The organism is Kribbella aluminosa (assembly GCF_017876295.1).
Lineage (GTDB): Bacteria > Actinomycetota > Actinomycetes > Propionibacteriales > Kribbellaceae > Kribbella > Kribbella aluminosa.
Map to the genome: position 1 here is coordinate 1,071,304 of NZ_JAGINT010000002.1, position 115,343 is coordinate 1,186,646.

93 protein-coding genes and 2 pseudogenes (2 of these 95 only partly in view) are annotated in these 115,343 nt (G+C 69.3%); 54 read left to right on the forward strand and 41 right to left on the reverse strand.

Annotation, left to right across the window (positions count from 1 at the left end; genetic code table 11):
- Positions 1–144: pseudogene (locus tag JOF29_RS43595) on the reverse strand (glutamine synthetase beta-grasp domain-containing protein); its annotated part reaches 27 nt to the left of the window's first position; the annotation flags it as partial.
- A 151-nt stretch (positions 145–295) separates the two neighbouring features.
- On the opposite strand from JOF29_RS43595, the gene JOF29_RS26600 reads away from it, so the two are divergent.
- From JOF29_RS26600 to JOF29_RS26610, 3 genes are all read left to right on the forward strand, one after another.
- Entirely contained in the window at positions 296–736 is a 441-nt protein-coding gene (locus JOF29_RS26600) for a hypothetical protein (RefSeq protein ID WP_209697168.1), read from the forward strand.
- 89 nt (positions 737–825) lie between these two features.
- Entirely contained in the window at positions 826–2,655 is a 1,830-nt protein-coding gene (asnB, locus tag JOF29_RS26605; RefSeq protein WP_209697169.1) for an asparagine synthase (glutamine-hydrolyzing), read from the forward strand.
- A gap of 11 nt (positions 2,656–2,666) precedes the next feature.
- The gene (locus tag JOF29_RS26610; RefSeq protein ID WP_245359476.1) at positions 2,667–3,125 is read left to right on the forward strand and encodes a MarR family winged helix-turn-helix transcriptional regulator; all 459 of its coding nucleotides are present in this window, start codon (positions 2,667–2,669) and stop codon (positions 3,123–3,125) included.
- Here JOF29_RS26610 and JOF29_RS26615 read toward each other — a convergent pair.
- Complete coding sequence (locus tag JOF29_RS26615; protein ID WP_245359478.1) at positions 3,122–3,619, reverse strand: hypothetical protein; 498 nt, start codon at positions 3,617–3,619, stop codon at positions 3,122–3,124. The two genes, JOF29_RS26610 and JOF29_RS26615, sit on opposite strands and share 4 nt — an antisense overlap.
- 99 nt (positions 3,620–3,718) lie before the next feature.
- On the opposite strand from JOF29_RS26615, the gene JOF29_RS43600 reads away from it, so the two are divergent.
- The 4 genes from JOF29_RS43600 (at position 3,719) to JOF29_RS26630 (ending at position 6,982) form a co-directional block, all read left to right on the forward strand.
- The gene (locus tag JOF29_RS43600; RefSeq protein ID WP_245359480.1) at positions 3,719–3,907 is read left to right on the forward strand and encodes a hypothetical protein; all 189 of its coding nucleotides are present in this window, start codon (positions 3,719–3,721) and stop codon (positions 3,905–3,907) included.
- A complete protein-coding gene (locus tag JOF29_RS43605; protein ID WP_245359482.1) occupies positions 3,886–4,176 on the forward strand; it encodes a hypothetical protein in 291 nt (96 codons plus the stop codon). The genes JOF29_RS43600 and JOF29_RS43605 overlap by 22 nt, the downstream gene beginning before the upstream one ends.
- Positions 4,177–4,593: 417 nt before the next feature.
- On the forward strand, positions 4,594–6,654 hold the full coding sequence (locus JOF29_RS44740; RefSeq protein ID WP_209697170.1) for an HNH endonuclease signature motif containing protein: 2,061 nt from the start codon (positions 4,594–4,596) through the stop codon (positions 6,652–6,654).
- A gap of 19 nt (positions 6,655–6,673) precedes the next feature.
- Entirely contained in the window at positions 6,674–6,982 is a 309-nt protein-coding gene (locus JOF29_RS26630) for a hypothetical protein (RefSeq protein ID WP_209697171.1), read from the forward strand.
- Between the two features lie 831 nt (positions 6,983–7,813).
- Here the strand turns inward: JOF29_RS26630 and JOF29_RS26635 are convergent.
- From JOF29_RS26635 to pseB, 8 genes are all read right to left on the reverse strand, one after another.
- Positions 7,814–9,454: a monocarboxylic acid transporter gene (locus tag JOF29_RS26635; RefSeq protein ID WP_209697172.1), complete on the reverse strand. Its 1,641-nt coding sequence runs from the start codon at positions 9,452–9,454 to the stop codon at positions 7,814–7,816.
- A complete protein-coding gene (locus JOF29_RS26640; RefSeq protein WP_307863702.1) occupies positions 9,451–9,792 on the reverse strand; it encodes a DUF485 domain-containing protein in 342 nt (113 codons plus the stop codon). The genes JOF29_RS26635 and JOF29_RS26640 overlap by 4 nt, the downstream gene beginning before the upstream one ends.
- Positions 9,793–9,879: 87 nt before the next feature.
- A complete protein-coding gene (locus tag JOF29_RS26645; RefSeq protein ID WP_209697173.1) occupies positions 9,880–10,722 on the reverse strand; it encodes a class I SAM-dependent methyltransferase in 843 nt (280 codons plus the stop codon).
- 37 nt (positions 10,723–10,759) lie between these two features.
- Positions 10,760–11,497: a cytidylyltransferase domain-containing protein gene (locus JOF29_RS26650; RefSeq protein ID WP_245359486.1), complete on the reverse strand. Its 738-nt coding sequence runs from the start codon at positions 11,495–11,497 to the stop codon at positions 10,760–10,762.
- Positions 11,485–12,300, reverse strand: a complete 816-nt coding sequence (locus tag JOF29_RS26655) for a hypothetical protein (RefSeq protein ID WP_209697174.1) — start codon at positions 12,298–12,300, stop codon at positions 11,485–11,487. Before JOF29_RS26655 ends, JOF29_RS26650 begins: the two co-directional genes overlap by 13 nt.
- Positions 12,300–13,847: a hypothetical protein gene (locus tag JOF29_RS26660; RefSeq protein WP_307863703.1), complete on the reverse strand. Its 1,548-nt coding sequence runs from the start codon at positions 13,845–13,847 to the stop codon at positions 12,300–12,302. The genes JOF29_RS26655 and JOF29_RS26660 overlap by 1 nt, the downstream gene beginning before the upstream one ends.
- A gap of 255 nt (positions 13,848–14,102) precedes the next feature.
- Positions 14,103–15,236 (reverse strand): DegT/DnrJ/EryC1/StrS family aminotransferase, encoded by a 1,134-nt coding sequence (locus JOF29_RS26665; protein WP_307863704.1) that lies wholly within the window; start codon positions 15,234–15,236, stop codon positions 14,103–14,105.
- Positions 15,233–16,216 (reverse strand): UDP-N-acetylglucosamine 4,6-dehydratase (inverting), encoded by a 984-nt coding sequence (gene pseB / locus JOF29_RS26670; protein ID WP_209697175.1) that lies wholly within the window; start codon positions 16,214–16,216, stop codon positions 15,233–15,235. Before pseB ends, JOF29_RS26665 begins: the two co-directional genes overlap by 4 nt.
- Before the next feature lie 147 nt (positions 16,217–16,363).
- Between pseB and JOF29_RS26675 the strand changes: the two genes are divergently transcribed.
- Positions 16,364–17,386, forward strand: coding sequence for a PseG/SpsG family protein (locus tag JOF29_RS26675; protein WP_307863705.1), 1,023 nt, complete (start codon positions 16,364–16,366; stop codon positions 17,384–17,386).
- On the opposite strand, the gene JOF29_RS26680 is transcribed toward JOF29_RS26675, so the two are convergent.
- On the reverse strand, positions 17,379–19,607 hold the full coding sequence (locus tag JOF29_RS26680) for a hypothetical protein (RefSeq protein ID WP_209697177.1): 2,229 nt from the start codon (positions 19,605–19,607) through the stop codon (positions 17,379–17,381). The genes JOF29_RS26675 and JOF29_RS26680 overlap by 8 nt on opposite strands.
- 70 nt (positions 19,608–19,677) lie before the next feature.
- On the opposite strand from JOF29_RS26680, the gene JOF29_RS26685 reads away from it, so the two are divergent.
- From JOF29_RS26685 to JOF29_RS26705, 5 genes are read left to right on the forward strand one after another with little or no spacing between them, the layout of a single operon-like run.
- The gene (locus tag JOF29_RS26685) at positions 19,678–20,430 is read left to right on the forward strand and encodes a GNAT family N-acetyltransferase (protein ID WP_209697178.1); all 753 of its coding nucleotides are present in this window, start codon (positions 19,678–19,680) and stop codon (positions 20,428–20,430) included.
- 33 nt (positions 20,431–20,463) lie between these two features.
- Complete coding sequence (locus JOF29_RS26690; protein WP_209697179.1) at positions 20,464–22,746, forward strand: glycosyltransferase family 2 protein; 2,283 nt, start codon at positions 20,464–20,466, stop codon at positions 22,744–22,746.
- Positions 22,746–23,570, forward strand: coding sequence for a DNA replication complex GINS family protein (locus JOF29_RS26695; RefSeq protein WP_209697180.1), 825 nt, complete (start codon positions 22,746–22,748; stop codon positions 23,568–23,570). The genes JOF29_RS26690 and JOF29_RS26695 overlap by 1 nt, the downstream gene beginning before the upstream one ends.
- Positions 23,563–25,233 (forward strand): hypothetical protein, encoded by a 1,671-nt coding sequence (locus JOF29_RS26700; RefSeq protein ID WP_209697181.1) that lies wholly within the window; start codon positions 23,563–23,565, stop codon positions 25,231–25,233. The genes JOF29_RS26695 and JOF29_RS26700 overlap by 8 nt, the downstream gene beginning before the upstream one ends.
- Positions 25,230–27,380, forward strand: coding sequence for a glycosyltransferase family 2 protein (locus JOF29_RS26705; protein WP_209697182.1), 2,151 nt, complete (start codon positions 25,230–25,232; stop codon positions 27,378–27,380). The genes JOF29_RS26700 and JOF29_RS26705 overlap by 4 nt, the downstream gene beginning before the upstream one ends.
- Before the next feature lie 111 nt (positions 27,381–27,491).
- On the opposite strand, the gene JOF29_RS26710 is transcribed toward JOF29_RS26705, so the two are convergent.
- Entirely contained in the window at positions 27,492–28,898 is a 1,407-nt protein-coding gene (locus JOF29_RS26710) for a class I SAM-dependent methyltransferase (protein ID WP_307863706.1), read from the reverse strand.
- 162 nt (positions 28,899–29,060) lie between these two features.
- On the opposite strand from JOF29_RS26710, the gene JOF29_RS26715 reads away from it, so the two are divergent.
- Complete coding sequence (locus tag JOF29_RS26715; RefSeq protein WP_209697184.1) at positions 29,061–29,390, forward strand: hypothetical protein; 330 nt, start codon at positions 29,061–29,063, stop codon at positions 29,388–29,390.
- On the opposite strand, the gene pseI is transcribed toward JOF29_RS26715, so the two are convergent.
- Both pseI and JOF29_RS26725 read right to left on the reverse strand, forming a co-directional pair.
- Positions 29,387–30,436 (reverse strand): pseudaminic acid synthase, encoded by a 1,050-nt coding sequence (gene pseI, locus JOF29_RS26720; protein ID WP_209697185.1) that lies wholly within the window; start codon positions 30,434–30,436, stop codon positions 29,387–29,389. The two genes, JOF29_RS26715 and pseI, sit on opposite strands and share 4 nt — an antisense overlap.
- Positions 30,433–30,939, reverse strand: a complete 507-nt coding sequence (locus JOF29_RS26725) for a GNAT family N-acetyltransferase (RefSeq protein ID WP_209697186.1) — start codon at positions 30,937–30,939, stop codon at positions 30,433–30,435. The genes pseI and JOF29_RS26725 overlap by 4 nt, the downstream gene beginning before the upstream one ends.
- A gap of 83 nt (positions 30,940–31,022) precedes the next feature.
- On the opposite strand from JOF29_RS26725, the gene JOF29_RS26730 reads away from it, so the two are divergent.
- Positions 31,023–32,588: a glycoside hydrolase family 10-like protein gene (locus JOF29_RS26730; protein ID WP_209697187.1), complete on the forward strand. Its 1,566-nt coding sequence runs from the start codon at positions 31,023–31,025 to the stop codon at positions 32,586–32,588.
- A 4-nt stretch (positions 32,589–32,592) separates the two neighbouring features.
- Here the strand turns inward: JOF29_RS26730 and JOF29_RS26735 are convergent, their stop codons facing one another.
- Complete coding sequence (locus tag JOF29_RS26735) at positions 32,593–35,049, reverse strand: PT domain-containing protein (protein ID WP_209697188.1); 2,457 nt, start codon at positions 35,047–35,049, stop codon at positions 32,593–32,595.
- A 139-nt stretch (positions 35,050–35,188) separates the two neighbouring features.
- Here JOF29_RS26735 and JOF29_RS26740 point away from each other — a divergent pair, with 139 nt between their 5' ends.
- Genes JOF29_RS26740 through JOF29_RS26750 form a run of 3 tightly spaced genes read left to right on the forward strand, consistent with a single transcriptional unit; the run spans position 35,189 to position 37,426 of the window.
- Positions 35,189–35,440, forward strand: coding sequence for a phosphopantetheine-binding protein (locus tag JOF29_RS26740; RefSeq protein WP_209697189.1), 252 nt, complete (start codon positions 35,189–35,191; stop codon positions 35,438–35,440).
- Positions 35,437–36,675 (forward strand): AMP-binding protein, encoded by a 1,239-nt coding sequence (locus JOF29_RS26745; protein ID WP_307863707.1) that lies wholly within the window; start codon positions 35,437–35,439, stop codon positions 36,673–36,675. The genes JOF29_RS26740 and JOF29_RS26745 overlap by 4 nt, the downstream gene beginning before the upstream one ends.
- The gene (locus JOF29_RS26750) at positions 36,668–37,426 is read left to right on the forward strand and encodes an SDR family NAD(P)-dependent oxidoreductase (protein ID WP_209697190.1); all 759 of its coding nucleotides are present in this window, start codon (positions 36,668–36,670) and stop codon (positions 37,424–37,426) included. The genes JOF29_RS26745 and JOF29_RS26750 overlap by 8 nt, the downstream gene beginning before the upstream one ends.
- 86 nt (positions 37,427–37,512) lie before the next feature.
- Here the strand turns inward: JOF29_RS26750 and JOF29_RS26755 are convergent, their stop codons facing one another.
- Positions 37,513–38,979, reverse strand: coding sequence for an MFS transporter (locus tag JOF29_RS26755; protein WP_209697191.1), 1,467 nt, complete (start codon positions 38,977–38,979; stop codon positions 37,513–37,515).
- Positions 38,980–39,102: 123 nt separating this feature from the next.
- Here JOF29_RS26755 and JOF29_RS26760 point away from each other — a divergent pair, with 123 nt between their 5' ends.
- Positions 39,103–39,705, forward strand: coding sequence for a TetR/AcrR family transcriptional regulator (locus JOF29_RS26760; RefSeq protein ID WP_209697192.1), 603 nt, complete (start codon positions 39,103–39,105; stop codon positions 39,703–39,705).
- Here JOF29_RS26760 and JOF29_RS26765 read toward each other — a convergent pair.
- Positions 39,662–40,183 (reverse strand): dTDP-4-dehydrorhamnose 3,5-epimerase family protein, encoded by a 522-nt coding sequence (locus JOF29_RS26765; RefSeq protein ID WP_209697193.1) that lies wholly within the window; start codon positions 40,181–40,183, stop codon positions 39,662–39,664. The genes JOF29_RS26760 and JOF29_RS26765 overlap by 44 nt on opposite strands.
- A complete protein-coding gene (locus tag JOF29_RS26770; protein WP_307863708.1) occupies positions 40,180–41,385 on the reverse strand; it encodes a DUF2786 domain-containing protein in 1,206 nt (401 codons plus the stop codon). The genes JOF29_RS26765 and JOF29_RS26770 overlap by 4 nt, the downstream gene beginning before the upstream one ends.
- Before the next feature lie 109 nt (positions 41,386–41,494).
- Between JOF29_RS26770 and JOF29_RS26775 the strand changes: the two genes are divergently transcribed.
- Entirely contained in the window at positions 41,495–42,895 is a 1,401-nt protein-coding gene (locus tag JOF29_RS26775) for an FAD-binding oxidoreductase (protein ID WP_209697194.1), read from the forward strand.
- Here the strand turns inward: JOF29_RS26775 and JOF29_RS26780 are convergent.
- The 4 genes from JOF29_RS26780 to JOF29_RS26795 form a co-directional block, all read right to left on the reverse strand.
- Complete coding sequence (locus JOF29_RS26780; RefSeq protein WP_209697195.1) at positions 42,870–43,841, reverse strand: GNAT family N-acetyltransferase; 972 nt, start codon at positions 43,839–43,841, stop codon at positions 42,870–42,872. The genes JOF29_RS26775 and JOF29_RS26780 overlap by 26 nt on opposite strands.
- A 40-nt stretch (positions 43,842–43,881) precedes the next feature.
- Positions 43,882–44,919 carry an alpha/beta hydrolase gene (locus tag JOF29_RS26785; protein WP_209697196.1) on the reverse strand — a complete coding sequence of 346 codons (1,038 nt, stop codon included), beginning with the start codon at positions 44,917–44,919 and terminating at the stop codon, positions 43,882–43,884.
- A gap of 18 nt (positions 44,920–44,937) precedes the next feature.
- The gene (argS, locus tag JOF29_RS26790; protein WP_209697197.1) at positions 44,938–46,644 is read right to left on the reverse strand and encodes an arginine--tRNA ligase; all 1,707 of its coding nucleotides are present in this window, start codon (positions 46,642–46,644) and stop codon (positions 44,938–44,940) included.
- A gap of 115 nt (positions 46,645–46,759) precedes the next feature.
- Complete coding sequence (locus JOF29_RS26795; protein WP_209697198.1) at positions 46,760–48,811, reverse strand: bifunctional glycosyltransferase/CDP-glycerol:glycerophosphate glycerophosphotransferase; 2,052 nt, start codon at positions 48,809–48,811, stop codon at positions 46,760–46,762.
- A gap of 24 nt (positions 48,812–48,835) precedes the next feature.
- Between JOF29_RS26795 and JOF29_RS26800 the strand changes: the two genes are divergently transcribed.
- The gene (locus JOF29_RS26800; protein ID WP_209697199.1) at positions 48,836–49,615 is read left to right on the forward strand and encodes a Fic family protein; all 780 of its coding nucleotides are present in this window, start codon (positions 48,836–48,838) and stop codon (positions 49,613–49,615) included.
- A gap of 269 nt (positions 49,616–49,884) precedes the next feature.
- Here JOF29_RS26800 and JOF29_RS26805 read toward each other — a convergent pair whose 3' ends face one another.
- On the reverse strand, positions 49,885–50,670 hold the full coding sequence (locus JOF29_RS26805) for an HAD family hydrolase (RefSeq protein WP_209697200.1): 786 nt from the start codon (positions 50,668–50,670) through the stop codon (positions 49,885–49,887).
- 416 nt (positions 50,671–51,086) lie between these two features.
- Between JOF29_RS26805 and JOF29_RS26810 the strand changes: the two genes are divergently transcribed.
- Complete coding sequence (locus JOF29_RS26810) at positions 51,087–52,760, forward strand: chitinase (RefSeq protein WP_209697201.1); 1,674 nt, start codon at positions 51,087–51,089, stop codon at positions 52,758–52,760.
- A gap of 2 nt (positions 52,761–52,762) precedes the next feature.
- Positions 52,763–53,659 (forward strand): helix-turn-helix transcriptional regulator, encoded by an 897-nt coding sequence (locus JOF29_RS26815; protein ID WP_209697202.1) that lies wholly within the window; start codon positions 52,763–52,765, stop codon positions 53,657–53,659.
- Here the strand turns inward: JOF29_RS26815 and JOF29_RS26820 are convergent.
- Together JOF29_RS26820 and JOF29_RS26825 are read right to left on the reverse strand one after the other, a co-directional pair.
- Positions 53,656–54,105 (reverse strand): aminoacyl-tRNA deacylase, encoded by a 450-nt coding sequence (locus tag JOF29_RS26820; protein ID WP_209697203.1) that lies wholly within the window; start codon positions 54,103–54,105, stop codon positions 53,656–53,658. The two genes, JOF29_RS26815 and JOF29_RS26820, sit on opposite strands and share 4 nt — an antisense overlap.
- 4 nt (positions 54,106–54,109) lie before the next feature.
- Positions 54,110–55,318 (reverse strand): MFS transporter, encoded by a 1,209-nt coding sequence (locus JOF29_RS26825; protein WP_245359488.1) that lies wholly within the window; start codon positions 55,316–55,318, stop codon positions 54,110–54,112.
- A gap of 71 nt (positions 55,319–55,389) precedes the next feature.
- Between JOF29_RS26825 and JOF29_RS26830 the strand changes: the two genes are divergently transcribed.
- Complete coding sequence (locus JOF29_RS26830) at positions 55,390–56,277, forward strand: LysR family transcriptional regulator (RefSeq protein WP_209697204.1); 888 nt, start codon at positions 55,390–55,392, stop codon at positions 56,275–56,277.
- Between the two features lie 88 nt (positions 56,278–56,365).
- Positions 56,366–57,121 carry an SGNH/GDSL hydrolase family protein gene (locus JOF29_RS26835; protein WP_307863709.1) on the forward strand — a complete coding sequence of 252 codons (756 nt, stop codon included), beginning with the start codon at positions 56,366–56,368 and terminating at the stop codon, positions 57,119–57,121.
- A 107-nt stretch (positions 57,122–57,228) separates the two neighbouring features.
- Here the strand turns inward: JOF29_RS26835 and JOF29_RS26840 are convergent, their stop codons facing one another.
- Positions 57,229–58,770 carry a cellulose binding domain-containing protein gene (locus tag JOF29_RS26840; RefSeq protein WP_209697205.1) on the reverse strand — a complete coding sequence of 514 codons (1,542 nt, stop codon included), beginning with the start codon at positions 58,768–58,770 and terminating at the stop codon, positions 57,229–57,231.
- Positions 58,771–58,798: 28 nt separating this feature from the next.
- Positions 58,799–60,514, reverse strand: coding sequence for a glycosyl hydrolase family 18 protein (locus JOF29_RS26845; RefSeq protein ID WP_209697206.1), 1,716 nt, complete (start codon positions 60,512–60,514; stop codon positions 58,799–58,801).
- A gap of 201 nt (positions 60,515–60,715) precedes the next feature.
- On the opposite strand from JOF29_RS26845, the gene ssd reads away from it, so the two are divergent.
- The 8 genes from ssd to JOF29_RS26880 all read left to right on the forward strand — a co-directional run bounded on the left by ssd (position 60,716) and on the right by JOF29_RS26880 (position 67,653).
- Entirely contained in the window at positions 60,716–61,792 is a 1,077-nt protein-coding gene (gene ssd, locus JOF29_RS26850; RefSeq protein WP_209697207.1) for a septum site-determining protein Ssd, read from the forward strand.
- A complete protein-coding gene (locus JOF29_RS26855; protein ID WP_209697208.1) occupies positions 61,789–62,952 on the forward strand; it encodes a TadA family conjugal transfer-associated ATPase in 1,164 nt (387 codons plus the stop codon). Before ssd ends, JOF29_RS26855 begins: the two co-directional genes overlap by 4 nt.
- A gap of 164 nt (positions 62,953–63,116) precedes the next feature.
- Positions 63,117–63,917: a type II secretion system F family protein gene (locus JOF29_RS26860; RefSeq protein ID WP_209697209.1), complete on the forward strand. Its 801-nt coding sequence runs from the start codon at positions 63,117–63,119 to the stop codon at positions 63,915–63,917.
- A gap of 190 nt (positions 63,918–64,107) precedes the next feature.
- Positions 64,108–64,824, forward strand: a complete 717-nt coding sequence (locus tag JOF29_RS43630) for a type II secretion system F family protein (protein ID WP_245359490.1) — start codon at positions 64,108–64,110, stop codon at positions 64,822–64,824.
- A gap of 106 nt (positions 64,825–64,930) precedes the next feature.
- A complete protein-coding gene (locus JOF29_RS26870; protein ID WP_209697210.1) occupies positions 64,931–65,389 on the forward strand; it encodes a DUF4244 domain-containing protein in 459 nt (152 codons plus the stop codon).
- Between the two features lie 117 nt (positions 65,390–65,506).
- Positions 65,507–66,067, forward strand: a complete 561-nt coding sequence (locus JOF29_RS44745; protein ID WP_281067436.1) for a TadE family type IV pilus minor pilin — start codon at positions 65,507–65,509, stop codon at positions 66,065–66,067.
- The gene (locus JOF29_RS46100; protein WP_372446363.1) at positions 66,064–66,426 is read left to right on the forward strand and encodes a pilus assembly protein TadG-related protein; all 363 of its coding nucleotides are present in this window, start codon (positions 66,064–66,066) and stop codon (positions 66,424–66,426) included. Before JOF29_RS44745 ends, JOF29_RS46100 begins: the two co-directional genes overlap by 4 nt.
- 606 nt (positions 66,427–67,032) lie before the next feature.
- Positions 67,033–67,653: a response regulator transcription factor gene (locus JOF29_RS26880; protein WP_209697212.1), complete on the forward strand. Its 621-nt coding sequence runs from the start codon at positions 67,033–67,035 to the stop codon at positions 67,651–67,653.
- 262 nt (positions 67,654–67,915) lie between these two features.
- On the opposite strand, the gene JOF29_RS26885 is transcribed toward JOF29_RS26880, so the two are convergent.
- The 9 genes from JOF29_RS26885 to sftH form a co-directional block, all read right to left on the reverse strand.
- The gene (locus tag JOF29_RS26885) at positions 67,916–68,344 is read right to left on the reverse strand and encodes an NYN domain-containing protein (RefSeq protein WP_209697213.1); all 429 of its coding nucleotides are present in this window, start codon (positions 68,342–68,344) and stop codon (positions 67,916–67,918) included.
- Between the two features lie 380 nt (positions 68,345–68,724).
- Positions 68,725–69,972, reverse strand: coding sequence for a CehA/McbA family metallohydrolase (locus tag JOF29_RS26890; RefSeq protein WP_209697214.1), 1,248 nt, complete (start codon positions 69,970–69,972; stop codon positions 68,725–68,727).
- A gap of 26 nt (positions 69,973–69,998) precedes the next feature.
- Complete coding sequence (locus tag JOF29_RS26895; RefSeq protein WP_209697215.1) at positions 69,999–71,105, reverse strand: ABC transporter ATP-binding protein; 1,107 nt, start codon at positions 71,103–71,105, stop codon at positions 69,999–70,001.
- A 22-nt stretch (positions 71,106–71,127) separates the two neighbouring features.
- Positions 71,128–71,946 carry a carbohydrate ABC transporter permease gene (locus JOF29_RS26900; RefSeq protein WP_209697216.1) on the reverse strand — a complete coding sequence of 273 codons (819 nt, stop codon included), beginning with the start codon at positions 71,944–71,946 and terminating at the stop codon, positions 71,128–71,130.
- Positions 71,943–72,869, reverse strand: coding sequence for a carbohydrate ABC transporter permease (locus tag JOF29_RS26905; protein WP_209697217.1), 927 nt, complete (start codon positions 72,867–72,869; stop codon positions 71,943–71,945). Before JOF29_RS26905 ends, JOF29_RS26900 begins: the two co-directional genes overlap by 4 nt.
- The gene (locus JOF29_RS26910) at positions 72,869–74,302 is read right to left on the reverse strand and encodes an extracellular solute-binding protein (protein WP_209697218.1); all 1,434 of its coding nucleotides are present in this window, start codon (positions 74,300–74,302) and stop codon (positions 72,869–72,871) included. Before JOF29_RS26910 ends, JOF29_RS26905 begins: the two co-directional genes overlap by 1 nt.
- A 505-nt stretch (positions 74,303–74,807) precedes the next feature.
- Positions 74,808–75,575, reverse strand: coding sequence for a ricin-type beta-trefoil lectin domain protein (locus tag JOF29_RS26915; RefSeq protein ID WP_209697219.1), 768 nt, complete (start codon positions 75,573–75,575; stop codon positions 74,808–74,810).
- A gap of 303 nt (positions 75,576–75,878) precedes the next feature.
- Complete coding sequence (locus tag JOF29_RS26920) at positions 75,879–76,238, reverse strand: hypothetical protein (protein ID WP_209697220.1); 360 nt, start codon at positions 76,236–76,238, stop codon at positions 75,879–75,881.
- A 36-nt stretch (positions 76,239–76,274) separates the two neighbouring features.
- Positions 76,275–78,584: a DEAD/DEAH box helicase gene (sftH, locus tag JOF29_RS26925; RefSeq protein WP_209697221.1), complete on the reverse strand. Its 2,310-nt coding sequence runs from the start codon at positions 78,582–78,584 to the stop codon at positions 76,275–76,277.
- 162 nt (positions 78,585–78,746) lie between these two features.
- Here sftH and JOF29_RS26930 point away from each other — a divergent pair, with 162 nt between their 5' ends.
- From JOF29_RS26930 to JOF29_RS26985, 12 genes and pseudogenes are all read left to right on the forward strand, one after another.
- Positions 78,747–79,106, forward strand: coding sequence for an STAS domain-containing protein (locus tag JOF29_RS26930; RefSeq protein WP_245359492.1), 360 nt, complete (start codon positions 78,747–78,749; stop codon positions 79,104–79,106).
- A 237-nt stretch (positions 79,107–79,343) separates the two neighbouring features.
- The gene (locus tag JOF29_RS26935; RefSeq protein WP_209697222.1) at positions 79,344–81,650 is read left to right on the forward strand and encodes a sodium-translocating pyrophosphatase; all 2,307 of its coding nucleotides are present in this window, start codon (positions 79,344–79,346) and stop codon (positions 81,648–81,650) included.
- A gap of 117 nt (positions 81,651–81,767) precedes the next feature.
- Complete coding sequence (locus tag JOF29_RS26940; protein ID WP_209697223.1) at positions 81,768–82,964, forward strand: DUF4142 domain-containing protein; 1,197 nt, start codon at positions 81,768–81,770, stop codon at positions 82,962–82,964.
- A gap of 249 nt (positions 82,965–83,213) precedes the next feature.
- Entirely contained in the window at positions 83,214–84,206 is a 993-nt protein-coding gene (locus JOF29_RS26945) for an ABC transporter ATP-binding protein (protein ID WP_209697224.1), read from the forward strand.
- Position 84,207: 1 nt separating this feature from the next.
- Complete coding sequence (locus JOF29_RS26950; RefSeq protein ID WP_209697225.1) at positions 84,208–84,972, forward strand: hypothetical protein; 765 nt, start codon at positions 84,208–84,210, stop codon at positions 84,970–84,972.
- A gap of 228 nt (positions 84,973–85,200) precedes the next feature.
- Positions 85,201–85,992: a DUF2785 domain-containing protein gene (locus tag JOF29_RS26955; RefSeq protein WP_209697226.1), complete on the forward strand. Its 792-nt coding sequence runs from the start codon at positions 85,201–85,203 to the stop codon at positions 85,990–85,992.
- A 304-nt stretch (positions 85,993–86,296) separates the two neighbouring features.
- On the forward strand, positions 86,297–87,601 hold the full coding sequence (locus tag JOF29_RS26960) for a cytochrome P450 (protein WP_209697227.1): 1,305 nt from the start codon (positions 86,297–86,299) through the stop codon (positions 87,599–87,601).
- A gap of 31 nt (positions 87,602–87,632) precedes the next feature.
- Positions 87,633–88,082 (forward strand): annotated as a pseudogene (locus JOF29_RS26965) (NUDIX domain-containing protein); the annotation flags it as partial.
- A gap of 84 nt (positions 88,083–88,166) precedes the next feature.
- Positions 88,167–88,670, forward strand: a complete 504-nt coding sequence (locus JOF29_RS26970) for a SigE family RNA polymerase sigma factor (RefSeq protein WP_209697229.1) — start codon at positions 88,167–88,169, stop codon at positions 88,668–88,670.
- A gap of 315 nt (positions 88,671–88,985) precedes the next feature.
- The gene (locus JOF29_RS26975) at positions 88,986–89,816 is read left to right on the forward strand and encodes a hypothetical protein (protein ID WP_209697230.1); all 831 of its coding nucleotides are present in this window, start codon (positions 88,986–88,988) and stop codon (positions 89,814–89,816) included.
- Between the two features lie 182 nt (positions 89,817–89,998).
- Entirely contained in the window at positions 89,999–91,555 is a 1,557-nt protein-coding gene (locus JOF29_RS26980) for a GGDEF domain-containing protein (protein ID WP_209697231.1), read from the forward strand.
- A 14-nt stretch (positions 91,556–91,569) separates the two neighbouring features.
- On the forward strand, positions 91,570–93,132 hold the full coding sequence (locus JOF29_RS26985) for a GGDEF domain-containing protein (RefSeq protein WP_307863713.1): 1,563 nt from the start codon (positions 91,570–91,572) through the stop codon (positions 93,130–93,132).
- On the opposite strand, the gene JOF29_RS26990 is transcribed toward JOF29_RS26985, so the two are convergent.
- Entirely contained in the window at positions 93,126–94,568 is a 1,443-nt protein-coding gene (locus JOF29_RS26990) for a DUF7059 domain-containing protein (RefSeq protein WP_209697232.1), read from the reverse strand. The two genes, JOF29_RS26985 and JOF29_RS26990, sit on opposite strands and share 7 nt — an antisense overlap.
- Positions 94,569–94,790: 222 nt before the next feature.
- Complete coding sequence (locus JOF29_RS26995) at positions 94,791–98,432, reverse strand: NPCBM/NEW2 domain-containing protein (protein ID WP_209697233.1); 3,642 nt, start codon at positions 98,430–98,432, stop codon at positions 94,791–94,793.
- A gap of 156 nt (positions 98,433–98,588) precedes the next feature.
- Between JOF29_RS26995 and JOF29_RS27000 the strand changes: the two genes are divergently transcribed.
- Positions 98,589–99,935: an alpha/beta hydrolase family protein gene (locus JOF29_RS27000; protein WP_209697234.1), complete on the forward strand. Its 1,347-nt coding sequence runs from the start codon at positions 98,589–98,591 to the stop codon at positions 99,933–99,935.
- Between the two features lie 319 nt (positions 99,936–100,254).
- The gene (gene topA / locus JOF29_RS27005) at positions 100,255–102,966 is read left to right on the forward strand and encodes a type I DNA topoisomerase (protein ID WP_209697235.1); all 2,712 of its coding nucleotides are present in this window, start codon (positions 100,255–100,257) and stop codon (positions 102,964–102,966) included.
- A 2-nt stretch (positions 102,967–102,968) separates the two neighbouring features.
- Here the strand turns inward: topA and JOF29_RS27010 are convergent, their stop codons facing one another.
- Positions 102,969–103,217, reverse strand: a complete 249-nt coding sequence (locus JOF29_RS27010; protein WP_209697236.1) for a hypothetical protein — start codon at positions 103,215–103,217, stop codon at positions 102,969–102,971.
- A gap of 26 nt (positions 103,218–103,243) precedes the next feature.
- Between JOF29_RS27010 and JOF29_RS27015 the strand changes: the two genes are divergently transcribed.
- The gene (locus JOF29_RS27015) at positions 103,244–103,675 is read left to right on the forward strand and encodes a Fur family transcriptional regulator (RefSeq protein ID WP_209697237.1); all 432 of its coding nucleotides are present in this window, start codon (positions 103,244–103,246) and stop codon (positions 103,673–103,675) included.
- Between the two features lie 60 nt (positions 103,676–103,735).
- Complete coding sequence (locus JOF29_RS27020; RefSeq protein ID WP_307863716.1) at positions 103,736–106,510, forward strand: glycoside hydrolase family 2 TIM barrel-domain containing protein; 2,775 nt, start codon at positions 103,736–103,738, stop codon at positions 106,508–106,510.
- A gap of 109 nt (positions 106,511–106,619) precedes the next feature.
- Here the strand turns inward: JOF29_RS27020 and JOF29_RS27025 are convergent, their stop codons facing one another.
- Positions 106,620–108,017 (reverse strand): aminotransferase-like domain-containing protein, encoded by a 1,398-nt coding sequence (locus JOF29_RS27025; RefSeq protein ID WP_209697238.1) that lies wholly within the window; start codon positions 108,015–108,017, stop codon positions 106,620–106,622.
- A 78-nt stretch (positions 108,018–108,095) separates the two neighbouring features.
- Here JOF29_RS27025 and JOF29_RS27030 point away from each other — a divergent pair, with 78 nt between their 5' ends.
- From JOF29_RS27030 to JOF29_RS45550, 5 genes are all read left to right on the forward strand, one after another.
- On the forward strand, positions 108,096–109,217 hold the full coding sequence (locus JOF29_RS27030) for a pyridoxal phosphate-dependent aminotransferase (RefSeq protein WP_209697239.1): 1,122 nt from the start codon (positions 108,096–108,098) through the stop codon (positions 109,215–109,217).
- 284 nt (positions 109,218–109,501) lie between these two features.
- Positions 109,502–111,487 carry a dTMP kinase gene (gene tmk / locus JOF29_RS27035; RefSeq protein ID WP_209697240.1) on the forward strand — a complete coding sequence of 662 codons (1,986 nt, stop codon included), beginning with the start codon at positions 109,502–109,504 and terminating at the stop codon, positions 111,485–111,487.
- Positions 111,484–112,692 carry a DNA polymerase III subunit delta' gene (locus tag JOF29_RS27040; protein ID WP_209697241.1) on the forward strand — a complete coding sequence of 403 codons (1,209 nt, stop codon included), beginning with the start codon at positions 111,484–111,486 and terminating at the stop codon, positions 112,690–112,692. The genes tmk and JOF29_RS27040 overlap by 4 nt, the downstream gene beginning before the upstream one ends.
- A gap of 108 nt (positions 112,693–112,800) precedes the next feature.
- Positions 112,801–113,466 carry a DUF4190 domain-containing protein gene (locus tag JOF29_RS27045; RefSeq protein ID WP_209697242.1) on the forward strand — a complete coding sequence of 222 codons (666 nt, stop codon included), beginning with the start codon at positions 112,801–112,803 and terminating at the stop codon, positions 113,464–113,466.
- A gap of 25 nt (positions 113,467–113,491) precedes the next feature.
- Entirely contained in the window at positions 113,492–114,550 is a 1,059-nt protein-coding gene (locus JOF29_RS45550; RefSeq protein WP_209697243.1) for a DUF4190 domain-containing protein, read from the forward strand.
- Positions 114,551–115,029: 479 nt separating this feature from the next.
- Here the strand turns inward: JOF29_RS45550 and JOF29_RS27055 are convergent, their stop codons facing one another.
- Positions 115,030–115,343: the 3' portion of a type II toxin-antitoxin system VapC family toxin gene (locus JOF29_RS27055; protein ID WP_209697244.1), read on the reverse strand. Its footprint extends 103 nt past the window's final position; the window shows 314 of its 417 coding nt (coding positions 104–417); its start codon lies off the right edge, out of view; its stop codon occupies positions 115,030–115,032.

A 115,343-nucleotide genomic window follows, 5' to 3' on the forward strand; every position in this document is an offset into this window, starting at 1 on the left:
GTCACCCGGTGCCTGGTTGGTGCTCGAGCCGTCGAATCCCCAGTCCGGCAGCGCGGCGCCGTCAGCGAGGACCCTCGTCTTCGAACGCAGCCGTGCGCTGGGCTCGGTCCCGTCGATCCAGATGTACTCGGCCTTGTAGCTCACGTCGGTCCTTTCGTCACAGCCGACGTGCTGGGCGATCCGGCCGGCCTGAGGCGACAGTGCCAGCCAGCATTTTCGGTCCTGTCGCTTCGGTGTGAAGGGCGTGTTAGCCGGAAGGTGCCGCAGACAACCCCGATGGCTCTAGTGTCGAGGGATGACTGTGCTTCTGGCGATGATTCATGCCGGCCTTGCCGCGGCCTGGGTGGGCGGGATGGCCTACTCGTTGTTCGTGGTGCAGCCGAAGCTGAAGAAGTACTTCGCGGCGGATCCGGAAAGCCGTGAGGCGCTGACGACGGTGATTGCCGCGGGCAACCGTTGGAAGGTGCTCGGACTGATCGCGGCGATCGCCGTCACCGGGCTGGGGATGCTGGCGATCGGTCACGGGCACTGGTGGATCCACGCGATCAAGGGCGTCCTGCTGCTGATCGCGACCGGCATCTTCTGGTACGTCTCCTGGCGTCACTGGCCGCAGCGCGTGTTCGCGACCGCGGCCGAGCTCCCGGTCCTGCAGCGCCGGCTCGTCCTGCTGGCGACCACGATGCTCGGCCTGGCCGGCGCCGCCTTCGCGCTCGGCGTACTCGCCGTACATCTCTGAGATCTTGCTCACGGAAACGAACGGTTGTGTTACTCACCGCGAGAAATACATTGGAGTGGAATGTATTTCTCGCAGAGGGGAGCGACCGGATGTGTGGCATCACCGGATGGGTTGCGTACCGGCAGGACCTCGAGGCGGAGCGGGCGGTCGTCGAAGCGATGACCGAGACGATGTCGTGCCGCGGACCGGACGCGCGCGGCACCTGGTACGCCAGACATGTCGCGCTCGGCCACCGCAGGCTCGCGGTCATCGACCTGCCGGGTGGCGAGCAGCCGATGACGACGGAGGTCGCGGGCGTCACGCTCGGGATGGTCTACAGCGGTGAGGTCTACAACTACACCGAGCTCCGCGACGAGCTCCGCCGCCGCGGTCACCCGTTCACGACCGACTCGGACACCGAGGTGGTACTGCGCGCGTACGCCGAATGGGGCACCGCGTTCGCGGAACGGCTGAACGGCATGTACGCGCTGGCGATCTGGGACCCGCGGAACGAGACCCTGGTGATGGTCCGCGACCGGATGGGCATCAAGCCGTTCTTCTACTACCCGACCGCGGACGGCATGCTGTTCGGCTCCGAACCGAAGGCGATCCTCGCGAACCCAGCCGTACCGGCCGTGGTCGAGGTCGACGGACTGCGCGAGCTGCTCACCGTGTCGAAGACGCCCGGTGCCTCGCTGTGGGCCGGAATGCACGAGGTCGAGCCCGGGACCGTGGTGACGGTCGACCGGAACGGCATCCACGCATCCGTCTACTGGCGGCTCGAGACCAGGCCGCACCTCGACGACCAGGAGACGTCGGTCGCTCAGGTCCGCGAGCTGCTCGACGACATCACCCGCCGCCAGCTCGTGGCCGACGTACCGAAGTGTGTGCTGCTGTCCGGCGGCCTCGACTCCAGTGCGATCACCGCGCTCGCGGCCGGCCAGCTGGCCGAGGAGGGGCGGAAGGTCCGCAGTTTCGCGGTCGACTTCGTCGGGCAGGAGGAGAACTTCCAGCCGGACGAGCTCCGCGGTACGCCGGACACGCCGTACGTGCACGACGTCGCGGACCTGGTGCACTCGCAGCACTCGGACATCGTGCTGGACAACACCGCGCTGACCGATCCGGAGATCCGGCGGAAGGTGGTCCGCGCCAACGACGCTCCGCTCGGCGGTGACATCTTCGGATCGCTGTACCTGCTGTTCTCCGCGATCCGTGAGCAGTCGACGGTCGCGTTGTCGGGCGAGTCGGCCGACGAGGTGTTCGGCGGGTACCTGTGGTTCCACGACCCCGAGGTCCGGAACAAGCCGGTCTTCCCGTGGATCGCGTACCTGGCGTCGCGACGCCGCGGGAACCAGCCGCAGGTGCTGCGGAAGGACGTGCTGAAGCAGCTCGACCTGGGCGGGCACCTGCGCGACCGGTACGCCGAAGCGGTCCGTGAGGTCGACCGGCTGGACGGCGAGTCCGACGACGAGTGGGCGATGCGCAAGGTCTGCTACCTGCATCTGACCCGGATGGTGCGGATCCTGCTGGACCGCAAGGACCGGATGAGCATGGCGGTCGGGCTGGAGGTCCGGGTCCCGTTCTGCGACCACCGGCTCGTTGAATACGTATACAACACGCCGTGGTCGCTGAAGACGTTCGACGGCCACGAGAAGAGCCTGCTGCGGGCGGCCACCCAGGACGTGTTGCCGCAGTCGGTGGTGGACCGGCGCAAGTCGCCGTACCCGCAGACGCAGGATCCGGCGTACGTCGAGACGCTGGCCGGCCAGGTCCGCGAACTCGTGGCCGAACGGCATCCGGTGTTCGAGCTGGTGGACCGGGACAGCGCGCAGCAGCTGGCCACGGCGGCCGGCGGCTCGGCGCGCCGGCAGCTGGAACAGACGCTGTCGCTGGCGACCTGGATGGATCTCTACCGCCCGGACATCAAGCTGCTGCGATAGGAGAAGTTTGGATGACTGTGCCAGGATGGCGCTTCCCGACGGAGGTGATCGCGATGGCGCAGGAAGCATTGCAGCTGCTGGTCAGCATGCACCGGATCGTCCGGCATCTGCGCCGGAGCCGGACCACCGCCTTGATGCATCCGACGCAGTTCCTGGCCCTGATGCTGATCGCGGACGAGCAGCCGATCCGGATCGGTGAGATCGCCGCCCGGGTGCCGTGTTCGCAGCCGACCGCGACCACGACGGTCGCGGGCCTGGAGGAGGCCGGCCTGGTCCGGCGTGAAGCGGACCCGGTCGACGGCCGCGCGACCGCGGTCGTGCTCACCGACGCAGGCGCCGAAACGGTGGAGGCGTCCGGACGCCAGGCGGCCGACGAGCTCGCCAAGGTCCTCAGCCGCCTCGACGAGGCCGACCGGACGCTGGTTCTACAGGCCGGCGCCGTGCTGGCCCGAGTGACCGACGACCTCTAACGCAGCCCCGGTACGCCGCTCACGGTGTAGGACGGCGCACCGGGTGCGACGTCGATCTGGCTGTTCACCCACAGCAGGCGGCCGCGGCCGCGGTCGCGGGCGATCGTGGTCGGGGTGGCACCGGCCGCGCCCGGGCTCGAGTCCGCGATCTGCGTCGCAGTCGTGAGGTCGTGGTTCAGCAGCGCGAACCTGGTCACGTACTTCCCGCCGCCCGCGTTGTAGACGGCGTACAGGCAGTGTCGTTCGAGCAGGTACCCGTCGCCGGAGAGGATGCCGCTCGGGACGATGCCGTTCAGGAAGTACGGCGTCGGCTGGATCTTGTCGCGGGTGATCCACGGTTCGAGTTCGCCGAGACCGCTGCGGGTGAGCGGCGCGCGCCAGATCTGGTTGTGCGCGGAGTCGGTCACGTACACGGCATCGCCCGCGATCGTGAAGTCGTTGAGGAACGAGGCGTCCGCCGCCTGTCGTACGTCGAGCAGCGCCAGACGTTTCATCCGGCCAGCGTCGGAGGGTACGACGCGGCTTCGCGACCGGATTCGGTCTGAGCCGAAGAGGTTTGTCGCGCGCACGGTCGCGGCGTTCACAATCGGGGGATGATCAGGGTCCACTTCACCGCGGCGGACCTCGGCCGGATCACGTTCCCGGTCGAGCCGCACCCCCTGTGGGAGGCCGCGCTCGCGGCGCGGGCTCTGGGAGACCGGTCGATCACCCCGGCGGTACGGCGCTGGCGGCGGTCGGCGGCGCCGCGGGCGCGGGGTCGATGCGTCCGCTGTTCAAGGTGATCTCGCCCGGCGGGCCGCTCCCGGACTTCCTGACGCCGGAGGTGCCCGGGCTGGAGTCTTCCGTCGAGGTATTGATGGACACGCCGGCGGACGTCATCCGGGACGAATTGGGGCCGTACCCGCCGCCGGAGCTCGACTGCTATCTGCGCGGGTTGCTGGAGGGACGGGCCGGATCGCGGCGGGCACTGGGATCGCAGTCCGGGAGTTCCACCAGCAGGTACTCGCGCCGACATCTGGGGAGTTGCAGCGACGGTACGGCGCCGACCTGACCGAAGCCGACGAGGACCCCAGCACCACCGACGCCCTCGCTGATCTCCTGGGCCGAACGCGAGCCGCCGTACTCCGCTCCCTGACCCACTCCGCCACCACAACCCAACTGGCACGGCGAGTAGGCATCTCCCTCGCCTCCACCTCCGACCACACCCGAATCCTCCGAGCAGCCGGCCTCATCACCACCCGCTGAACCCGAGGCGCCGCCTTACACGCACTAACCCCGACAGCCCACCCGCTGCTCACCGGGAAGTCCCGCGACAGTCTCAACAAACTCAGCTGACTACTCCGATTGGTTGCCTGAGGCAATATCCACAGGGTCGTCGCGGTCATGCGAATCTGTGGATAACATTTTCCCTTGTTTTCAAGGGGATCCGGCTTTGAAAACTGTCGGAGGCCGTGTCTAGAGTTTGGGCATGGAAGACTTCGGCGAGCGGCCACCCGAGCTGATGAGCGAGCACGAACTCGTCCGCGCCCTCGACGACGCCGACGCCGACCTCGCCCGCCGGCAGACCCGCCGCCTGCGCATCATCGCCGCCCTCGACAACACCGGCCACGCCGAAAAGACCGGCGCCCGCAACACCACCCAATACATCCAGTACCGCTACCGCCTCGACCACTACCGCGCCCACCGCGACGTCCACCTCGCCCGCGCCCTACCCAAATACCCCGCCGTCACCGCCGCACTCCCCGCAGACCTCCCTGGGGACCTCACCGCCGACGTCGTACTACGCCCCGCCCAAGCCGAAGCCATCATCCTCGAACTCGAAAAAACCCCCAACACCGTCCCGGCCCCCGACCTGGAATGCGCCGAACGCGAACTCGCCGCCCTCACCCACCTCCCACCCGCCGAACTCCGCAAAGCCACCGTCGCAGCCCGCAACATCCTCGACACCGACGGCCCCGAACCCGAAGAACACAAAGCCGCCGCCCGCGAAACCCTCACCCTCGCCTCCATCGACCGCGGCGTGAAGTTCAAGGGCTACCTCGCCAACGAAAACGCCGAACTCCTCCGCACCCTCATCACCACCGGAGCACGCCCCCACAAAACCCTCGACGGCACCCCCGACCCCCGCTCCCGCGAAAAACGCCAAGCCGACGCCCTCACCACCACCCTGACCCTCGCCGCCACCGCCCTCGACGCAGGCACCCCATCCCCTACCATCCCCCGCCCCACCCCAAACACCCCCAGGAACACCTCCGCAACAACAGCGCCCACCACCACACCAACCACTACGAACAACAGGCCCTCAACCGCCCCAGCCCACGGCGCGGCCCTCGATGCGGCTCATGGCGTGCCAGCCGACTCGGACCATGAGGCGCCAACCCTCCCGGACCAGGGCGCGGCGTCCTGCCCCGACCGCGAACCACCGTCCCGCCCGCGCCACGAAGCGGCAACTGACCCGGACCGCGAAGCACCAGCCCGCCCCGCTCGTGAAGCGACAGCCAACCCGGACCACGGTGCAACTGCCGCGACCCACCGCGCAACCGCCGGCGCGGACCATGCCGTGGGTGCCCGCAAGCACGGCATCGGTGCCACAGCGACGACTCCTGTAGGCGCCGCCGCGGCAACCCGTTCGGGTGGTGAGGTGGTGCCCGGGTTCGGGGCGAAGGCGAACATCACCGTGACGATCGACCTGGAAGACCTGAAAGCGGCCACCGCGAACGCGATCGGTCAGACCGTCTACAGCAACGGCCTGTCCGCAGCCACCATCCGCCGCCTGGCCTGCGACGCGAACGTCATCCCCATCGTGCTCGGCTCACAGTCCGAACCCCTCGACGTCGGCCGCCGCGAACGCCTCGTCACCAAAGCCATCCGCCGCGCCCTGAACACCCGCGACCGCGGCTGCGTCGTCTGCGCAGCCCCACCCGTAATGTGCGACGCACACCACCTCATCTCCTGGATAGACGGCGGCCCGACAGCCCTGACAAACCTCGTCCTGCTCTGCCGCCGGCACCACACCGACCTCCACGCCGGCCACTGGAACATCACCATCACCAGTGACGTCGTCCACGTCGCCCGCCCTGCCTGGGCGGATCCTCCTTCACCATCGTCCGTCCGGCCACCAGCCGAGGACGTGCGCGAGGACCAGAGATTCGGGTTCTCGAAGTCGGGCGACGACCCGGCGTATGCCTCCGAAGTACCCGAACCGGCCGGGGATCCTGCGCGTCCCGATCCACCGTCTGTTTCCCGCCACGAACAGTCAGCCCGAGTCGAACTGTCAGGCGCCGGATCCGCACGACGTGATCATCCAGGCGACAGACGCACAGGCGCCGACGGCCCCGGACCCCGTACTGCGAGCCGCGCCGAACCGTGGGGCAAGACAATCCTGCCCGCAGGTTCCAGGGCAGGTGTACGGTCCAGCCGCTGGAGGTCCGACGACGCCAAGCTCGCGGAGGCCGCCCGGTTCGCGGTATGGGGCGCCGACACCACAACCGAGACCGACGCCGGACCCCCACCCTTCGCAATGATCTGACCCCCAACCGCCGTACTTCGTGCCGTACCCCGTGCTGCGCTTCGTGCCGTGCCCCGTGCTGCGCTTCGTGCCGTACCCCGTGCTGTACTTCCTCCCCTGCTCTGTGCCGTGCTCTGGTGCCGTGCTCCGTGCCGTCGTCCGTGCTGTACGCCGCGCCGTAATCCGTGCTTCGACCTTGTATGCCTGGCGGTCCGGTCGTTCGTGGGGTGCGCGATGTACCGGCGACGGCGCGGGTGAGCGCGATGTCCGGTCGACGATCGTGGTGGCGCACATGATCGCGGCCGACTTCGCGAGCGGCTCCAGGACCGGCGGCCCGGTCGGCGGATAGCTCGTTCATCCTCGCGCGAGCGCCAGGGCAGGGCGCTGGTCCGGGAAGCGCGGGTCGACGTTGGGTCGTTTGTGCGCTGCTGCGGGTGCGGCCGGGATCGGTCGGCTTCGCGCGTGGTGCCCAGGTGATCGGGGACCGAGAGCACGGGGGAGGACACGCGGCGAGGACGAAGGAGCGGGGGAGCGCGGGTGAAGGAGCGGCGGTGCGGGACGGGGCGAGGACGAGGGAGCGGGGGAGCGCGGGTGAAGGAGCGGGGGTGCGGGACGAGGGAGCGGGGGAGCGCGGGTGAAGGAGCGGGGGTGCGGGACGGGACGAGGACGAGGGAGCGGGGGAGCACGGGTGAAGCGGGGGACGGGGCGAGGACGAGGGAGCGGGGGAGCACGGGTGAAGCGGGGGACGGGAGAGGGCGCGGGCCGAGGGACCGGGAGGAGGGCGCGGGAATGGGAGAGGGCGCGGGCAAGGGAGGGGCGAGGGGCCAAGGGAACGGGCCGGGCCGAGGGGACGGAGAGAGGGCGGGGGCAGGGTGAGGGAGTGGGCCCAAGGGAATGGGCTGGGCCGGGAGACGGAGAGGGGGCGGGGGTGAGGGAGTGGGGCGGCAAGGGTGGAGAGCGCGGGCGAGGAGTGCAGGGAACGCGCGAGGGCGGAGGGAACGCGCGAGGGCGGAGGGAACGCGCGAGGGCAGAGGGAACGCGCGAGGGCAGAGGGAATGAGAGAGGGGGAACGCGGGGTGAGGGAGTGGGGCGACGGGGCGCGGGAGAGGGGTGTGCGACGAGGTACTGCGACGGGTACTGCGACGAGGTACTGCGACGAGGTACTGCGACGGGTACTGCGTCAGTGCTTGGCGGGGCCCTCCGCGCCCGCGCCGGTGAACGCCCGGACGGTGAGCTCGGCGTACCGCTTCTCGCTGGACCTGTCCTTGCCCAGGTACGTCCCGAGGACGCCGAACAGGAAGCCCAGCGGAATCGACACGATGCCCGGGTTGGACAGCGGGAACCAGTGGAAGTCCGTGCCGGTGATCATCGACTTCTCACCGTTGCCCGACACCACCGGCGAGAAGATCACCAGGACCACGGCCGAGACCAGACCGCCGTAGATGCTCCACACAGCGCCCGAGGTGTTGAACCGCTTCCAGAACAGGTTGAACAGGAGCGCCGGCAGGTTCGCCGAGGCCGCGACCGCGAACGCCAGCGCGACCAGGAACGCGATGTTCAGCTTCTGCGCCGGGATCGCCAGCGCGATCGCCACCGCACCGATCCCGACCGCCGCGAACCGCGCCACCCGCAGCTCCTGCTTCTCGGTCGGCTTCTCCTTGGAGATGACGTTCGCGTACAGGTCGTGGGCGAACGACGACGCCGACGTCAGCGTGAGCCCGGCGACCACCGCGAGGATCGTCGCGAACGCGACCGCCGCGATCAGCGCCAGCAGGATCGCCCCGCCGAGCGATCCGGCACCACCGCCGACCGACTCGGCCAGCAGCGGCGACGCCACGTTGCCCTTCGAGTCCGCCACCGCCGAACCCTTGCCGGTGTTCAGCAGCGCCGCGGCGCCGAACCCGAGGGCCAGCGTCATCAGGTAGAACACACCGATCAGGCCGATCGCCCACTGCACCGAGCGCCGCGCGGAGCGGGAGTCCGGCACCGTGTAGAAGCGGATCAGGATGTGCGGGAGTCCCGCCGTACCGAGGACCAGCGCGAGGCCGAGCGACAGGAAGTCGATCTGGCCGGTGAAGTCCTTGCCGTACAGCAGGCCAGGCTGCAGGAACGACTCGCCGTGGCCGGACTTGGTCGCCGCCGCGCCGAGCAGGTCGGAGATGTTGAAGTGGAACTTCAGCAGCACCAGGAACGTGATCACGACGGTGCCGGCCATCAGCAGCACGGCCTTCACGATCTGCACCCAGGTGGTGCCCCTCATGCCGCCGATCGTCACGTAGATGATCATCAGCGCGCCGACCAGGATGATGACGGCGGCCTTGATGCCCTCGCTCTTCACGCCGAGCAGCAGCCCGACGAGGGAACCCGCGCCGACCATCTGGGCCAGCAGGTAGAAGATCGACACCACGATCGTCGACGTCGCGGCCGCGGTCCGGACCGGCTTCTGCTTCATCCGGAACGCGAGCTGGTCGGCCATCGTGAAGCGGCCCGAGTTCCGCAGCAGCTCGGCGACCAGGAGCAGCGCGACCAGCCAGGCCACGAGGAAGCCGATCGAGTACAGGAAGCCGTCGTACCCGTAGAGGGCGATCTGGCCGGAGATACCGAGGAACGACGCCGCGGACATGTAGTCGCCCGCGACCGCGAGACCGTTCTGCGCGCCGCTGAACGAGCGGCCGCCGGCGTAGTAGTCGGCGGCGGTCTTGTTCTGCCGGGACGCCCACGAGGTGATGTACAGCGTCACGGCAACGACAGCAGTGAACAGCGAGATGGTCAGCGCCCGGTTGCCCGGCTCGGCTGCCAGCGGGACGAGCAGCGGATTCACCGGCGGCGCTCCCTCTTGTACTTGGCGTTCAGGCCGTGGGCCAGCGGGTCGAGCTTGCGGTTCGCGAACCGGCCGTACAGCGCGGCGATCACGAACGTCGACACGAACTGCAACAGGCCGAAGATCAGCGCGACGTTCACATGGCCGACCACTTTGTGGCTCATGAAGCCACGCGCCCAGTTGTTGCAGGCGACGTACGCCAGGTACCACGCCATGAAGGCGATCGTCCACGGTACGACGAAGTTCTTGTAGCGCCGTTTCAGCTCGGTGAAGTCGGCCGCGTCGTGCACCGCTTCGTACGCGCGGGCGTCCCGCTCGCGCACCATCTCTTCGTCCACGAGTTCCCCTTCACTGGACCGAACAGGTGCACGCTAGCCGCAAGTTGCCCGTTTGTGACCTACCGCAACCAAAACGTTCTAAAGGTTCTACAGATGTGGCGCCACCGGGCTGTCGAGGGTACGGCGGTAGTTGGCGAACTCGCTCGGGTGGGCGCGGAAGCAGTCGGTGAGGTACGGCATCCGCAGCGGCTCCGGGGGACGGGCGGTGTGCTCGTAGATCTGGTCGATCTGCTCCAGCACCTGCTCGCGCCGGGTCTCCTTGAGGATCGCGACCGCGGAGTGCGACAACGCCAGCTGCCGCAGGCCCTTGCGGTCCAGGTCCTGCCAGTGCCGGAACCGGGCCTGCTCGATCATCCAGAACAGGTTCGACCCCTCGAGGATCGGCATCGGCTCGAACCGGTCGCCGCCGCCGCTGTGTGTGACGGTCTGGCAGTCCCCCTGCATCACCTGCGAGATCCGGCGTACCCACGGCACCACCGTGTCGGCGTCGTTCCAGAGCAGGCCGAGGACGCCGTTCGGCCGCAGTACCCGGGCGATCTCCGGCAGCGCGCGGGCGTGGTCGAACCAGTGGAACGCCTGCCCGACGATCACCGCGTCCACCGACCCGTGCGCGAGCGGGATCGACTCGGCCGCGCCGACCATGGTGTCGATCCCCTGCCGCCGGCGGCAGACCTCGAGCATCTCCGGCGACGGGTCGACCGCGATCACGTGGTGCCCGAGCTCGGCGGCGACCGCGGCCAGTTTGCCGGTGCCGGCGCCCAGGTCGAGCACCTGCAGCCCGCGGCCGGGGCCGAGGATCCAGGTCAGCGCCTCGGACGGGAACGTCGGCCGGCCCGCGTCGTACGCGGCCGCGACGGCGCCGAAGGACCTGGCGCGCGCGGCGTTCCCGCGGGCCGCGGCAGGGTCCCCGGCCGGATCGTTGGTGGTCATCACGGCAATTCTGCCGTAGCCGAGGGCATGAAACCTGCTACTCGCCGAGTTTCTTCTGTTCGATGTGCGCGTTCAGCGTGGCCAGCTCCGGGTGCTCGTCCAGGATCTTGACCAGATCGGCGCAGCCGAGACGGGACGCGCCGAAGTCCTCGATGAGAGCGTCGAGCAACTTCCAGTCGTCCGCGGTGTCCAATGTCAGGCGGTACTGCGACCCGCCGCCCGACCACGGGAGGTTCAGCAGCCGCATCTCGCCGGAGCGGTTCTGGTGCAGGTACGACGTGACGTGCTCGCGATCGGCCGTGAGCGTGGCCTTCTGCTCCGCGTCGTACAGCCGGGCGGCGGAGAAGATCTCGAAGTCCATGCCGCGCGGGTAGGTCCGCTCCAGGCAGTTCGAGAGGTACAGGTCGAGGTCGTTCTCGGCGCGCCAGCGATCGACGCCCGCGGCAACGATCTCGGGGTCGATCAGCGGGCAGTCCGAGGTGACCCGGACGATGCCGTCCAGGTCGTGTTCGCGGGCGGCCCCCGCGAACCGGCTGAGGACGTCGTCCTCGCTGCCGCGGAACACCGGGAAGCCGTCCTCGTTGCACAGCTGTACGACGAGGTTGTCGTTGAAGTTCGTGGTGGTCGCGACGATCACCGGGAGGCCGGTGCGACTCAGCCGGTCCAGGTGGTGTTCGAGGTACGAACGGCCGCCGACGGTCAGCAGGACCTTGGCAGGCAGTCGCGTGCTGGTCACCCGGACCTGCGTGATGATGCCGATCTTCAGCTGTTCCATCGGAACATCTCCCGGATTTCTGCGGGTCCGGCGACGTGGTCGACGCCCAGTTCGGTGTCGGTGAACTCACGGGCGACCTGCGCCGGGACGTACGGCTGGTCCATCTCCGGCCACAGCCGCTTGATCCGCGCCTGACCGCCGAACGACGGGTGCTCGTCCTCCAGCACCATGGGATCACCGTAGACCCCCGCCCGCAGGCCGAGCGAACCGCCGTACAGAACGGCCGAGCTGAGCCGGTTCGAGGCGACCCGCTCGTGCTTGCGGAGCTCGCGGAGCTGGTTGAGCAGGAACTTCGCGTTCGTCCGCCGCCAGTGCAGGCCGCGGTAGCCGTGCGTGATGACCCGGAATCCGGCGTCCTTGTAGACGTCGCGGATCGCCGGCTTGTCGTACTCGTTCCAGTACAGGCAGACGGTCACCGGGCCGGTCTCGTGCTCGTTGATCGAGGCAACGATCCGGCCGTGGTCGCCGAGCACGTGCTGGCCCTCCCAGCCGTGGAACGGGTAGAAGATGGTGCCCTTGGCCCGTTTGTCCTGGGTGGCCAGCTCCGGATGGGTCTTCAGCAGGTACAGCCAGACGGAGCCGATCACCGAGTAGTTGCGCAGCCCGAGCGCGTGGCCTCGGCGCCGGACGCTGTCCGACCAGACGAACTTCGGCATCCCCGGCGCGAAGTTCGTGCCGTACGCGAACCCGTCGAGGATGTTCCAGCCGTGCTGCAGGTAGCCCCAGATCCGCGGCGGCTTGGAGAAGCCGGCGTACGTCGCCATGATGTTGGCGTGCCCGTAGAAGTGGTTGGCGTGGTGCATCAGCGCCGTACCTTCTTCAGCACGCGCTTGATCCGGCGTCGGACAACCCGCGCCGGATTCAGCACCGCGTGACCGACGCGATAGGGCCGGGACCGGCGGATGCCGCTGACGGTCCCCTCGAAAAGGATCGCCCGGGCGCTCGCATCCGCCAGCTCGTCCGCCAGCCGGGCGACGGTCTGCAACTGCTCTGCACTACCCCGCGGCCGAACCACCTCGTCCGGCGTGAACTCCGGCTCCGGCACGGTAATCCCCGCCATCGCCGCCAACCGCCCCGTCAACTGATGCGCATCCGCGGCAGCCGGCCATGGCACCCGCCCGCCACCCGCCAACACCCGGCCCGCGAACCGACGGAGATGCCCGACAACATCCAGGTCCTGCCGCTCCCCGAACAGCCGGTAGGAGCCCCCGTCCAGGATCACGTTGTCCGGCGAACCCGCCCCGCCTGCGCCCAACCAAGCCACGTACTGCGGAATCACCCGCCTGAGCTCCGCCTGGTCGTCACATCGGAGAGCCGTCAGCAGGTGCTCTTCCAGCAGTACGCCGTCGCCCTCGGGAACGACGCCTTCCGGCAGCACCGTCGGCGGCTCCGCCCCGATCACGTAGTACCAAGCCGGCGCCAACTCCAACGCGATCCCCGCCTCGGCGGCATCCAGCACGACCCGGTACGGATCCATAAGCACCGGGCCGTCGTTGCGCGCGGCAACAGCCTGCGCCGCCACCACACCCGCGAACCCGTCCACAGACGTGAACGCCACCTCAGCCTGCACCAGAGACGGAAACACGCCGTACACCCGCACCCCACCACCCCGGGTGGCCTCACCCGCGCCGGCCCCACCCAGGTCGGGAACATCCGCGCTGGTCTCACATGTGCCGGCCGCAGGTCTGCTGACGCCGGCTGTGCCGAGGGCGGCTTGGAGGACGGTGGTGAGGGGTTTGAGGCCTGCGGGTGGGCGGTCGGCGGCGTTCCGGCCCCAGTCCTCGTCGCGGGGGATCGCCGCGGTGATGTCCGGCTGGATCAGCCGCTCGAAACCGAAGGAGTTCGTCGCGCCGAGCAGCAGTCGCCCCCCAGGCCGGAGCAGACCGACGAGCCGCTCAAGCCCCTCCGCCCAGCTGAACCCTGCGGTGTCCGGCCCGACCAGCCGCTCGAGCCCGTCCAACGCCACAACCACGTCGTACCCGGAGCCCGCCGCACCCGCGCCGCTCACACCCTTCGCCGCACCCGCGCCGCGTGCAGCGTCCGCCTCGCCGAGGGGGAAGCGGTCCAGGGAGCCGCAGAAGACTTGGGCTTTTGTGGTGGTAAGTAGGTCGGCGAGTTCTTCGGCGTCCGGTGCGGAGCGGACCAGGAGGTCGACCGAGGCGACCTGTGACGCGACAGCTTCGACCAGCTCGGCGGCGTGGGGACCGGCGAGGAGTACGGCGTCCTCGGGGGTGAGGGCGGCGGCCAGGAGTGCCGTGGCTGCGGGTCCCGCGGCCGCGGGGCGGGCATCGCCCGGGTGCAGGTCCGACCAGTTGAGCATCTCTCCGCCGATCAAGTTCGACCGGGTCACATCCGTCACCTTCATGGTCCGCGCTGTCAGTTCTTCAGGGGTCGTCAACACCTCACCCCGCCCCGGCAGCCCCGGCCGCACCGGCGCTTGGGGCGGGGAAATAAATCGTCGCCCAGTAGCGAATAGTTTCCCAGCCTCGCCGCCGATCAAGGCGACCGCCCCGCGCGAGAGGTGGCTTCGGGAGTCCAACCCACCTCAAACGACCAGCAGAACTCCCCACACGACCCAGAGCAGGACCGCCTAGGCATCGGGGAGTCACCGGGCTACCAGCTTCAGGAGAGTGTCGATCACCCGGTCGACGTCGCCGTCGGTGAGGGCCGGGTAGAGGGGGAGGGACAGTTCCTCGGCGTAGAACCGTTCGGCGTTCGGGCAGAGGCCGCGTCGGTAGCCCTGGTGGGCGAAGACCGGGTGCCAGTAGACCGGGATGTAGTTGACCTGTACGCCGATCCCGGCCGCGCGCATCCGCTCGAAGGTCTCGCGCCGCCGGCCGTCGAGGACGCGCAGCGGGTAGAGGTGCCACATCGGGTCGACCCCGGCGCGCTGCACCGGTGTACGTACCCCGTCGACCCCGGCGAAGGCCGCGTTGTAGCGCGCGGTGATTTCCGCCCGGCGGCGCTTGAACTCCGCGAGCCGCCGGAGCTGGGAGAGGCCGAGCGCGGCGCCGAGGTCGGTGAGGCGGTAGTTCACGCCGTACTCGTGGACCTCCTGGTGCCACGGGCCTTCGTCGGTGAGCTCGAAGCGGGACGGGTCGCGGACGAGGCCGATGAAGTGGAACTCGTGGGCGCGCCGGGCGACTCCGTCATCCCTGCAGACGACCGCGCCGCCCTCGCCGGTGGTGAGGTTCTTCGTGGGGAAGAAGGACATGGTGGTGACGTCGGCCAGGTCGCCGACAGGTCGGCCGTACGCCGATCCTCCGACCGAATGCGCGGCGTCCGCCAACGTCGTCGCGCCTGCCCGGTCAGCCAGAGACTGCAGAGCCGGGTAGTCGGCGGACTGGCCCGCATAGTCGACTGCGGCAATGACCCTGGACCGAGGAGTAAGCGCGGCTTCCACGGCGGACGGGTCCAGGAGGCCGGTCTCGTAGTCGACGTCGGCGAAGATCACGCGGGCGCCGAGCATCGCGGCGCAGGAGGCGGTGGCCACGAAGGTCATCGGGGTGGTGATGACCTCGTCGCCGGGGCCGACGCCGAGGGCGGCGTACGCGATGTGCAGTGCTGCAGTCCCCGACGTACAGCTCACAGCGCGATGACCGCCGGACAGTTCCGAGATCGCGTTCTCGAAGGCCGTGACCGCCGGCCCGGTGGTCAGCCAGTCGCCCCGCAGTACGGCGGTGACCGCCTCGATGTCTTCCTCGGAGATCGACTGGCGCCCATAAGGCAGCACGGTCACGCGTCGCTTTCGAGGATCTTGCGGATCTCCTCGATCGAGTACCACTGGTCGTTGGTGTCGGAGGCGTAGTGGAAGCCGCCCGGGACCGGGTTGCCGTCGGCGGGTGGCCGGTAGCCCCAGGTGGCGAGGTCCGGCTGCAGGACGAAGCGGTTGCCGAGGGACAGCGCGCGGCGACCTTCCTCGGGGCTGATCATCTCCTCGTGCAGCTTCTCGCCGGGCCGCAGGCCGACGTCGTGCATCGCCGCGCCCGGCGCGATCGCCGCGGCCAGGTCGGTGACCTTCATCGACGGGATCCGCGGCACGTACAGCTCGCCGCCGGTCATCAGGTCGAACGTGTCGACCACGAACTCGACCGCCTGCGGCAGCGTGATCAGGAACCGGGTGCAGCGCAGGTCGGTGATCGGCAGCGACTGGCCGGCCGCGTGCAGCGCCCGGAACTTCGGGATGATCGAGCCTCGGCTGCCCATCACGTTGCCGTACCGCACGACGCTGAAGCGGGTGTCGTACGCCGCCGCGTAGTGGTTGCCGTTGATGAACAGCTTGTCGGCGGTCAGCTTGGTCGCGCCGTACAGGTTGATCGGGCTGGACGCCTTGTCGGTGGACAGTGCCACGACCCGCTTCACGCCGCTGTCGATGGCCGCCTCGATGACGTTCTGCGACCCGATCACGTTGGTCTGCACGAACTCCCACGGGTTGTACTCGCCGCTGTCGACCTGCTTCAGCGCGGCCGCGTGGACGACGTAGTCGACCCGGTGCATCGCCCGCACCAGCCGGGACCGGTCGCGGACGTCGCCGAGGAAGAACCGCAGCCGCGGGTCGTCGCCGAACGACTGCCGGACCTCCCACTGCTTCAGCTCGTCGCGGCTGAAGACGATGATCCGCCGCGGGTCCAGCTGCTCGAGTGCATGCCGTACGAACGTCCGGCCGAACGACCCGGTACCACCGGTGACCAGGATGTCGGAGCCGGTAAGGATTGACACGCGAGCGGGACCCCTTCTGACGGACAGTTCCGAACTGCGCACACGCGGTGCGGACCTCGAAACAATAGCTGCCCCGTGAGCAGTCTCCTCAATCCACCGTCTCAGCGCTGTGTGATCAAACGTTCGCGAGCGGATACGGTCTGGGGCGTGAAGCGCGTCGGGGTGCGATGTGATGTGGGGCCGGCCCGGGGGATCGGGCACGTGATGCGGTGCCTGGCGCTTGCCGAGGAGGTTCAGCGGCGCGGGGCGGAGGTGGTGTTCGTCTGCGATGCGCCCACCGTGCCGTGGGCCGCCGCGCAGATCGCCGCCCGCGGGATCGACGTACGGCCCGCGGTCGAGGACCCGGCCGGGCATGTCGAGCTGTTCCGGAGGCTCGGGCTGGACGCGGTGGTGTTCGACTCCTACGACCTGGACGCGGCCGTCTACTCGGCGGTCCGGGCGAACGGCCTGCCTACGCTCGCGATCGTCGACGGCGACTTCCGCGGCGCCGAAGCGGATGTGCTGGTCGACCAGAACCTCGCGGCCGAGCTCGACCACCCGACGCTCCCACCGACCACCCGACGGCTGGCCGGTCTGCCCTACGTGATGATCCGCGACGAGATCCTCGCGCACCGCCCGGCGACCGCACCCGCCGACCGGCAGCACGCCGTACCGAAGGTGTTCGCGTTCTTCGGCGGCACGGATGCCTTCGGCGCCGGTCCGTACGTCGCCCGCGCGCTGGCCGCGACCGGCCTGCCGTTCGAGGCCACCGTGGTCGCGCCGGGGCCGGACCTCGCCGCGCGGACTGCCGCCGTGGAACTGCAGCCGCATCAGCGGCTGGACGTCATCGGCCCGACGGATCAGCTGGCGGCCCGCGTCCGTGCGGCCGATCTGACGATCAGCGCCTCCGGTACGTCGACGTGGGAGCTGCTGTGTCTCGGCGCGACGGCCGGCCTGGTGTGCGTGGTCGACAACCAGGTGATGGGGTACGAGCGTGCCGTCGACACGCGCGCGGCCGTCGGTCTCGGGTTGCTGAGCGCGCTGCAGGCCGATCCGACCTCGGCGGATCAGACGCTCAAGCGATTGCTGACCGATCCGGCCGAACGCGGACGGCTGGCCCGCGCCGGCTGGGACCTCGTCGACGGCCGCGGCCGCGAACGAGTGGCCGACGCGCTGCTCCAGCTCATCTGAGTTCGTAGATCGTGGCGTCCAGCGTGGCGTGCCGCAGCTGGGCGTAGTTGCGCAGCGTGGGCGCGACCGTACCGGCGCGGTTGTCGGCGTACAGCCAGCGCACTCCCGCCTTGCGCAGGCGTTCGATCGTCGTGGGGGAGGGCGCTTTGAACACGATGTCGTTGGCGGCGAGCTGTTCGCGGTTCCAGTACGGGATCAGGCTTGGGTTGACGTCGTTGGCGAGCGCGATCCGGTTCGCCTGGTTGGAGTACGACCAGCCTTCGACGAGGACCGGGCGTTCGGACAGCGCGGCCAGCCAGAAGTGCCGGCTGTCGCACAGGCCGTCGCGCTCGATGATGCAGTGTGCGTTGGTCGCGATCAGCTCGCCGGGCTTGCTGTTCCGCTGCAGCCACTGCGCGGCACCGGCCTCCGCCGCCGTCGCGCCGCCACGGAACGGGTGCGCGAACACCAGATTCGACGCCGAGTCGGAGACGAATGCCTGCAGCGGCACCAGCGCGGCGCCGATCATGCACGCCGCGACCGCGCCGCCGAGCAGCGCCACGAAGAAGTTCCCCGGCCGCCGCGCCAGCTTCCAGCCCACCGCCACCAGTACCGCGACGGCGGCCACCACCGCGATCGTCCACAACCAGGGCCCCTTGATGCCGCGCAGGTCCGCGGACTCCGAGCGCGCGACCGCGAACCCGATCAGCGCGAGCAGCCCGGCGGATCCCACCAGTACGACGGCCTTCCGGTCGCCGAGCCGTCCGACCAGGTTCGCGAGCCCGGCGGCCGCGAGTACGGCGATCATCGGGAACGCGGTCCGTAGGAAGTACAACTGACTGACACCCGACTGGGTCGTCAGCAACGTGCCGAGCAACCCGGCGACCGCGACCCCGACCAGGAACACCGCGCCCGCATCCCGCCATTTCCGTCCCAGGAAGAACAGCCCGGACGCCGCCAGCGCCCAACTCAGCAGAGTCGTTGCCCCCGACAACAACTGGGCATGCGGGTTCGAGGCCAGCATCGAGAACGGCGCCAGCTGGACAAACGTCTCGAACGGCTTGACCTGCGTACCCCAGCTGCTGCCGCCGAAGATCGTGACGAGCGCCGCCACGAACACCGCCAGCGACACCAGCCCGCCGACGAACGCCGGCCGGGTCGGCCGCCGCATCAGCCCCAACTGCAGGAACGTGAACGCGAACCCCACGCCGACCACCGGCAGGATCGTCGACTTCGCCCCGGCCGCGACCAGCGCGAGCAGGATCAGCAGCACCCACCGCGCACGCGGCCTGCCGTCGGCACGCAGCAGGTCCACCGCCACGACGCAGATCGCCAGCGCGATCAGTACGCCGAGATTCTGCGTCGGACTCAGGTACGCCGCCACCGCCGTCGAGATCCCGCCCAACCCGGCAGTGGCCAACGGCTGCACCGCCCCGCCGAGCCCGGCGACGAACACCGCGAGCGGCCCGGCCCAGGTGGCACCGGACTCCGAGGTCGGGGTGAGCCGGGTGGCGAGCGCGAACACCAGCCCGCACCCGGCCAGGAACAGCGGCAGCCAGCTCAGCGAGTGGATCAGATCGGTCAGGTCGATCCGCGTCCCCCACTGCGTCGCGGCCGTCGCCTGGTGGAAGAACGTGTGGTACTTCATCGGCTCGCCGGCGAGCCACAGCGTCGAGATCGGTACGTCGTACTTCGCGCTCGCGGCCAGCGCCTGCTGGAAGGCGAGGTCCGGGTACGCGCGCAGCGGATCGGTGTACGCCGGGAGGAACTGCCCCGGGCCGCGCCGGTACACGATCAGCAGCACGATCGCGGTGGACGCCGCGAGCAGCCACGCCTGCAGGGGGCGCAGCGGTTGCTCGACCCGGCGCCAGACCCGCGCCCGGGCGTCGCGGTCCACGAACGCGACCACCAGTACGACCGGCGCCCACACCCACGACCACGCCTGCAGCCCGATCGACGCGCTGGCGAGGTACACCAGCACCTGCCCCGCCGTACCGACCGCGAAGCCGGCGGACAGGTCCTCGACCAGGTTCCGCCGGTAGCCGCCGATCAGCCGCCAGAGCGCGAACCCGGGCAGCGTCACCGCGACCAGCGTGAACAGGACGAACCGGGCCAGCTCGAAGACCGTCGAGTGCAGCGCGAGCAGCACGATCGCCAGCACGCCGACGGCAAGGCCGGCGACCAGACCGGAAAGAGAAGGCCCCGCAGTCCGCGGCCCCCGCCGCCTCGCTTTCGCGCGCATGTCGTAACACTAATGTGAATTCGATCGCGCCACGAACGCAACGTGTCACTCCGTGTAGGCTTTACGGCCTATGAGTTGGTACGAGGCACTCGAGGCCGGTGAGCTGACGGTGCGGCCGTCCGTGGACGCAGCGAAGCGGTTCGGGGTCTCGATCGACCGGATGTCGGTGTCCGCGTCGGCCGGTACGCCGCTCGCGGAACTGCTGACCGCGGTCGAGAAGTCGACCGCCGACGTGATCGTGTTGCGGTACCCGGCTCGCGAGACCGCCTGGTTCGCGGCACTGGCCAGTGGTCCCCGGCAGGCGCTGTTCGCCGACACGGTCACCTGCTGGGCGCTCCCCGTCGGCAAGGGCCGGCGCCCGGCGCCGCTGGCCGGCTTCAGTACCCAGCTCGAGGCCGATGTCGACGACGACCAGGTGGACGACCTGGTCGCGGACGTCTTCGGCGACTCCGGCAACCACTACTGCTCCGACCCGGTGTTCGACCGCGCCAAGGCGCTGGCCGGCCGCCAGGAGTGGGCCCGGCGACGGATCGCCGACGCCGGTGCCGTCGTACTGCGGGGTCCGGACCGGCGCGTGCTCGCGCTGGCGGCGCTCGACCAGCAGAGCTCGTGGACCGAGATCCAGCTCGCCGGCGTGGTCCCCGCCGAGCAGGGCCGCGGCCGGTACGGTCACCTGCTCGCTGCCGTCGAGGACGCGTGCAAGACGCGGCGCCTGGTCGTCACCGCCCAGGCCCACCAGACCGGCATCCAGCGGATCTGGTCCCGCTACGGCTTCGAACCTGTGCATAACCTGATGACAGTCCACCTCGTTGCCGCTACGTAGACGATTGACTACGGCGAGGGAGGGCACACCGGAGTGACGCCGCGGTTGAGCGTGGTGGTGCCCTTCTACGGGGTCGGCGAGTACCTCGGAGACTGCCTGGAGTCGATCGCCCGGCAGGCCTGGAGCGACTTCGAGGCGATTCTGGTCGACGACGGATCGCCGGACGACAGTGCCGTGATCGCGAAGGAGTTCTGCGCCCGGGACGAGCGGTTCCGGCTGATCCAGCAGGACAACGCCGGTCCCGGCCCGGCCCGGGACGCGGGCATCCGGGAGGCCACGGGTGAGTACCTGGCGTTCGTCGACGGCGACGACCTGGTCTCCCGGTACGGGTTCGCCGCCCTGGTCCGCACCCTGGACAGCACCGGCTCGGACTTCGCCGGCGGTAACGCGCGCCGGTTCAACAACAGCTTCGGCGTCCGGCCGTCGTGGTTGCACAAGCAGCCGTTCGCCCGGGTGCGGCACGCCACGCACGTCACCGAGTTCCCCGACCTGGTCCTGGACCGGATGCTCTGGAACAAGGTGTACCGCCGCTCGTTCTGGACCGAGAACGGCTACACGTTCCCGCCGATCCGGTACGAGGACTACCCGGTCGCGCTCAAGGCGCACCTGGACGCGGTCACCGTGGACACGATCACGCAGGCCGTCTACTACTGGCGTGAGCGCGAGTCCGGCGAGTCGATCACCCAGCAGAAGTTCCAGCTCGGCAACATCCGGGACCGGGTGACCTCTGCCGGCATGGTCCTCGACCTGGTGGAGAACGCCGTACCTGTGGTCCGCCGGCGGGTGCACGCCCACCTGGCGCAGATCGACGTACTGACGCTGATGTCCGCGTTCGGGTCGGTTCCGGCCGGCGACGAGCAGGTGCTGGTCGACCTGTCCCGCGCGCTGCTCGACCGGCTGGACGAGGACGTGCTCGCGAAGACCCACCGGTACGACCGGATCCAGCACGCCGCGCTCCGCTCCGGCGACGTCGACCTGCTCCGCCGGCTCGCGGACTTCCGCAACTCGGGCGGTCTGCGCGGCGGGGCGCGTGCCGTGTCGCGCGGGCGGCGGCTCGACTACAACTATCCGGGCCTCGGTGAGTCCGTCGTGCCGCGTCGCCTGTACGGCGTGCGCGACCAGGACCTGTCGCTGGCGACAAGCGTCCGCGAGGTCGCCTGGGTGGACGGCACGCTGTCGATCAAGGGCACCGCGGAGATCCGCCACCTGGAGACGGACCGTACGTCGACCCTCGAGATCGCGCTGGCCGTCGGCGAAACGTCGTACCCCTTGCCGGTACGCCGGTACGCCGCGCTGGACCTGCACGGGACGAAGACGCTGGTCGGGTTCGAGGTGCTGCTCGACCAGGAGGTGCTCGGCGAATGTACCGGCGCCCCGGCACACTTCGACGTGCGGATGCGGTCCGGGCGGCGGGTGCGGAAGGGCATGCTCGGCGGTCAGGGACCGGGGAGCCCGGGCTGGCCGCCCGGTGCCTGGATCGACGACACGAACTGGATCCAGCCCGGCCCGGGGAAGTCCGGCTGGTTCTCGCTGCGGCGGTTGACCGATCCGTGCCGGCTGACCGCGGCCGAGCAGGTCGGCGACGAACTGGTGCTGCACGGGCGGGCGTCGTTCGACGAGCCGGAGCTGTACCTCAGCCGGCCGGTCGTCGGCGGCGAGGAGGAGGTGCCGCTGGAGGTCGACGGGCGGGACTTCACCGCCCGGCTGCCGATCCGCGACATCGTCGACGCGGCGAACCACGACGACCCGTTCGGCCGCCGGACGACTCGGGTGTTCCGGGTCCGCGGGCCCGAGGAGCAGCAGCGCGTGCTGTTGTGGACCGCGGGCGACACGGCGCTGACCGGGGTCGCGGACGATCGCGTGGTCACGCTGACCCGGTCGACCGGTGGGTACGTGAACCTGCACGAGTCCCCGATCCGGACGACCGCCGTCTCGGCCGTTGTCGAGGGCAACGAGCTGGTGGTGTGCGGTGCCGGCGGTGAGGCCACGTTCAGCTGGCGGCGATACCTGACCGACTCCGACGACCACCTGGACGTCGTGTGCCGTCGTACGGCTCGCGATGACGGCGGGTGGTCGGTGGCCGTCGACGTCGGCGCGCTCGTCCCGGTGACCGCCGTACAGGTCTCGGTCGATCCGCTGGCCGCACTGGCCGACTGGATCCTGTTCGCAACCTCCGCCGACGGTACGGCGCATGCCGTCCAGTGCGAGCCGTTCCTGTGCAGCCGGTTGCCATTGGCAATCACGCACGGGGCGAACGGGTCGCACGCGCTCGCCGTCCGACCCCATGCCGGCACTCTGCACGTCGAGGTGCGCTGATGCATCACCACAACCACTACTACGGTCAGACGCACATCCTGTCCCGGTACGCCGGGTTCGACTTCGACCACCCGCCGCGGCTCCGGGGGTACCTGCAGCACGGCTGGAACATCGGCTGCGGGTGGAACCCGGTGCACGAGTTCTACGACGGTGCGTGGCGGTTCACCTGGAGCGATGCGCCGAAGCGCCGCGGGCACTCGCTCGGGCGGCGGAACTACCACAGCATCGGTGCGCCGTTCCTGTACCTGACCGAGCTCGAGCCGGAGCCCGAGGAACCGGTCGAGCGCGAAGGCACGCTGTGGTTCCTCTTCCACGGGTGGGAGGGCGGCAAGATCCACGGCGACCACCAGAGGCTGATCGACGAGATCCGCGAGACCGAGCCCGGTCCGGTGACGTTCAGCCTGTACTACACGGAGTACGACCGGCCCGAGGTGCGCGGATTCTACGAGGACGCCGGGTTCCGGGTGGTGTCGTTCGGGCGCCGCGGGTTCTCGTACGAGGGGACCGAGCGGCGGTTCCTCTTCAAGCAGCTGGCCGAGCTCCGCAAACACCAGCGGGTCGCCGCGAACCGGTTGTCGACGGCGATCTTCTACGGCGTCGCGGCCGGCTGCGAGCCCGCGGTGTACGGCGACCCGATGGAGATGGACGGCGAGAACCCGCTGTTCGGCGGGCAGCGCCGGATCGAGCGGCTGTGGCCGGAGATGCTCGGCAAGACCGTCGACCTGGAAGCCGCCCGCGCGACCACCGACCTGGAACTCGGCAAGCCCTGGATGATGCCGCCCGCGGAACTGCGGTCGCTGTTCGATTGGAGAGAGCGTGTCTGAAGTCCAGGTCGTCCGTGGGGAGATGCAGCCGTGGACCGATCGCACGACGCCGCGGCCGGCGCTGGCCGCGCTGCTGACCGACGCCGTACCCGCCAACCGGCGGACGCTGATCCTCGGGCCGCACGCGCCGCAGCTGATCGAGTCGGTGCTCGCGCACTCGGCGGACGTGACGATCCTGGTGCGGTCGGTGGCGGACGCGCAGCAGCTGGGCGAGGACTTCGGGCCGTGCCTGCAGGTGATCGCGGGCGCTCTGGACGGGCTGCAGACGCCGCCGTACGACGTGATCATCGCGTCGGACGGTCTCGACCGGGTGCTCGGGTACGACAGCGTTGACCTGTCGTGGAGCGAGCGGCTGGCGGCGGTCGCCGCGCTGGCCGCGCCGGACGCGGTCGCCGTACTCGGGCTGGAGAACGAGTTCTCGCTGCTGAACATGCTGGACAGCCGCCCCGCCGCCGAACGCCACGGCGACGACGAGTGGCGCCCGCTGCACGACGACCCGACCCGCCCGGTCTCCGTCGACCAGCTCCGTACGGCGCTCCCGTGGCCGGCCGAGGTGTACGCCGACTTCGCGTCGCGCACGTACGTCCGAGCCGACGTGGCAGCCAACGCCCGCTCCGGCGAACTCCCGACCCGGCTCGCAGTCGCCGCCCTCGAACAACCCGCCGTACCCCTGCTGTCCCCCGCCCACGAAGGCCTCGACACCGCAGCCCGAGCCGGCCTCCTCGCCTCAGTCCCCACAGGCTGGCTGGCCGTCGTCAGCCCCCACACCACCCAGGACATCTACACCGAAACCGCCACCACAGTCCTCACCGCCAACCAAACCCTCACTGGCTGGGACACAACCACAACTCCCGCGCAGGGTGCGCCAGCCGACGGGTCCCTCGCGTTCGACCCCGCCGTTGTGCCCAGCACCATCTCCTCGGGTGTGTCCGTTGAGAGTGTGCTGTTCCGGCTGGCTTGTGCTGAGGATGTGCCTGGGTTCCGGAAGCTTGCGGCTGACCTCGGGGACTGGGTGAGTGAGTCGAGGGTCGTGCTGCGGTGGGACGACGTGGTGTACGACGGCGAATCCTTCTCCCACGGAGTCTCCGGGTGGGTGGCGCCGGAGGTCGTGGAGAAGGACGATCTGCTGGCGGCCGCTTGGGTGCGGTTCCACGAGCGGCTGGTTGGGCAGCAGCGGCGCCACCCGTGGCCGCCGTGGATGGTCGGCGACGACCTGGTGTCCGCGTGGCTGGGGATGTCCGGGGTGGAAGCGCCGGAGCAGGTGCCGGCGACTTCGCCGGACAGCGCGCCCGCAACCAGCGAACAGGTTGCCCGGGGCAAGGAGATTGCCGCCGCCCTCGACGACGTGCTGGGGACTCGCGCCGGCACGGTCGACGTACGGACAGCTCTTGCCGAGGCCGAGGCGGCCAAGCACGAGCTGTTCGAGCTGAAGGGTCACGTCTACGGGCTCGAGCGCACCCTCGGCTTCCGGAACAAGGCGATGAAGACCCGCGAGAACCGCATCCGCGAGCTCCGCGGGCAGCTCCAGAAGCTGACCGTCGCCCACGAGCGGATCCGCGGCTCCCGGACGTACGCCGTCTCCCGGGTGATCTTCCACGCCGCCCAGGTCCGGAAACCGAAGGTCGTCGCCCGCAAGATCGGCCGCCGGATCAGGAAGCGATGACTCGGCCACGCCTCAGCGTGGTAGTGCCGTTCTACAACGTGGGGGCTTACCTCGGGGACTGTCTCGACTCGATCGCGCGGCAGACGTTCGCGGATTTCGAGGCGATCCTCGTCGACGACGGTTCACCGGACGACAGCGCGGTGGTGGCGAAGGAGTTCTGCGGGCGGGACCCGCGGTTCCGGATCGTCGAGCAGCCGAACGCGGGCCTCGGGCCGGCGCGCAACACCGGCGTCGAGCACGCGACCGGGGAGTACGTCACGTTCGTCGACAGCGACGACCTGGTCACGCGGCACGGGTTCGGACTGCTGGTCAAGGCGCTCGACCAGACCGGGTCGGACTTCGCCGCCGGCAACGCGCGCCGGTTCAACAACAGCTACGGCGTACGGCCGTCCTGGCTGCACGCGCAGGTGTTCACCGCCGACCGGCTCGCCACGCACATCTCCGAGACCCCGCAGCTGGTGCTGGACCGGATGGTGTGGAACAAGGTGTACCGGCGGTCCTTCTGGGACGAGTACGACTACCGCTTCCCAGCGATCCGGTACGAGGACTACCCGGTCACGCTGAAGGCGCACCTGGACGCCGTCACCGTCGACACGATCGCGGCGCCGGTGTACTTCTGGCGCGAGCGGGAGTCCGGCGACTCGATCACCCAGCAGAAGTTCCAGCTGGCGAACATCCGCGACCGGGTCGTCTCGGCCGGGCTGGTACTGGACCAGGTCGAGGACGCCCTGCCGGTGATCCGGCAGCGGGTCCACGCGCACTTCCGGCAGATCGACCTGCACGCGATCCTCTCGGCGTTCGGCACCGTGCCTGCCGAGGAGGAGCAGCGCCTGGTCGAGCTCACCACCGAGCTGCTGGACCGGCTCGACGAGGCCGTGCTGGTGAACTCGCCGCGTCTCGCCCAGCTCCAGTTCGACGCCCTGCGCGCCGGCGATCTCGAACTCCTGCACGCGATCGCTCTCGATCCCGACGCGGCCCAGGAAGCGCTGCCGCGGACCAAGACCGACTTCGCGCTCGCGACCAGCGTGCGTTCGGTGTCCTGGATCGACGGCGAGCTGTCGATCCGCGGCACGGCCGAGCTGCGGCACCTGCAGGCCAAGCCGTCCAGCCTCCGGATCGGCCTGATGATTGCCGGGCGCAACCATCGGCTTCCGGTACGGCGGTTCCTCGCGGAGGACCTACGTGGCGAGCAGAACCTCGTCGGGTTCGAGGTTCGGGTGAGCCGGAAACTGCTGGCGAAATGCCCGGCCGCCGGCCCGTCGCACTTCAACGTCCGGCTGCGTACCGGCGGGATCTGGCGGCGGGACAGGCTCCGCGGGCAGAAGGCCGGCAGCCCGGGCTGGCCGCCCGGCGCATGGATCGACGACACGAGCTGGATCCAGCCGGGCCCGGGGAAGGACGGCGCGTTCGCCGTACGGCGGTTGTCCGATCCGTGCCGGCTGACGACCGTCGAGCAGACCCCGGACGCGCTGGTCCTGCGCGGAAGGTCGGCGTACGACGAGCCGTCGTTGTACGTGAGCCGGCCGCTCTCGGGTGGTGAGGAGCAGGTGCCGCTGGAGCTGCACGGGCGGGACTTCACCGCGTGGCTGCCGATCCGCCCGATGCTCGAGGAGATCAACCCGGACGATCCGTTCAGCCAGCGGACGACGCGGGCGTTCCGGATGCGCGAGCCGGGCGGTCGCGAGCAGGTGCTGCTGTGGACGGCCGGCGATCGGCTGGTGTCGCACGCGGAACGCGGCAGGGTCGTGATGCTGACCCGCTCGACCGGCGGATACGTGAACCTGCACGAGTCGCCGATCCGGATGACCGCGACCGCTGCGGTTGCCGCGGGCAACAAGCTGGTGGTGCGCGGTCCGGACTGGGGCGACGTGTCGTTCAGCTGGCGGCGGTACCTGCCGGACTCCGACGACCACGTGGACGTCGAGTGCCGCCGTACCGTCTCCGACGACGGCTGGGCCGCGGTCGTGGACATGGAGTCGCTGGAACCGGCCGAGTGGATCCTCTTCGCAACGGCCCCCGACGGCACGCCGCATGCCGTCCAGTGCGAGCCGTTCCTCTCCAGCAAGCTCCCCCTGACCGCCACCCGCGGCGAGCGCACGCTCGCCGTACGCCCCCTCGCCGGAACCCTCCACCTGGAAGTGAGCTAGCTCGACACAACCCTCCAGTTCAGGGGGCACCCCCTCAACTGGAGGGTTGCCTACTGAGAATTTGAATAGGCAACCCTCCAAGTCGAGGGGCAAGCTTCGCGGGCTCGGCTGTTAGCGGCGGGCGATCAGCAACTGGTGGGTGGTCGGCCAGTCGACGGGGGTGCCGTTGGGGGTGGTGATGGAGGCGACCGGGGCGATGCGGTTGGTGATCACCCAGTCGTTGCGCCAGGCGTGTGAGGACGGGTCGATGGTGAAGCCGGCCCGTTCGGCGACCGCGGTCCAGCCGGCGAAGTTCAGGCCGCAGAACTGTTCGTGGGTCTCGCTCAGCCAGTTGTCGACGTAGTCCTTGCGGGTCAGGAAGTCCATCGCGTCCGCGAGCCGGAGCTGGATGCCGTCGCCGCTCACGACATAGGAGTACGGGACCTTCGCGTTCCGCCGGAAGTCGTGGGCGAACTGGAAGAACCGCGCCCGCGTCGACAGTTTCCCGACGTACGCCGCGGGGTCGTCGAGGGCCTCGAGCTCGGCGACGTCGTCCGGGTTGGCGCCGTCGCTGTCGTCCAGCCGCAGTACGACGGGACGGTCCGGCTCGTCGGGGCCGCAGACGTCGGAGTTGATCCAGACACCGTGCGGGGCCGTGTGCGCGAACAGCGCGTCGGCGAACCGCTGCACCGTGGCGGGCCGCGACCCGTCGGCGTACGACCAGATCTCGTGGGTGAGCGCGAGCGTCAGCGTGGTGTCGATCGACCGCGGTGGGCTCCATCCTTCTTTCTGGCTAGCAGACCCGAGCATGTTGCGCTGGTAGAAGTACACGTTCGGGTTGCTGAAGAGGCCCTGCTCCTTCTTGTGCACGCATTCCGCGTACAGGTGCCGGGCGACCTCGACGCCGATCAGGTCGGACTCGTGGAACCGCGGGTCGCGGTCGACGAGCTGCAGCGTGGCACCGGTCGCGCAGCCGATGTCGAGGATCCGCCCGGGCCGTACGAAGTCCTTGATCTGCTGCCACTTCCGGTCGGCGGCGGTCTCGAACGCGTCGGCGTACGTCTTGTAGTCGCGGGTCGTGGTGAGCCCGCCGTCGTCGCCGACCACCGGGTCGTTCACGCAGCGCGCGACGTGCGCGTCCAGGGCGTACCGCTCGAACACGTCCACGGTCGCCGGATGCGCGAGCTGCTTCCACGCGTCGTTGCCATCAGCAATCATCAGCAGCACGTCCCACGGCCGCGCCGTACCCTCCGGCTCGACACCGATCACCTGGTACCCGAGCTGCTCGTACAGCTTGCTCACCTCAGGCGTCGAACACGCCACCACCGTGTTCTCCGGCGACAACCGGACAAGATCGTCGGTCCCCGCCTCGATCGCCTTCACCGTCACCTCGGCGAACTCGTCCGTCGGCGGCGTGTCCACCACCCCCACCACCAACGACCGGACTCCTTCCGCCACGCTGAACCGCTCGATCGCCGCCTCCCGCCGATCGAACGCCACCGGATTCCGCTTGGTGGTCTGATGATTGGCCGAAGTCACCGCCCACACCACCGTCCGCCCGGCAAACCCCCGCAAAAACTCCCCCTGAAACCGAGTCAACACATGATGCCGCCCAGGAAACAGCAAGTACTCGGTCATCCCCGTCCCTTCCTCGGCTACCATCCATCGACATCACATGATCCCAGGAGGAGGGGCCTCGGGATGCACCACCTTCTGCGTCGTACGGCGACAGTCGCCGCCGTCGTGCTGCTGACCGCCTGCGCAGCCACGAGGCACGCCACCGAGCCATCGCCGAGCACGCCGCAGACCACCGCGACGAGCGTGCGTCCCACCACCTTCCGGTACGACGTCAACCAGCTGCAGGCGGCGCTCCCCGTGACCATCGGGCGGTACCGGTTCGAGTCCGCGGTCTACGTCTATCCGGTCGGTGGCAGCTGGACGCTGCGCTCCGATCCACTGGACGGGTGGACCGTGGTACCCGCGGAGTGCCGGGCGACCCGCGATCGGTTGACCGCTGAGCTGAAGGGCTAGAGGAGGTCCCAGGTGAGGGGGGTGCCGGCGGGGGCGGCGGTGCGGAAGGGGCGGCCGGCCACTTGGGGGTAGAGGTCGGGGGCCAGCCCGCCGGCGGGGCGGATGGAGCGGACGTTTTCGGGGGTGATGAGGTCGCCGGGGTGGACGTCCTGGGTGACGTAGAGGGAGCGGCGGAAGCGGAGGACGTTTTCTTCGGCTTGTTTGGGGCCGATCACCGGTTTGCCCAGGGACAGCTGGGCTACTCGGGTGCTTTCGACGAGCATCTCGAGTTCCCAGGGCTCCAGGGAGAAGGCCGAGTCGACTCCGCCGTCGGTGCGCTTCAGTGTGACGTGCTTTTCGATGACGGTCGCGCCCAGGGCGACGGCCGCGACGGCGGCGCCGATGCCCATCGTGTGGTCGGACAGGCCGACCTGTACGTCGAGGGCGTCGCGGAGGACCGGGATGCCGCGGAGGTTCGACTGCTCGGGCGGCGCCGGGTAGCTCGCCGTACAGGACAGGACGATGATCTGCTCGTTGCCCGTCGAGCGAGCGGCGCGGACCGCGGCGTCGATGTCGGTCAGGGTCGCGGAACCGGTGGAGATGATGATCGGCTTGCCGGTCTCCGCCATCCCGCGGACCAGCGGCAGGTCACCGATCTCGTTCGACGCGACCTTGTACGCCGGCACGCCGAGCTTCTCCAGGAAGTCGATCGCGGTCCGGTCGAAGGCGGACGAGAACGCGATCATCCCGAGCTCGGCCGCCAGCTCGAAGATCGGCTCGTGCCACGCCCACGGCGTGTGCGCTTCCTCGTACAGGTCGTAGAGCCGCGCGTCGCTCCACAGCTCGTGCTCGGCCGGCAGCCGGAAGGCCGGCAGGTCGAGGTCGAGCGTCATCGTGTCCGCGGTGTACGTCTGCAGCTTCAGCGCCTGCGCGCCGGTCTCAGCGACCGCCCGGACGATGTCCTTCGCGCGCTCCAGGTCGCCGTTGTGGTTCCCGGACATCTCCGCGATGACGAACGGCTGCTGATCCGGCCCGACCGTTACGTCGCCGATCTCGATGTTCTTCACGCTTTCCCCCTTCGACGGTCCTCGTTGCGCAGGCTGATCGGTATCACGGTGAGCTCGCGTCCGTCGGCGTACCGAGTCTCCGGCGTACCCTCGGTGAACCGGAAGCGCCGGTTCATCTGCCGGACCACCGCGTTGTGTTCCAGCACCTCACCGGTGAGTACGTCGAGACCGAGCTCGTCGAACGCGTACGCCGTGGCCTCCCGCATGATCTCGATCCAGGCCGGCAGCGTCTCGCCGCGCTCGGCCAGCCCGTCGGCGTCCAGGAAGAACCCCCACCCGCCCGACGTACCGTCGAGGTCGAAGAAGTTCACCACTCCTGCGGTCGAGCCGTCCCGCGTGTAGATCAGTACCCGCCGCGAGGGGTCGACCGACGTCTTCGCCCACCAGGCGGCGTGCTCGCCGGCGGTGATCTCGTGCGCGGTGATGCTCACGTCCCGGTTCGCCTGCTGGTTCCGCAATCGGCGGATCGTGTCGACATCGTCGTCGGTCGCAGTCCGCAGCATGGTCCTAACCTAGCGTCTTCTCTAAACAGGGCTGGTGTGTAAACATCTTTCGACTTCACCTTGAGCGAGTGTCGGAGAGTGACATGAGAGTCTGGCGAACCATGGGTGTTCTGGGCGTGACGGCGGGGCTGTTGCTGAGTGGGCTGACCGGCACAGCGTCAGCCGCGGATCAGCAGACGTGTGCGCCGAGCACGTCCACCCCGCTCCGGCAGTTCCGGGCGAGCTGGGTCTCGTCGGTGGTGAACATCGACTGGCCGTCGAAAACCGGGCTGAGCGCCGCGCAGCAGCAGGCCGAGCTGATCGGCTGGCTGGACGATGCGGTCCGGCAGCACCACAACGCGGTCGTCCTGCAGGTCCGCCCGACCGCGGACGCGTTCTGGCCGTCGAAGGTGGAGCCCTGGTCGCAGTACCTGACCGGGCATCAGGGCGGCGACCCCGGCTACGACCCGCTGAAGTTCGCGGTCGCCGAGGCACACAAGCGGAACCTGGAGCTGCACGCCTGGTTCAACCCGTACCGGCTCTCGATGGGCACGGACCTCAACGCGCTCGTCCCGACGCACCCGGCGCGGCTGCATCCGGACTGGGTGGTGACGTACGGCGGCAAGCTGTACTACAACCCCGGCATCCCGGCGGCGCGCAAGCTGGTCGAGGACGCGATCATGGACGCGGTCGCGAACTACGACATCGACGGCGTCCACTTCGACGACTACTTCTACCCGTACCCGGTGGCCGGCCAGACGTTCGACGACGCCGCGACGTTCGCGCAGTACAACGACGGCTACACGAACCTGCAGGACTGGCGGCGGCACAACATCGACCTGCTGATCCACGAGCTGAGCCAGAAGATGCACGCGATCAAGCCGTGGATCAAGTTCGGTATCTCGCCGTTCGCGGTCTGGCGGAACAAGGCGACCGACCCGGAGGGCACCGACACCACCGCCGGCGTGCAGACGTACGACGACCTCGCCGCCGACACCCGCAAGTGGGTCCGCGAGGAGTGGATCGACTACATCGTGCCGCAGGTCTACTGGGCGCGCGGGTTCACCCCGGCCGACTACGACAAGATCGTCCCGTGGTGGGCGGAGCAGGTCCGCGGTACGCACGTACACCTCTACATCGGCGAGGCGACGTACAAGGTCGGTACGTCGACGCAGTCGCCGGGCTGGTCGGTGCCGACCGAGCTGAGTGACCACCTGGCGTTCGACAGCGCGATCCCCGAGGTGAAGGGGAACATCTACTTCTCCGCGAAGGACGTCCGCGCGGACCGGCTCGGCGCGACCTCGCTCGTCAACGCGAACTGGTACTCGCGGCCCGCCCTGATCCCGGCGATGCCCGCGCTCGACTCGCGCCCGCCGCTCCCGGCCCACGCAGTCCATGCCTCCCGTTCTGCGGACGGCGTGCAGGTGAAGTGGTCGCGCACGTCGGCCGACACCACGTCGTACGCGATCTACCGGCGGGAACTGAAGGGCGGCGACCACTGCCCCGACAACGACGCCCGCAACCTGATCGCGACGGTGCGCTCGACGGGTGCTGCTCAGTCGTACGTCGACAGCACGGCGACTCCGGGTACGGCGTACATGTACTCGGTGACCGCGCTGGACCGCTTGTCGAACCAGAGCGTGCCGATCCCCGCCGTCTCGATCCGCTGACCGCTTACGGGCTCGGGAGTACCGGCGTGGTCGTCGTCGGGACCGAGCCGGTCGGATAGGTAGGAGACGACGGCAGGTCGGTCGGGAAGGTGCCGGTTGGGAACGGCTCGGTCGGCTGGGTGCCGGTCGGGACGCTCGGTGTCGGGAACCCGGGCGACCCGCTGGTCGACGAGGACGGGAACGGCGTCGAGGGGTTGCCGGCCTGGCCCTGCGTCGGGCCTGCAGTCGGGCCTTGCGTCGGGCCTGCGGTCGGGTCCTGGGTGGGGCTTTGGGTCGGGGACTTCGACGGGTACGGGTTCGCCGGTGGTGGCGGGTAGATCTGGTACACCCGGACCGTCCCCAGCTGGAACCGCAGCTCCGTGAGCTTGTCGAGGTTCTTCGGCGGCGCGCCGACCCGCTCGTCGAGCAGCAGCCACTGGACGTCGTACTTCGTCCGCAGCGTCTCGATCGTCTGCCGGGTCGGGTTGCTGAACACCTCGTCGTTCAGCCCGAGCAGATCCTGGTCCCAGTACGGCCCCTGGACGCCGGCCGGGTAGCTGTCGTCGACCCGCGCCTGGTACGACCAGCCCTCCACCAGCACCCGGCGCTCGGCGTACCCGGCGATCCAGTACGACCCGAGCCCGCAGTGCGACGCGCGCGCCTGGTGGCAGTGCACGTTGGTGGCGATCCGGTCGTCGGACCCGGAGTTGCGGCGGATGAAGCGGGCCGCCTCGATCCCGCCCGGTGCGATCGACTCGTACGCCGTCAGCGGCGGGTTCGCGAACCGCCGTACGGACGCGACCGTCGGGGACGCCGTGGTCCCGACCAGCACCGCGACCGCGATCACCGCCCAGGTCCGCCGGGAACCGCGCAGCACCAGCCCGAACACGCCGATCCCGAGCACCGCGATCACCAGCGCGACCGCGAGCGTCTGCCCGAAACAGTTCGCCGAGGTGCACGAGCGCTGCGACTGGTGCCGGCCCCAGAAGATCGCCGCGACACCGATCGCGACCGCGACGCCGGCGATCCAGTACTGCCGTCGCTCCAGCGACCCGAGACCCCAGGTTGCGAGCAGGACGCCGAGCACGAACCCGGTCCGCACGAAGAACAGTTGGGTGTCCCCACGATCTGCGAGCAGGGTCGCGCCGAGCACCGCGGCCACGAACCCGGCCAGCAGGAACACCACCATCGCGTCGCCCCGCTTGATCAGCAGCGCACCGGCCAGCGGCATCACCCACCCGACGATGACGACCACCGCGATCACGGTCACCGCGGTCCCGCCGCCCATCCGGTCCGCCAGGCTCTGGAACGTCGCCCCGGGATCGAACCGTACGGTCGACGCCGCGCCGTGCAGGACGAAGAAGAACGTCAGCGCGTACGCCGCCGCGACGCCCACGCCCAGGACGAGGGCGCGCAGGTTCAACCGGCCGCGGCGCATCGTCAGGTAGATCCACGCGACCGCCAGCCCGGTCGCGTATACGGGCAGCGTCGTCGCCTTGGTCAACGCCAACGCCGCGACCAGCACACCGGCCGCGACGTACAGCCGGAACAACTGCGCCCGCGTCGTCCCCGGCCGCCGGCGCAAGAGCAACGCCGTCACCGCGATCAGCGGCAACAGCAACACCGTCGAGAACGCCTGCGGCGGATTGGTCAGCCCGCCCAGCGAGAACGGCCCGTCCGCGAACACCCGATCCGACACGGCCCACGGCCAAGCCACCAGGTCACCACCGGCGACCACGAGCCCCGCACCGATCGGCGCCGCGACCGCGCGACCGGTCAGCAGCATCCCGACGGCGGCCGCGCCGAGCACGGTCAGCAACATCCACGCGAACGGCGCCATCCGGTGCGTCAGTACGTCGAGCGGCGCGGTGGTGATCCAGTGCGCGGAGGCGATCTGCGAGTACGCCGCCCAGTGACTCGTCAGCCAGCCGCCGTCGGCGTACGGGATCCGCGGCGGGAAGTGGTGGGTCAGCTCGGCCGCCATCGCGAGGTTGTGCGGCGCGTCCGAGCTCGGCCGCAACGCGTCCGGCCCGGTCAGCGGGACGAGCTGCGAGCCGACCCGGACGAACCAGGCGGCGGCGACACCGACCGCGACCATCACCCCGGCCGTCGACCACCACGGCGTCGGCCGCTCCGGGAGTTCGTGCCGCGGCAACGCCCGCCACATCCCGAACGCCAGCGCCGGCATCAGCAGCGCCGCGAACGGCAGCTTGAACAGCATGCCGAGCGGATACAGCAGCGCCTCGGCGGCCAGCCCGAACGCCGTACCGAGGACGATGTCCGCGGACCGCCACCCGGCACCGCCGGTCAACCGCCGCCAGAACATCGTGCCCGGGATCACGATCACGATCAGCAGGTAGCCGAGGTACGCCGCCGGCATCCACACCGGGTGCTCCTGCAGCGCGACGAACCACGCGATCGGCAGCACGGGCAGCGTCACCATCGCCGCGGTCAGCTTGCCCCGTCCGGCCGCTCTGATCATCGGGCGAGTCTATTGGTGACGGACCGCCCGCACTCACCAACCTACGACACGGCCGTTCGCCCGGGCGGCGGCGAGCGTGACGAGGTCGCCGCGCGAACCGTTGGTGAGTGCGGGAGGTCCGGGGCTAGGCTTCGGGACTATGAGTTCGGTGGATCGGGGTCGGGTCAGGGAGTTGATGGGTGCGGTGCTGTCGGCCCAGGGGCGCACGTTGCCGGCCGAGGACACGGCGGATCTCCGGGAGATCGGGTTCCGGTCACTGGACTTCTCCGAGCTGGCCCTCCGGGTGGAGGACGAGCTCGGCGACGAGCTGAACTTCGATGCCCCCGAGCTACGCCGGATCGCCACGGTCGGCGACGTACTGGACTTCATCGAGCAGCTCCAGTCCGCGTGAACACACGGCGCAGTACCGCGCTGATCGGCGACGACAACACAGTCGTCGTCGACGGCAAGCGGCTGACCTGGCGGACGCTGCGCAAACTGCCGCAGCTACCGTCGCCGGCGGCCGTCCTGGTCGACAACGGCGCCGACGCGCTCGCGGCGTTGCGGCACCACGCGGTGCACGGCACCGAGCTGCTGGTCGCCACCGAGTCCCGCGTCGACGAGCTGATGCGGGAGGAACTGGGCGAGTCCGGTTTCGCGATCGTCCTGCCCGATGGGGAAGTCACCCCGGCCAGCCTGAAGCGCGTCGAGGAGTCCGGCCGCGCCTGGCTGCTGACCTCCGGCTCCACCGGCCGCCCGAAGCGGATCGGCCACACGCTCGAGTCGCTGACCACGGTCACCGCCGACCAGCCCCCGCGGACCTGGCTGCTGCCGTACTCGCCCGGGACCTACGCGTGGTGGCAGGTCGTCACGCTCTCCCTCACGCAGGCCGACCAGGGCCTGGTCGTCATCGAGCCCCACGAGCTGGACAACTGGCCCGCGATCGCCGCCCAGCACGGCGTCTCGGCCGCTTCCGGTACGCCGACCTTCTGGCGGCAGGCGATCTACCGCGACGCCGACGCGCTGGCCGCCGTACCGCTGGAGCAGATCACGCTCGGTGGCGAGCCCGTCGACCAGGCGATCCTCGACCAGCTCCGGGAGATCTTCCCGAAGGCGCGGATCTCCTGGATCTACGCGTCCTCCGAGGTCGGCGCGTCGATCGTGGTGCACGACGGCAAGGCTGGCTTCCCGAGGTCCTGGCTGGACCGCGACCCGGACCCGGAGCGGCCGGTGCTGAGCGTCGAGGGCGCCGAGCTGGTGATCCGCTCGCCGCACCACGGCGCCGGGCTGGTCGGCGCCGTGCACACCGGCGACCGGGTCGAGTACGACGGTGACCGGGTGCTGATCACCGGCCGCCTGGACACCGACGAGATCAACGTCGGCGGCTCCAAGGTGTCGGCCGGCCTGGTGCGGAACGTGCTGATGGGCCACCCGGGCGTCTCCTGGGCGCGGGTGTTCGCGCGCAAGGCGCCGCTGGTCGGCCGGATGGTGGCGGCCGAGGTGGTCACGAACCACTCGCTCGGCCCGATCACCGACACCGACCTGGTCCAGTGGTGCTCGAGCCGGCTGCCGGACTACGGCGTACCGCGGCGGATCAGGTTCCTCGACGAGATCCCGCAGAAGGAAACCCTGAAGAGTGATGTCTGAAGCCACCCCTCAAGCCGCCGGAGTCCCGCCGGCCTCGGTCGTGCTGGTCTCGGGCGGGTCCCGCGGCCTCGGCCTGGCGATCGTCACCGACCTGCTCGCCGCGGGTGTGAAGGTCGCCGCGTTCGCCCGGACGATCACGCCCGAGCTGACGGCGCTGGGCGAGCAGTACCCGGACCGGCTGTACTACGGCTCCGTCGACGTGAACGACAGCGCGGCCGCGCAGGCGTTCGTCAAGGCTGTCGAGGGAACGCTCGGCCCGATCGATGCCCTGGTCAACAATGCCGCGATCGGTCAGGACTCGTTGCACGTCCACACGTCCGCCGAGCACCTGGCCGACATCATCCAGACCAACCTGACGTCGCCGCTGGTGCTGACCCGCTTCGTCCTCCGCCGGATGCTCGCGAAGGGACTGAAGGGCCGGATCGTCAACATCACCTCGATCTGCGCCCAGCGCGGCTACCCGGGGCTGGTCGCGTACTCCGCCACCAAGGGCGGAATGGACGCGGCCACCCGTTCGCTCGCTCGCGAACTGGGCGGCCGCATCCTCGCCAACGCCGTCGCCCCCGGCTTCTTCGCCTCCGAGATGTCGGCGGTCCTCGGCCAGACCCAACTCGACCAGATCGTCCGCCGCACCCCGACCGGCCGCCTGACCGAGCCGGAGGACGTGCTCCCGCTGGTCCGCATGCTCCTGCTGGAGAACACCAACCTCAACGGCCAGGTCCTGGTCGTCGACGGCGCGGCGTCCATCTAGCCGGGCTGCGCACAGCCTGTGGTGGCTCGGCACAGGCAATAACCTGTTCACGGCCCCCGCCGCGCGGGCCCGGCCCCGGCCGGCGGTCAGTCGGCGGCTGCCACCTCGACCGGTTGTGGCTCGGTGCGGAACCAGTTCCACGGGCGGACGGTGATCACGATCATCGTCAGGCTGAGCGCCGCGTAGACCAGCGAGCCGATGAAGGCCGCGTGGACGCCGTCCACCAGCACCTCGCGCGGGATCCGCGACGTGGAGTTGCGGCTCGCCGTACCGAAGATCGTGACCAGGATGCCGAGGCCGAGTGCGCCGCCGACCTGCTGGACGACGTTCAGCATGCCCGACGCCGCGCCCGAGTCCTCCGGGGCGACGCCCGCGATGGCGCGGCCGACCAGCGGGATGAAGATCATGCCGGCGCCCGCGCCGAACAGCAGCAGCGGACCGACCACGTCGTGCAGGTAGCTGCTGTGCGCATCCAGTCGCGTCAGCCAGATCGTGCCGAGCGTGACGAGCGTCGATCCGGCCAGCAACAGCTTCCCGCTGTCGATCCGCTGGACCAGCTTCGGTACGACGCGCGACGCGGTGAACAGCAGACCGGTCATCGGCAGGAAGGCCAGGCCGGCCGCCAGCGGGTTCAGGGCGAGCACACCCTGCAGGTACTGCGTGAGGAAGAAGAACATCCCGAACATCGTCCCGACCACGAGCAGCATGGTCAGGTACGACGCCGAGCGTACCGGCGAGCGGAACAGCCGCAGCGGAACGATCGGGTGACTCACCCGCCGCTCGACCAGCACGAACGAGACCAGCAGTACGACGCCGGCCGCGAACGCGACCAGCACCTCCGGCGACGACCAGCCCTTCTCGGCGACCCGGATGAACCCGAAGACCAGCGAGGTGATGCCGAGCGTGGACGTCAGCGCACCAGCGATGTCGAAGCGGCCGGTCTCCCGCTCGGTCTCGGTCAGCACCCGGCGGGCAGCGATCACCAGCGCGATCCCGATCGGGACGTTGATGAACAGGCCCCAGCGCCACGACACCCAGTCGGTCAGCATGCCTCCGAGGACCAGGCCGACGCTGCCGCCTCCGGACGAGATCAGGCTGTAGTAGCCGAGCGCCTTCATCCGCTCGGGACCTTCGCGGTACGTGAGCATCAGCAGGGTCAGCGCCGCCGGGGCCGCGATCGCGCCGCCGATGCCCTGCAGGACCCGGGCGGCGAGCAGCAGTTCGGCGCTCGGCGCGAGGCCGCCGAGGAGGGAGGCGAGCGTGAAGATGCTGACGCCGGTGACGAACACCCGGCGGCGGCCGAGCAGGTCGCCGGCCCGCGCGCCGAGCAGCAGCAGACCGCCGAACGCGAGCGCGTAGGCGTTCTGCACCCAGGACAGGCTGGACGGGGTGAAGTGCAGGGCCTGCTGGATGTGCGGCATCGCGATGTTCACCACGGTGCCGTCGAGGATCACCATCAGCTGGGTGACCAGGATGACTGCGAGAACTACCCCGGGACGCCGGGCAGGCGCGCCGGAACCGGCGCCGGCCGGCGCCGCGGTTGTTGCCGACATATTGCTCCTTACCCCAGAGGGGCTACAGTTGTGAGAGAAAGCGGAGACTTCCTCCGGATACAATACGGAGGCATCCTCCGCTTTGCAAGCGATATGTTTGGCCGTACCTCGGGAGGAGGCTGGATGGCGACGGAACCACTGCCCTGTACGCGGCCGACCCGCGCGGACGCGGCCCGGAACTACGACCGCCTGGTGACGGCCGCCCGGGAGACGTTCGCCGAGCACGGCACCGACACCTCGCTGGAGGAGATCGCCCGCCGGGCCGGCGTCGGGATCGGCACGCTGTACCGCCGGTTCCCGAACCGGACCGCCCTGCTCGAGGCCGTCTACGTCGACGAGATCCAGTCCGTGGTGGACCGGGCGTACGACTTCGACAAGCAACTGGAGCCGTTCGACGCGCTGGCCACGTGGCTGCGCAGTTTCCTCGGCTACGGACTGTCCAAGGGCACCTTGTCGCAGGAGCTGACGGTTGCTCTCGGCAAGGAATCGCCGTTCTTCCAGGTCTGCAAGGTGAATGTGCAGGAAGCCGGAAAACTCCTGCTGGAGCGGGCGAAGGCGGCCGGTGAGGTCCGGCCGGAGCTCGAGCTGATGGACATCCTGCGGCTGGTGGGCAGTATCAACATGGGCCGCGACACCCAGCCCGAGCAGGCGCATCGCCTGCTCGACATCGTGTTGTGCGGAATCAGGCCGTCAGCAGCGCCCGCAGCTCAGCCAGCGAAGGGTTAGCGGCGTCCCGCTCGGTGTACCTGAGCGGCAGGTCCGGCCAGGCGATCGCGAGCTCCGGATCGAACAGGTCGACCGCGACCCGCTCCGGCGACCAGTGCTCGTTCACCAGGAAGTTGTACGTCGTGTGCGGCGCCAGCGTGCAGAACGAGTTCCCCACGCCGCGCGGCACGTAGAGCGCGTCCGCCGTCCCGAGCTCGAACGTCGCCACCTGACCGAACGCAGCACCGGGACGCAGCTCGACGATCGCGGCGAACACCCGGCCGGACGTCGGCGACAGGTACTTGTCCCACGGCTCGGCGTGGATCCCGCGGACGATCCCGGGCTCTTCGAAGTACGCGACGTTGTGCTGGACGACGTTCATCCCGAGCTCGGCCAGCTTCTCGCGGTGGAAGTTCTCCTTGAACCAGCCGTCCGGGTTCGGCGTGAGGTCCAGCTCGATCCGCAGCACGCCCGCGATCGGTGTCCGGTGCGCTCTCATCGGCGGACCTGCCGGCGGGCGTCGAGCTTGGCCTGATCCGCGGCGGTCAGTCCGGCCTCCCAGCCGGCGCCGTTGGTGATCCGTGTCCGCCGGGTCGTCGTGTTCGGGAACAGCCTGGTGAACAACGCCTCCACCCGCTCCTCGCGTTGGCTCAGCGCCGGCAGCAGCCGCTGCGCGTCGGTCTCCGGTACGGCGGCCTCCGCGGCGGACGCGGTCGCCTGCAGACGCTCGCCGATCCGCATCGCGTACGCCATCAGGAACGACTGCCGAAACGACCGCGTCCGCGGCTCACCCCGGCGCCCAACCTGCTTGCCCGCGGCAAGCATCGCGCGATTCGCCTGGACCAGCAGGGAAGTGCTGAGGATCTCGGTGTGCTGCAGATCCAGCTCGGCGCCCACGACGGTGACGACGGCCAGCGAGTCGATCACGACCGTCCGGCACCGGTTCGCGGCCGCGACCGCGCCGACGAGCTGTGCCTTCGCCGACACGTACGGCGTGTCCACCCACAGCCGGCGGGCCGCCGAGTCGTCCGGAAGCTCCTGCTCCGCCTCCACCAGCGCACTGTCGAGGGAGAACTTCGCCATCAGCTCCTGCGCCTTGCCGGACAGCGCTTCCGCCTCGTCCGGGAACTCGGTCGCCTCGGCCTTCGCGAGCAGCGCCCGGATCCGCGCGAGCATCTTCCCGTTCGCCGGTACGCCGGTGCGTGCGGCGTGGGCCGGCGTACCGGGTAACGGGAACAGCCGGGCCATGATCGGCAGCGTCTGCAGGAATCCGGCGAGGGACAGCGCGTGGTGGAGAACGAGGTACCGGCCGACGCGTGCATCGGCCGCCCAGGACGTGAGGCTCAACGCCTCGAAGGGCTGGGCGACGCCGACGTCGGTGAGCTGGTCGAGCCAGCGCGGGTCGATCGTGTCGACGCCGTACGACTGGTGTTCCGCGGAGATCGCGGCGAGCAGCAGCGGCTCGATCTCGGCATCCAGCTCGCGACGCCCGTACTGGACGACGTCGGCAGGCGCCCAGCCGCGCTCCCACGCCGCGCGGACCAGACTGGCGAGGAACGCGTGCAGGCAACGATCCACCTGCGCCCGGTCGCGCTCGTCGTACGCCCCGAGACGCGCCAGCTGCGCATCCGCCAGATCGTCACGCTGGGTGATACTCGCTGCCGCGATCGGCAACATCCGCAGCACTTCCTCGTCACTCACGCCGCCGAGTCTGACACCGGGAGTGTTTCCCGCTCAACCGGGATCCCGATCCCTTGTGGACAACCCGCAGGGTCTGAATCCTGAGGGCAACAAAGGGGGAGGACCACTCATGACTCAACTGGCGGAAGGACTCGACGACCTGCGGACAAACCTGCAAGGGTTCGTGCTCGCACCTGGCGACGAGGGGTACGACGAGGCGCGGCGGGTGTGGAACGCGGGGATCGACCGGCGGCCGGCGGTGATCGCCCGGTGCCGGAGCGCGGCCGATGTCAGCCGCGCGGTGCTGTTCGCCCGTGACCACGGGCTCGAGATCGCGGTTCGGGGCGGTGCGCACAGCACCGGCGGCAAGTGCGTCGTCGACGACGGACTGATGATCGACCTCAGCCTGCTGAACCAGGTCACGGTCGATCCGGAAACGCGGCAGGCCCGGGTTGGCGGCGGCGCGCTGCTCGGGCAGCTAGATGCCGCTGCCCAGGAACACGGCCTGGCGACGCCGGCCGGGATGGTCAGTCACACCGGCGTCGCCGGGCTCACGCTCGGTGGCGGAATGGGCTGGCTGACCCGCAAGCACGGGCTCAGCATCGACAACCTGACCGCGGTCGAGATCGTCACCGCGGACGGCCGGATCCGGCGCGCCTCGGACGACGAGGACCCGGACCTGTTCTGGGCGGTCCGTGGTGGCGGCGGCAATTTCGGCGTGGTGACCGAGTTCGAGTTCCGGCTGCACGAACAGGCGCCGATGATCCAGTTCGGTCTGGCGTTCTGGGACCTCGAGCGCGGCGCCGAGGTACTGCGGATGGCGCGCGACGTGATCGCGAAGCTTCCGGACGACGTGAACATCGTGGTCGGTGCGCTGAGCGCTCCGCCGGCGCCGTTCATTCCCGCGGAGTACCACTTCCGGCCCGGCTATGCACTGATCGTGAACGGCTTCGGGTCGGCCGAGGAGCACGCCGCGGTGATGAGCGAGATCACCTCGACGGTGCCGCCGCTGGTCGAGTTCTCGACTCCGATGCCGTACGTCGCCCTGCAGCAGATGCTCGACGAGGCGAACGCCTGGGGCTTCCTCGCGTACGACAAGGGCCTCTACATCGACGACTTCACCGACGAGGTGATCCAGGTGATCACCGAGCACGTGCCGCTCAAGAAGTCGCCGGGGTCGGTCCTGCTGTCGTACCGGCTCGACGGGGCCTATTCCAGGGTGCCGGAGGACGCCACCGCGTTCAGCGGCAGCCGGGCTCCCGGCTACGGGCTGTTCCTGGTCGCGCTGGCTCCGACGCCGGACCTGTTCGAGCCCGACCGAGCGTGGGTGCGGACGTTCTGGGAAGCGATGGTCCCGGTCAGCCGCGGGATCGGCAGCTACGTCAATGCGGAGAGCGAGGCCGACGACGATCGGATCCGCGCGTCCTACGGCCCGAAGTACGACCGCCTGGCGGCGATCAAGGCGACGTACGACCCCGGCAACCTGTTCCACCTGAACGCGAACATCAAGCCAGCGCCAGCTGGTAGTTGACGAACTTCTGGTGGGTGCTGAAGCCGAGCTTCTCGTACAGGCCGAGTGCGCCGGTCGGGTTGTCACCGTCGACGCCGAGGGCGCCCCGTTCGTACCCGGCCCGGGCGGCCTCGGCCAGCACCTTCGCCAGCGCCGCGCGGGCCAGGCCGCGACCCCGGTACGCCCGCCGGGTTCCGACCTGGCCGATGTACAGCTCGCGGACGCCGGTCGCCTCGGTGCTCGCTGGGTACTCGTAGCAGTTCACGTACGCCGCCACGGTGTCGCCGTCGGTCACGACGTACGACTGTGCCCCGCGGAACGCCCGGGACTCGATCGTGCGCGCCCGCCAAGCCTCGGGGGTGGGGCGGGTCCAGCCCCAGTGGTCGGAGAACGCCTCGAAATGCGCCTCACGCAGCTCGTCCTCGCGAGCGCCGTCGAACGGGCTCAGCTCGAACCCGTCCGCCAGCGGTACGTCGGGGATCGGCTGGTCGAACGGGCGCCGCATGTCGAAGTAGTACCGCACCGCCTCGAAGCCGAACCCGGTCAGCAGCTCGGCCGCGCCGGCGTTGGTGATGACCGCGCCGGCGGCGACGTACCCGGGAACCTCCGGGAACGTGGCGGCGTGCAGCTCACGGGCCCGGTCGATGATCCACTGCGTCAGCGCGGTCCCGAACCCGCGCCCGCGCCACTCGGGGTGCACGACGGCGTCGGTCCGCACCCGGTCGAGGTCCGTGACCGACTGCGAGGCGAGTACGAGACCGTACCCGACCAGTTGGCCGCCTTCCCAGAGCGACGTCGTGTCCCGCTCCAGGTCCAGGCCCGGTTGGCGCAACTCCTCGGCGAGATCCTCGGCGTCGAGATTGTCCACGTCCTGGTCGGCCACGACCTTGGCGGCCACCAGCACCGCCATCGCCGCGGCGTCGTCGGTCGTCAGCGGGCGGGCCTCGATCCCCTCAGGCAAGTTCATGCGTCGAAGGTACGGCGTCGTACCGCGGACAGCACGTCAATTAGACCAGTTGTTCCGCGAGCCAGCGCACCGCCATCGGGTAGCGGTACTCGATCCCGCCGTGCGTGCCCTCGAACAGCTCGAAGTGCATCCGCCCGTCTGGTACGCCGGCCTGCTGAGCGGCCAGGTGGAACGCCGTGGCGCCGAGGTCCAGGTAGTACTCGTCCTGCCGGCCGGCGTCGATCCACACCGCCCGGAGCGAGCGGAGCGCGTCGGCGTACTGCTCCTGCTTCGCCATCTCGACCGGGTCGAAGGACATCCAGCGCGACCACACCTCAGGGATGACCGAGCCGAGGTCGTCGAACGGCAGCAGGACGGTGCCGTCGGGCTCGGCCGAGTACGCCGACGCGTACCCGTACATCTCCAGCAGGTGCAGGTCCTCCATCGTGGTCCGCCCGGCGCGGGTCGCGAGCACTTCGAAGTACTTCTCGAAGCTCCCGTCGTACTTGTCCCGCAGCGTCCGCGCCCGCTCCGGGAACTCCGGCCGGTAGCAGACGTCGAACAGCGCATCGCCCGCGTGCGTCGCGAGCGCGCCGAACACGTCGGGCCGCATCAGCGGCGTCACCATCGCGGTGTACCCGCCGCTCGACTTGCCGGTGATCGCGCGGTGGTCGCGGTCCGCGATCGTGCGGTACGTCGCGTCGATCCACGGCACGATCTCGTCGCACAGGTACGACTGGTACTGCCCGGTCCCCGGCGAGTCGAGGCACTGGCTGCCGCCGTACTTCGTCCACGAGTCGACGAACACCACGACCGCCTTCGGCGCGCCCTCCGCGGCGAACATCGCGTCCAGCAGCTCCGGGTACGGCTGCCGGAACGGGCTCCGGTTGAACCACATGCCGACGTGGCCGGTGTACCCCATCGTCACGTAGATCGACGGGTACCGATCGTCCGAGTTGTCAGGCTCGTCGTACCCCGGCGGCAGGTAGACGAGCACCGGACGCTCGTGCAGGTCGCCGAGCGGGTTCCCCCGCAGCAGCTCGCTGGTGTACGTCGTCTGGTCCAGGCGTCCCTTGTACTCGGCCGACCACGGCAGCATGCGGTACCTCCAGATGAGTCACATCGCGTCGGGGGCCTCGATCCCCAGCAGGCCGAGTCCATCCTGCAACACCTTCCGGGTTGCCGTGCAGAGGGCGATCCGGCTTGCTCTGGTCTCGCCCTCGCTGCTCAGGACCGGGCACTGCTCGTAGAAGACGGAGAGCGCGGACGCTACGTCGTACAAGTAGGTGCAGAGCCTGTGCGGCTGAAGTGTCTCTGCGACCTGTTCGACGGTGCTGGCGAAGCCGGTGAGGAGGAGTGCGAGCCGTAGCTCGGCCGGGTCCGTCAGCTGGGTGACCTCTGTTGACGGGCCGGCCTTTGACAGGAGCCTGGTGAGCCGGGCGTGCGCGTACTGCAGGTACGGCCCGGTGTTGCCGGTCATCGCGACCATGCGGTCCAGGTCGAACACGTAGTCGTTGCCCCGGTCGCTGGACAGGTCGGCGTACTTCACGGCCCCGATCCCGACGGCCCGTGCTGTCGCTTCCCGATCGACACCCTCCCGGCCGGCCAGCAGCGCGTCCGCCCGCGCGACCGCTCTGTCGAGCAGCTCGACAAGCTTGACCGTGCCGCCCTCCCTTGTTTTGAAGGGCTTTCCGTTCGGCCCGAGCACGGTGCCGAAGGAGACGTGTTCTGCTGGTACGTCGAGCCAGCCGGCTGTTCTGGCGAGCGTGAAGATCATGTCGAAGTGCAGGGCCTGCCGGTGGTCGACCACGTAGACGATCCGATCGGCGTGCAGGGTGCCGACCCGGTGACGTACGGCGGCAAGGTCCGTTGCGCTGTAGCCGAATCCGCCGTCGGACTTGCGGACGATCACCGGGAGCGGATTGCCGTCGCGGCCCAGGAATCCCGGGAGGAAGGCACACCTGGCTCCGTCGGACTCGGTGAGGAGGCCCTGTTCGTCCAGCTCGCTCACGACCCGAGGCAGGTCGTCGTTGTAGGCGCTCTCGCCGACGACATCCGCTCTGGTCAGGTTGGTTCCGAGCAGGGCGTAGACCTTGTCGAAGTCGTCGAGCGAGACCTCGACCATGTGCCGCCACATCGTCCGCGTCCCCGGATCGCCCGACTGCAGCGCGACGACCCGCAGCCGGGCCTTGTGGGCGAAGTTGCCGTCGGCATCACTGTGTTGTCTGATTCCCGAGCTTCGCTCGAAGTGTTTCCGGCTCCGCTCGTACAGGTGCTGCAACCCCTCCAGATCAAGGGATTCCGCCTCGAGACCTTCCTCGAGCAGCTGCTCGATCATCATCCCGTACTGCGTGCCCCAGTCGCCGACGTGGTTCTGCCGGATCACGACGTACCCGGTGAATGCCAGCACGTTGCACAGCGCGTCGCCGATCACCGTGGACCGGAGGTGGCCGACGTGCATCTGCTTCGCGACATTCGGCTGCGAGTAGTCGACGACGACCCGTTGGCCGTTGCTGCTGAAGGTCTCCGGCTCGTTGACCGCCTTCGCCAGCGTCCGCGGGAGCAGCGTCAGGTTGATGAAGCCCGGCCCGGCGATCGACGGCTGCTCGCAGAGGTCGTCGAGCCGTAGTTCGGCGACCAGGCGAGTGGCAATCTCCCGCGGCGGTTTGTTCAGCGCGTTGCCGATCCGGAGCGCGACGTTGCTCTGGTAGTGCCCGAACTCGGGCTTGGTCGCCGACCGCAGCTCAGGGTCGTACGGCGTACCGAAGACGGCTTCGGTGGCAGCGGTGATTCTGGAGGACAGGACAGGCGGCAATGCGGACATGACAGAGTCCTTCGGGGAGACGCGACTGGGAACAGGCTGAGGTGTTCAGACAGTGCGTCGTCGTCGCAGGCTGAAGCGCACGCGAAGGGCGTGGGAGTTCAGGCTGATCGACATGTCAGCCATTATGCACGAAATACGCCGACGGCGCCGGGGTCCGGTCGGCCAGCGGCACGATCGCCGGTACGTCGGTCTCGCCCAGGAAGACCCGCCGGACCACCCGCCCGGCCGCGTGCCCGTCGTCGAACTCGCAGAACTTCTCCCGGAACAGCTGCCGGTGCTTGGCCGCCTCGGGCGCGGCGAACGTCCCGTTCCGGAGCACGCCGAACAGCTCGTCCGCGGACCGCGCGACCACACCGGGCGAGAACTCCGTGACGTCGAAGTACGTGCTCTGCCGGTCCTCGTCGTCCACGTGCAGGACGATCGGCCGGTCCAGGTTCGCGTAGTCGAAGGTGATCGAGGAGTAGTCCGAGACCAGCACGTCGGCGGCCAGCATCAGGTCCTCGACCGGCGCCTTCGGCAACAGCACGCGAGCGTTCCGGCCCGCGGCGAGGGCCAGCTGGCCCGGGTCGAGGCCGTCACCGGACGTCGGCGCGTACAGGATCACCAGGTGCGAGTCGTCGTACCCGAAGCCGGCCCGGATCGCCCGGACGTCGTCGAGGGTCGCGGTCAGCAGGCGGTCGTTGCGCGGGTACCCGTACTCGAGCTCCTCGAAGTACGCCGGGTACGTGCGCTCCCAGATCTCCGACGAGTACCGGTTCGAGGACAGGTTGAAGTCCCAGCGGTCGACCGCGCGCATCAGCTCCTCCTGCCCCTCGGCCGGCAGCCGCACCGTCGTCAGCGGCGTACCGTGCTGGGTCTGCAGGTGGATCTGCCCCTCGCGCTTGTCCAGGTCCCGCGGCCAGTTCGTGTTGCTGACGAAGTACGTCGCCTTGCCGAGCAGCTTCTCATACGCCGGGGAGCCCGCCACGACGTACTCGACACCCTCGGGGATCGCGCTCAGGTGCCCGCCGTCGACGACCCAGACGCCGCGCAGGTGCGGTGCGAGCTCGGCCGCCTTCTCGTAGATCGCGCGCGGGTTCCCGGCGTACTGCCGGAACGAGTACGAGCCGTAGGCGACCAGGTTCGGGTCGAGCTTGCCGCGCCGGAGCAGCTTGCCGACCGTCTTCCGCGGGCTCGGGACCTGCAGCATCCGGGCGCTCAGCTTCAGCGTCGAGTAGGTCGCGTAGTCGTCGTGGATCAGCAGCCAGCGCTTGAACCCGCGGGCCGTCCGGTCGGTGCTGTAGCCGTCGGGCTTCCAGCGCTTGGCGAACGCGTGCGCGGCGTGGAAGAAGTCCGCCCGGTCGTCGGTGTCGATCCGCTCGGGCTTGGCGAGCACGGCGAGGATGTGGTCGAGCGACCGGTCGAAGGCGAACCGGCGCCAGCCGGTCAGCTCCGGGTCGGACTGGATGAACGCGTGCACCCGGTCGTACTGGTCGAAGATGTCCCACTGCCGGCGGCCGCTGGTGGCGTGGATGTTGCCGCCGGTGCGGTGCTGCCGGTAGTACACGACGATCCGGTCGAGGGTCGCGATCCGCTCCGCGGTGAGCATCGTCGAGTAGGTCCACGGCGCGTCCTCGTAGAAGCCGGAGGTGAACGCGAAGCCGTGCCGGGTGAGGAAGGCCCGCAGGTAGGCCTTGTTCCAGACGACCTCGAGGAAGGTCAGGAAGATCGGCCGCTCGGCCGCCGTGAACACGCCGGCGCCCTCGCGCGCGTACGCCTCGTGCCGCTGGCTGCCGAGCACTCGGCCGTCCCAGAAGATCCGCTCGTAGTCGAACATCACGATGTCCGGCCGATCGGTGTCGTCGATCCGGTTCGAGATCGCCGCCAGCGACCCGGCCGAGTAGGTGTCGTCGGCGTCCAGGAACAGCACGTACTCGCCGCGGCACTCCTTGAGCCCGACGTTCCGCGCCGGCCCGAGCCCGGCGTTCTCGCCCAGGTGCAGCACCCGCACCCGCGGGTCCGCGGCGGCGTACTCGTCCAGGATCCGGCCCGACCCGTCCGGGTCCGCGTCGTCGACCGCGATCAGCTCGAAGTCGGTGAACGACTGCCCGAGCACCGAGTCCAGGCACGGCCGCAACCACGCCCGCGAGGCATGACAGGGGACCACGATGCTGAACTTGGGGGCCATGCCTCGTCATCTTAAGGTCAGGGCATGAGTGTTGATGTGTTCGAGCCGTTGGCGGGGCTGGAAGGGGTCGGGTCGGCGGCGCAGGCGGCGCGGGATGCGGTCGACGTACTGCTCCGGGACCGCGGTCTGCGGCGGGTCGGTTCGGACATGACCGCCGAGGCGCTGCTGCGCGGCGCACACGCGTCCGCGGCGCTGGCCGGCAGTACCGCGACTCCCGACGAGGTACGTCGGGGCGTTGCCGACGGGCTGGCTTCCGGCGCGGTCCGGATGACCGGCGAACTGATGGCGCTGGCGCCGCAGGTGGACAAGGCGCCGGTGCAGGTCTGGACCAGACTGCACCAGCTGGCCGCGGCCGATCTGGTCGGACCGGACCAGTTGGGTCATCTGCGGACCAGTGCGGAACCGGTGCCCGACGACATCCCGGGATTGCCGCCGGCGCCCGGCGCCGACGAGATGTGGGAGCGGCTGAGCGCGCTCGCGCGGAGCCTCACCCGCCCGACCAGGGCACCCGGTCTGGTGGTCGCCGCGATCGTGCATGCCGAGCTCGCCGTACTGCGCCCGTTCCCGACCGCCAACGGACTCGTTGCCCGGGCCGCCGAGCGCTGCCTGTTGGTTGCCCGGGGCATCGACCCGGTCGCGGTGACGGTACCGGAGGGTGGTCACTATGTGTTGCGGGCAACCTATGCGTCGGGTCTCACCGACTACACAGCGCGAGGACTGACCGGAGTCCGTGACTGGTTGCTGCGCAGCTGCGAAGTGGTGACAAAAGGTGCCGAGCTCTCGCCGCTCGCCTCTTCGGACTGACATGCGAACGGCGTCCTCGAGTGAGAACGCCGTTCGCTGGCACGTCACCCTGGTTACCATGCGTGCACCGGTTTGCCGCCTCAGGACGATGCCTGGGTCGCGCTGCCCCTTTGGGATGGGCTGGTCGCCGCGTGGGTGCCTGGGTTGTCGTGCAATCTCTACCAGGCCCGAAGGCCCTTTGCTGATTCCTTTGTACTCCTGAAACCCCTTTCTGTGAAGGGGAACCGGCGTCTTCATGGAGTTGAGAACAATGAAGCTATCTTCAGCTTTCAGCGTGTCCGGGCACGCCGCCGGGAAGCCATCAGCAGTGCTCCTGCGGCCACCGCGGCGATCAGGCCGGCCGCTACAGCGGGTCGTCGTACGCCCTGGAGGCCAGTGTGCTCCGACGGCTCCGCGAATTCCAGGACCGGCCAGCCGCGCTCGGTCGCGACCCGCCGCAACGCCTTGTCCGGGTTGACCGCGAACGGGTGCCCGACCGCGGCCAGCAACGGTTCGTCGGTGATCGAGTCCGAGTACCCGTAGGAGGTCGCGAGGTCGTAGCCCTCGGCGGCGGCCAGCGCCTCGATCGCGGTCACCTTGTGCGGACCGTACGCGTACTCGGCGATCTCGCCGGTGTACTTGCCGTCGGCAACGACCATCCGGGTGGCGATCACCTTGTCGGCGCCGAGCATCGCACCGATCGGCTCCACCACCTCGGCGCCGGACGAGGACACGATCACCACGTCCCGGCCGGCCTGGTGGTGCTGCTCGATCAGCTCGACCGCCTCGGTGTGGATCATCGGCCGGACGATGTGGTCCAGGGTGTCGGCGACGATCGCCTTCACGGTCGCGACGTCCCAGCCGGTGCACATCACCGAGATGTACTCGCGCATCCGCTCCATCTGGTCGTGGTCGGCGCCGCCGAGCAGGTAGACGAACTGGGCGTACGCGCTGCGCAGCACGGTCCGGCGGTTGATCAGCCCGCCGGCGTAGAACGGCCGGGAGAAGGCCAGCGTGCTGGAGCGCGCCAGAATGGTCTTGTCCAGATCGAAGAATGCCGCCGAGCGAGCCGTCATGCAGTCGAGGATAGGCAGTCGGCCGAAACGCCCGGGGGACCCGGGCTTTTGCGTGGGCCGGTATCCCGTTAGACTGGTCGGCAGTGTGACAGTGACACTGGCTGTGAGCGTCCGATCGGGCGGGATCAGCGCTCGGGTGAGACACGGTCGGTTGAAATTGAATCGAGATGTGTGAAGCCTGACCTTGGGGGGTACATACCTCCTGACAGTGGCAGACTGTCGCCTCCTGAACGGCCCCCGGCTCCTCCCCCCGAGCCCGTGGCCGAAGACGGCCCCCGGTCACCCCCCCGCCGGGGGCCGTCGCCTTTCCCGGGATCGCCAAGTACTCGTAAAGATTCTCGCTTTCTGTGCGTGGGAGCGTTCTCACTTTATGCAGGGTCTTGACAATGTAATTGGCTGGTCACAGGTTGTAAGGCATGAAACCGCCTGCACACCGCCCCCAGGCAGCGGTCGTCATCAGCCTGATCGCCGTAGTCATGGCCTTCCTGGTCCCCGGTTCCGCGTCCGCGGCCACCAATCTCGTCACGAACGCCGGCTTCGAGTCCGGCACGCTCTCCGGCTGGAACTGTCCGGCCGGCGGCGTCACGACCTCCGCGCCGCACTCCGGCTCGTACGCCCTGTCGGCGACACCGAGCGCCGGCGACATTGCCCAGTGCTCACAGTCGATTGCGGTCCAGCCCAATACGGCGTACACGCTGTCGGCATGGGTCAAGGGGTCGAACGTGTACCTGGGCGTGGACGGTGCTGCCTCCACGTGGACGACCAGCTCAGGCTGGTCTCAGCTGACGGTTCCGTTCACCACGGGCAACACGTCGTCGGTGACGATCTACGTCCACGGCTGGTACGCGCTCCCGGCGTACCAGGTCGACGACGTCGTACTGGACGGCCCTGGCGGGGCGCAGGACACCACGCCGCCGTCGACACCGGGTGGGCTGGCCGTCGGCAGCCCGACCTCCAGCTCGCTCAAGCTGACGTGGTCGGCCGCCTCCGACGCGAACGGGATCGACCACTACGACGTCGTACGAGGGACCGGGTCCGCTATCAGCGTCGGCAACGTGACGAGCTGGACAGCTACCGGTCTGGCTGCCGCTACCACGTACTCCTTCAAGGTCCGGGCGTGTGACCCGAGCGGCAACTGCTCGGCGTACGGCGCGACTGTCTCGGGTACGACCTCCGACGGCGGAACCAACCCACCGGCCGCGCTCCCTGCCCATGTCCTCACCGGGTACTGGCAGAACTTCAACAACGGCGCGACCGTGCAGAAGATCTCCGACGTGCCGGCGGCGTACGACCTGATCGCGGTGGCCTTCGCGGACGCGGACGCGTCCAAGCCGGGCGGGATCACGTTCAACCTGGACAGCGCCGGACTCGGCGGGTACACGGTCGACCAGTTCAAGGCGGACATCGCGGCGAAGCAGGCGGCCGGCAAGAAGGTCATCCTGTCCGTCGGCGGCCAGAACGGCAGCATCTCGGTCGGCGACTCGACCGCCGCGGCCAACTTCGCGTCGAGTGCCCTCTCGGTACTGCGTACTTATGGTTTCGACGGGATCGACATCGACCTGGAGAACGGCGTCAACGCGCAGTACATGGGTCAAGCGCTTCAGAGCCTGCAGAGTCAGTTCGGTAGCGGGCTGGTGATCACCATGGCGCCGCAGACGATCGACATGCAGAGCACCTCGGCCGAGTACTTCAAGCTGGCTCTGGCGATCAAGGACATCCTGACCATCGTCAACGTGCAGTACTACAACTCCGGCTCTATGAACGGCTGCAACGGCCAGGTGTACTCGCAGGGCTCGGTGGACTTCATCACCGCCCAGGCCTGCATCATGCTGCAGGGCGGCCTGCGTCCGGACCAGGTCGGCCTGGGGCTGCCGGCGTCCTCCCGTGCAGCCGGTAGCGGGTACGTCGACCCGTCGGTCGTCAACAACGCGCTGGACTGCCTCACCAAGGGCACCGGCTGCGGCGCGTACAAGCCGAGCTCCCCGTGGCCGTCGCTGCGTGGGGCGATGACCTGGTCGACGAACTGGGACGCCGCGAACGGCAACCAGTTCGCTTCTCAGGTCGGCGGCCATGTGCACGGTCTGCCCTGATCATGCACAGCTACCGACCTGCTCCGGTGCTGGAGGTTCTCGGTGTCTGCTCGGAGGACGAGCAGCTCTACCGGGTGCTTCTGGCCCGCCCGGAGTCCACTGCAACTGACCTGGCCGCATCCGTCGACTGGCCCGCCAACCGGGTCAGCCGGCACCTACGGTCGCTGTTGTCGCTCGGCCTGGCGTCCCGTACGCCAGGCCGCCCGGCCAGGTACGTGCCCGCCGTACCGGAGGCTGCCGTCGAGCTGCTTGCGCTGCGGAAGCAGGCCGCGATCGTGGAGGCCCGGCTGGGCGCTGCGATGCTGACGGCCGAGTTCCGGCAGCCGGACGCGTTCACGGTGATCCGCGGGACCGAGGCGATCGCGCAGCGGTTCTATCAGGCGCACCAGTGCGCACAGGACGAAGTGCTCGTGCTGGATCAGCTGCTGGTGTCGCCACGCCATGGAGTGACCTATCGGACGATCTACGACATGACGACGCTGTCGTCGCCCAGCGACCTGGTCGTGGCCCGGTCCGCGGGAGGCTGCCGGATGCTGCGCGACGTACCGCTGAAGCTTGTCGTCATTGACCGCCGTACTGCGCTGCTCCCGACTGGTCCGGACGTGGTCGTAGAGCTGGGGCCTTCGAGTCTCCTGGACGCTCTACTGCGCCTGTTCGACCTCCTGTGGCTGCAGGCCAGCCCGCTCGTGCCCTCAGGTCCTGAGGGCCCGCTGACCGCCGACGACCAGAAACTGCTGTCGCTTGCGGCTGCCGGCCTCACGGACCAGGCCATCGCCCGTCGCCTCGGCGTAGCCCAACGCACCGTGGAACGCCGAATGCAGCGCATCCTGAGGGCCCTGGATGCGACCACCCGTTTCCAGGCAGGCCTACGAGCCGGCCAGCAAGGCCTGCTCGTCTAGTCCGTCACATCAGCCACGGTGGCGCTCAGGGCCTTTGTGAGTGCTTGGGCGTCCACCGTGATGCCTACGCCGTGGTCTCCGCCGCCGATGGAGATGGTGCCGGTGATCCGCTCGTCCGCGATCACCGGCCAGTCGTGCGTGCTGCCGAGCGGCGTGATCGTCCCGCGCACGTACCCGGTGACGTCGTACGCCGTGTCCTTGTCCGGCATCGAGATCCGGTTCACCCCGAGCAGCGCCCGCAGCTTCGGCCACCCGATCTCGCGGTCACCCGGCACCAGGACGAACCGGTAGTCGTCGTCCGAGAGCCGCACCACGATCGTCTTGATCAGCCGGGCCGGCTCGATCCCCCGCGCGGCAGCGGCCTCCTCCAACGAGTTCACCCGGCCGTGCCTGGTCACCTCGTAGCTGAGCCCCAACCGGTCCGCAGCATCCGTCGCCTTCGTCACCCGGCTAGTTTTGCACCCGGCTGGGAACGTTCCTCAGCAGCAGGGCGAGGATCAGGGCGACGACGAACAGCGCACCGGCCTCTCCGGCGACCCCGGCCCACTCCGCCCGGCTCCACGCCGTACCGGCAAGTCCCCCGAACACCGAGGACCCCAGGTAAAACGAGAACAGGTACATGCTCGACGCCTGCCCGGTCCCGACGCCGCTGGCGTGTGCCCGCGCCGGTACCCATCCACTGGCGACCCCGTGGACCGCGAAGAACCCAGCTGTCATCACAGCGAGCCCCAGCACGATCAGCGGCAGCGGAGCGGCCAGCGTGATCGCCACACCGGCCAGAGTGATCAAGCAGCCGATCGGTACCACTTTGCGCCGCCCGTACCGGTCGGCCAGAGTCCCCGCGGTTGCCGACCCGGCTGACCCGAGCAGGTACACACAGAACACCAGCCCCGCTGCCCCAGCGCTCAACAGGTAGGGCGAACCGGACAGGCGGAACACTGCGCCGTTGTAGACAGCCACGAACGCGCCGACCGCCGTTGCAGCTATCCCGTACAGCGCGAGCAGTGCGGGATCCTTGAGGACCTTGCTCGAGAACAGGCGGGCCTGGCTGGGGCGGAAATTGCGTGACGCAGGCAGCAGCAGCCACACGACGGCCGCACACAGTACGCCGACCAGTGCGATCCCACCGGTCGCGAAGCGCCACCCGCCGACGTCCGACAGCCCGCCTGCGATGAGACGACCCGCCATACCGCCAACCGCCGTACCGGCGATGTAGAGGCCGCTGGCCCGGGCATGGCTGTCCTCGTGCACCTCCTCGCGCAGGTACGCCATGGCTACCGCAGGGAGCCCGGCCATCGCGATCCCTTGCAGACCTCTTAACGCAAGCAGGGTGTGCCAGGTGGGAGCGAAGGCGCTGAGTAGGGCGAAGAGAGACGTCGCGGCGACTGACCAGCGCATGAGGTTGGTCCGGCCGAGGACCTCTGAAGCCGGACCGGCGACCAGCAGCGCCAGCCCGAGGCCGAATGTGGCGAACGACACGCTGAACGCGCTCTGACTGGGGGAGACGTGGAAAGCCGTGACCAGCTCCGGCAGCAGCGGCTGGGTGCTGTAGAGCAGGGCGAACGTCGCGAGACCGGCTGCGAACAAAGCGATGGAGAGCTTGCGGTACTCCGGGTCGCCGGGCAGGTACCCGGTCTGGTGTGCGACGGACTGGTGCATGTCTTCGACGGTCGCACTGTTCCAGCGATACGTAAAATGTCGATCTCAGCAGAAATCGATACGATTTCAGTATGAACGTCGAAGATCTGCGGTGGTTCGTGGTGCTGGCGGAGACCGAGCATCTCACCGAGGCGGCCGCCGCGCTCGGTACCAGCCAGCCGAATCTGACCCGGTCGCTGCAGCGCGTCGAGCGGGCCTTCGGGGTGCCGTTGTTCGAGCGGGAGCGTCGCGGCGTACGGCTGAATCCGTACGGGCGGCTGGTGCTGGAGGCGGCGCGGGCCGGGACCGCGGCGGTGGATACCGCTCGGCGTCGGATCGATGCGCTGCTCGACCCGGAGTCGGGGACGGTCCGGCTGGCGTTCCTGCACTCGGTGGCGACCAGCCTGATGCCGGACCTGCTCAAGGCGTTCCGGGCGGAGGCGCCGCAGGTCGAGTTCGAGCTGCGGCAGGAGCCGGCGCACGACATCGTCCAGGATCTGGAGAGCGGGGAGGCCGAGATCGCGATCATCGCGCCGCGGCCGGACCCTTCGCGGTTCGACTGGCAGCTGCTGGAGCGGCAGCGGTTGTTCCTGCACGTACCGCCTGGGCATGCGCTCGCCACGCGGCGTCGCGTGGAGCTGGAGGCCGCGCGCGACGAGGCGTTCGTCGGGTTGCAGCCCGGGTTCGGGTTCCGGCGGGTGACGGACCGGTTGTGCCGCGAGGCGGGGTTCAGCCCGCAGTTGGCGTTCGAGGCGACCGACCTCGCGACAATCGACAGCCTGGTCGGTGCCGGGCTCGGCGTGGCGATCCTGCCGGCCGGTGCGGTCCGCGGGAACGACAGCGGCGCGGTCCCCGTCCCGCTGGCCGGCGTACGGGCGCAGCGGGAGATCGGGATGTCGTGGCGATCGAGCACGCCGTTGACGCCTGCTGCGGAGCGGTTCCGTGCGTTCGTGCGATCCCGCCCGGTGACGACCAGTTGACTGCCGGGGCAGCGACTTCCGTAGCGTTCGTCCGATTTCCCTGGTGTCGACTTGCAGAGAGAGGGCTTTCCGCCGCACTCTTGCCTGCGTGAGGAAGCATCTGGGTGGGTTCCGGCCAAGTCGCCGGATGCTGTTCGCCGCGGGCACCGCGGCCGCTGCGTCGACGGTTGCGGCCGGTACGGCGGAGGCCACCCCGGCAACGGCCAACATCGCCCTCGGGGCGTACGGCTCCGGCGTGCTGAGCGCCTGGGAGGGTTTCGCCCGCGCGATCTCGAACGAGGCGCAGGTCCGCCGGACGCGGGCGACCGACGGCGTCTACATGTTCGGCGACAGCATCGGGGTCCAGGACGGTCCCGCGCTGGCCCTGCAACTGTCGCAGCTCGGGATCAGCATCGCCGTCCACAACTGGGCCGGCCGCCCGGTCACGCCGGCGGTCGACGCGCTGGAGACCTGGGCGCAGCAGTACGGCCTGCCGCACCGGATCCTGATGTCGGTCGGCTCCAACGACATCTTCACGCCGCCGGCCGTGGCCGCGCAGGTCGAGCGGACGATGCAGATCGTCGGCGACGAGCGGACCGTGTACTGGGTCAACGTGCAGGCCGCCCGGACCGCGCTCGGCCCGGACATCAAGGTCGCGGACCAGCGCAACAGCGCCTGGATCAACCTCCAGCTCGCCGAGGCGCAGCGCCGCTACGACAACCTGCGGATCGTGCACTGGGCCGAGCACCTGGCCTCCAGCCCGAACCGGCTGGCCCGGCTGCTCCGCGACGGGCTGCACCCGTCGATCCCGCTCGGGCGGAACGCCCGCAACGGCCTGATCATCTCGGCCATCAAGTCCGGCTGAGTACGGCGCTCGCCCACCGCACCCAGCCGTCCTCCTCTGTCAGCACTCAGCTGCTTTTATTCCAGAACCCTGCAGCGTCCGCACTCAACTGCTGTTGTTCTTTGTCCTTAGAACCCTGCGGTGATGCGGGTGAAGTCCCAGTCGCCCTGGGCGATACCGCTGCAGTTCGACACCACACCGCCGCCGGCACAGCCGCGGTCGCGGTTCACCGACCAGAACGCCAGCCGGCCGAGCCCGTTGCTCTTGGCCCAGTTGGTGATGTTCTGCCAGGTCGCGGTGCTGGTCATCTCCTGCTGGTCGGACAGGCCGTTCATCCCGGAGATGCCCTGGTGCGCGTACGCCTCCGCGGTGGACCAGCCGAAGGTGGCCTTCAGCTTGTTGTTCAAGCCCTGGGACGCGCCGACCGTGTCGTTGTAGATGTTCGAGCTGCCGAAGTCGAACGGCATCAGCGTGAACACGTCGATGTTCGCGCCGAGCGCCTTGGACTGGTCGATCAGCCGGTTGCCGTAGTACGTCGGACCGGTCGTCGACGTACCGAACGTGACGATCGTCCTGATCCCTTGGTTGTTCTGCTTGACGATCTTCAGCGCGTTCAGGATCCGGTCCTGCACGGCCTCGTTCTCGAACTCGTCGGAGTTCTCGATGTCGATGTCGATCGCCTTCAGGCTGTACGCGTTGATCACCTGCTGGTACGCCCCGGCGAGCGCTTCCGGCGTACCGCAGTTCGGCCCGAGCTTGTTGCCGCTCCAGCCGCCGAACGACGGTACGACGTCACCGCCGGCCGCTCGGATCGCGGCGATCGTGCTGGCGTCCGCACCGCCCTGCAGCGGGCGGCTGCCGTCCCAGGCCGGGTTGCAGCCACCGGACGAGAGCACGAACGCCATGGTGAACGCCTTGATACCGGTCGCGTTCATGACGGTAGCCGGGTTCGGCGGGTCGCCCCAGCCCACGTAGAGGTACGGCGCGGCCTGCTTGGTGCCCGTGTTCCCGCCGCCGGTGCCTGTGGTCACGGAGATGCTGCTGCTCTTCGGTCCTTCACCGGCGCTGTTCGACGCGCTGACCTGGTAGCTGTACGCCGTGTTCGCGGACAGGCCGGAGTCCGTGTACGACGTACCCGTGGGGCTGCCGACCTTCGTACCGTTCCGGTAGACGTTGTAGCTGGTCGCACCGGAGGCGCCCGACCACGTGAGGCTGACCGACGACGCAGACGCCGTACCTGACAGACCACCTGGTGCGCCGGGGACGGTGCCGCCACCGCCGCCTGAGCACGAGCCACTGTTCAAGCGGCAGGCGGCGATGCCCGGGAAGTTGCCCGGGCTGCCGTTGAAGCCGAAGGAGACGGTCGCGCCAGGGGCGAGCGGACCGGCCCAGCTCGGCGGGGTGAACGTGTGCGTCTGGCCGCTGCTGCTGTGGTTGGCGTCCCACGTGCTGCTGACGCCGTACCCGGACGGGAAGTCCAGCGCGACCGACCAGGTGCTGAGCGAACTAGTGGTCCCGTTGGTGACGGTCACCTTTCCTTCGAAGCCACTGCCCCAGTCGGACACTTTCGTGAAGCTGGCAGTGACACCTGCCGCACTGGCCGCCTGCGCGGTCAGCAGGGCGACGACCACCGCGGTAATGGCTGCTATCGCCAATGAGATGCGTTTCATGATCCTCCGATCAGTGGGCGGTACGTGATCAGACCCGTCCCCAGAGTGCGGGAACGTTCGGCGGCTCCCAGCCGGTCAGGGAGGTGTGGCCCTGGATGCACTTGTAGGTGACACCGTCGTAGGTCACGAGTGCACCGGTCGCGTACGCCGTGTTCGGCGCCCACGGAGACGCCTGCCCCGGAGGGGTGGTCGGGGGCGTGGTGGGGGGAGTCGTGGGTGGTGTCGTGGGCGGAGTGGTCGGCGGTGTCGTCGGGGGAGTCGTCGGCGGGCCGCTGCAGCCGGCTGTGCTCGCGTTGACGGAGTCGACCACGTTGTTGAAGAGGGTGACGCCCGTGTCCAGTGCCTCGAGCGAGTACATCATCGCGCCGGCCAGCCCGTTGCAGTGCTGGTAGTCGGCCTTGGCCTTGATCGACTGGGCGTTGTCCCCGGACCAGAACGTGCCGTTGCTGTAGAACCAGCTCGACTGCGTGGCGTTGTCGAAGTGCGTCGCGGCGGGGCTGTCCACAAAGCCGGTGAGCTCCTTGTAGAACGAGACCCCGGGCACGTTGCCGCTCAGCGCATGCCCGTCGGCAGGCCCGGTCGCCGTCTGGTACCTACCGTTGTCGGTGGCCGGAACACCCTTCCATCCCCTGTAGTAGAAGGGATATCCGATGCTCAGCTTGTTCGCCGGGAACCCACCCGGGATGCCGTACGCCGAGTCGCCCGTCGTCCACGCCTTCACCGCGGAGTCGACCGAGTACTTGCCCTGCCCCGGCGGGATCGGGCTGCTCGGATCGTTCGGCGCCGTGTACAGCGGGTCCTGGAAGTTCGTCGGCCCGGTGGCCTCCCAGCCGCCGTGCATGTCGTACGTCATCACGTTGTTGTAGTCGAGGTACTGCCCGACCTTGTTCGTCTCGATGTTCGCGATCTTGTCCTGGCCGGCCGGAGTGGCGGCGGTCAGGTAGTACTTCTTGCCGGTCTGGCCGCCGTACGCGTCGAGCTGCGCGCGGAACTCGGCCAGCAGCAGCGTGAAGTTCTGCTTGTCGGCGGGGCTGTAGTGGTTGCCGACATGGCCGTTCGGTGAGCCCGGGTACTCCCAGTCGATGTCGACGCCGTCGAAGATGCCGGCCCCGGAGCCCGCGCCGCCGAACCCGTCGATCACGGGCAGGTCGCCCTTCAGGAACATGTTCATGCAGGAGCTCACGAAGGCCTTGCGTGAGGCGTCGGTGGCGGCGGCGTCGGAGAAGTACTTGGAGTACGTCCAGCCGCCGATCGAGATCAGGATCTTCAGGTTCGGGTACTTCGACTTGAGCTTCTTGAGCTGGTTGAAGTTCCCCTGGATCGGCTGGTTCCAGACGTCACCCACCCCGTCGACACTGATGTCCGCGCCGTACGACTTGCCGTAGTCGGCGAACGCGTCGCCGGCGCCGTCACCGGCGTTCGGGTTGTTCTCGTCCTGGGACGCGGCCTTGTTGGCCATGAAGCAGGTGTGGTTGGCCGGGTCGATGTTCGCGAAGGCGTAGTTCAGGATGTCCAGCTTGCCTGCGGCACCGGTGGTGACCAGGTTCTTCGGGTAGAAGGCGTTGGCGTAGATCCCCCACTGGGTGAAGTACGCCGTCTTGACGCCCCCGCTGGTCGCCTGGGGCGCCGCGGTGGCTGCGTTGGCCGCGGTGGCGTCCGGGGTCGCGAGAGAGACGCCGGCGGCGGTGATCAGGGCGGTCGCCGCGACGGCGGCGGTGGCTGCGAGCGTGCGCAATCGACTCATCAGGTTCCTCCGGAGCGATGGGACGGAAGCGGTCCGGTGAAATAGTTAAAGACGCTTCGAAAGGAACCGTAACCGTTCGGGCCGAGTTGGTCGCGGGCTCGTCGTGGCGGGTTCCCGCTGCTGACGGAAACCCGACAGCCCTTTGTCCACAGGGATCCGATGCCGTGTCCGGAAACCCCCGAACAACGGCATGTTCTAGGTATGGACACCAACCCACCACCCCCATCGGTGCTGATGGCAACTACCAACGAAGCCCTGCTCGAAGACCTCCTCCGGCTCGCCGCGGCCGCATCCGTCACGCCGCACGTCGAGCGCGACCTTCGCGCCCTGCGACGCAACTGGCATGCCGGTTCCCTGGTCGTGATCGGCCGCGACCTGGCCGAGCCGCTCGCCCGTGTGCAGCCCCCGCACCGCCCCGGCGTCGTCGTGGTCGGCTCGATCCCGGACGGCGACGACCTCTACCGCGCCGCCTTCGACATCGGCGCCGACCTGGTCTGCCGGCTTCCCGCCGACGAGCCGCTGCTGGCCGGCAGACTGGCTGACGCCCTCGACGGCACCACCCGCGCCGCGCTGACACTGGCCTTCGTCGGTGGCTGTGGGGGAGCCGGCTCGACCACACTCGCCGTCGCGGTCGCCGTGCTCGGCAACCGGCGCGGGTTCCGGACCATGCTCATCGACGGTGACCCGCTCGGCGGCGGCATCGAGCTTGCCCTCGGCATCGAGCGCGACCCCGGCGACCGCTGGCCCAAGTTGCTGAACGCGTCCGGCCGGGTGAGCGCCGCCGCACTCCGTTCCGCCCTACCGTCGGTCGACGGCCTGACGGTCCTGTCCTGGGACCAGTCCGACGTCACGGTCCTACCGCCGGACACGATGAGTTCGGTGATCGGCGCCGCCCAACGCAGCACCGACCTGGTCGTCCTGGACCTGCCCCGGCGTGCCGATCCTGCCGTCGAGGAAGGTTTCGTCCGCTCGACGGCAACCCTCCTCGTGGTGCCGTGCGACGTCCGCTCGGTCGCCGCCGCCAAGCGCCTCTCCGGACCGCTCCGATCCGTCGCCGGCGACGTTCGCGTCGTCGCCCGGGACTCCCGCCCCGGCCTGGCGCCCACGGACGTCGCCGCCCACCTCTGCTTGCCCTTGGCAACCAAGCTCGGCATCGACCCCAAAGTTCCCGCGGCCATGGACGAAGGCCGCTTCGCCCCGCACCGCCGAAGTCCGCTGACCCGGGCCGCCGCCGACATCCTCAACCTGTTCGACCTCGTGTCCCTGGAGCCCGTATGACCATCACCGCTGTTCCCGACGGGCTGCTCGACCGCGTCCGAGGCACGCTCGCCATCACCGGAGCCGCGCCGACACCCGTTCACGTCGCGGCAGCGCTCCGCGCCGACGGCACGATCTGCGGCGACGCGATGGTCCTCGCGGTCGTCACCGCCCTCCGCCGCGAGGCGCTCGGTGCCGGCCCGCTCGACAGCCTGCTCGCCGAGCCCGGCGTCACCGACATCCTGGTCAACGGCCCCGACGAGGTCTACATCGACCGCGGCCACGGCCTCGAGTTCGTCGCGATCCGCACCGGCGACGAACAGGCCCTCCGCCGCCTGGCCACCCGCCTCGCCGCCGCAGCCGGCCGCCGCCTCGACGACTCGACGCCGTACGTCGACGTCCGCCTCGCCGACGGCACCCGCTTCCACGCGGTTCTCGCCCCGATCGCCGCGCCCGGCACCTGCCTGTCGCTGCGCATCCCGTCCCGCAAGGTCTTCACTCTCGACGACCTGATAGCCGCCGGCGCCCTCCCCCCGGCCGGCGCCGCCATCCTGCACGACCTCCTCGACTCCCGAGTCGCCTTCCTGATCAGTGGCGGCACCGGCACCGGAAAGACCACCCTCCTCAACTCCCTGCTGTCATTGACGAATCCCGCCGAACGCCTGGTCCTCGTCGAGGACGCCAACGAACTCCGCCCCGACCATCCCCATGTGGTCCGCCTCGAAGCCCGCCCACCCAACATCGAAGGCGCCGGCGAGATCTCCCTCCGCGACCTGGTCCGCCAAGCCCTCCGCATGCGCCCTGACCGCCTGGTCGTCGGCGAAGTCCGCGGCCCCGAGGTGGTAGACCTCCTGACCGCCCTCAACACCGGCCACGAAGGCGGCTGCGGCACCATCCACGCCAACTCCGCCGCCGACGTCCCCGCCCGCCTCGAAGCCCTGGGCGCCCTAGCCGGCCTGACCCAGCCCGCCATCCACAGCCAAGCCGCCTCGGCCCTCCACGCCGTGATCCACCTGACCCGTTCCCCCGCAGGCCACCGCCGAATAGCTGAAATCCACACCCTCACCAAACCCCCCAACGCCCGACTGACCACCCAACCCGCCATCACCTTCCACTCCGACAACACCCACACCCTCCACCCCGCAGCCCACCTCTTCACCACCCCCAAACCCACCCCATGACCCCCCTCCTAGCCGCCCTCCTAACCCTCGCAACCACCGCATTAGCCCTCCCACCCCCCTCCCCAGGCCTCCACCGCCTAACTCCCCAACACCCCCACAACCCCACAGACCCCCAGCGGCCCGGCACCCAACCCGCCGGCACTCAGTTCCCTGCCGCCCAGCTCTTGGGCACCGAGTTCCTGGGCACCGAGCTCCTGGGCACCCAGCCCCCTGGCGCCCAACGCCCAGGCCACCAACTCCCAGCCCGTCAGCTCACCGGCCCCCAGCCCGCCCAACCACTCAGCCGACACCTCCGCCCCCGACTAGCCCGCCCCTGGCTCCTCGTCCCACCAACAGCCGCAGCCCTCCTCAGCACCCAAGCGCTCGTCTCCACCCTCGCCATCACCGTCGTACTACTCCTAGCCGCCAACCAACGAGCCCACCACAAGCGCCAGAAGATCATCACCACCCGCCGCGCCACCATCATCGAAGCCCTGGACGTCCTGTCCGCCGACCTCACCGCCGGTCGCCCACCAATCGCCGCCCTGGAAGGCGCAGCCTCCATCAGCCCGGACCTCCAGCCAGTGCACGCAGCCGCCAAACTCGGCGCAGACGTCCCCACCGCCCTCACGAGAGCCGCAACCACCCCCGGCGCCACCAGCCTCCGCGCCCTGGCCGCCGCCTGGCGCGTCACCGAACAATCCGGCGCCACCTTCGCCGCCCTCACCGAACGCCTCGCCAACTCCCTCCGCGCCGACGAAGCCATCCACCGCCAAACCGAAGCCAGCCTCGCCACCGCCCGCTCCACAGCCCGAATCCTCGCCACCCTCCCCACCGCCGGCATAGCCCTCGGCTACGCCCTGGGCGCCCACCCCCTCACCTTCCTAACCACCACCGCACCCGGCTACTTCTGCCTAACCACAGGCCTCCTCCTAACCACCGCAGGCCTCCACTGGACCACCCGCCTATCCACCCCCCAAACCTGACCCACACCCCACACCTCCGCACTCCACCCCGCACCGCGCACCCGCACCGCGCACCCGCACCGCGCACCTGCACCGCGCACCGCACCGGGCACCGCACCGCGCACCCCGCACCGCGCACCGCGCACACGTCCAAACCCTGCACCCCAAACGTCGGCGCCCCGCGCCTGCGCCGTACCCAACGAGACCTCACATGCCCCAAGCCCTGGCCGCCGCTGTAACCGTTGCCCTAAGCACCTACCTGTTCATTCCACCCCGCCCCGACCTCCGCCGCCTAACCCGACCCCGACGACGCACCACCCCCCGCCCTCCTCGCACCCACCGTCTAGCCGCAACCGCCGCCGCCCTAGCCGCCCTCACCCTCCTCGACTTCCCCTGGAGCCTCATCCCGGCCGCCATCGCCTACTACGCCATCCCCAAAGCTCTATCTCGCCTAGAACCCGCAGCCACCAAACAACGCAACCTCCAAATCTCCCGCGACCTCCCCCTGGCCATAGACCTCCTGACCGCCTCTCTACGAGCCGGTCGCCCACCCCAACAGGCCCTGTCCCTTGTAGCCGAAGCCCTCCCCGGCCCACTGGCAGACATCTTCACCAAAATCGCCCACCACCTAGCCCTGGGCGCCGACCCAACCACCGCCTGGTCCCACCTCAGCTCCGAACCCTCCTGCGCCCCCATGGCCCGAGCAATCTCCCGCTCCGTCCGCTCCGGAGCAGCCCTCTCCAAAACCCTCGAACACCTCGCCGACGAAACCCGCCGCACCAACCACCACGCCGCCGACCAACACGCCCGCTCCGCCGAATCCCGAGCCACCCTCCCCCTAGGCCTCTGCTTCCTCCCCGCCTTCGTCCTGCTCTCAATAGTCCCCACCATCGCCGACGCCTTGATCCCCTACCTCCTCCACCCCTGACCCCCCATCCCGCTTATCCACAACCCAAAAACCCTTACAAAAAAGGCCATCCAACAACGGCATGCTCTAAACGAGCAACGGAACACCCCACCCAGCAGGAGGCAAAATGCCAACCCCCGCACCAGCCACCAGCACCCACCCCACCGCCACCCATCTCACAACTCACCCCGCACCTTCCCGCACAACCCACCCGACGCCCCATCGCACATCCACCGCTCCCGGATCTGCCGGCCCCGGATCCACCGCCCCGGCGTCCGCCGCACCCGCCTCGAACGATCCCGCGTCGAACGCACTCACATGCAGCCCGTCCATCCCCGACACAACCGACCCAACCGCGCCCCCTTCCAACGCGCTCATTCGCCCTCCAGCCACGAGCATCCGACGCCGCAGATCCCGTGCAGACCAGGGCGCGATAACCGCCGAGTACGCCGTACTCATCGTCGGCGTCTGCGGCTTCGGCGGAGCAATGGTCGCCCTCCTCAGATCCCCCGCAATGCAGGCCGTCCTGAAAGCAATCATGAACTTCGGCCTCAAGATTGCCGGCGTCGAAGGCGTCCACCTCTAACCCGAACAGACCCACCCTCAACTGAGCCAGTACCTGATCCCTCCCGGCTCTGCCCCTCGATCCGGCGGCCGGTCGGTGCTCCCCCCTCCCCGACCGGCCGCCACCCAGGAGCCAGAAATGCACCACCAAACAAACCTCGCCCCACGGCCAGCCCTCGCTCTCCGGACCACCACCAGACCTCACTCATACCGAAGCATTCGCACCGACCGAGCCGCCCAGACCGACAAGCACTCGTTGTCAAACCACGCCATCGCCTTGACGTGTGTCGCTGGACCCAACAGCAAGCCGGCCATCGGCGGTCGGCGTCGAGGAAGAGGTGAGAGTCGGAGAGATGACCGAGGAGCCGTCACTGCTGAGATGGCGTTGGTACTTCCGGTGTTGGTAGCCCTGCTGCTGTTGGGAATCTGGTCCATCGGTCTGGTCGTGATGAACATCCGATGCATCGACGCCGCTCGCGATGTAGCACGTGCGGTCGCCCGCGGCGAATCACCCGAAGGCGCGGAAGCGATCGGACACCGAACAGTGCCCACCGGAACGATCACCATCACCCGCGACGACTCGGACATCCACGTGACCGTGACTGCCAAACCCACCCACTCCCCACCGCTCCTGACCTTCATCACTCCCACCCAACTCACCGCCACAGCCACCCTCCAAGCCGAACCAGGCACCCCATGACCCCTCCAAGCGCACCGACCTCCGGCACACCGGGCTCCTGCGCACCGTCCTCCTGCGCACCGTCCTCCTGCGCACCGTCCTCCTGCGCACCGGGCTCCCGAATCTTCCGAGCTCGAACGGCTCGCGCTGGAACAGTTCGCGCTGGAACGGCTCGAGGCGATCCGACGAGTGGTCGTGTGAGGCGGTCGGAGCGTGGTAGTGCGACGCTTCAAGTGGTGTTTGCCGCCGTACTCCTGTTCGCGGTGTTTGCAGTGGCCATCCTGTGGTCGGCGATCTCCACTGCGCGCCACAAGCTCAGCGCTGCGGCGGACCTAACTGCTCTCAGTGCTGCCCAGGCCCCTGAACACCGGACCCGTTGATCCCGCGGAGCCTCCGAGGTCCGGGCGGCCGGTCGGCGGTGTCCAGCTGGGGGACAGTAGTTATGTGTCCCGTCGCTCTGGATCGGTGGCCGATGCTGAGGTTGTCGCGCGGGGTGCACCCGGTGAGCCCGCTGTGCTGCGTACGCCGAGTGCGCCGCGTGCGTCCAGTAGGTCGGGTGCGCCGCACGTGCCGAGTACGCCGAGTGTGGCGAGTACGTCGGGTGCCTTGAGTCGGTTGGGTGCGCTGAGTGCACTGAGCGCGAAGGCTTGTGCGGTCGCCGAGCGGGTGGCGGTGGGGAATGGGGTTCGGCTTGTTGGGTGCGAGGTTGTTGCTGATGCAGTGACCGTTGAGGTTTCGGTGGAGTTGGACCTTCGGGTGGTGCGGCCGACGCTTACTGCACGTGCTCGTGCTGGGCCGGTGTGAGCCTGTGGTGTCAGGCAATTGTTGCGGTGGGTTCTGGTGTGGTCGCGATCTGGTCGCAATCTGGTAGAGATGCCGCGTTGATGTGGACGGCGTCTGTGGCTGCGTTCCATCATCGGGAACCGAGTACTGCTCATTTCCGGACGTACTTCCCCGGCGTCCGGACGGTTACCTCGGAGGCTCGCTTGCCCGACCGGATTCGGCTGCTGCTGGTCGATGACCAGATCCTCAGCCGAGGCTTGCTTCGCAGCGGTCTGGAGCGTGAGCGCGATCTTGAGATCGTTGCCGAGCTCAACCGTTCCGACGACGTCGTTGGTGCGGCGAAACGACATCGGGCGAACGTCGCGCTGGTCGACGCCGGCGGACCGGGGAATCACAGCATCACGGTCACCACGAAGTTGCGTACGTCGATGCCGGAGTGCCGGGTCGTCATGTTGACGACATACGGGCGTCCGGTGCACATGCGTCGTGGCCTGGATGCTGGGGCGAAGGGTTTCGCGTTGAGGGGGAGCCCGGTGCCGCAGTTGGCTGACGCGGTACGGCGGGTGCACCTGGGGTTGCGGGTGGTTGACGCGAATCTCGCGGCGGAGAACTTGCGGTATTCCGAGACTCCGCTGAATGAGGATGAGACCGACACGCTGCGCGCGGCGCGTGAGGGTGGGTCGGTGTCGTTGATGGCGCGGAAGCTGGAGGTGTCGGAGCGCGTCGTTCGTACGCGGCTGTGGTCGGCCATTGGCAAGACGGGGGCTCGGACTCGGTCCGACGCGGTCCAGATAGCCGAACAGAACGGCTGGCTGCTCGACTAACTGGCGGGCGAGCCGGTGGTCAGGCGGGTGGTCGTGCGTGCGGTGGAGGCTGCGTGTTGGGTTGGTGGCAGGCGGGGTCAGTTGGCCGTATGTGACGTGCAGAGGATAGGACGCGGCCGTAGGCGAGGTGCTGAAAGCAGGCGGTTCGAGCGAGAGGGCCCGTTGGGGTGAGCGGCCGTGTTGGGTGGGCGTGGGGCCTGCGGGTGGGCGTGTGAGTGCAGAGGTGTGGGGCCGGCGGCTGTGTGGCGTGTGGGTGCGGAGGTTAGGTGGGGGGTTGTTCGGGGAGGGCGTCTAGTTGGGATAGGAGCCAGTTGGGGCCGGTGGGGGTGGCGCCGGTGGGGGTTAGGCGGTCGCGGAGGGCTCGGTCGGCGGTTACTACGGTGATGGTGGGGTGGGTTGGGTCGGCGGCGGCTTCTTGGGTGACGGTGACGATGGTGTCGTCGCCGGAGCCGGGGGCCAGGACTACGCGGAGGTTGTCGGTGTTGGGGGCGTTGTCGCCTGAGGTGGCTTGGCGGGCGGCGCCTTCCAGGACGACGATCACGGTTGTGTCGGGGGATTGGGCCTGGAGGGCGGAGAGGCGGGTCAGTAGGCGGCGGGCTGCGCCGGCGCGGTCTCGCCACCAGCCGTCGGGGCGTGAGCCGATCACGTTCGCGGCGTCGACGACGATTACTCGGCTTGGCTCACTGTCCATCGGACCAGTTTGCACTTGAGTACGTACGAGTGCCGCGCCTCGTGCTGCATGTCCACCGGCTTCCGCGCGGACGGATCCGGCAACCCACCTCCCGCAAGGTTGTCTCTGGCTGTGCGGTGACAGGCAGGGTGAATCACGTGCAGAGCGTGAGCCCCCGCGCAGCCGGTGCGTTTGGGGCAGTCGGCGGGAGCCTGCTGCGGGCTGCGGGCTGTGGGCTGCGGGGTTAGGCGCAGGCGGCTCTGCTCCGGGGCGTCGGGCGAGCAGTTGGTGGTGGGTTGGATCGCCGCGCCGACGATCCGCAGCGTGGTCAGCGGTCGTCGGGGCGGTGGGCCTCGGCGCGGCTTGGTGTAAGCGGGTGGGTGGGCTTGGGGTGGGTGGGGCTAGATGCAGGTGGAGAGGAGGGTGCCGGTGTGGGTTATCAGGAGGTGGGGGCCGGGGGTGGCCTTCAGGTGGGTTTGGGCGGTGGGGACGGGGTGGCGGGTTCCGTCGGGGGAGATGACGAGGGTGTTGGGGGCGTCGAGGGCGATCAGTTCGTCGTTGGCTCGGACGAGGACGGGAGCGTTGTAAGACCAGGAGAGGGCGGTGCGGCCTGCTTGTAGGGCTTCGAGGGTGGCGGTCGGGAGTTCGTCGGGGCCTTCGGCGGAGGCGTCTACGGCGATCCAGGTGGTGGGGGTGCCCGGTGGGGTGAGGGATGTGGGGTTGTGCCAGTCGCTACCGCCGATGGGGGTAGTGGCTTCCAGGCCCCAGGCTTGCCACCAGGCGACGGGGCCGCCCCAGGTGTGGTCGAGCCAGGAGGAGTGCCAGATCTCGGCGAGGGGTGGGTGTTCGGGGAGCGGGTGGCGCCAGGAGCAGTCGCCGCCGAGCGGGTGGTTGATGGAGAGCAGGCCGCCACGGGCGGCGACCTCCGAGACCCAGGTGGCGGCGGGGCGGCGGAAGTCGACGAAGCCGATGTCGCCGAACGCGTTGGCGTGGCCGGTGTCGGTGGTGACTTCCTGGCCGGGGATGAGGCCGATGCCGAATCGGCTGCTCAGGGCGGGGAGTTCGGCGTGGTGGGCGACCGTGTTGTGGTCGGTGACGGCGAGTACGTCGAGACCGGCCGAGACCCCGAGCGCCGCGAGGTTGGCGATCGGGGTGGAGCCGTCGGAGTGCAGCGAATGGGCGTGGAAGTCGCCGGCGATCCACTTCAACCCGGAGGAGGCAGGCAGGGTACGGCGCGGTGGACGCGGCGGTACTGCGACGGCGGCGGACAAGTCGGCATACTCCGTCAGTCCGGGGATCAGGTCGACCCGGCCGGTGACGGCTTCGACGAGGAGTTCGACCCCTTCGACGGGTACTCGGTGGAGGCCGAGGACGACCCACCAGGTACCGGGTTCGAGGTCGCCGGGGAGGTAGCCGGGGGTGGCGGCATCCGGGGTGATCGCGAACGTCCGGCGCGCGCCGCCGGACCAGCCGCGCCAGCCGGCGGCGCCCTCACAGCCGATGTCGATGACGGCGCCGTCGACCGGCGGGACGGTGAGTGTGACGAGCAGGCCGGGGCAGCCCGGCGGGATGTCGACGGGCAACGAGTGCCAGACGGATTCGGCGCGGTCGTCGAGGGTCCAGCGCCGGCGGTACGACGTGACTGCCATCAGCTAGGTTCTCCAGGCGTACGGGGTCAGGCGACGGGGGCTGGCTGGCGGGTCAGGAGTTCGCCGGTTTCGCGGTCGTACAGGAGGACTCGCGAGACGGGGGCCGTGAGGGTTACGGCAGTACCCGCGGCGGGCTCGTCCTCTTCGGGGACCGTGACGCCGACGAGCGTGCCATCGCAGTCGACCGTGACCAACGACTGGGTGCCGAGGTTCTCGGCCACCAAGACCGTGCCCCGGAGTGCGGGGCCGCTGACGTCGTTGGTGGTGAGGGTCAGGTACTCCGGCCGGATGCCGACCGTCACCTCGACGTCCGCCACCGCCACAAAGGTTGTCGCGGGCAACGAGCCCCCCGCGACCGACACCACCACATCACCCTGGTCGACCGGTTCGGTGATCCTGCCGGGGATGAGGTTCATCGGCGTGGAGCCGATGAAGTTCGCCACGAAGGTGTTCGCCGGGCGGGCGAAGACCTCGCGGGGCGAGCCGAGCTGGCGGAGCTTGCCCGACTCCATCACCGCGATGCGGTCGGCGAGTGCGAGCGCCTCGGCCTGGTCGTGCGTGACGAAGACAGTGGTGATGCCCAGGTCACGCTGCAGCTTCTTCAGGAACGTACGCGCCTCCAGTCGCAGCCGTGCGTCGAGATTCGACAGCGGCTCGTCGAGGAGCAGGACCTTGCCTTCGGACGCGATCGCGCGAGCCAGCGCGACCCGCTGCTGCTGGCCGCCGGACAGCTGGCCGGGCTTGCGTTCCAGCAGCCCGTCCAACGAGAGCTCCCCCGCGGTACGAGAAGCGACGGAGGCGCGGGTGGCCGCGGCAACTCGCCGTACCTTCAACGGGTAGGTGATGTTCTCGGAGACGCTCATGTGCGGGAAGAGCGCGTAGTCCTGGAAGACCATCGCGACCCCCCGCTTGCCGGGGTCCGTCCGCGTCACGTCGGCCGCGTCGATGCGGACCGTTCCCTCGGTCGCGGTCTCCAGGCCGGCGATCGTCCGGAGCAGGGTCGTCTTGCCGCACCCGGACGGACCGAGCAGGGCGAAGAACTCGCCGTCGGCAACCTGCAGGTCCAGCCCGTCGACGGCGCGGACGCCGTTCGGGTAGACGGTTGCGAGGCCTTCGATGTCGATGCCCGCCATCAGCTCTTGATCCCTCCATGACTCAACTTTTGATTCCTCCGTGAAAGCGGAACCCGTAACGCGAGTTCACCAGCAGGTACAGCACGACGACCGGGATCGAGAACAGCAGCGAGAACACCGGCAGCACCTGCAGGTTCACGCTGCCGCCTTCGTCGGTGAGGGTCTGCATCAGCACCGCACCGGGCTGCTTGTCGATCGACCGGATGAGCAGGAAGGGCACCAGGAAGTTGCCCCAGGAGTTGACGAACGCCCAGACCATGATGGTGGCCAGCCCGGGTCGCGCGACCGGGAGTACGACGTCGCGCAGGATCTGCAGCGTCGACGCGCCGAACACCCGCGCCGACTCCTCGTAGGACTTCGGGACCGCGTCGACGAAGTCCTTCAGGATGAAGATCGCCGCCGGCAACAGCCCGCCGGTCATCACCAGCGCGACGCCGAACCGGGAGTCGATCAGCCCGAGCTGGAACATCATCACGAAGATCGGCACCATCGCCGCCGTACCGGTGACCACCGACGACAGCAGCAGCAACCCGTACAGCAACGCGTCCCGCCCGGGGATCCGCACCCGGGACAGCGCGTACGACGCCAACGCGGCGAACGCCGTCACGGCCACCGCGGTCGTGACACAGATCAGCAAGGAGTTGACCATCGAGTGCATCGCGTACGGGTGCGCGAGGGTCTTCCGGAAGTTCTCCAGCGTCCAGTCCGGCCAGTGCACCCCGAGGCCCGGTGACGCGTCGAACGGCGCCGACGCGATCCACAGCATCGGTACGGCGAAGAACAGCGTGATCGCGCAGATCAAGACGTAGAAGCCGATCCGGCGCAGCACAAAGGACGTCATGAGCGCCTCCGCAACAGCCGCAGATAGACCAGTGAGACCAGCAGGTTCGCGATCAGCAGCAGGAACGAGATCGCCGACGAGTACCCGAGCTCACCGCCCTGCAGCGCCACGTTGTAGATGTAGACCGGCACTGTCTCGGACTCGTGGTTCGGCCCGCCCTTGGTGAGCAGGAACGGTGAGAAGTCGTTCGCCGTCCACAGCGAGATCAGCAGCGTGTTCGTCAGGACGTGGCCGCGGATGTGCGGGAACACCACGTCCCGCAGCGTCTGCCAGCCCGATGCGCCGACCATCCGTGCCGACTCGAGCTGCGACGGCGGGACCGCCTGCAGCGCGGACGAGTAGAGCATCATCGAGAACGCCGTACCGCGCCACGTGTTGAACACCACGAGACAGGCCATCGGGTAGTCGATCAGCCACGCGGTCCCCGGCGTACCCAGCAAGCTGTTCAACGTACCGCCGTCACGGTCGTAGAACGCGACCCACAGGTACGCGACCACCGTCGACGGCAGGATCCAGGCCAGCAGCGTCAGGGCCTCGACGGTACGCCGGACCGCCGGGCGGGCGCGCCGCAGCACCCAGGCGAGTGTGAAGCCGAGGACGTTCTGCCCGATGATCGCGGAGCCGAGGACGAACAGCATCGTCAGCCACAACGCGTTGTGGAACAGCGCGTCGTCCAGAGCCCGGGTGTAGTTCGACAGCCCGACCATCGACGGTGACACGGCCTCGACGCCGGTCAGCCGGTAGTTCGTGACGCCGATGTAGATCGTCCAGAGCGCGGGGAAGATCAGGAACGCGCCGATCAGCAGCAGTGCGGGCGCGACGAAGCCCAGCGCGCGGCCGACCCCGAGCCCCGCGACGTCCCGCGCGGGAGCCCGGCCCCGCGCGGGCGCGGCGGTCCGCACGGGGGTAGAGGGAGAAGCCATCAGTTGGAGGTGACCTTGTCCTTGCCGCCGGCCGCGGTCTCGACGGCCTTCTGGTACGCCGCGGCCGCGGCGGCGGTGCTCTTCCCGCTGATCACGTCGGCGGTCGCCTGCTGCAGCGCGGCCGAGACCTTCGGGTACTCCGCGCGGCCCGGACGGTACTGCGTGATCGGCAGCACCTTCTCGGCCATGAAGCTCAGCATCGGGTCGCTCTTCAGTACTTCGCTGTTCACGTCGGACCGCTGCGTGATCTTGGCGGCGCCGTCCAGCGAGGCCTTGACCATGTCCGCGGAGTTCATGAACTGCAGGAACTCCCAGGCCTGCTGCGGGTACTTCGTGTTCGGGTTGATCACGGTCGCGCCGCCACCGGACATCGAGACGAAGTCCTGGCCCTTCACGCCGGCGCCCGGCTTCATCGCCGGGATCATCGCCCAGCCGACCGCGGAGTCCCGGTCGGCCATCTTGGCGACGCCCTCCTTGGGCTCGACCACGCTGCGCCAGAAGTAGTCGCTCTCCAGCAGGATGCCGATCTTGTTCGCGGCGAACTCGGCGAACGACTTGTCCCGGCCCTTGGCCTCCTTCTGCAGCACCGGGTCGCCGAGACCCGTCGAGTAGACCTGGTGGTAGAAGTCGAGCACCTGCCGCAGTTGCGCGGTGTTGCCGAGCCACTTGCCGTCGGAGTTCACTTCTGAGCCGGTGCCGACCAGCAGCGGCAGCACGCCCTGCATGGTGGTCGCCTCGCCCATCGCGGTGCCGGCGTTGATCTGGATCGGGGTGACGCCGGAGATCTTCTTCAGCGCCTGACCCGCGGAGATGATGTCGTCCCAGGACTTCGGCTGCCAGTCGGCGGGCAGTCCGGCCTGCTGGAACAGCTTCTTGTTGAAGTACAGGACGCGGCCGTCGGTGCCACCGGGGACGCCGTACCGCTTGCCGTTGTAGCTGCCGAGCGCCTGGACCGCCTCCGGGATCTGCTGCCAGCCGTCCCAGTTGTCCACCTTGGCGGCGTCGCCGACGGTGTCGGTGAGCGGCTTGATGTAGTCGGCCTGGGCGAACTCGCCGACCCAGATGCCGTCGATCTGGAACAGGTCCGGGCCGGACTTGTTCGACAGGTCGAGGGACAGCTTCTGCTTGTAGACCTCGTCGTCGGAGCCGTCACCCTGGAACTTGACCGTGACGTCGACGCCCTTGCCCTTCTGCTCGGCGACGAACTTCGGGATCAGGACGTCGGAGATGAAGGTCGCGCCGGCGCTGCTCTTGCCGCCCTTGACCGAGTTCGAGCCGAAGGTCAGCTCGACCTTCTTGGCGTCGGCGTTCCGGTTCGCGTCCTGGCCGCCGCTGCTACTGCCGGAGCCGGAGGATCCGAGGCATCCGGTGAGCAGGGCGAGGGCCGCGGCGCCGAGGACGCCGGCGGTCGTCAACCGCGAGAGTGGTCGCATCAGGGCTCCTTGCAAAAGTGGTCCAGCGAGCGTGCCGGTCAAACATTGGCATTGTCCGGCGACTATGTGAAGACTTTTTCCCAACCCTGGGACGAACGTTTGCCAGGTGCTTGTGGCAACCAATCGCGAACTGTCAAGCCGGGATCCCACGGGACGGATTGCGAAAGAGTTAAAGGTCGCTCAAGGTTCTGTGGCAACAGGTAGTTGACTAGATACACAGGGTGAGCGGTCGAGCTACATTCTTGCCGTTCGCTTCAGTGGATCGGAGGTGAAAAGACGTGAGACTTCTCCACGGAGTTGCTTGCCTGGTCGACGAGCTGCTGGGTTGCTGGTGCTGGTGGTGACGGCCAGGGCGGTGACCACGCCGGGCTCCCGCTGACGCGCAAGCAGCGGGCAATCCGGTACTCATCCCCGAGCACTGCCCCCGACAGAGGAGAAGAAGAAACGGCCGGCCCCGACGATGTCGGGGCCGGCCGTCCTCTCGTTGGCTCGGGGGCCTGTCGGCTCAGCTCTGGGCCAGCTGCATCATCTGCTTCGGCAGCGTGGTCATCTGGGCCGGGATCGGTACCTGTGGCCGGACCAGCGACAACAGGCTGGCAGCTGCGCCTGCGATCGGCAGCGGCAGTGCCAGGCCCAGCGACGCGAGCAATGCGTTCACCAGGGCCAGTACGGCGCCCAGGATGTCCAGGCTCGGGACCGGGAGTCCGGCCCAGGCCTCGATCGGAGTACTGGCGACACCCATGCTGCCGGTCGGTTGTGCCTGCTTGGCCTTCCCCTTGCCAAGCAGCGACGTCAGGGCGAGGCCGCTGGCGGCGTTCACGAACGTGCCGGAGCTCTCGTCATAGTTCCACTTCTGCCCGTCGCCGTTACGGCAGGGCAGAACCAGTAGTGGCGCTGCGGCCGGCACCTTCGCGAGGTCCGCTCCGCTGTCCAGGCAGGCGCCGGTCTGAGCAAGGGCGCCACCGACGCTCTTGCTCATCGCGACCTGCAGCTGGCCGGACTCGGTGTAGATCCACTCCTGGGTCTTGCCCTCCTTGCCTGGGGCACACGCCATCATGACCGCCATCGGGACCTTGCCGGCCGCGACGAACGTCAGGCAGTAGCGGGTGTCGGACCGGGTGGCGATCTGTTGGGCCACGCCCACCGTGACGCCCGGAGTCTTCGAACCGCTGGGTGCCGGGTTCGCGGCCTGGGCCGGTATGGCGGTGGCGATTGCGACGCTGACCGCGAGCACCACCACTCCGGTGCGGCTGAACAGCTTTCGGATGATCAAGACAACCTCCAGAGGTCGTGCTATCTCCCGGCGTCAGGTCGTCGGGACCCCGTGGCGCGAGCCGGTATGCCGGCAGTGACTCAGCGCGACGTTGACGCCACAACAAGTAATGCACAGGACCGGCCGTGGAGGTTATGCCGATTTCCGGAAACTTGATGCCAATGGCAACTAACTGCCAAGGCAAAGTAGTTGCACAAGGCATCGGAATCGATTCGCCGGATCGCCGAGCGATCATCGAGAGCAGGCTGAGATGCTACAGCAATACAAGCGCTTTCCGGTTACTTTTCATGCCGTCGGCAACAATCAGGATCCGTGCGGCTGGTGGTCCTCGGCGGGCCGCTCCTCGAGCGCCGGCTGCTCCTCGGACGCGGCGTCGTCGCGCTCCGTGGGCAGCTCCGGGGCGTCATCACCGTGGGTGACCTTCGCCCGCAGTTCGCGCATCTCCTTGCGGCGCCGCAGGTCGCGGCCGAGACCCTTCTTCAGCAGCCAGAGGCCGACCACCAGCGCCGCGCCGGTGACTGCGCCGAGGAAGTACACGGTCGTCACCGAGACGCCGAAGTGGACGCCGAACACCTCGAGCTTCGTGGCGGCACCCGACGACACCGAGACGCCGAGCCCGAACAGCACCGCGAGGGCGATCAGGACGATTCCGAGAATGGCCATGGTGACCTGCCTCTCCGCCGGCCCCGCGCCGGCCCTTCAGGCCTCACTACTGAGTAATGCGGTGAGCAGTGCCACGGCACCGCGTTTGTCGAGTGGGTTGTTCTGGTTCCCACACTTGGGCGACTGTACGCACGACGGGCATCCGTCCGTGCATTCACAGTGTGCAATCGCCTCGCGTGTCGCGGTCAACCACTCGCGCGCCGCGGCGTACCCGTGTTCGGCGAAGCCGGCTCCGCCCGGGTGGCCGTCGTACACGAAGACCGTCAGCCGGCCGGTGTCGGCGTGCCGGGCGGTGGAGACTCCGCCGATGTCCCAGCGGTCGCAGGTCGCGAACAGCGGGAGCAGTCCGATCGAGGCGTGCTCGGCCGCGTGCGCCGCTCCCGGTACGTCGGCCAGCCCGAGCGACTCGACGACGCTGTCGGGCATGGTCCACCAGACCGCCTTGGTCCGCAGCGTCCGCTCCGGCAGGTCCAGCGGCTGTTCGTCGAGTACGTCGCCGGTCGCGATCAGCTTGCGCTGGTACGAGATCACCTGGCTGGTCACCTGGACCCAGCCGCGGGACAACTCCGCCGTACCCCAGGTGCACGTCTCCTCGGTGGCGAGGACGCCGATCTCGGTCACGTCGCGGGCGAACGTCGTGTAGTCCGGCGACGCCTGCTCGACGACCGCGGCGTGCCCTTCCAGGTCCAGCGAGCGCACCAGGTACGACTCGCCGGCATGCACGTAGACGGCGCCTTCGTGGACCGAGGAGTGCGCCGAGCCGCCGTCGACGGTACCGAGCAGCCGGCCGGTCCGGTCCTCGACGATCTGCACGGTCTTCCCGCCGGCCGACCGGATGTCGATCGCGTCGACGGCCCGCTCCCGCCGCGTCCAGAACCACCCGTGCGGCCGCTCGCGCAGCACGCCCTGCCGGACCAGTTGGGCGATGACGGACTCCGTCGTACTGCCGAACACCTCGTAGTCGTCGGTCGTCAGCGGGATCTCCTGCGCCGCCGCGCACAGCTGCGGGCCGAGGACGTACGGGTTCTCCGGGTTGAACACCGTCGCTTCGACAGGACGGCCGAAGATCGCGGCCGGGTGCCGCACGAGGTACGTGTCCAGCGGATCGTCACGAGCGATCAGCAACGCCACTGCCTCTCCGCCGGCCCGCCCCGCGCGTCCGGCCTGCTGCCAGAGCGAGGCGCGCGTACCAGGCCAGCCGGAGAGAAGTACTGCGTCCAGCCCGGCAATGTCGATGCCCAGCTCAAGAGCGTTCGTGGCGGCGACACCCGTGAGCTCTCCGCTCTGCAGCATCCCCTCGAGCCGCCGGCGTTCCTCCGGCAGGTAGCCGGCCCGGTACGCCGACACCTGATCGGTGAGCGCCGGGTCGACCTCTGCCAGGTTCTCCCGCGCTGTCAGGGCAACCGCCTCGGCCCCGCGCCGCGAGCGGACGAAGGCGACAGTGCGGACACCTGTGACGACCAGGTCGGTCAGCAGGTCCGCCACCTCGGCTGTTGCGGACCGGCGTACCGGGGCGCCGTTCTCACCGTGTAGAGAGGTCAGGGGCGGCTCCCACAGGCCAAAGGCGACCCCACCGCGGGGAGAGCCGTCTGTGAGGACCTCCTCCATCGGCAGCCCGGTCAGACGTTCACCTGACAGCGCGGGCTCGGCCACGGTCGCCGACGCGCAGACAAAGATCGGGTGTGCGCCGTACAGCGCACAGACCCGCCGCAGTCGCCGCAGTACGCCGGCCACGTGCGCGCCGAACACTCCGCGGTAGTGGTGGCACTCGTCGACCACGACGTACTGCAGACAGCCCAGGAACCGTGCCCAGCGTTGGTGGTTCGGCAGGACGGACCGGTGCAGCATGTCCGGATTGCTGAGTACATACGTGGCGTGGTCGCGCGCCCAGTCCCGCTCGGTCCGCTCGGAGTCGCCGTCCAGCGTTGCGGCCCGCAACCCGGGCACGGTGTACGACGAGACCGCGCGGAGCTGGTCGTGCGCCAGCGCCTTCGTCGGCGACAGGTAGAGCACCGAGGCCGTACGGCGATGTGGTGAGGCGGCCTGCGCGATGCTCAAGGTGGCAAAGGCCGGCAGCAGGTACCCGAGCGACTTGCCCGAAGCCGTCCCGGTCGCCACCACGACATGCTTCCCGGCGTACGCCGCTTCGGCCGTCGCGACCTGGTGGGTCCACGGGGCCGTGATGCCTGCGTCGCGCAGTTGGTCGAGAACCTCAGGTGGAACCCAGCGCGGCCAGTCGCAGGTCTGCCCGAGCCGGGGCGGGACAGACTCGACGTGGGTCAACCGGTCGTCGCGCCCGGCGGCCAGGCGTTTCAGAACAGCCGCCGCCTCACCACCTGCACGCATACGCGCACCATAGTCGTCGTCACGGACAGACGGGGCGCTGAGAGCATGCTGAGAGTGCACGTTCCGATGCACGCGGCTTTTTCCGGAGGGGAATCGACTTCCCCCGGCCGAGATGAAAGAGTTTTCGGCAACGGGTCTTACTCACGGTCCGTACATGGTTGAATGCAGCAGTTCACGGGATCGGAGGCCGAAGTGGATCTGTCGCTGACCGCGCGCGCCGAGGGCGGGCGGACCGTCATCGAGGTCGCGGGGGAGATCGACGTCTACACCGCACCGAAGCTCCGCGAGAAGATCGCCGCGCTTGTCGACGAAGGGGCCTACGACCTGGTCCTTGACCTGGAACGCGTGGAGTTCCTGGACTCCACGGGACTCGGTGTCCTCGTCGGCGGGCTGAAAAGGGTGCGCACCCACGACGGATCCCTGTCCCTGGTCTGCACCCAGGAACGGCTGCTGAAGATCTTCCGGATCACCGGCCTGACCAAGGTCTTCGACATCCACCCGGACGTAGCGTCCGCGATCTGACCAGGCGAAAACGTAACTCCGGTAATACGGTGGGTGACCGGTCCGCCCGGGTTCCGGCACGGGTCTTGCTGTTTCGCCTCGGTATGGCGTAGACCACCCTGTCGTCAGGTCTGGTCGGGAACCCGTTAGAGTAACCCACCGCGCCAGTCCCCTGGCGCTGTGTCGTATTTTCCCAACCCTTCGGTTGCGGCAGACGGGGGCCGTCACGCCCGGATGGGTTGCCTACAAGGAGGACGGATGTCCGCGCTGCTTGCTGCACAAGCGGTGGATCTTTCGTCGAGCAACACCACACTGGTGATCGTCGTCGGAGTGATCGCGATCCTCGCGGTCGCCATTGCGATGGTCTTCCGGGGCCAGGTGCTTGCCGCGAACGATGGCACCGAGAACATGAAGACGATCGCCGCCGCGGTCCAGGAAGGCGCAGCCGCCTACCTGAACCGGCAGTTCCGGACGCTGTCGATCTTCGCCGTGGTCGCGTTTCTGTTGCTGTTCCTGCTGCCGGCGCACACCGACGGCGGCAACCAGACCACGCTGAAGATCTTCCGATCGGTCTTCTTCCTCGTCGGTGCGGGTTTTTCCGCCCTGATCGGCTACCTGGGCATGTGGCTCGCGACGCGGGCCAACGTCCGGGTCGCCGCGGCCGCCCGGGACGAGGGGCGGGAGCCGGCCATGCGGGTCGCGTTCCGGACCGGTGGCACCGTGGGTATGGCGACCGTGGGCTTCGGCCTGTTCGGCGCCGCGCTCGTCGTACTGATCTTCAAGGGTGACGCCCCGACGGTGCTCGAGGGCTTCGGCTTCGGTGCCGCGATGCTCGCGATGTTCATGCGGGTCGGCGGCGGTATCTTCACCAAGGCCGCCGACGTCGGCGCCGACCTGGTCGGCAAGGTCGAGCAGAACATCCCCGAGGACGACCCGCGGAACGCCGCGACGATCGCCGACAACGTCGGTGACAACGTCGGCGACTGCGCCGGGATGGCGGCCGACCTGTTCGAGTCGTACGCCGTGATGCTGGTTGCCTCGCTGATCCTGGGCAAGGCCGCGTTCGGCGAGCAGGGCCTGATCTTCCCACTGATCGTGCCGGCCATCGGCGCGATCACCGCGGTCGTCGGGGTCTTCCTGACCCGCCCGCGGACCGGCGAGAACGGGCTGCGCACGATCAACCGCGCGTTCTACATCTCCGCGGTCATCTCCGCCGTGCTGTGTGCGGTGGCGGCGTTCGTCTACCTGCCGAGCAGCTTCAAGGAGCTGACCGGCGCGGCCGGTACGGCGGTCGCGGGCAACAGCGGTGACCCGCGGCTGATCGCCACCGTCTCGGTGATCATCGGCATCGTGCTGGCGGCCATCATCCTGGCCCTGACCGGCTACTTCACCGGCACCGAGGACAAGCCGGTCAAGGACGTCGGCAAGACCTCGCTGACCGGTGCCGCGACCGTGATCCTGTCCGGTATCTCGGTCGGCTTCGAGTCCGCCGTCTACACCGCCGTGGTGATCGCGGCGGCCGTGTACGGCGCCTTCCTGGTCGGCGGCTCCGGCATCGTCGCACTGTTCGCGATCGCGCTCGCCGGTTGCGGCCTGCTGACCACCGTCGGCGTGATCGTCGCGATGGACACCTTCGGCCCGGTCTCCGACAACGCGCAGGGCATCGCCGAGATGTCCGGCGACGTGGACGGCGAGGCGGCCCAGATCCTCACCGAGCTGGACGCCGTCGGCAACACCACCAAGGCGATCACCAAGGGCATCGCGATCGCGACCGCCGTACTGGCCGCGACCGCGCTGTTCGGCTCGTACACGGATGCGATCCGGACCTCACTGGCCGACAACTACGCCAAGTTCGAGGCCGACGCGCTGGTGTTCAACCCGGGCACCCTGGTCGGCATCATCCTCGGTGCCGCGGTCGTGTTCATGTTCTCCGGTCTGGCCATCAACGCGGTCGGCCGCGCCGCCGGTGCGGTGGTCTACGAGGTCCGTCGCCAGTTCCGCGACATCCCCGGGATCATGGAGGGCACCGGCAAGCCGGAGTACGGCAAGGTCGTCGACATCTGCACCCGCGACTCGCTGCGGGAGCTGGCCACGCCGGGTCTGCTCGCGCTCACCGCGCCGATCGCCGTCGGCTTCGGCCTCGGCGCCCCGGCGCTGGCCGGCTACCTGGCCGGTGCGATCGGTTCCGGCACGCTGATGGCGGTCTTCCTGGCCAACTCCGGTGGTGCCTGGGACAACGCCAAGAAGCTGGTCGAGGACGGCAACCACGGTGGCAAGGGTTCGCCCGCGCACGAGGCGACGATCATCGGTGACACCGTCGGTGACCCGTTCAAGGACACCGCCGGCCCTGCCATCAACCCGCTGATCAAGGTGATGAACCTGGTCTCGGTGCTGATCGCCCCGGCGATCGTCGGGATGTCGAAGATCGGCGACAACCCGAACACGGTGCTGCGGGTGATCATCGCGGTCGTCGCGGTGGTCATCCTGGCCGCGGCGGTGTACGTCTCCAAGCGCCGCGAGTCGGTCATCTCCGACACGCCGGCGGAGGCGAAGGCAGCCGCCTGACGTAGGCAACTCCACGAAACGGCCCGCCGGGAAACACCGGCGGGCCGTTGCGTATCTCTGGACCGGGAACGCCCGCCCCGATTACTGTCGTCGTACGACGGATTGCGGGAGGTAGGGGTGCGACGACTGCCGGCCGTGCTGCTTCTCGTACTAGTCGGGCTGTTGGTGATGACGCAGCCGGCGAACGCCGCGACGACGCAGCCGGATCCGACGTACCTGAATGCCGCGCACCAGCTCAACCTGACCATCGTCGAGGCCGCGCACGCGGCGACCACGGCCGCGAAGACCGCCTGCGTACGACGGGCCGGTGCGCAGCTGGAGAGCGATCACCGCAAGCTCGCGGCGCAGGAGCTCGACGTCGCCACCCGGCTCGGCATCGTGCTGCTGACGGTGCCGTCGCTGGCCCAGCGCCAGCAGCTCGACGCGCTCGCCGCGAAGGCCGGGAAACCGGGGTACGACGCCGCGTGGCTGGCGTTGCAGCGGCAGCAGCACCAGAAGTACCTGACGCTCGTCGAGGGCGATCTGCCGAAGAACGCGTCACCGGCCGTGGAGTCCGTGGCCAATGCCGCCAAGCCCGTCATCCAGATGGACCAGCGGTTGGTGGCCGGCCCTTGCAAGTCGGGCTCCGGGACCCCTGTCGTGGCCACAGGAAGCGGTGGACAGCAGGCGGACGCGCTGCTGGCGCGGTCGCGGGTGGCGTTGATCCTGCTCGGTCTCGGCGCGATCCTGCTGCTGGTCGGCAAGTCGATTTCGGTTCGCCGGCGGCTGCTCGGTATCGCGGCCCTCGGGGCCGGGTTGGTGATGATGTTCGGCGGTCAGCCCGGTAACGCCGGGAAGGTCCCGGACGCGAGCGCGTCGATGTCCGACCGGGAGGCCGCCGTACCTCCGGTCAAGCTCAAGCTGCCCGGATACCTGGAAGCGACGGTTCGACCGGTCGCGACCGGTGGGGACGGTCAGCTCCAGGTGCCGAAGACGGCGGACGTCGGCTGGTGGGCCGCGGGTGCGGGGCCCGGTGCGGCCGGCGGCACGGTGCTGCTCGCGGGCCATGTGGACACGACGCAGGGGCTCGGAGTGTTCGCTCCGTTGTCCGGCGTACCGGTCGGCGCCAAGGTCGCGGTGACGGCCGGGGACGGCGGCGTGCACTGGTACCGGATCGTCGCGCGTCGGACGTACAAGCAGGACGCCTTGCCGTCCGACCTGTTCCGCGGCGCCGTCAAGCCGCGGCTGGCGCTGGTGACCTGCACGGGCCCGTACGACCACAAGGCGCAGCGCTACAGCGACAACCTGGTGCTGTACGGCGTACCGATGGACTGAAGTACGCCCTGTTGTCGACTTTCGGCTGATGTGCTCACTCCCGGGATGGGGGATCGTCGGGGTCCTGGTCAGGGTTTCAACCGATGGCAGCCGCCGTCGCGCGGACGGCAGAATCAACCCAGGGGTGGACACACCGGATCCGCCCGGGGTCCGATGCCTGGCACCGTGTGGACCTCGATACTGATGTCATCACGACAAGACCCGACCGCCCGGGAACGGTTCTCACGCCACCGAACGAGGAGTACGGCGATGATCGAGGCACAAGGCCTCACCAAGCGATACGGCGAGACAGTTGCCGTTGACAACCTGTCTTTCGAGATCAAACCCGGTAAGGTGACCGGCTTCCTCGGTCCGAACGGTGCCGGCAAGTCCACCACCATGCGGATGATCCTCGGACTCGACACCCCGACGTCCGGCGTGGTCACGATCGCCGGGCAGCGCTACCGCGACCTGAAGCGGCCACTGACCAAGGTCGGCGCGCTGCTGGACGCGAAATGGGTGCACCCGAACCGCTCTGCCCGCGCGCACCTGGCCTGGATGGCGGCCTCGAACAAGCTGCCGAAGTCGTCGGTCGACAACGCGCTCGAGATGGTCGGGCTCTCGTCGGTCGCGAACAAGCGGGCCGGTGCCTTCTCGCTGGGTATGTCCCAGCGGCTCGGTATCGCCGGCGCGCTGCTCGGCGACCCCGAGGTGCTGCTCTTCGACGAGCCGGTGAACGGACTCGACCCGGAGGGCATCGTCTGGATCCGGACCTTCATGCACCGGCTGGCCGACGAGGGCCGGACCGTGCTGGTCTCCAGCCACCTGCTGTCCGAGATGTCGCTGACCGCCGAGGAACTGGTCGTCATCGGCCGCGGCAAGCTGATCGCGCAGAGCACCACCCAGGAGTTCGTCGACCGCGCCAGCGGTACGACGGTCAAGGTCCGGACGCCGCAGCTCGACCAGCTGGCCGGCATCCTGAACGAGCAGCAGCTGAAGACCCGGATCGAGGACGTCGAGAACGAGGGCAAGGTGCTGTTCGTCGAGGGCGACCTGAAGACCGACCAGATCGGCGAGACGGCGGCCGTGCACGGCATCGTGCTGCACGAGCTGACGCTGCAGCGCGGTTCGCTGGAGCAGGCCTTCATGCGGATGACCGGCGACTCCGTCGAATACCACGCGTCGGAGGACATCGCCGCTGTCGCGCACCTGGACGCGCCGTCCGCCGCCGAGGTGGCCGCGGGTCCGAAGGAGGACAACTGACATGTCGGTCATCAACGTTGAGCGGATCAAGCTCTTCTCCACCCGCTCGCCGTGGTGGTGCATGGTGGTCGCGGCCGCCCTGAGCCTCGGGCTCGCGGCACTCGCGACCGGCTTCCTCAAGGGTGCCGACGAGCAGCGGGCGACGATCTTCATCACCCAGGGCGGTACGTCGATCAGCCAGATGGTGATGATGGTGATGGCGGCCCTCGCGGTCACCACGGAGTACCGGTTCGGCACCATCCGGACCAGCTTCCAGGCCGTCCCGCAGCGCGCGCAGCTGCTGCTCGGCAAGACCGTCGTGGTCGCCACCCTGGCCGGCATCGTCGGCGAGATCGCGGCCTTCGGCGGCTGGGGGATCGGCAAGCTGCTGGCCAGCGGCGCCGACCTGTCGATCAACACCGGCGCGGAATGGCGGTTGCTGGCCGGGCGGGGGATCGAGTTCTTCCTGTCCGCGGTGATCGCGGTCGCGGTCGCGATCCTGCTCCGGCACACCGCCGGTGCGGTCGCGCTGCTGATCCTGTGGCCGCTGGCGGTCGAGCAGCTGTTCAGCCTGATCCCGAAGGTCGGCAACGACATGACCAAGTGGTCGCCGTTCCAGAACGCCAGCGCGTTCATCGCGCAGGGCAACGACGGCGGCCTGGCCGGCAGCGTCGGCGACGCCAGCAACTACGCGCTGGGGCCGTGGATGTCGCTGCTGTACTTCGCCGGCTGGGCGGTCCTGCTGATGGCGATCGCCCTCTTCACCGCGAGCAAGCGCGACGCGTGACAAGTCCACCCCGGTCGCCGTCTTCGCCACCAGCGAGTGCGTCGTCCAACTAGTCCACCCCGGTCGGAGGTTGAGGGGCCCTGACCGGGGCGCGGGGCCCGGCCGGGCTGAGGGGTCCTGGCCGCGAACGGCCCGTGGTGCATCCGGGAGACCGGATGAACCACGGGCCGTTTCCCTTGAGGTCCCGCGAGTAGGTGGTGCCCCCCGGGACCGAATACGGTGCCGCGCATGACGGATTGGGTGCAGGTGCGGGAGGCCGGGTTCGCCGTACCCGAGGGGGCGGTGCGGGAGCTGGTGGCCGAGCTCGTGGGGATGCTGCGGTCGCCGGATCCCGACGTACGGGATCGGCAGGCGTACTCGACGCTGGCGACCTGGATCGGCCGGGGCGTGCTGTCGGAGCGGGAATTGCGGGAGCTCGGCGACGAGCTGGTGCCGCGGTTCGGGGACCCGGAGATCCAGGCGCGGACGTTCGTACCGCTGATCCTCGACGTGATCGTGTCCACCGGCGTCTTCGAGCCCGGCTGGGTGCCGCCGTTCGAGCGGTGGTACGTCGGGGAGCCGGACCTGCGCGGGTACGACGAGAAGCTCGGCTGGCTGCACGCGGTGGCGCACGGCGCGGACCTGCTCGGGACGCTCGGGCTGCATCCGGCCGTTGAGCCGGTGCAGATGCTCCGGCTCGGGATCGGCCGGCTGCTGACGCCGACGACGTACGTGTTCCGGGACCTGGAGGACGACCGGCTCGGGTACGCGCTTGCCGCGACGCTGACCCGGGCCGACCTGACCGAATCCGACGCGGTCGATTGGCTGGACCCGGCGCTCCGGGTGCTGGCGAACCCGCCGACGGCGGGGTTCGCGCCAGAAGTGCTGAACACCGTCCGGACCTTGCGGGCGCTGTACGTGTTCGCGGACCACGGTTTCCGGATCGGCGCTGCGAAGAAGCTCACACGGATCCCGCAGCGCGAGCAGCTCAAGGACCGGCTCGCGGACGTCTTCCGGGTCGTGACGCCGTACCGGCTCTGACCCGATGGCGTCGGAGGCAACTACCCGGCGGGGTAGGCCACATCCGACTTTCGTCTGCTTTTTCCCTGAATCCTCCCCGAGGCCCGGCATGTCGAGGTCCAGGGCGGCGTACAGGTGGTGTCAGGTGGCAGAGAACCTCGGTCCATGACAAGGTTCTCTGCTGGTACGCCACGGCCCCCTCCCGTGGTGGTGCCAACGCCACTACCGAAGTAGTGCCAACACCATCAGATCTGGTCCCTGACGACGTTAACTTTGACCACAAGAGCCGTTCGGGGGCGCAGTCGAGAGAGGGCGCGTAGAAGTCATGGTTGCGACATACCTGAAGCGTTGGGTCGGCAACCGGATCCTCAACAGGAGCACCCGCAAGGGTGGTCTCGACCTGTCGAAGATGCGGATGTTCCCCAGCTCGGTCTCGATGCCGCTGCGCCGGCAGGGCCTGGACCCGGTGCCCGAGCTGGGCGCCGTCCGGGAGACCGAGCCGGTGCACAAGCTGGCCCATCTGTTCGGGCTGAACATCTGGGTCGTGAGCGGACATGCCGAGGCCAAGTACGTGCTCTCCAACGAGGAGGACTACAGCCACGACATCCGCCCGCTGGTCGGATCCGACCCGAACAAGCCGTCCGAGGGGATCGGCGGCCTCGGGTTCACCGACCCGCCGGACCACACCCGGCTGCGCAAGCTGCTGACGCCCGAGTTCACCAAACGCAAGCTGTCGCGGCTCGAGCCCGCGATCGAGAAGATCGTGAACGACCAGCTGGACCTGATGGACGCGAAGGGGCCGGTCGCGGACATCGTGTCGGACTTCGCGTTCAACGTGCCGTTCCTGCTGATCGCCGACCTGCTCGGGGTCGAGGAGCAGGACCGGGACCGCTTCCGCGCGCTCGGTCCGGCCCGGTTCGACATGTCCGGTGGTGGGATCGGGCTGTTCGGGTCAGCGTCGGAGTCGCGCGAGTTCCTGTTCGAGATCGTCCGCAAGCAGCGGGCGAACCCGGGTGACGGGCTGATCGGGTCGATCATCCGCGACAAGGGCGACGACATCGACGACGTGGAGCTCGGTGGGCTGGCCGACGGGGTGTTCCTCGGCGGGTACGAGACGTCCGCCAGCATGCTCGCGCTCGGCACGCTGGTGCTGCTCCGCGACCCGGAGAACTTCGAGCGGATCCGGAACGAGCCAGGCGCCGTCGACGTGATCGTCGACGAGCTGCTCCGGTACCTGACCGTGGTACAGGTCGCGTTCCCGCGGTTCGCGCGGCACGACCACGAGCTGTTCGGGCAGCCGGTGAAGAAGGGCGACCTGGTCGCCGTGTCGCTGTCCGGCGCGGACCGCGACACGGGCGTCTTCGGGGCGGACGCCGAGGACTTCTACCCCCGTCGTACCGTCTCCTCCGCGCACCTCGCCTTCGGGTACGGCATGCACCGCTGCGTCGGCGCCGAACTGGCCCGGATGGAGCTCCGCGCCGCGTTCACCGCCCTCGCGCACCGCTTCCCGGACCTCGCCCTCGCCGTACCGGAAGACCAACTCCGCTTCCGCGACTTCTCGATCGTGTACGGCGTCGACACACTGCCGGTCCGCCTGCACGCAGCCGGCGCCGAACAAGCCGCCGGCTAGCCGGGTGCCGCACGGGGGATACGCCGCGGGGCTGCCGCGGAAACGGGTGGCGGCCGGGGTGCTGTTCCGGTCGGCGGACGGGCGGGTGCTGCTGGTCGAGCCGTCGTACAAGCCGAACTGGGAGATGCCAGGCGGCATCGTCGAAGCCGACGAGGCGCCGTGGGCCGGGGCGGTCCGGGAGCTGGACGAGGAGCTCGGGACGGACCGCCCGGTGGGGCGGCTCCTGGTCGTCGACCACGTGCGGGCGTACGACGGGCGCGCGGACGGTATGGCGTTCGTCTTCGACGGTGGGGTGCTGGACGACGCCGACGTCGCGGGCTTCGTGTTCCGGGACGGGGAGATCCTGTCGGCCGGGCTGTACACGATCAACCAGGCCCGCACGCTCGCGAAGCCGATGCTCGCCGACCGCCTGTCGGCCGCGCTCGCGGCCGTCCGCGAAGGCGTGGTCGCCCTCTGCCAGGACGGCGCCCGGGTGGCCTAGGCCGCTTTTCTTTGTCGCGTGACAACGTTTTGGGGTCTTCGCTGCGTCTCGGTGGGCGTCGGGACGGGCTGCGAAGGGAACGGTATGGAATCGGCACTGGAGTTCGAGGCGTTCGCCGTGGCGCGGCAGGGGGTGTTGTTCCGCTACGCGTACCTGCTCGTCGGCGACCGTGGGTATGCCGAGGATCTGCTGCAGGAGGCGTTGACCAAGACCTTCACGCGCTGGCACCGGCTGCGGGACTCCGCGAACGCAGAGGCCTACACGCGGCGGGTGATCACCAACACCGCGATCAACTGGTTCCGGCGGAAGGGCTGGAGCGAGAAGCCGCGGGACGACATACCGCCGCTGCCGCATACCGACGACACCACGACCCGGATGTGGTTGCGCGCCGAGCTCCGCAAGCTGCCCCCGCGGCAACGGGCCGTTCTCGTACTGCGGTACTTCGAGGACCTCAGCCTCGCCGACACCGCCCGGATCCTCGGGTGCACCGAAGGAACCGTGAAGAGCCAGGGCGCCCGGGCACTCGCCCGGCTGCGCGCCACGCTCGGCCCGGACGAGACCCTGATCATCGAAAAGGTGGTGCTGTGATGAACGCCCTGCTCAAGGATGCTTTCACCGAAGAGGCCGAGGCCGCGGGCGAGCCGAACCTGGACCTCGGCGCGATCGTCGGCAACGGTCGCCGACTGGTACGGAGGCGCCGGATCACCGGCCTGGTCGCGGCCGTGACGGCGGTCGCGGCGGTGGCCGGCGGTGCGACCGCGGTCCGGCAGCTGACCCGCCCGGAGTTGGTGATGCAGCCGGGCCGGTGCGCTCGGGGAGACGGCCGGCGCGTTCGCGGGGATCCGCGCGACGTGGGCCACCGGAAAGGTCATCCATTACGGCAGTACGACGTACCAGGCGCCGGTGACGATCGCGTCGTTCGTGCAGACCACGGCCGGGTTCGTCGCGGTCGGGGCGGACGGCGTCGTGTACGCGATCGACGGGAACGGCCCGGCGAAGGAGATCGGCCGCGGCGACACCACTCGACGGCTCGCCGCGGGCGGCGCGATCGTCGGCTGGGTGGACCTGCGCGCCGCGGTGCCCGAGTTCGTCCTGTACGACGTCGGCGCGCGCCGGGAGCTGATCCGTACGGCGGCAGGCAACGACCGGGCCGGTAACAGCGGACCGGCGGCGACCGGCTCCGACCCGCTGCACGTCGTCGCGATCGACGGCGGGACGGCGTACCTCGCGGCATCGGACGGTCTCCGCCGGCTGGATGTCGCCACCGGTCGGAACGAGCTGATCAAGGCGGGCACCAAGACGAGCTTCCTGCAGGCCGCGAGCGGCGGGCAACTGGTGTGGGAACACCCGGCCAAGGTCACCGGGAACGACCTCGCCGTCGGCAAGGACGTCAGTGCGGGGTCGCCGCGCACCTTCGAGGGCTGGCACGCGTACCTGTCGCCGTCCGGCCGCTATCTGCTCACCGACAAGGCCGACGAGGTCCGCATGTTCGACGTCAGCTCCGGCGGGCAGGTGCGGTTGACCTTCGCGGGGTACGCGTTGATCGTGCCGACGCAGTGGTCCACCGAGAAGACGTTCTACGCGGTCGGCTACCGCTCGGCGGCGACCGCCCCGGTAGACCTCCTCAGCTGTTCGGTCGACTCCCTGAGCTGCGCGGTGGCAGTCCCGAAGATCGCGCCGTCGAGCAGCTCGCCGCTCCGCTTCCAGATCCCGGTCGGCACTCCGATCGGCTGACCCGCCGGCCAACGAGACCGCTGAGTGTCGCAACGCGCAGTACGGTTGTTGTGGCACTAAGTGGCCGTTGGCGGGTTCGGGCCGTGACAGGACGTCGATAGCGTGGTCACAATGGGCGGTCCGGCCCGAGAGGCGGGTGTCGGATCAGGGAAGGGCCGTCGGCGGGTATGTGGAATGGCGAGATGGCGGCGGGCGATCCGCTGACCGCCCGGATCGCCGCTGCGATGACCGCGGCTCAGTCGGGTGGGCACGCCGGCGCGGCTGCGGAGATCGACGCGATCCGGACCGAGCTGGGCGGGGTACCGAGCTACTCGCTGGCTGCCGCGGAGTACGTCCGGGGTGTGACCGCGCACCACGCCAGCGACGCCGACGAGGCGCTGCGTGCGGTGGACGCGCTGATCGAGGTGGCACGCGCGATCGACGAGCCGGGGTGGGAGGCGAACGCGCTGCCGATCCGGATCATCAACCTGGCCCGGAGTGGCCGCGGCGGCGACACCGTGAACGATCTGGTCGCGGCCGAGGCGGCGTTGAGCCGGACCAAGGACGCCGGCCTGATCGCCTGGGCGCACACCGGCCTCGGGTACGCGTACGACGTACTGCGGCTGTTCGAGCTGTGCATCCCGCACTACGAGCTCGCGACCCAGCTGGACGACGACGTGTTCGAGCTGGCCGAGTCGCTGGCGATCGACCGGCTGAACCTCGCGGAGACCTACCTGCGCTGGGCGCACGAGCTCGAACGACTCGGCGATCCCTTGTACACAACGGAAATCGAGGAGCGGCTGGCGTCGGCGGCGTACTGGGCCCGCGAGGCCGAGCGGGTGATCGTCGACGACGAGAGTCAGGAGTTCTGGAAACTCAGCGCCCGGCTGTGGCTCGCCGCGGCCGCCACCGAGCAGGACCCGGAGCAGGCGGTCGCCGAGCTGACCGAGGTCCGCGACCGGATCAGCAAGCTCGGTGAGACCGAGCGGCTGGCGATCGCCGGCGCCTATCTGGCCAGGGCGTTGCGCGCGAACGGTCAGGCCGAGCAGGGGAAAGCGGCCGCGGACCGGGCCGCCGCGGACCTGATTCCGTTGGCCGACCCCGCGACTCACATCCTGGTGCTGCAGACCCGTTCGGAGATCGACGCGCTCGACGGTTCGCCGGGATCCCTGGCGGGGCTGACCTACGCACGGTCGGTCGCCCGCGGCTGGTGGAAGGAGCGGCAGCGCGCGCTGAACGCCGTACGGCATGCTCTTGCCGCGCACGATCTGCCGGCCCGGCACGATGCCGAGTGGCACGCGGCGCGGCAGGATCCGCTGACCGGTGTGGGAAACCGGCGCGCCCTCGACGAGCGGTTGACCGCGGCCCGGGACTCGGGTCGTGCGGTGACCCTGCTGGCTCTCGACGTCGACGACCTGAAGATCGTCAACGACACGTTCGGGCACGCCTGCGGCGACGAATTGCTGCAGGTTGCTGCAAATCTGCTGGTAGAACAGGCGCGCGCCACCGATGCCGTGGTTCGATCGGGAGGCGACGAGTTCTTCGTGGTGCTCGATCAGCCCGACGCCAAGGGCGGCGCGCGGCTGGCCGAGCGGATCCGGGTCGCGGTCGAGGCGATCGCGGCGACGACGGAGAAGCCGTGGTTGCGCCGGCTCGGGCTGAGTCTCGGGTACGCCGCAACCGCCGAAGGGCTCGGTGTGGAGCAGTTGATCCGGCGGGCGGACCAACGGCTGTACGAGGACAAACACCGGAACACGTGAGATCGGGGGGTGTGGTGCGGGAGACGTCGGGGGTGACGGCGCGGATCGCGGCGGCGATGACCAGGGCCCAGTCGGGCAACGCGGTCGACGCGATGGCCGAGATCAGCGGCCTGCTCGCCGAGCTCGACCCGGCGCCGAGCCACGAGCGGGCCGCCGCGGAGTACGTGCGAGCCGTCGCGGCGCACCACGCGACCGACTCGGTCGAGGCCCTGGACGCGGTCGACGGCTGCATCCGGGTCGCCCGGGCGATCGACGAGCCCGGCTGGGAGGCGAACGCGATCGCGCTCCGGATCGTCACGCTGATCCGGACCGGCGAGGGCGGTGACTCGGTCGCCGACCTGGTCGCCGCGGAGAACGCGCTGTCCCGGACGCGGGACCTCGGGCTGGCGAGCTGGGGGCACACCGGCCTCGGGTACGCCTACGACCTGCTCCGGCTGTACGAGCTGTGCATCCCGCACTTCGAGCTCGCCGCCGAGGGCAACCACGACCCGCTCGGCCTGCCCGAGTCGCCGGCCATCACCCGGCTGAACCTGGCCGAGTCGAACCTGCGCTGGGCGCACGAGCTCGAGCGGCTCGGCGACACGTCGTACGACGAGGAGATCCAGGAACGCCGGCGGGCCGCGCACCGCTGGTCGGGCGAGGCCGTGCAGGCGATCCTCACGGCCGACCTGCTCGGGTACTGGCCGATGGCCGGGCGGATGTGGCTGGCGGCGAGCAACGACGACGCGGACGCGGCCGAGGCAGCGGTGATCCTCAAGGACTGCCGGGACCAGCTGGCGAAGCTCGGCGACCTGGAGCTGGCGGCGATCGCGGGCACCTACCTGGCGAAGGCGTACCTGACGCTCGGCCGGACCGGCGACGCGCTGGACGCCGCGGACCGGGCGGAGAGCGACCTGCCGCTGACGTCGGATCCGCCGGTGGAGGCGCTGGTCCGGCATACCGTCGTACAGGTCATCGCCGGGTCGGGTGATGCCGGCGCGGCGACCGGTTTGCAGTACGCACGGGCGATCAGCCGCGGCTGGTGGGCCGAGCGGTTACGCGGGCTGTACGCCGTACGCAGCGCGCTCGCGAACCACGAGCTGTCGATCCGGCACGACGCCGAATGGCGGGCCGCCCGCGAGGACCCGCTGACCGGCGTGGGCAATCGGCGCGCGCTCGACGAGCGAATGTCGGTCGCGCAGGACTCCGGCCGCTCGATCGCGGTGGTCGCGATCGACGTCGACAACCTGAAGGTGATCAACGACAGCTTCGGTCACGCCAGCGGCGACGAGGTACTGCGGCGGGTCGGCGTACTGCTCACCGAACAGTGCCGCGCGGAGGACGTGGTGGCGCGCGCGGGCGGCGACGAGTTCGTCGTCGTACTGGACAATCCGGACGAGCGCGGCGCGCCGGAGCTGGTCGAGCGGATCAAGAGCGCGGCGGACCGGGAGGCCTCCGCCGCCGAGGCGCCGTGGTTCGCGATGCTCCGGCTGAGCGTCGGGCAGGCGAGCAGTACGGACGGCACGCTGGTCGCGGACCTGTTGACCGAGGCCGATCGGCGGATGTACTTCGACAAGCGCCGTCGGCGTTCTCAGTAGTCCAGAAACCCTTCCACGACAAGGTTTCTGACCTGTGGGAGGTAGTCGGACAGTACGTCGACCACCGGGCGGTCCGTGAGGTCGGCGAGCGCCGCGAGGATCTGGCCGGTGCTCAGGTCGCCGTCGCAGGCGCCGACGAAACCGGCCAGCACCGTGTCGACCCGCTCCGCCCGGCGCATGCCGCGTTGCCGTCTGAGCACGATCGTCGCGGGGTCCTCGGCGCCGGGTTGACCGGTGGTCTCCTGGATCACGTCGTCGGCGACGCGCAGGTGCAGCGCGGTCAGATCTTTTGGCAGCCCCTCCCGGCGTTCGAAGCGGTGCACGATGTGCGGGCCGATCGGGCGCTCGATCTCGTACGGCCAGGACTCCGCGTCGAGTACGCCAGGGACGTTGTGCAGGCTGATCCAGCCCATCCCGATCGCCTCGACGTCGTACTGGTCGAGGTAGCGCATCCATTCGTCGTACCTGCTGGTGTACTGCGGGGTGCCGTGCAGCCCGGCGTCGCGGAGCCAGAGCTCGACGTACTCCGAGGTGTCGAGCTGCTCACGCTGCACGGCCCAGGCTTCGCGGTCTGCCGTCCAGGCGGCGAGGCGCTCCTGCCAGTCCTGGCCGCGGACACAGGTCCAGTTCGCGAGCAGCTGGCACCAGCCACCGTCGGTCAGGTGCTCCGGCGCTTGCCTTACCAGCTGCTCGACGACGCCATCACCGGCGAACCCGGTCTCGCGGTACGTCAGGTCCCCTCCGGGCGGCGAGATCACGTACGGCGGATTGCTGACGATCAGGTCGAACCGCTCGTCCTTCACCGGCTCGTACAGACTGCCGTCGCGCAGCTCGAGCTCGACGTGGTTCAACGCCGCCGTCGCCCGAGCAAGCTGCAACGCCCGCGGGTTGACGTCCGTTGCCGTCAGCTGGTCGACCCGATCCGCGAGGTGCAACGACTGAATGCCGCACCCGGTCCCGATGTCCAGCGCCCGCTCCACCTTCACCGGCACGATCAGCTGCATCAGGCTCAGACTCGCCGACGAGATCCCCAGCACGTAGTCGGACCGCATCGGCTCCCGCCGCCCGTCGAGCCCCGGCGTGAGATCGGCAACCACCCACCAATCCCGCCCCTCCTCCGCAAACGGCCGGAGCTCCAGGGCAGCCTTGACCTCACCCCCGCTACGTTCAACGATGCCCAGGGCAACCAAGTCGATGTCCGGAAACGCCTTACCCGCCGCCCTTTCCGGCACTGGTCGCTGCAGCAGGAACAGCCGGATCATCGTGTCGAGAGCATCCTCCGACGACGTGCGCCGTACCGCCGGAGCCGTCTCGCTCCGTGCCAGCGCGGCGGTCGCCTGCTCTCCGAGCCGCGCGGCGACCCCTGCCACGGTGTACCCCGCGCCGGCAAACGCCGTACGCAATCCGGCCACCGTATTCCCCGTCAGCTCCTGCATGCCGACATCCTCCCACCACTGCCGAACCCGGGTTCGGCGCAGGGGTTAACCCTTGAGCTGGTGCGTTCACCGCTTGCATGCCGCAGGCAAAGCAGCAACCTTGGGGGTTAACCCCCGAAATGCCGTTCGAGTGCACGAGTTGGTGTGCGGGGCTCCCAGCCACCATGGGAGGGGTCAACCGTTCTGGTGGTGGGTTGGCCCTCGGGCGGATGGCAGGGCGGGCTACGGGTTGCAGGTGAGTTTGGCGTTGGCCCAGTCGGCGTGGTCGCTGGTGTTGCCGTCGCCTCCGTCGGTTACCTCGAGGGTGAGGGTTTGGGCGTTGGTCACGTCTACTGTGGTTGTGGCGGTGGGGGACGTGCCGGTCAGTTGGTCGGACGTGTACTTTGCGGTGCCGTCGGTGAGGACTTTGAAGGTGACTTTGCCTCGGTCTGCGACCTCGTCGTCCACGCCTAGGTCGCTGGTGAAGGTTTTGCAGTTGCCGCCGAGGCGGACGGAGACCGAGGACGGGGCGTGGGCTCCTAGACCCTTGGCGTACTGGACGCCGTTCAGGGTGATCGGGCCGCCGTCGTTGGCGGCGTCTTCGCCGTTGCTGTGGTCGCGTTCTACCGGGCCCCAGCCGTTGGTGGAGTCGAGGAACTCCAGGTCGCTGACCCAGTTGTCGCCGGTCGGTGCTGGGGGCAACGGTTTGTCGGCGATGGTGGCTGCGAAGAAGCCCAGTCCGCCGCCCGGAAGCTTGATCGCCTTGACGGTCTTCCCGGGATCCAGCGGTACGGCGGTGTAGAAGACCCGGTAGTCCGTTGTCGTGTTGCTCAGGCCGGCTGCTGTGTAGCGGCCCTTCACCGACACCGCGAGCTTGGCGCCGCCCGTGGCCGGGTCCTGGCAGCACCAGTTCGGTAGCTGGAAGGTACCTTCGGAGGTGGTTCCGTCGGTGTAGATGATCGTCACCGTACCGCGGGCGTTCAGGCTTGCCCCGGCGCCGAGGAGTGCCAGGTGCGAACCGGTTCCGGACGCGAGGATCGGTGCGGACTGGTTCTTGACGAGGTTCGGCGTACCGGGTGCGCCGGTCGGCCAGGTGAAGTTCGCGCCCTGGACCGAGACCGTTGCTCCCGGCGTGTACCCGGCGGCTGCCAACGCCTCGCCGTTGAAGCTGTTGCCGGAGCCGTCGAAGTTGCCTTGCTTGTACGTCGACGCGTCGCTGACGCCGACCACGTTCGCGGCTTGGGACAACGATGCGTACGGCAACTGTGCCGTGCCGCTCGCGGTGTTCGTATAACTCTTGCTTTTGGCAACGTACGACGCCTGCAGCGTCAGCGTGAAGCTCGCGGGTTTCACGTCGGCGCCGGGTGTGACCTGGAGCTTGGTCGTCACGCTCCGACCCGGTGCGACGGTGGAGAACGTGTTCGGGCCGGCGACGGACCAGCCGGACGGCACCTGTACGTCGAGCCGGACGTTGCGGACCGTCGTACCTGTGCCGTTGCGGAACGACGCGGTGACCTCGGTCGGCTGACCTGGAGCGTTCCACAGCGAGGGTGTGGTCAGGTCAGGGGTGCCGAAGGTGTTCGTGACGTCGGGGCCGCCTACCGCGGAGGTGCCGGTGAGGAGGACGACCGCGGACTTCGAGGTCGGAATCGACGCGGTCTGGATGCGGACGATTCCGTTCGAGTACGTCCATTTGACGGCCTTGCCGTCGACGAGGACGTTGTGCGGCGCGCTGCCCGTGTGGAGCGTCAGGTCGTACGGGCGGGTGGTGGGCTTGCCGTCGTACGTGCCGACGCTGGGGCCGATCCGGACCGTCACGTCGCCGCGGCCCTGGGTGGGCGCGTTGACGGAGAACGTCTGTGTGGCGGATGCGGTCGATCGTGTCACCCGGTCGTCCTCGTACATCGCGAACGAGGACTTGCCGGACGGGTAGATGTCGACGCCGATCGGGTCGCCGGGCTTCTGCTCCACCGCGTTGTTGATGCCGGGCTTCCACATCGGCACCACCGCACCCGCCTTCACGAACAACGGCAGCGTGTCGAGCGCCGCGTGGTACCCGTTCACCGTCGTCGGACCCTGGTACACCCGTCCGGTCCAGTAGTCGATCCACCGCCCGGCAGGCAGGTAGACCCCGTTCTTCACCTCGTCGGCGCCGTACATCGGCGCGACCAGGAACTCCTTGCCGGCCAGGAACTCGTACTTGGTCGTGTCGTCCCAGGTGCGCGGGTCGTTCGGGTACTCCAGCACCAGCGACCGGTCCAGAGGTGCTCCGGTGCGATGAGCCTCGGCGGCGTACGTGTAGAAGTACGGCAGCAGCTGCTCGCGGAGCTTCAGGTACTTCCGGTTGATCGAGGTGTACGGCTCGCCGTATGCCCAGGGCTGCTTGTACGCCGGCGTGGACCAGCCGGACATGCTCATCAGCGCCGGGTTGAACACCTTCCACTGCAGATCACGCACGTACGACGTCGCGCTGCCGCCGAAGATGCCGTCCACATCGCCCGCGCTGTAGGCGATCCCGGAGTTCCCGGAGCCGGTGATCGCCGGGATCTGCCACTTGATCGCGTCCAGCGAACCGCTGTGGTCGCCGGTCCACTGCACCGCGCACCGCTGCGCGCCGGCCCAGCCCTCGACCATCCACGTGAACCCGCGGGCGTTGCTGTACTGCTCGATGCCGTCGTGCGCCGTGTCGCAGGCGCTCAGCGCGTACCGGTACCCCGGGCCGACCCACGCGACGTCGAGCTTCCGCACCCGGACGCCGGCCTCGCCGATCTCGGCGGGCTGCCGGTCGAGCGACGACTGGGTCCACAACCCCATCTGGAGGTTGCGCGCCCGCAGTTCGTCACCGGTCTGCTTCAGCGCGGGAATGTCGCGCTTGCCCCACCAGGTGCCGTCGACCTGCTCGGAGTCGGTATTCGCGGAGTATCCGCAGCCGTAGTCGTCGTTGACGAGCATCCATCCGCCGGGCATGTCCTGGTCGTGGAACTTCTGCGCGACCTTGACCGCGTCCAGCGTGGTGACCTTGTCCGGGTTGACCTTCCAGTCGTTGCTCGGATCCGGATCGGTGCCGTAGTGACCGCGGTTGTAGCAGTCCGAGTCGCCGTACTCGAGCCCGTAGATCGGGGGCATGAACGGCCGCCCGGTGAGCTCGGTGTAGCGGTCGAGCGAGGTCTTGAGGTCGCCGACGAAGTAGTACGCGTCGAACCGCTTCTCGTCGTGGGTGCTCAGCACGGGACTGGTGAAGCTGTAGCTGCCGGGGCTGAACGTGTTGCGGAGTACGCCGTACCCCGCGGTGCTCATGTAGTACGGCGAGGCGTTCGGGTTGCCGCCGTCCTCCCAGTTGAAGTCCTTGGAGATCTTGATCGTCCGGTCGCGGTGCGAGAACCGGCCGTTCTGCATGCCGCCGCCGAAGAACTGCTCGGCCGGGCCGCGGTCCAGGGTCTGCGTGGTGGAGGTGTCGGTCCACGACAGCGGCGCGGCCTCGGACCAGACGAGTTGGCCGTTCGCGCGGTACAGCGAGAACTTGAGCGGCTGCTTCTGTGCGCGTACTTCGATCTTGCCGGTGCTGAGCGAGTAGTACGTGCCGCGGTCGCGCCAGGTCGTCCGTGGGGTTCGGTAGTCGGCCTTGGTGACGATGGTCGAGCCGGTGCCGGTGCTCGCCGGGTCGGTGAAGTTTCCGTCGGGGGCCATCCACAGGCGGAACACGTCGTCCTTCAGGAACACGACGCGGACCTTCGCGGGGCCGGCGGTGAGGGTGTACGTCGCGGAGCCGGCGTCGGCGGAGAACGCGGTGACGTCACCGAGCGTGGTGCCGGCGGCCCGGGCGGGACCGGCGGTGCACACGAGCGCACCGGGGAGTAGGGCCAGCGCGACTACTGAACGTTTCATGCGGACAAAGATGCTCATGACTGCCTCACTTCACGCATCTATGAACAAGGTGTGCACAGTGAAGCGCACCGATCGCGGATTGTCATCAGGTCAGCTTCATCAAGTTGAGACGGTGTCTCCATCACGGGGTGAAACGGGACGATGACGATGAGTCGCATGGCGAACTCGCGTCTCACCAGCCCCAACCTCACCAGACGCCACATGTTGACCGCGGGTCTGCTGGCCGGCCTGGCGGCCGGCGGGACGGTAGCCGGAGCGGCCCCGGCGCACGCCTCGCCGTTCAACCCGGGACTTGACGGCCTGCAGCAGTTGCGTGCGGCGGGGGAGCCGAACTTTCACCCGGTGCGGTTCACGCTGCCTGCTCCTACCGGGCGAAAGGCGCTGGGGACAACTGCGGTGCACCTGGTCGATCGGGCGCGGATCGATCCGGCCATGCCCAGTGGGCAGCGGGAGTTGATGGTCAGTTTCTGGTATCCGGCGGGGATGTGGGGTACGGCGCCGTTCGCGAAGTACATGCCGGCCCGGACCGCGGTCGAGGTGGACGCGGTGTGGACCGGTGCGGACGGGCTGGCGTTGCCGAGCGGGTCGTTCGACTTCGGCAACACCGTCACGCACGCGCGGGTCGACGTACCGATGCAGCCGCTGCGGCACCCCGTCGTGCTGTTCTCGCCCGGGTACCAGGCCAGCCGGTTCGTGAACACCGCGCAGGTGGAGGACCTGGCCGGCCGCGGGTACGTCGTGGTGACGATCGACCACTCGCACGAGACGCCGGTGGAGTTCCCCGGCGGGCGGTTCCTGCCCGGTACGTCGCAGGACCCGCCGCAGCCGTCCGACATCCGGGCGGCCGTCGAGACCCGGACCGCGGACGTGCGGTTCGTCCTGGACCAGCTGCAGCGGATCGCCGACGGCGACACCGTGGACGCGAACGGCAAGCAGCTGCCGGACGGGTTCGCGGACGGGCTGGACGTGCGCAAGATCGGCATGTTCGGGTTCGCGCTCGGCGGTTACACGACCGGGACCGCGATGCTCGCCGACGAGCGGATCCTGGCCGGCGCGAACCTGGACGGCACGCTCCAGGACGACCGGCTGAAGGGCCCGCTCGGCGACGTCGCCGAGCACGGGCTGGACCGCCCGTTCCTGCTCTTCGGCTCCGCCGAGACCCAGCGCACCGAGCCGGGCAAGGACTACTACGACAAGTCCTGGGCGGCGTTCTGGGCGGCGCAACACGGCGGCCGGCTGAACCTGACCCTGACCCGGTCGAAGCAGAAGGCGTTCACCGACTACCAGTTCGTCTTCTCCCAGCTGTTCCACGCGATCTACGGCGAGGACCCGATCGTCACGACGGTGATCAAGGCGCTCGTCGGCAGCGCGAAACCGGCCCGCAGCATGCTCGCGCAGCGCGAGTACCTGGCCGCGTACTTCGACCTGACGCTCCGCCGGCGGCCCGCGCTGCTGCTCCGCGGCGACTCCCCGAAATTCCCTGAGGTCCGGTTCTCCTTCTGAGACGGCGTACGCTCGTGGGGAGTCCCGGGGGCACACTGTGGCGGTGTCACGACGCGCCGTGACGATGGGTTCTTCGTCACCTTCTGCCAGCCTGAGAGGCATGCAGGGGACGGGACCGGTTACCGTGCGTTGAGAAAACGCATTGCCGTCAGCCGTACTCTGTCCTCGGACGGGCTACGCCCGTCTGTGCTCGGGGGAACAGACGTCGACTGTGCCAATTTATTTGGGAAGCCGTTGTCGTAGGGACGAGAGGTAAGGGAGCGCAGTGGCAGGGACGAAGACAGCCGCGGACTCTGTTGGATCGCGGGGTAGGCGCCTGGTGATCGTCGAGTCGCCGAAGAAGGCGCGGATGATCGCCGGTTTCCTCGGGTCCGGGTACGTGGTGGAGTCCAGCTTCGGCCACATCCGCGACCTGCCGAGCGGGGCGGACGAGATCCCCGCCAAGTACAAAGGCCTGCCCTGGGCCCGGCTCGGCGTGAACGTCGACGAGCACTTCGACCCGCTGTACGTCGTACCGGCGGACAAGAAGGCGCAGATCCGCAAGCTCAAGGACCTGCTCAAGGGCGCCGACGAGCTCTTCCTGGCGACAGACGAGGACCGCGAGGGCGAGGCGATCGCCTGGCACCTGCTCGAGGAGCTGAAGCCGAAGGTCCCGGTCAAGCGGATGGTCTTCCACGAGATCACCCCGAAGGCGATCCAGGACGCGGTCGGCAACGCCCGGGACATCGACGAGGACCTGGTCGACGCCCAGGAGGCGCGCCGGATCCTGGACCGGCTGTACGGGTACGAGGTCTCCCCGGTGCTCTGGAAGAAGGTCATGCCGCGGCTGTCCGCGGGCCGGGTGCAGTCGGTCGCGATCCGGATGGTGGTCGACCGCGAGCGGGAGCGGATCGCGTTCCGCAGCGCGTCGTACTGGGACCTGGACGCCACGCTGGACGCCGGCGAGGACCGGAACCCGCGGCAGTTCGGTACCCGCCTGGTCTCGGTGGACAGCAAGCGGGTGGCGCAGGGCCGCGACTTCAGCTCGGTCGGTGAGCTCAAGGGCGCGAACACCGTCCATCTGAACGAGGCGACCGCGACCGCGCTGGCCGCCGCGCTGCGGGACTCGCAGTTCACGGTCCGGTCGATCGAGTCCAAGCCGTACACCCGCAAGCCGTACGCGCCGTTCCGGACCACCACGCTGCAGCAGGAGGCCGGTCGCAAGCTCGGCATGTCCGCGTCGCAGACCATGCAGGTCGCCCAGCGGCTGTACGAGAACGGCAACATCACCTATATGCGTACCGACAGCGTCACGCTGTCGGACACCGCGATCACCGCGGCCCGGGCGCAGGTCCGGGAGCTGTACGGCGCGTCGTACCTGCCGGACAAGCCGCGCGTCTACACCTCCAAGGTGAAGAACGCCCAGGAGGCACACGAGGCGATCCGGCCGGCCGGCGAGACGTTCCAGACGCCGGCGCAGACCGGGCTGAGCGGCGCGGAGTTCCGGCTGTACGAGCTGATCTGGATGCGGACCATCGCGTCCCAGATGCGGGACGCGATCGGGAACAGCGTCTCGATCAAGATCGACGCCACGGCCGCGACCGGCGAGCGGTGCGAGTTCACCTCGTCCGGCCGGGTGATCACCTTCCACGGGTTCCTGAAGGCGTACGTCGAGGGCGCGGACGACCCGTCCGCCGGGACGGACGACCAGGAGACGCGGCTGCCGGACGTGGCCGAGGGCGACGTACTGCCCGCCTCCGAGGTGGTCGCGTCCGGGCACGAGACGAAGCCGCCGGCGCGGTACACCGAAGCCACGCTGATCCGCGAGATGGAAGAGCGCGAGATCGGCCGGCCGTCGACGTACGCGTCGATCCTCGGCACCAACGTGGCCCGCGGGTACATCTACAAGAAGGGTCAGGCGCTGGTTCCGGCCTGGCTGGCGTTCGCGGTGGTGCGGCTGCTCGAGGAGCACTTCACCCGGCTGGTGGACTATGCGTTCACCGCGACGATGGAGGACGTGCTCGACGAGGTCGCGTCCGGGGACCTGCAGCGCGAGGGCGTGCTGTCGCGGTTCTACTTCGGCGACGACCAGCTCGAGGGCCTGAAGTCGATGGTCACCGACCTCGGCGACATCGACGCCCGGCAGATGTCGACGTTCCCGGTCGGCGGTGAGGACTCCGGGATCGTGCTGCGGGTCGGGCGGTACGGGCCGTACGTCGAGGACAAGGACGAGCGGCGCGCGAACGTACCGGAGGACCTGCCGCCGGACGAGCTGACCGTCGACAAGGCGCGGGAGCTGCTGGAGCAGCCGTCGGGTGTGGAGCACGAGCTGGGCAACGCGCCGGACACCGGGCTGAAGGTGGTCGCGAAGGCGGGGCGCTTCGGGCCGTACGTGACCGAAGTACTGCCGGAGGACGCGCCCAAGAGCGCCAAGCCGCGGACGGGCTCGCTGCTGAAGTCGATGACGCTGGACTCGATCGGCCTCGACGACGCGATGAAGCTGCTGTCGCTGCCGCGGGTGGTCGGGAAGGACCCTTCGACCGGTGAGGAGATCACCGCGCAGAACGGGCGCTACGGGCCGTACCTGAAGAAGGGCACGGACTCGCGGTCGCTGTCGACCGAGGAGCAGATGTTCGACATCACGCTGGAGGAGGCTCTGGCGATCTACTCGGAGCCCAAGCAGCGTGGGCGCCAGGCTGCTGCGCCGCCACTGAAGGAGCTCGGCGAGGACCCGGAGTCCAAGAAGCCGGTCGTGGTCAAGGAGGGCCGGTTCGGTCCGTACGTCACCGACGGGGAGACCAACGCGACGCTCCGCAAGGACGACTCGGTCGAGACGATCTCGCTGCTCCGTGCCGCGGAGTTGCTGGCGGACAAACGAGCCCGGGGTCCGGTGAAGAAGACCGCGAAGAAGGCGCCCGCCAAGAAGACCGCTGCCAAGAAGACCGCTGCCAAGAAGACGGCGGCCAAGAAGACCGCTGCCAAGAAGACGGCGACGAAGAAGGCTGCCGCCAAGAAGACGACCGCGAAGAAGGCTCCGGCGAAGAAGTCCTGAGCTCAGCCGCCGAAGCTGCTGAAGCCGCGGATGATGAAGTAGAGCACGAACGCGAAGAACACCAGGAACGCGATCCCGACCGGCACCGCCAGCCACAGCGGCGGCCGCCGGGCGCGGACCGCGGCCCCGGTCGTCTGGCTGACGACCTCCCGGGCGACGACGCGTCCGCTGCGCCACTTGCCGGTGACGGTCACCTCCTCGCCGTCGACGACCTGAACGTGGTAGACGGAACGTACATTGGGTGGGGTCACAACCAGCGGATTTGCGAGGAGCGCGGATGACGAGTGCTGTCGAGGTCAGCGCGCAGCGGTTGCGGGAGCGTGGGGAGCGGGTGACGCCTGCCCGGCTCGCGGTGGTCGAGGTGCTCGCGGGGACCGAGGAGCATCTGAGCGCGGAGCAGATCGGTGAGCGTGCCGAGCAGCTCCGGCCGGGGATCCATCGGGCGACCGTGTACCGCGCTCTCGACGCGCTGGGCGAGTTCGGGCTCGTCACGCACGTCCACCTCGGCCGGGCCGGTACGACGTACCACCTGGCCGGCGATCTCGCGCCGCGGCACCTGCACCTGCGCTGCTCCGAGTGCGGCACCGTGTACGACGCCCCCGGCGACATCCTCGAGTCCGCCCGCAAGAAACTCGCCCGCGACCTCGGCTTCCACCTCGCACCGGAGCAGGTTGCGCTCGTGGGTGTGTGCAAAGACTGTCAGGCCTGACTGTCCATATCTGTTGATAGGTGTGGAGTTGTGAACAGTTAGGCCTTAGGGTCGACTTTCGTGACTCATTACGTCGAGGACTTTGCTTCCGGGGCGAACGTGCTGCCCCCGCGTTCGTGGCTGGATGACGACTCCGGGCGGCTGCCGCTCGGCGGGGACTGGAGCTTCCGGCTGTCCCCGAGCGTCGCGGACGCGCCGGACGACCTGAAGGACCCGGACACCTCCGGCTGGGACACCATCGCGGTCCCGGGCCACTGGCAGCTGAACGGCTACGGCAAGCCGGCGTACACGAACGTGGTGTACCCGTTCCCGCTGGAGCCGCCGTACGTGCCGACCGACAACCCGACCGGGGACTACGTCCGCACCGTCACGGTGCCGGCCGACTTCGCGGGCGCCCGGATCGTGCTCCGGTTCGAGGGCGTGGACTCGCGGTTCGCGGTGTACGTGAACGGTTCGTACGTCGGCTGGTCGTCGGGTTCCCGGCTCGTCAGCGAGTTCGACCTGACCGACCTGGTTGCCCCCGGCAAGGACGCGCAGCTCGCCGTTCGCGTGCACCAGTGGTCGACCGGCAGTTACGTCGAGGACCAGGACATGTGGTGGCTGTCCGGGATCTTCCGTGAGGTGAACCTGCTCGCGCTGCGCCCGGACGCGCCGACCGACGTGTTCGTGAAGGCGGCCTGGGACCACGTCGACGGCGTCGGCACACTGCTCGTCGAGTCCGACGTACCGGGAACCGTGTCGGTGCCGGAGCTCGGGCTGGAGCTGGCGACCGGTGCGCACACGCGGGTCGAGGGCGTGCAGCCGTGGAGCGCCGAGGTGCCTCGGCTGTACGACGCCGTCCTGCGGACCGCCGGCGGCGAGGTACGGCTGCGGATCGGGTTCCGAACGGTCGCGATCGTCGACGGGATCTTCACCGTCAACGGCAACCGGGTGCTGTTCAAGGGCGTCAACCGGCACGAGTTCCACCCGGACCGCGGTCGGACGCTGACCGAGCAGGACATGCTCGACGACGTACTGATCATGAAGCGGGCCGGGATCAACGCGGTCCGCACCAGCCACTACCCGCCGCATCCGCATTTCCTGTCGCTGTGCGATGAGTACGGGTTGTATGTCATCGACGAGTGCGACCTGGAGTCGCACGGGTTCGGGTACGAGCCGCAGCCGCCGAAGCTGCCGAACCCGGTGATGGACCCGCGCTTCCGCGACGACCTGGTCGACCGGATGCGGCGTACCGTGCACCGGGACAAGAACCACCCGTCGATCGTGATCTGGTCGCTCGGCAACGAGTGCGGGATGGGCTCGAACCTGAAGGACATGTACGACGCGGCGAAGGAGCTCGACCCGTCGCGGCCGGTGCACTACGAGCGCGACACCGAGGCCGAGTTCGTCGACATCTACTCGCGGATGTACACCTCGCCGGAGGGGTGCGCGGAGATCGGGGCCGACAGCAACCTTTACCGGAACCTGCCGTTCATCCTCTGCGAGTACGGGCACGCGATGGGGAACGGGCCGGGTGGGCTGCTCGACTACCGCGAGGTGTTCGAGAAGTATCCGCGGTGTCAGGGTGGGTTCATCTGGGAGTTCATCGACCACGGTCTGCGGACGACGATCGACGGGCGCGAGGTGTACGCGTACGGCGGTGACTTCGGCGAGACGATCCACGACGGGAACTTCGTCTGCGACGGGTTGCTGTTCCCGGACCGGACGCCGTCGCCGGGCATGCACGAGTACGTGAAGGTGATCGAGCCGCTGCGAATCGTTGCCGATGGCAACCGGGTGTCCATCACCAACCTGTACGAGGTGCTGGACACCGGCCACCTGACCTTCACCACGCGGACCGAGGCGGAGGGTGAGCTCGTCGGCGCCGGGAACCTCCCGGTGCCGGTGATCGCGCCGGGCGAGACTGTGTCGGTCGAGCTGCCGCCGGGGATCCTGAAGCAGAGCGAGCGCACGGAGGCCTGGCTGACGGTCACGGCCGAGCTGACCGAGGCGACCCCGTGGGCCGAAGCCGGTCACCGCATCGCCTGGGGCCAGCTCCGCCTGGACGAGCCGACCGCGACCGAGGTGGTTGCGGGTGGCGCGCCGGCTGAGGGTGTTGCTGGGGTGGACGGGATCAGTGTCGCTGGGCTGCGGAATGTGCGGCTGGATGTGTGGCGGGCGCCGATCGACAACGACACCAACCCGGGGGTCGCGGCCAAGTGGCGTGAGGAAGGGCTGCATCGGGTGCAGCACCGGATCGTGTCGCAGGGGGAGCGCGACGGTGCCTGGGAGGTCGTCACCCGGACGGCGCCGCCGCAGTTGCAGTGGGGTCTGCGCAGTACCTGGCGCTGGACCGCCGTCGACGGTGCCGTCGTACTCGAGCTGAGCGTCGTACCGGAAGGCCTGATCCCGGAGGTGCTGCCGCGGCTCGGCATCACGTTCGACCTGCCGAAGGCCGAGCGGGTCGAGTGGTTCGGCACCGGCCCGAACGAGGCGTACGTCGACACCCGGGCGGCCGCCGCGGTCGGGAAGTACTCCGCCACGGTCGCCGAGCTGCAGACGCCGTACGTCCGCCCGCAGGAGAACGGCCAGCGCATCGACACCCGCTGGGCCACGATCGACGGCCTGCGCATCGAGGCGGTCGGCGAACTCTTCGGTCTCACCGTCCGCGACTGGACGACCCACGACCTGGAAACCGCCCACCACGCAGCGGAGCTGGTCCCTGGTGACACCACCTACGTCACCCTCGACATCGCTCAGACCGGCGTCGGCACCGCAGCCTGCGGCCCCGCCCTCCCGGACCGCGACAAGCTGAAGACGGCCCCCGCCACCCTCACCCTCCGCTTTACGGGGTGAAGGCGGACCGCCACGCAGGCAGAACTGCCGGTTTCGCGCGATAAACGCGCCACCTACCCCACTTCTGCCTGCGTGGACGTCCACTCAGCCCAGCTGGCCCCAGGACGGGTCAGATGGTGATTGTTGGGCGGGGGTGGGTGCGGGTGGCTGGAGGGCGGTAGGCGTGCCAGGCCTGGGTGAGGCGGTGGACGGCTTCGGTGAGGTCTGGGGGGCGGGCGCGGAAGTGTAGGCGGAGGTGGGAGTCGCTGGTGCCGGTGATGTCGAGGCCGGCGCCGGGGAGGATGGCTAGGCCGTGACGTAGGGCGGTTTGGGCGAAGGAGTTGCCGTCGCCGTACGGGAGGCGGACCCAGAGGCATTGGCCGCCTCTGACCGGTGGGATGTCCCAGGTGGGGAGGGCTTGGGTGAGTTGCGCGTGCAGGTGGTCGTGGCGGGCCTTGAGGGTGTGGTGCAGCTCAGGGGCGTCCAGGAGCGGCAACAGATGTACTGCGGCCAGTTGAGTGGGCACGTTGCCGCCCAGATCGTGTACGGCGCGAAGACGGGCCAGCCGGTTGATCAGGGGCGGTGCCGCACGTACCCAGCCGATCCGGAGGCCGCCCCAGATGCTCTTGCTGAGTGAGCCGATCGAGGTCACCGCGTCGCCGTACGCCGCCATCGGTGTGACCACAGGCTCACCCGGGAACGCGAGATCAGCAGGGACCTCGTCCTCGATCACGGGCACACCCGCACTCGCCAGCCGCTGTCGTGCGAGCGCCGACAGCACCGAACCGGTGGGGTTGTGGTACGTCGGTATCACGTAGGCCACCGCCGGACGCCGCTCCCGGACCGCCGGCTGGAACCCCTCCAGCCCAACCGGCAGCCCCCGCAGCACGGCGCCCTCCTGCCGGAACACCTCCAGCGCTCCTGGGTACGTCGGCGCCTCCACAATCACCTGGTCCCCCGGCGACACCAGCGCGTGCGCCAGCAACGAGAGGGCTTGCTGGCCGCCGTTCGTGACCAGGATCTGCTCGGACCGCGTTGGCACCCCGCGGGACGTGTAGCGGTCGGCCAGCGCGTGCCGTAGCGACGGATACCCGTACGGGTAGTACCCGATGTCGTTGTCGACGTACGCCAGCTCCGGCGCGATCCGCGCGAACGCCTCCGCCAGCTGTGGCGGCGGATCCCCCGGCGCAGCACAGACGGCCAGCAGGACGTCGTCGTCCCGGGCCTCCAGCGAGTCCAGGAAGAGCGGGTCGACCGGTGCGTCCTCCACCTGCTCGCCGTTCGGTACGCCGGCCACGTGCGTGCCGCTGCCCTGGCGCCGGGTGATCCGCCCTTCGGCCCGGAGCAGGTCGTACGCAGCGACCACCGTCGTACGGCCGACCGCCAGCGCAGCCGCGAGGACACGGTCCGGCGGCAGCAGTACGCCGGGCGGGAGCTCGCCGTCGTCGATCAGCTGCCGCAGGCGGGACGCGAGCAGCAGGTAGAGCGGGCCGCGGCCGGACGACCAGCGGCCCAACCGGTCAGCCATCTCGATTGGTCTCATCTGCGAACCAATTCTGCCGGATTGGCTCTGCAGTAGCGAGCGGATGCGCTGAACGATGGCGGTATGCCGAAGTTTCCGCGCCACCAGATCATGTCCCTGACCGGCGAGCAGGCCCGCCACGAACTCGGTGAGAGCTACGGGCCGGACCTCCGGCTCGCGGAGTTGCTGACGCCGGAGCTGGCGGAGCTGGAGCTCGGCTACGGTACGGCGGCCGGCGACGTGCGGCTGCGGACCGCGATCGCGGAGCGGCACGGCGTACGGGCCGACGAGGTCGTTGTCACGGTGGGCGGGATGCACGCGATCTTCCTGCTCGCCTACCTGCTGGCGGAGCGGGGCGAGGTGGTGACGACGGCGCCGGAGTTCCCGATGACACGCAGCGCCTTCGAGACGGTGGGGGCGTCGGTGCGGGTGGTTCCGGTGAGCTTCGACGACGGCTACCGGGTGCGGGCGGACGCGGTACGCGCACAGCTCACGCCGGATACGAAGCTGGTCAGCCTGGCGACACCACAGAACCCGTCGGGGGTCGCTGTACCGAGGTCGGTGCTGCGGGAGATCGTCGATGCGATGGCTGTGGTGTGCCCGGACGCGTATCTGCTGGTGGACGAGACGTACAGGTCGGCGACGTACGGCGTTGATCAGGTCGCGGACACGGCGGTCGAGCTCGGGCCGCGCGTGGTCTCGGTCGCGTCGCTGTCCAAGTGCCACGGGGCAGCCGGGCTGCGGATCGGGTGGGTGATCAGCACGGATCCGGGGCTGGTGGAGCGGCTGGTGACGGCGAAGTTCAGTACGGTCGTGTCGGCGTCGCCCGTGTGCGAGGCGCTGGCGGTCCGGGTGTTCGAGAAGGAGAACCTCGCCGAACGCAGCGGCTGGCTGGAACAGAACCTGCTCATCACCCAGGACTGGGTTGCCGCGAACGGTCAGCTGGTGGAATGGGTTCGGCCCTCGGCCGGGGCGCTGTGCGTGATCCGGGTGAAGGTGGACCTCGGGCGGTTCAAGCAGGAGGCCGCGGAGACCGGCGTACGGCTGGCTGATGGTGACTGGTTCGGGGATGAGCCGCGGGTGTTCCGGCTCGGGTTCGGCTACCTGCCGGCGCCGGAGCTGAAGGCCGATTTGGATGCGCTGACAACTGCCCTGGTGCGAGCGGCGGCCGGTCAGCCTGGGGTCGGGGTCCGCTTGGGGATGTGAACGGTTGCGCTCGTGTGCGGACTCTGCGGTTTGGTCGGCGCCGAGCCGGACGGGCTGAACAGGGCGGTCCCCGCGATGCCGACGGTCCCGACCAGAGTCGCGATCGCCGCGACGCCGATGGGCCCGCCCGCGCCGCGTCGAGGTAGCGGGCGCTTTCGGTGGTGCGCCTTGACGTGGACCATCAGCCCCCCGAACGTTCGACTACTTTCAGTGTGAACCCGGTCTCGGAGAGTCGCGATCGGGAGGCGTGTCGGGCTGTCCGCGCCGCCCACTAGGCTTGCGGTGTGCCGGAGGCCTATGACCCGCTGACAGATCCCGCACCGGCGCACGATGTGCGCGCGGTGCTGCGGATTCGGGCGTTCCGGCGGTTGTGGATCGGGTTCGGGCTGTCGAGCCTGGGCGACTGGATCGGCCTGCTGGCGCTGACCGCGATGGCGAAGTCGTTCGCCGGCGACAACTACCAGCTGGCGAACTTCGCGATCGGCGGCGTGCTGTTCCTCCGGGTGCTGCCGGCGCTGGTGATGGGGCCGGTGGCGGGCTGGGTCGCGGACCGGCTGGACCGGCGGGCGACGATGATCGTCGGCGACCTGGTCCGGGCCGCGTTCTTCGTCACGATCCCGATCGTGCACACCCTCACCTGGCTGCTGGTCGCGACCGTGCTGATCGAGGTCGTCAGCCTGATCTGGGGCCCGGCCAAGGACGCCAGCGTGCCGAACCTGGTGCCCCGGCACCGGCTCGAGGCGGCGAACCAGCTCAGCCTGATCACGACGTACGGCTCGGCGCTCCCGGCCGCCGCGATCTTCACCGCGATCACGCTGGTCACCCGCTGGGCCGGCGACTTCTCGATCGACCTGGCCGTCTACCTGAACGCCGCGACGTTCGCGGTCTCCGCGTTCGCGATCGTGTCGGTCTCGGAGATCGGCCGCGCGGTGCACGAGCACGAGGACCACCCGACGCTGTGGCGGACGATGGTCGAAGGCTGGTCGTACGTCACCGGTACGCCGGTGGTCCGCGGGCTCGTGGTCGGCATCTCCGGGGCGTTCGCGGCGGGCGCGGTCGTGATCGGCCTCGGCCGGACGTACGTCGAGGACCTCGGCGCCGGCGACCCGGGGTACGGCCTGCTCTTCGGTGCGGTGTTCGGCGGGCTCGCGCTCGGGATGGGGTTCGGGCCGCGGATCTTCTCCGGGCTGTCCCGGCGCCGGCTGTTCGCGGCCGGGCTGGTCGGGTCCGGCATCTGCCTGGCCGGGCTGGCGCTGATCCACCAGATCGAGATCGCCACGATGATCGCGATCCTGCTCGGGTTCTGCGCCGGCGGCTCGTGGGTGTCCGGGTACACGTTGCTCGGTCTCGAGGTGCCGGACGCGGTCCGCGGGCGGACGTTCGCGTTCGTGCAGTCCGCGGTGCGTACGGTGCTCGCGGTCACGCTGGCGATCGCGCCGTTCGCCGCGGGCGCCATCGGCCGGCACACCTGGACGATCGCCGGCCACTCGGCGACGTACAACGGCGCCTCGATGACGATGGTGATCGCCGCGGTGGTGGCGGGCGTGATCGGGCTGCTCGCCTGGCGGCAGATGGACGACCGGCCGGGCGTGCCGTTCTGGCGCGACGTACGGCGGAGTTTCGGCAAGACCCGCGGCGACTACCCGACCACCGGGCTGTTCATCGCGCTCGAGGGCGGCGAGGGCGCCGGCAAGTCGACGCAGTCCGCGCTGCTGGTGAAGTGGCTGGAGGAACAGGGCCAGCAGGTGCTGCTGACCCGCGAGCCCGGCGCGACCGAGCTCGGCAAGACGCTCCGCGAGATCGTCCTCGACCCGGCCACCGGCGACATCTCGCACCGCGCCGAGGCGCTGATCTACGCCGCCGACAAGGCCGAGCACGTCGACTCGGTGATCAAGCCGGCGCTGAAGGCCGGCGCGGTGGTGATCACCGACCGGTACGTCGACTCCGCGCTGGCCTACCAGGGATCCGGCCGCGACCTCAACCTGTCCGACGTCGAGCGGGTGAACCGCTGGGCCACCGACGACCTCCGGCCGAACCTGACGATCCTGCTCGACCTGCCGCCGAAGAGCGGGCTCGGCCGGTTCAAGGAGCGGGACCGGATCGAGGCGCAGGGCGACGAGTTCCATGAGCGGGTCCGGCACGCGTTCCTCGAACTGGCCGCCGCCGAGCCGCAGCACTACCTGGTCCTGGACGCGTCCCAGGACCGCGAGGACATCGCCCGCCAGATCCGGGCGCGCCTGCAACCGATGCTCCCGAAGGTGGGCCTATGAGTCTCTGGGACGACCTGGTCGGGCAGGAGCCCGCGGTCGCCGTACTGCGTCGGGCCGTGGACGGCGCATCCGCCGTACTGCGTGGTGACAGGGGTGCGGCGGTCGCCGGGATGACACACGCCTGGCTGATCACCGGGCCGCCCGGGTCCGGCCGGTCGAACGCGGGTCGCGCATTCGCAGCCGCGCTGCAGTGCGCCGACAACGGCTGCGGCGAGTGCAACCAGTGCCGGACGGCGCTCAGCGGCGCGCACCCGGACGTGTCGTTGATCCGCACCGAGCTGCTGTCGATCCGCGTCAGCGAGGTCCGCGAGCTGGTCCGGCGGGCCGCCATGAGCCCGACGCAGGGCCGCTGGCAGGTGATGGTCGTCGAGGACGCCGACCGGCTGACCGAGCAGGCCGCGGACGCGTTGCTGAAGAGCATCGAGGAGCCCGCGGCGCGGACCGTCTGGGTGCTGTGCGCGCCGACGGTCGAGGACGTCGTACCGACGATCCGTTCGCGTTGCCGGCTGCTGGTGCTGCGGACGCCGCCGGTGGCGGCGGTCGCGGAGATGCTGAGTGCGAAGCTGGGCGTGGACGCGGACCTGGCGTGGTTCGCGGCGCGGGCTGCCCAGGGGCACATCGGGCGGGCGCGGGCGCTGGCCCGGGACGCCGAAGTACGGGACCGGCGGACGCGGGTGCTGGAGGTGCCGTTCGCGCTGCGGGACCTGGGGGCGTGCCTGAAGTCGGCGCAGCAGCTCGTCGACGCGGCCAAGGAGGAGGCCAAGGCCAGCGCGGAGAAGGTCGACGAGAAGGAGCGGGCCGCGCTCGAGCAGGCGCTCGGCGTCGGCACCAAGGGCGCCAAGCCGCGCGAGGCGAACGCTGCCCTGAAGGAGCTCGAGGACCAGCAGAAGGCCCGCGCGAAACGGTGGGAACGCGACGTCCTGGATCGCTCGCTGGTCGACCTGATGGCGCTCTACCGGGACGTCCTGGTGGTGCAGACCCGCTCCGGCGCCGAGCTGATCAACGCCGAGCTGCACCGCAACATCGAGCAGCTCGCGGCCCGGACCACCCCCGAGCAGTCGATCCGCCGGATCGACGCGATCGCGATGTGCCGGGAGGCGGTCGAGGCGAACGTGGCGCCGCTGATCGCGCTGGAGGCGATGACGATCTCGCTGTTCGAGGGCCGCGGCGACGGGTTCAGCATTCCGCGCCGGGTGCTCCGCTGAGGCGTGACTCACGTCCGATAACTGGGCGGCGGTTGTAACACCGAGACGCGCGGGTCCGATGACTGGGTGTCCGGGTGGTTGCCCGGCACCACCTCCGAACGGACCCCGATGAACCAGCCCTCCTCCCCGATCCAGCCGGTGCGGCAGCCGCTGCCGTCGGCTGAGTCCTGGCTGGAGGGCGTCCCGAACCCGGTGCGACGCCAGGACGGGTACGCCGTCGCCGCGCTCGCGGTCAGCCTGCCCGGGCTGGTACCGCTCGCGGTGGTCCTGGCCGGGATCGCGCTGCGCCGGATCAAGCGGCTCGGCGGGCAGGGGAAGCGGCTCGCGTACGGCGCGTTGCTGGTCTCCTTGTGCTGGGTGATCGCGATCGGCGTCGCGGTCACGCTCAACCTGGTCGCCGAGCACCGCCGCGGTATCGGCCGTACCGTGTCGATCTCGCACGTGGACGTCGGCCGCTGCTTCGACGCGGACCTGGAGTCCGACGCACTACGGCTGGTGCGGATCGCGGACTGCGCCGGACCGCACACCGGCGAGGCCTATGCGAAGGTACCGGCGGCACTGGTCGGCCTGTCCGGGACGCAGGCCGGCGCCGAGGCGACCCAGCAGTGCGCGGGCGCGTTCGTCGACTTCGTCGGGAAGCCCTACGAGCGGTCCGAGCTCGACATGTACTACGTGGTGCTCGAGAACCACGCCGTTGCTGACGGCAACGTGCTGTGCCTGCTCGGGATGCCGGGAACGCACCTGAGCGGTACGATGCGCGGAGCGCAACGGTAGCGCCTGCGGGGGAGTGGGAGACGACGTGACTCAGCCGCCGTACGGATCGGAGCCGCCGGAACGGCCGCAGGACCGGCCCCACGACCCGACGCGCGCGTTCCCGACGTACGGGCGCCCCGAGCAGCCGGGCACGCCGCCAACGGCACCGGGCGAGCAGCAGCCGGGTACACCCCCGCCGACGGGACCGGGCCGGCAGCCGACAGATACGCCGACCTGGGCGGCGCCCGGCCAGCACTCGGCAGGTACGTCGTGGGCCGCGCCCGGGCAGCAGCCGCAATACGGTCAGGCGCCGCCGCAGTTCGGGCAGCCGCAGTTCGGGCAGGCTCAGCCGCAGTTCGGGCAACCGCAGTACGGGCAGCCGCCTTATGGGCAGGTGCCGTATGGGCACGGGTACGGGCCGGGGCAGTATCCGCCGGCGTACGGGCAGCCGCCCGCGGCGTACGGGTACGGCTATCTGGGCGGGTCGGGCGGGACGAACTCGCTGGCGACCGCGTCGCTGGTGACCGGGCTCGGCGGGATCCTGATCGGGGTGTCCGCGCCGGTGGCGATCGGGCTCGGGATCGCGGCGCTGGTCCAGATCAGCCGGCGCCCGCAGGCCGGCAAGGGGATGGCGATCGCCGGAGTGGTGATCGGTTCGCTGGTGACGCTCGGGTACGTGGCGCTGATCGGCCTGGTGATCGCGTTCGGCTCGTCCGGCGACACCTCGGGTGCTCCGAACCCGGGGTCGTCGAGCGTGTACGTCGACGAGCTGGCGATCGGCGACTGCTTCGACAAGACCAGCGTCGAGGACGAGGTGGTCCGGCGCGACTGCCCGGTCGAGCACGACGGCGAGCTCGTCGCCTCCGTCACGCTCCCCGCCGGCGCGTACCCCGGCGACAAGGCGATCGACGACGACGCCGATCAAGCGTGCGCCGGGCCGTTCGGCACGTACGTCGGCAAGTCCCGCGACGACTCCGAGCTGCAGCTCGCCTGGTGGACACCGGACAAGCCCACCTGGAACTCCGGCGACCGCCGCATCCTGTGCGCCGCCTACGGCCCCGGCACCGACAAACTCACCGGCACCGTCAAAAACAGCCACCGCTAACCGCTTGCCGACAGCAACCGCCCCTGAGAGTAGCCACCGCGCGCCACGCAGACGACCAGCAGTCCCCGCGTGCTACGCAGCCGCTAGCTTCGTCGCTCCGCTCCTCAGACGCGTCCGCTCCGCGCGCTCCCACCCGCCCCCGGGCTAGCGCCCGGAACATGGTTTCCGGCTCGCGCCGGGGAGCTGCGGCTGGCGCCGCTGAGCTGCCGCCGGCTGCTTGCGAGCTGCCGCTCGCGGGTGAGTGCTAGGCGGACGTCGATCGCCGGGTGAATGTCACGACGGGGACCGTGGTTCGACCGCCGACGTGCTGTCGCCTGCACCCCAGCATTAGCCCGCGAAGCGAACCTAGGTGGAGGAAATCACAGTCGCGGCGCCGTGAGCTACCCGACGACGAGCTGTCCTCGGCACCTGTGGCACGGGACGTCGTATGGGCCAAGGCTCTGCTCGTCGAGCTCCTGCACTTGGTGCCTGCGAGTCGTCTAGCGAGCCTCGTGCCCGACGATTTGTAGGCCCTCGTACTCGGCGAAGTCCGTGAAGTCCTTGACGTTGAGCGTTGCCAGCGGCAGATCGTAGGCCAGGCAGCATGCCGCGATCCAGCTGTCGTTCTGGGGTCGTGGTCGTCCACGCCTGGTGGCGTACGCGGAGATCTCACCCCATCGCCGGGCCACGGACTCGTTGTACGGCAACGTCGGACGAGTGGTCAGCCATGCCTCGAGCCCGGCGACCTTGGAGGGGCCCCAGTTGCGAAGATGCGCCCAGCGGCTCAGCTCGCCCAGGGTGACGAACGTGATTG

What these genes read in the sequence shown, in the direction of transcription:
- JOF29_RS26600 (WP_209697168.1), top strand. Translation starts at nt 296, where the DNA reads ATGACTGTGCTTCTGGCGATGATTCATGCCGGCCTTGCCGCGGCCTGG.
- asnB (WP_209697169.1), top strand. Translation starts at nt 826, where the DNA reads ATGTGTGGCATCACCGGATGGGTTGCGTACCGGCAGGACCTCGAGGCG.
- JOF29_RS26610 (WP_245359476.1), top strand. Translation starts at nt 2,667, where the DNA reads ATGACTGTGCCAGGATGGCGCTTCCCGACGGAGGTGATCGCGATGGCG.
- JOF29_RS26615 (WP_245359478.1), bottom strand. Translation starts at nt 3,619, where the DNA reads ATGAAACGTCTGGCGCTGCTCGACGTACGACAGGCGGCGGACGCCTCG.
- JOF29_RS43600 (WP_245359480.1), top strand. Translation starts at nt 3,719, where the DNA reads ATGATCAGGGTCCACTTCACCGCGGCGGACCTCGGCCGGATCACGTTC.
- JOF29_RS43605 (WP_245359482.1), top strand. Translation starts at nt 3,886, where the DNA reads ATGCGTCCGCTGTTCAAGGTGATCTCGCCCGGCGGGCCGCTCCCGGAC.
- JOF29_RS44740 (WP_209697170.1), top strand. Translation starts at nt 4,594, where the DNA reads ATGGAAGACTTCGGCGAGCGGCCACCCGAGCTGATGAGCGAGCACGAA.
- JOF29_RS26645 (WP_209697173.1), bottom strand. Translation starts at nt 10,722, where the DNA reads ATGACCACCAACGATCCGGCCGGGGACCCTGCCGCGGCCCGCGGGAAC.
- JOF29_RS26650 (WP_245359486.1), bottom strand. Translation starts at nt 11,497, where the DNA reads ATGGAACAGCTGAAGATCGGCATCATCACGCAGGTCCGGGTGACCAGC.
- JOF29_RS26655 (WP_209697174.1), bottom strand. Translation starts at nt 12,300, where the DNA reads ATGCACCACGCCAACCACTTCTACGGGCACGCCAACATCATGGCGACG.
- JOF29_RS26680 (WP_209697177.1), bottom strand. Translation starts at nt 19,607, where the DNA reads ATGCGCGCGAAAGCGAGGCGGCGGGGGCCGCGGACTGCGGGGCCTTCT.
- JOF29_RS26685 (WP_209697178.1), top strand. Translation starts at nt 19,678, where the DNA reads ATGAGTTGGTACGAGGCACTCGAGGCCGGTGAGCTGACGGTGCGGCCG.
- JOF29_RS26695 (WP_209697180.1), top strand. Translation starts at nt 22,746, where the DNA reads ATGCATCACCACAACCACTACTACGGTCAGACGCACATCCTGTCCCGG.
- JOF29_RS26705 (WP_209697182.1), top strand. Translation starts at nt 25,230, where the DNA reads ATGACTCGGCCACGCCTCAGCGTGGTAGTGCCGTTCTACAACGTGGGG.
- JOF29_RS26715 (WP_209697184.1), top strand. Translation starts at nt 29,061, where the DNA reads ATGCACCACCTTCTGCGTCGTACGGCGACAGTCGCCGCCGTCGTGCTG.
- JOF29_RS26725 (WP_209697186.1), bottom strand. Translation starts at nt 30,939, where the DNA reads ATGCTGCGGACTGCGACCGACGACGATGTCGACACGATCCGCCGATTG.
- JOF29_RS26730 (WP_209697187.1), top strand. Translation starts at nt 31,023, where the DNA reads ATGAGAGTCTGGCGAACCATGGGTGTTCTGGGCGTGACGGCGGGGCTG.
- JOF29_RS26735 (WP_209697188.1), bottom strand. Translation starts at nt 35,049, where the DNA reads ATGATCAGAGCGGCCGGACGGGGCAAGCTGACCGCGGCGATGGTGACG.
- JOF29_RS26740 (WP_209697189.1), top strand. Translation starts at nt 35,189, where the DNA reads ATGAGTTCGGTGGATCGGGGTCGGGTCAGGGAGTTGATGGGTGCGGTG.
- JOF29_RS26750 (WP_209697190.1), top strand. Translation starts at nt 36,668, where the DNA reads ATGTCTGAAGCCACCCCTCAAGCCGCCGGAGTCCCGCCGGCCTCGGTC.
- JOF29_RS26755 (WP_209697191.1), bottom strand. Translation starts at nt 38,979, where the DNA reads ATGTCGGCAACAACCGCGGCGCCGGCCGGCGCCGGTTCCGGCGCGCCT.
- JOF29_RS26760 (WP_209697192.1), top strand. Translation starts at nt 39,103, where the DNA reads ATGGCGACGGAACCACTGCCCTGTACGCGGCCGACCCGCGCGGACGCG.
- JOF29_RS26765 (WP_209697193.1), bottom strand. Translation starts at nt 40,183, where the DNA reads ATGAGAGCGCACCGGACACCGATCGCGGGCGTGCTGCGGATCGAGCTG.
- JOF29_RS26775 (WP_209697194.1), top strand. Translation starts at nt 41,495, where the DNA reads ATGACTCAACTGGCGGAAGGACTCGACGACCTGCGGACAAACCTGCAA.
- JOF29_RS26780 (WP_209697195.1), bottom strand. Translation starts at nt 43,841, where the DNA reads ATGAACTTGCCTGAGGGGATCGAGGCCCGCCCGCTGACGACCGACGAC.
- JOF29_RS26785 (WP_209697196.1), bottom strand. Translation starts at nt 44,919, where the DNA reads ATGCTGCCGTGGTCGGCCGAGTACAAGGGACGCCTGGACCAGACGACG.
- argS (WP_209697197.1), bottom strand. Translation starts at nt 46,644, where the DNA reads ATGTCCGCATTGCCGCCTGTCCTGTCCTCCAGAATCACCGCTGCCACC.
- JOF29_RS26795 (WP_209697198.1), bottom strand. Translation starts at nt 48,811, where the DNA reads ATGGCCCCCAAGTTCAGCATCGTGGTCCCCTGTCATGCCTCGCGGGCG.
- JOF29_RS26800 (WP_209697199.1), top strand. Translation starts at nt 48,836, where the DNA reads ATGAGTGTTGATGTGTTCGAGCCGTTGGCGGGGCTGGAAGGGGTCGGG.
- JOF29_RS26805 (WP_209697200.1), bottom strand. Translation starts at nt 50,670, where the DNA reads ATGACGGCTCGCTCGGCGGCATTCTTCGATCTGGACAAGACCATTCTG.
- JOF29_RS26810 (WP_209697201.1), top strand. Translation starts at nt 51,087, where the DNA reads ATGAAACCGCCTGCACACCGCCCCCAGGCAGCGGTCGTCATCAGCCTG.
- JOF29_RS26815 (WP_209697202.1), top strand. Translation starts at nt 52,763, where the DNA reads ATGCACAGCTACCGACCTGCTCCGGTGCTGGAGGTTCTCGGTGTCTGC.
- JOF29_RS26825 (WP_245359488.1), bottom strand. Translation starts at nt 55,318, where the DNA reads ATGCACCAGTCCGTCGCACACCAGACCGGGTACCTGCCCGGCGACCCG.
- JOF29_RS26830 (WP_209697204.1), top strand. Translation starts at nt 55,390, where the DNA reads ATGAACGTCGAAGATCTGCGGTGGTTCGTGGTGCTGGCGGAGACCGAG.
- JOF29_RS26840 (WP_209697205.1), bottom strand. Translation starts at nt 58,770, where the DNA reads ATGAAACGCATCTCATTGGCGATAGCAGCCATTACCGCGGTGGTCGTC.
- JOF29_RS26845 (WP_209697206.1), bottom strand. Translation starts at nt 60,514, where the DNA reads ATGAGTCGATTGCGCACGCTCGCAGCCACCGCCGCCGTCGCGGCGACC.
- ssd (WP_209697207.1), top strand. Translation starts at nt 60,716, where the DNA reads ATGGACACCAACCCACCACCCCCATCGGTGCTGATGGCAACTACCAAC.
- JOF29_RS26855 (WP_209697208.1), top strand. Translation starts at nt 61,789, where the DNA reads ATGACCATCACCGCTGTTCCCGACGGGCTGCTCGACCGCGTCCGAGGC.
- JOF29_RS43630 (WP_245359490.1), top strand. Translation starts at nt 64,108, where the DNA reads ATGCCCCAAGCCCTGGCCGCCGCTGTAACCGTTGCCCTAAGCACCTAC.
- JOF29_RS26870 (WP_209697210.1), top strand. Translation starts at nt 64,931, where the DNA reads ATGCCAACCCCCGCACCAGCCACCAGCACCCACCCCACCGCCACCCAT.
- JOF29_RS44745 (WP_281067436.1), top strand. Translation starts at nt 65,507, where the DNA reads ATGCACCACCAAACAAACCTCGCCCCACGGCCAGCCCTCGCTCTCCGG.
- JOF29_RS46100 (WP_372446363.1), top strand. Translation starts at nt 66,064, where the DNA reads ATGACCCCTCCAAGCGCACCGACCTCCGGCACACCGGGCTCCTGCGCA.
- JOF29_RS26885 (WP_209697213.1), bottom strand. Translation starts at nt 68,344, where the DNA reads ATGGACAGTGAGCCAAGCCGAGTAATCGTCGTCGACGCCGCGAACGTG.
- JOF29_RS26890 (WP_209697214.1), bottom strand. Translation starts at nt 69,972, where the DNA reads ATGGCAGTCACGTCGTACCGCCGGCGCTGGACCCTCGACGACCGCGCC.
- JOF29_RS26895 (WP_209697215.1), bottom strand. Translation starts at nt 71,105, where the DNA reads ATGGCGGGCATCGACATCGAAGGCCTCGCAACCGTCTACCCGAACGGC.
- JOF29_RS26900 (WP_209697216.1), bottom strand. Translation starts at nt 71,946, where the DNA reads ATGACGTCCTTTGTGCTGCGCCGGATCGGCTTCTACGTCTTGATCTGC.
- JOF29_RS26905 (WP_209697217.1), bottom strand. Translation starts at nt 72,869, where the DNA reads ATGGCTTCTCCCTCTACCCCCGTGCGGACCGCCGCGCCCGCGCGGGGC.
- JOF29_RS26910 (WP_209697218.1), bottom strand. Translation starts at nt 74,302, where the DNA reads ATGCGACCACTCTCGCGGTTGACGACCGCCGGCGTCCTCGGCGCCGCG.
- JOF29_RS26920 (WP_209697220.1), bottom strand. Translation starts at nt 76,238, where the DNA reads ATGGCCATTCTCGGAATCGTCCTGATCGCCCTCGCGGTGCTGTTCGGG.
- sftH (WP_209697221.1), bottom strand. Translation starts at nt 78,584, where the DNA reads ATGCGTGCAGGTGGTGAGGCGGCGGCTGTTCTGAAACGCCTGGCCGCC.
- JOF29_RS26930 (WP_245359492.1), top strand. Translation starts at nt 78,747, where the DNA reads ATGCAGCAGTTCACGGGATCGGAGGCCGAAGTGGATCTGTCGCTGACC.
- JOF29_RS26935 (WP_209697222.1), top strand. Translation starts at nt 79,344, where the DNA reads ATGTCCGCGCTGCTTGCTGCACAAGCGGTGGATCTTTCGTCGAGCAAC.
- JOF29_RS26945 (WP_209697224.1), top strand. Translation starts at nt 83,214, where the DNA reads ATGATCGAGGCACAAGGCCTCACCAAGCGATACGGCGAGACAGTTGCC.
- JOF29_RS26950 (WP_209697225.1), top strand. Translation starts at nt 84,208, where the DNA reads ATGTCGGTCATCAACGTTGAGCGGATCAAGCTCTTCTCCACCCGCTCG.
- JOF29_RS26955 (WP_209697226.1), top strand. Translation starts at nt 85,201, where the DNA reads ATGACGGATTGGGTGCAGGTGCGGGAGGCCGGGTTCGCCGTACCCGAG.
- JOF29_RS26960 (WP_209697227.1), top strand. Translation starts at nt 86,297, where the DNA reads ATGGTTGCGACATACCTGAAGCGTTGGGTCGGCAACCGGATCCTCAAC.
- JOF29_RS26970 (WP_209697229.1), top strand. Translation starts at nt 88,167, where the DNA reads ATGGAATCGGCACTGGAGTTCGAGGCGTTCGCCGTGGCGCGGCAGGGG.
- JOF29_RS26980 (WP_209697231.1), top strand. Translation starts at nt 89,999, where the DNA reads ATGGCGGCGGGCGATCCGCTGACCGCCCGGATCGCCGCTGCGATGACC.
- JOF29_RS26990 (WP_209697232.1), bottom strand. Translation starts at nt 94,568, where the DNA reads ATGCAGGAGCTGACGGGGAATACGGTGGCCGGATTGCGTACGGCGTTT.
- JOF29_RS26995 (WP_209697233.1), bottom strand. Translation starts at nt 98,432, where the DNA reads ATGAAACGTTCAGTAGTCGCGCTGGCCCTACTCCCCGGTGCGCTCGTG.
- JOF29_RS27000 (WP_209697234.1), top strand. Translation starts at nt 98,589, where the DNA reads ATGGCGAACTCGCGTCTCACCAGCCCCAACCTCACCAGACGCCACATG.
- JOF29_RS27015 (WP_209697237.1), top strand. Translation starts at nt 103,244, where the DNA reads ATGACGAGTGCTGTCGAGGTCAGCGCGCAGCGGTTGCGGGAGCGTGGG.
- JOF29_RS27025 (WP_209697238.1), bottom strand. Translation starts at nt 108,017, where the DNA reads ATGGCTGACCGGTTGGGCCGCTGGTCGTCCGGCCGCGGCCCGCTCTAC.
- JOF29_RS27030 (WP_209697239.1), top strand. Translation starts at nt 108,096, where the DNA reads ATGCCGAAGTTTCCGCGCCACCAGATCATGTCCCTGACCGGCGAGCAG.
- JOF29_RS27040 (WP_209697241.1), top strand. Translation starts at nt 111,484, where the DNA reads ATGAGTCTCTGGGACGACCTGGTCGGGCAGGAGCCCGCGGTCGCCGTA.
- JOF29_RS27045 (WP_209697242.1), top strand. Translation starts at nt 112,801, where the DNA reads ATGAACCAGCCCTCCTCCCCGATCCAGCCGGTGCGGCAGCCGCTGCCG.